General features: G+C 72.4%; 104 protein-coding genes, 7 tRNA genes and 1 riboswitch (1 of these 112 running past the window's edge). Of the genes, 22 read left to right on the top strand and 89 right to left on the bottom strand.

The window, feature by feature from the left end:
* The 3 genes in view from JHAT_RS10445 to JHAT_RS10435 are tightly spaced (each overlapping or abutting the next) and all read right to left on the bottom strand, a layout consistent with a single transcriptional unit that may run on beyond the window.
* Positions 1–482, bottom strand: the 5' end (the start) of a protein-coding gene (locus JHAT_RS10445; RefSeq protein WP_077797804.1) for a bifunctional 3,4-dihydroxy-2-butanone-4-phosphate synthase/GTP cyclohydrolase II. Its footprint begins 808 nt before the window's first position; 482 of the gene's 1,290 nt are visible here — the first part of the coding sequence; the start codon lies at positions 480–482; its stop codon lies beyond the left edge, outside the window.
* Positions 479–1,123, bottom strand: coding sequence for a nicotinamide mononucleotide transporter family protein (locus JHAT_RS10440; RefSeq protein WP_077797803.1), 645 nt, complete (start codon positions 1,121–1,123; stop codon positions 479–481). Before JHAT_RS10440 ends, JHAT_RS10445 begins: the two co-directional genes overlap by 4 nt.
* Positions 1,120–1,731 (bottom strand): riboflavin synthase, encoded by a 612-nt coding sequence (locus JHAT_RS10435; protein WP_077797802.1) that lies wholly within the window; start codon positions 1,729–1,731, stop codon positions 1,120–1,122. The genes JHAT_RS10440 and JHAT_RS10435 overlap by 4 nt, the downstream gene beginning before the upstream one ends.
* 151 nt (positions 1,732–1,882) lie before the next feature.
* Positions 1,883–2,013: riboswitch (FMN riboswitch) on the bottom strand.
* A gap of 205 nt (positions 2,014–2,218) precedes the next feature.
* On the opposite strand from JHAT_RS10435, the gene JHAT_RS10430 reads away from it, so the two are divergent.
* Complete coding sequence (locus JHAT_RS10430) at positions 2,219–2,986, top strand: SDR family oxidoreductase (protein WP_077797801.1); 768 nt, start codon at positions 2,219–2,221, stop codon at positions 2,984–2,986.
* 71 nt (positions 2,987–3,057) lie between these two features.
* Here the strand turns inward: JHAT_RS10430 and JHAT_RS10425 are convergent, their stop codons facing one another.
* The gene (locus tag JHAT_RS10425; RefSeq protein WP_077797800.1) at positions 3,058–4,251 is read right to left on the bottom strand and encodes an ROK family transcriptional regulator; all 1,194 of its coding nucleotides are present in this window, start codon (positions 4,249–4,251) and stop codon (positions 3,058–3,060) included.
* Positions 4,252–4,376: 125 nt separating this feature from the next.
* On the opposite strand from JHAT_RS10425, the gene JHAT_RS10420 reads away from it, so the two are divergent.
* Positions 4,377–5,588 carry an MFS transporter gene (locus JHAT_RS10420; RefSeq protein WP_077797799.1) on the top strand — a complete coding sequence of 404 codons (1,212 nt, stop codon included), beginning with the start codon at positions 4,377–4,379 and terminating at the stop codon, positions 5,586–5,588.
* On the opposite strand, the gene JHAT_RS10415 is transcribed toward JHAT_RS10420, so the two are convergent.
* A complete protein-coding gene (locus tag JHAT_RS10415) occupies positions 5,548–6,006 on the bottom strand; it encodes a thioesterase family protein (protein ID WP_077797798.1) in 459 nt (152 codons plus the stop codon). The genes JHAT_RS10420 and JHAT_RS10415 overlap by 41 nt on opposite strands.
* Positions 6,007–6,193: 187 nt before the next feature.
* Between JHAT_RS10415 and JHAT_RS10410 the strand changes: the two genes are divergently transcribed.
* Positions 6,194–7,600: a uracil-xanthine permease family protein gene (locus JHAT_RS10410; RefSeq protein WP_077797797.1), complete on the top strand. Its 1,407-nt coding sequence runs from the start codon at positions 6,194–6,196 to the stop codon at positions 7,598–7,600.
* On the opposite strand, the gene JHAT_RS10405 is transcribed toward JHAT_RS10410, so the two are convergent.
* Positions 7,582–8,718, bottom strand: a complete 1,137-nt coding sequence (locus JHAT_RS10405) for a glycoside hydrolase family 6 protein (RefSeq protein ID WP_077797796.1) — start codon at positions 8,716–8,718, stop codon at positions 7,582–7,584. The genes JHAT_RS10410 and JHAT_RS10405 overlap by 19 nt on opposite strands.
* 174 nt (positions 8,719–8,892) lie before the next feature.
* Between JHAT_RS10405 and JHAT_RS10400 the strand changes: the two genes are divergently transcribed.
* Complete coding sequence (locus JHAT_RS10400; RefSeq protein ID WP_077797795.1) at positions 8,893–9,588, top strand: DUF5995 family protein; 696 nt, start codon at positions 8,893–8,895, stop codon at positions 9,586–9,588.
* An 81-nt stretch (positions 9,589–9,669) separates the two neighbouring features.
* Positions 9,670–10,599 carry a TIGR03619 family F420-dependent LLM class oxidoreductase gene (locus tag JHAT_RS10395; protein WP_077797794.1) on the top strand — a complete coding sequence of 310 codons (930 nt, stop codon included), beginning with the start codon at positions 9,670–9,672 and terminating at the stop codon, positions 10,597–10,599.
* Here JHAT_RS10395 and JHAT_RS10390 read toward each other — a convergent pair.
* The 11 genes from JHAT_RS10390 to fmt form a co-directional block, all read right to left on the bottom strand.
* A complete protein-coding gene (locus JHAT_RS10390) occupies positions 10,596–12,293 on the bottom strand; it encodes an NAD(P)/FAD-dependent oxidoreductase (protein WP_077797793.1) in 1,698 nt (565 codons plus the stop codon). The genes JHAT_RS10395 and JHAT_RS10390 overlap by 4 nt on opposite strands.
* Before the next feature lie 47 nt (positions 12,294–12,340).
* A complete protein-coding gene (locus tag JHAT_RS10385) occupies positions 12,341–13,129 on the bottom strand; it encodes a carbon-nitrogen hydrolase family protein (protein ID WP_077797792.1) in 789 nt (262 codons plus the stop codon).
* A gap of 199 nt (positions 13,130–13,328) precedes the next feature.
* Positions 13,329–14,537: an MFS transporter gene (locus tag JHAT_RS10380; protein ID WP_077797791.1), complete on the bottom strand. Its 1,209-nt coding sequence runs from the start codon at positions 14,535–14,537 to the stop codon at positions 13,329–13,331.
* A 138-nt stretch (positions 14,538–14,675) separates the two neighbouring features.
* Positions 14,676–15,128: an Lrp/AsnC family transcriptional regulator gene (locus tag JHAT_RS10375; protein WP_077797790.1), complete on the bottom strand. Its 453-nt coding sequence runs from the start codon at positions 15,126–15,128 to the stop codon at positions 14,676–14,678.
* Between the two features lie 15 nt (positions 15,129–15,143).
* Positions 15,144–16,634 carry an amino acid permease gene (locus JHAT_RS10370; RefSeq protein ID WP_077797789.1) on the bottom strand — a complete coding sequence of 497 codons (1,491 nt, stop codon included), beginning with the start codon at positions 16,632–16,634 and terminating at the stop codon, positions 15,144–15,146.
* 473 nt (positions 16,635–17,107) lie between these two features.
* Positions 17,108–18,550: a GuaB1 family IMP dehydrogenase-related protein gene (locus JHAT_RS10365; RefSeq protein WP_171990829.1), complete on the bottom strand. Its 1,443-nt coding sequence runs from the start codon at positions 18,548–18,550 to the stop codon at positions 17,108–17,110.
* A 108-nt stretch (positions 18,551–18,658) separates the two neighbouring features.
* Positions 18,659–19,012: a barstar family protein gene (locus JHAT_RS10360; protein ID WP_077797787.1), complete on the bottom strand. Its 354-nt coding sequence runs from the start codon at positions 19,010–19,012 to the stop codon at positions 18,659–18,661.
* Positions 19,013–19,037: 25 nt separating this feature from the next.
* Positions 19,038–20,081, bottom strand: a complete 1,044-nt coding sequence (locus tag JHAT_RS10355) for a sugar-binding transcriptional regulator (RefSeq protein ID WP_077797786.1) — start codon at positions 20,079–20,081, stop codon at positions 19,038–19,040.
* A 77-nt stretch (positions 20,082–20,158) separates the two neighbouring features.
* Positions 20,159–20,845, bottom strand: coding sequence for a ribulose-phosphate 3-epimerase (rpe, locus tag JHAT_RS10350; protein WP_077797785.1), 687 nt, complete (start codon positions 20,843–20,845; stop codon positions 20,159–20,161).
* 199 nt (positions 20,846–21,044) lie between these two features.
* On the bottom strand, positions 21,045–22,463 hold the full coding sequence (locus JHAT_RS10345; protein WP_077797784.1) for an RsmB/NOP family class I SAM-dependent RNA methyltransferase: 1,419 nt from the start codon (positions 22,461–22,463) through the stop codon (positions 21,045–21,047).
* A gap of 80 nt (positions 22,464–22,543) precedes the next feature.
* Positions 22,544–23,476 carry a methionyl-tRNA formyltransferase gene (gene fmt / locus JHAT_RS10340; protein ID WP_077797783.1) on the bottom strand — a complete coding sequence of 311 codons (933 nt, stop codon included), beginning with the start codon at positions 23,474–23,476 and terminating at the stop codon, positions 22,544–22,546.
* A 321-nt stretch (positions 23,477–23,797) separates the two neighbouring features.
* Between fmt and JHAT_RS10335 the strand changes: the two genes are divergently transcribed.
* Positions 23,798–24,346: a hypothetical protein gene (locus JHAT_RS10335; RefSeq protein ID WP_077797782.1), complete on the top strand. Its 549-nt coding sequence runs from the start codon at positions 23,798–23,800 to the stop codon at positions 24,344–24,346.
* A 172-nt stretch (positions 24,347–24,518) separates the two neighbouring features.
* Here the strand turns inward: JHAT_RS10335 and JHAT_RS10330 are convergent, their stop codons facing one another.
* From JHAT_RS10330 to pyrR, 14 genes are all read right to left on the bottom strand, one after another.
* The gene (locus JHAT_RS10330; RefSeq protein WP_077797781.1) at positions 24,519–26,669 is read right to left on the bottom strand and encodes a primosomal protein N'; all 2,151 of its coding nucleotides are present in this window, start codon (positions 26,667–26,669) and stop codon (positions 24,519–24,521) included.
* 139 nt (positions 26,670–26,808) lie between these two features.
* Complete coding sequence (metK, locus tag JHAT_RS10325; protein ID WP_077797780.1) at positions 26,809–28,017, bottom strand: methionine adenosyltransferase; 1,209 nt, start codon at positions 28,015–28,017, stop codon at positions 26,809–26,811.
* A 240-nt stretch (positions 28,018–28,257) separates the two neighbouring features.
* Positions 28,258–29,460, bottom strand: a complete 1,203-nt coding sequence (coaBC, locus tag JHAT_RS10320) for a bifunctional phosphopantothenoylcysteine decarboxylase/phosphopantothenate--cysteine ligase CoaBC (RefSeq protein ID WP_077797839.1) — start codon at positions 29,458–29,460, stop codon at positions 28,258–28,260.
* Positions 29,461–29,573: 113 nt separating this feature from the next.
* Positions 29,574–29,846: a DNA-directed RNA polymerase subunit omega gene (gene rpoZ, locus JHAT_RS10315; protein WP_003977348.1), complete on the bottom strand. Its 273-nt coding sequence runs from the start codon at positions 29,844–29,846 to the stop codon at positions 29,574–29,576.
* Between the two features lie 67 nt (positions 29,847–29,913).
* Positions 29,914–30,507 (bottom strand): guanylate kinase, encoded by a 594-nt coding sequence (gene gmk / locus JHAT_RS10310; protein ID WP_077797779.1) that lies wholly within the window; start codon positions 30,505–30,507, stop codon positions 29,914–29,916.
* A 37-nt stretch (positions 30,508–30,544) separates the two neighbouring features.
* A complete protein-coding gene (locus tag JHAT_RS10305) occupies positions 30,545–30,868 on the bottom strand; it encodes an integration host factor (protein ID WP_003977346.1) in 324 nt (107 codons plus the stop codon).
* Between the two features lie 223 nt (positions 30,869–31,091).
* Complete coding sequence (gene pyrF / locus JHAT_RS10300; protein WP_077797778.1) at positions 31,092–31,937, bottom strand: orotidine-5'-phosphate decarboxylase; 846 nt, start codon at positions 31,935–31,937, stop codon at positions 31,092–31,094.
* Positions 31,934–33,040, bottom strand: a complete 1,107-nt coding sequence (locus JHAT_RS10295; protein WP_077797777.1) for a quinone-dependent dihydroorotate dehydrogenase — start codon at positions 33,038–33,040, stop codon at positions 31,934–31,936. The genes pyrF and JHAT_RS10295 overlap by 4 nt, the downstream gene beginning before the upstream one ends.
* Before the next feature lie 87 nt (positions 33,041–33,127).
* A complete protein-coding gene (carB, locus tag JHAT_RS10290; RefSeq protein WP_077797776.1) occupies positions 33,128–36,436 on the bottom strand; it encodes a carbamoyl-phosphate synthase large subunit in 3,309 nt (1,102 codons plus the stop codon).
* Positions 36,429–37,571, bottom strand: a complete 1,143-nt coding sequence (carA, locus tag JHAT_RS10285; RefSeq protein ID WP_077797775.1) for a glutamine-hydrolyzing carbamoyl-phosphate synthase small subunit — start codon at positions 37,569–37,571, stop codon at positions 36,429–36,431. The genes carB and carA overlap by 8 nt, the downstream gene beginning before the upstream one ends.
* Entirely contained in the window at positions 37,568–38,143 is a 576-nt protein-coding gene (locus JHAT_RS10280; RefSeq protein ID WP_077797774.1) for a hypothetical protein, read from the bottom strand. The genes carA and JHAT_RS10280 overlap by 4 nt, the downstream gene beginning before the upstream one ends.
* Positions 38,140–39,426 carry a dihydroorotase gene (locus tag JHAT_RS10275; protein WP_077797773.1) on the bottom strand — a complete coding sequence of 429 codons (1,287 nt, stop codon included), beginning with the start codon at positions 39,424–39,426 and terminating at the stop codon, positions 38,140–38,142. Before JHAT_RS10275 ends, JHAT_RS10280 begins: the two co-directional genes overlap by 4 nt.
* Positions 39,427–39,430: 4 nt before the next feature.
* Positions 39,431–40,411 carry an aspartate carbamoyltransferase catalytic subunit gene (locus JHAT_RS10270; RefSeq protein WP_077797772.1) on the bottom strand — a complete coding sequence of 327 codons (981 nt, stop codon included), beginning with the start codon at positions 40,409–40,411 and terminating at the stop codon, positions 39,431–39,433.
* A gap of 114 nt (positions 40,412–40,525) precedes the next feature.
* On the bottom strand, positions 40,526–41,119 hold the full coding sequence (pyrR, locus tag JHAT_RS10265; RefSeq protein ID WP_077797771.1) for a bifunctional pyr operon transcriptional regulator/uracil phosphoribosyltransferase PyrR: 594 nt from the start codon (positions 41,117–41,119) through the stop codon (positions 40,526–40,528).
* 297 nt (positions 41,120–41,416) lie between these two features.
* On the opposite strand from pyrR, the gene bldD reads away from it, so the two are divergent.
* Positions 41,417–41,920: a transcriptional regulator BldD gene (gene bldD / locus JHAT_RS10260; protein ID WP_006131213.1), complete on the top strand. Its 504-nt coding sequence runs from the start codon at positions 41,417–41,419 to the stop codon at positions 41,918–41,920.
* A gap of 190 nt (positions 41,921–42,110) precedes the next feature.
* On the opposite strand, the gene nusB is transcribed toward bldD, so the two are convergent.
* The 14 genes from nusB to JHAT_RS10185 form a co-directional block, all read right to left on the bottom strand.
* The gene (gene nusB / locus JHAT_RS10255; protein WP_077797770.1) at positions 42,111–42,545 is read right to left on the bottom strand and encodes a transcription antitermination factor NusB; all 435 of its coding nucleotides are present in this window, start codon (positions 42,543–42,545) and stop codon (positions 42,111–42,113) included.
* Between the two features lie 2 nt (positions 42,546–42,547).
* Complete coding sequence (gene efp / locus JHAT_RS10250) at positions 42,548–43,114, bottom strand: elongation factor P (protein WP_077797769.1); 567 nt, start codon at positions 43,112–43,114, stop codon at positions 42,548–42,550.
* Between the two features lie 58 nt (positions 43,115–43,172).
* The gene (locus JHAT_RS10245; protein WP_077797768.1) at positions 43,173–44,279 is read right to left on the bottom strand and encodes an aminopeptidase P family protein; all 1,107 of its coding nucleotides are present in this window, start codon (positions 44,277–44,279) and stop codon (positions 43,173–43,175) included.
* A gap of 176 nt (positions 44,280–44,455) precedes the next feature.
* Positions 44,456–45,304, bottom strand: coding sequence for a Pro-rich N-terminal domain-containing protein (locus tag JHAT_RS10240; protein ID WP_077797767.1), 849 nt, complete (start codon positions 45,302–45,304; stop codon positions 44,456–44,458).
* Positions 45,305–45,499: 195 nt separating this feature from the next.
* A complete protein-coding gene (gene aroB, locus JHAT_RS10235) occupies positions 45,500–46,591 on the bottom strand; it encodes a 3-dehydroquinate synthase (protein WP_077797766.1) in 1,092 nt (363 codons plus the stop codon).
* A complete protein-coding gene (locus tag JHAT_RS10230) occupies positions 46,588–47,103 on the bottom strand; it encodes a shikimate kinase (protein ID WP_077797765.1) in 516 nt (171 codons plus the stop codon). The genes aroB and JHAT_RS10230 overlap by 4 nt, the downstream gene beginning before the upstream one ends.
* Positions 47,100–48,284: a chorismate synthase gene (aroC, locus tag JHAT_RS10225; protein ID WP_077797764.1), complete on the bottom strand. Its 1,185-nt coding sequence runs from the start codon at positions 48,282–48,284 to the stop codon at positions 47,100–47,102. Before aroC ends, JHAT_RS10230 begins: the two co-directional genes overlap by 4 nt.
* Positions 48,285–48,443: 159 nt before the next feature.
* Positions 48,444–48,782 (bottom strand): hypothetical protein, encoded by a 339-nt coding sequence (locus JHAT_RS10220; RefSeq protein WP_077797763.1) that lies wholly within the window; start codon positions 48,780–48,782, stop codon positions 48,444–48,446.
* Between the two features lie 48 nt (positions 48,783–48,830).
* Positions 48,831–49,667, bottom strand: a complete 837-nt coding sequence (locus JHAT_RS10215; protein ID WP_077797762.1) for a shikimate dehydrogenase — start codon at positions 49,665–49,667, stop codon at positions 48,831–48,833.
* Entirely contained in the window at positions 49,657–51,438 is a 1,782-nt protein-coding gene (gene mltG, locus JHAT_RS10210) for an endolytic transglycosylase MltG (protein ID WP_077797761.1), read from the bottom strand. The genes JHAT_RS10215 and mltG overlap by 11 nt, the downstream gene beginning before the upstream one ends.
* 126 nt (positions 51,439–51,564) lie before the next feature.
* Positions 51,565–52,029, bottom strand: coding sequence for a Holliday junction resolvase RuvX (gene ruvX / locus JHAT_RS10200; RefSeq protein WP_077797760.1), 465 nt, complete (start codon positions 52,027–52,029; stop codon positions 51,565–51,567).
* 8 nt (positions 52,030–52,037) lie between these two features.
* Positions 52,038–54,710, bottom strand: a complete 2,673-nt coding sequence (alaS, locus tag JHAT_RS10195; RefSeq protein ID WP_077797759.1) for an alanine--tRNA ligase — start codon at positions 54,708–54,710, stop codon at positions 52,038–52,040.
* A complete protein-coding gene (locus JHAT_RS10190; protein ID WP_077797758.1) occupies positions 54,710–55,060 on the bottom strand; it encodes a hypothetical protein in 351 nt (116 codons plus the stop codon). The genes alaS and JHAT_RS10190 overlap by 1 nt, the downstream gene beginning before the upstream one ends.
* Before the next feature lie 7 nt (positions 55,061–55,067).
* The gene (locus JHAT_RS10185; protein WP_077797837.1) at positions 55,068–55,544 is read right to left on the bottom strand and encodes a DUF948 domain-containing protein; all 477 of its coding nucleotides are present in this window, start codon (positions 55,542–55,544) and stop codon (positions 55,068–55,070) included.
* Positions 55,545–55,680: 136 nt separating this feature from the next.
* On the opposite strand from JHAT_RS10185, the gene JHAT_RS10180 reads away from it, so the two are divergent.
* Complete coding sequence (locus JHAT_RS10180) at positions 55,681–57,864, top strand: AAA family ATPase (RefSeq protein ID WP_171990825.1); 2,184 nt, start codon at positions 55,681–55,683, stop codon at positions 57,862–57,864.
* Positions 57,865–57,895: 31 nt separating this feature from the next.
* On the opposite strand, the gene rpsD is transcribed toward JHAT_RS10180, so the two are convergent.
* The 5 genes from rpsD to JHAT_RS10155 all read right to left on the bottom strand — a co-directional run bounded on the left by rpsD (position 57,896) and on the right by JHAT_RS10155 (position 63,033).
* Positions 57,896–58,510, bottom strand: coding sequence for a 30S ribosomal protein S4 (gene rpsD, locus JHAT_RS10175; RefSeq protein WP_077797756.1), 615 nt, complete (start codon positions 58,508–58,510; stop codon positions 57,896–57,898).
* Between the two features lie 293 nt (positions 58,511–58,803).
* A complete protein-coding gene (locus tag JHAT_RS10170; protein ID WP_077797755.1) occupies positions 58,804–60,159 on the bottom strand; it encodes a replication-associated recombination protein A in 1,356 nt (451 codons plus the stop codon).
* Positions 60,160–60,200: 41 nt separating this feature from the next.
* Complete coding sequence (locus tag JHAT_RS10165) at positions 60,201–60,863, bottom strand: vitamin K epoxide reductase family protein (RefSeq protein WP_077797754.1); 663 nt, start codon at positions 60,861–60,863, stop codon at positions 60,201–60,203.
* A gap of 189 nt (positions 60,864–61,052) precedes the next feature.
* Positions 61,053–62,315: a histidine--tRNA ligase gene (gene hisS, locus JHAT_RS10160; protein WP_077797753.1), complete on the bottom strand. Its 1,263-nt coding sequence runs from the start codon at positions 62,313–62,315 to the stop codon at positions 61,053–61,055.
* Positions 62,316–62,328: 13 nt separating this feature from the next.
* Positions 62,329–63,033, bottom strand: a complete 705-nt coding sequence (locus JHAT_RS10155) for an MBL fold metallo-hydrolase (protein WP_077797752.1) — start codon at positions 63,031–63,033, stop codon at positions 62,329–62,331.
* Positions 63,034–63,214: 181 nt separating this feature from the next.
* Here JHAT_RS10155 and JHAT_RS10150 point away from each other — a divergent pair, with 181 nt between their 5' ends.
* Together JHAT_RS10150 and JHAT_RS10145 are read left to right on the top strand one after the other, a co-directional pair.
* Positions 63,215–64,063: a peptidylprolyl isomerase gene (locus JHAT_RS10150; protein WP_077797751.1), complete on the top strand. Its 849-nt coding sequence runs from the start codon at positions 63,215–63,217 to the stop codon at positions 64,061–64,063.
* A gap of 134 nt (positions 64,064–64,197) precedes the next feature.
* A complete protein-coding gene (locus tag JHAT_RS10145; RefSeq protein ID WP_077797750.1) occupies positions 64,198–65,427 on the top strand; it encodes a DUF349 domain-containing protein in 1,230 nt (409 codons plus the stop codon).
* A 68-nt stretch (positions 65,428–65,495) separates the two neighbouring features.
* Here JHAT_RS10145 and relA read toward each other — a convergent pair whose 3' ends face one another.
* The 15 genes from relA to pgsA all read right to left on the bottom strand — a co-directional run bounded on the left by relA (position 65,496) and on the right by pgsA (position 80,885).
* Complete coding sequence (relA, locus tag JHAT_RS10140; protein ID WP_077797749.1) at positions 65,496–68,039, bottom strand: GTP pyrophosphokinase; 2,544 nt, start codon at positions 68,037–68,039, stop codon at positions 65,496–65,498.
* Between the two features lie 173 nt (positions 68,040–68,212).
* Complete coding sequence (locus tag JHAT_RS10130; protein WP_077797748.1) at positions 68,213–68,761, bottom strand: adenine phosphoribosyltransferase; 549 nt, start codon at positions 68,759–68,761, stop codon at positions 68,213–68,215.
* Entirely contained in the window at positions 68,758–69,879 is a 1,122-nt protein-coding gene (gene secF / locus JHAT_RS10125) for a protein translocase subunit SecF (protein ID WP_077797747.1), read from the bottom strand. Before secF ends, JHAT_RS10130 begins: the two co-directional genes overlap by 4 nt.
* Positions 69,880–69,882: 3 nt before the next feature.
* Complete coding sequence (gene secD / locus JHAT_RS10120) at positions 69,883–71,640, bottom strand: protein translocase subunit SecD (protein WP_171990828.1); 1,758 nt, start codon at positions 71,638–71,640, stop codon at positions 69,883–69,885.
* 122 nt (positions 71,641–71,762) lie between these two features.
* The gene (gene yajC / locus JHAT_RS10115) at positions 71,763–72,260 is read right to left on the bottom strand and encodes a preprotein translocase subunit YajC (RefSeq protein ID WP_077797746.1); all 498 of its coding nucleotides are present in this window, start codon (positions 72,258–72,260) and stop codon (positions 71,763–71,765) included.
* A gap of 175 nt (positions 72,261–72,435) precedes the next feature.
* A complete protein-coding gene (ruvB, locus tag JHAT_RS10110; protein WP_077797745.1) occupies positions 72,436–73,509 on the bottom strand; it encodes a Holliday junction branch migration DNA helicase RuvB in 1,074 nt (357 codons plus the stop codon).
* A gap of 27 nt (positions 73,510–73,536) precedes the next feature.
* Positions 73,537–74,142 carry a Holliday junction branch migration protein RuvA gene (gene ruvA, locus JHAT_RS10105; RefSeq protein ID WP_077797744.1) on the bottom strand — a complete coding sequence of 202 codons (606 nt, stop codon included), beginning with the start codon at positions 74,140–74,142 and terminating at the stop codon, positions 73,537–73,539.
* Positions 74,139–74,723, bottom strand: coding sequence for a crossover junction endodeoxyribonuclease RuvC (gene ruvC / locus JHAT_RS10100; RefSeq protein WP_077797834.1), 585 nt, complete (start codon positions 74,721–74,723; stop codon positions 74,139–74,141). Before ruvC ends, ruvA begins: the two co-directional genes overlap by 4 nt.
* Positions 74,724–74,839: 116 nt before the next feature.
* Complete coding sequence (locus tag JHAT_RS10095; RefSeq protein WP_077797743.1) at positions 74,840–75,592, bottom strand: YebC/PmpR family DNA-binding transcriptional regulator; 753 nt, start codon at positions 75,590–75,592, stop codon at positions 74,840–74,842.
* Positions 75,593–75,639: 47 nt separating this feature from the next.
* Positions 75,640–76,248: a pyridoxal 5'-phosphate synthase glutaminase subunit PdxT gene (pdxT, locus tag JHAT_RS10090; RefSeq protein WP_077797742.1), complete on the bottom strand. Its 609-nt coding sequence runs from the start codon at positions 76,246–76,248 to the stop codon at positions 75,640–75,642.
* 12 nt (positions 76,249–76,260) lie between these two features.
* Complete coding sequence (pdxS, locus tag JHAT_RS10085; RefSeq protein WP_077797741.1) at positions 76,261–77,172, bottom strand: pyridoxal 5'-phosphate synthase lyase subunit PdxS; 912 nt, start codon at positions 77,170–77,172, stop codon at positions 76,261–76,263.
* 127 nt (positions 77,173–77,299) lie between these two features.
* Entirely contained in the window at positions 77,300–77,842 is a 543-nt protein-coding gene (locus JHAT_RS10080) for a hypothetical protein (RefSeq protein ID WP_077797740.1), read from the bottom strand.
* Positions 77,843–78,022: 180 nt separating this feature from the next.
* Complete coding sequence (locus JHAT_RS10075; RefSeq protein ID WP_077797739.1) at positions 78,023–79,237, bottom strand: glycosyltransferase family 4 protein; 1,215 nt, start codon at positions 79,235–79,237, stop codon at positions 78,023–78,025.
* Positions 79,234–80,163, bottom strand: coding sequence for a phosphatidylinositol mannoside acyltransferase (locus tag JHAT_RS10070; protein ID WP_077797738.1), 930 nt, complete (start codon positions 80,161–80,163; stop codon positions 79,234–79,236). The genes JHAT_RS10075 and JHAT_RS10070 overlap by 4 nt, the downstream gene beginning before the upstream one ends.
* Positions 80,160–80,885 (bottom strand): phosphatidylinositol phosphate synthase, encoded by a 726-nt coding sequence (gene pgsA, locus JHAT_RS10065; RefSeq protein WP_077797737.1) that lies wholly within the window; start codon positions 80,883–80,885, stop codon positions 80,160–80,162. The genes JHAT_RS10070 and pgsA overlap by 4 nt, the downstream gene beginning before the upstream one ends.
* 199 nt (positions 80,886–81,084) lie before the next feature.
* On the opposite strand from pgsA, the gene JHAT_RS10060 reads away from it, so the two are divergent.
* Complete coding sequence (locus JHAT_RS10060; protein ID WP_077797833.1) at positions 81,085–83,283, top strand: elongation factor G-like protein EF-G2; 2,199 nt, start codon at positions 81,085–81,087, stop codon at positions 83,281–83,283.
* A gap of 219 nt (positions 83,284–83,502) precedes the next feature.
* On the top strand, positions 83,503–85,164 hold the full coding sequence (locus JHAT_RS10055; RefSeq protein WP_077797736.1) for a hypothetical protein: 1,662 nt from the start codon (positions 83,503–83,505) through the stop codon (positions 85,162–85,164).
* Positions 85,165–85,213: 49 nt separating this feature from the next.
* On the opposite strand, the gene JHAT_RS10050 is transcribed toward JHAT_RS10055, so the two are convergent.
* The 4 genes from JHAT_RS10050 to JHAT_RS10035 form a co-directional block, all read right to left on the bottom strand.
* Entirely contained in the window at positions 85,214–85,759 is a 546-nt protein-coding gene (locus JHAT_RS10050; RefSeq protein ID WP_077797735.1) for an HIT domain-containing protein, read from the bottom strand.
* Between the two features lie 82 nt (positions 85,760–85,841).
* Positions 85,842–87,821: a threonine--tRNA ligase gene (gene thrS, locus JHAT_RS10045; RefSeq protein ID WP_077797734.1), complete on the bottom strand. Its 1,980-nt coding sequence runs from the start codon at positions 87,819–87,821 to the stop codon at positions 85,842–85,844.
* 92 nt (positions 87,822–87,913) lie between these two features.
* Positions 87,914–89,140, bottom strand: coding sequence for a hypothetical protein (locus JHAT_RS10040; protein ID WP_077797733.1), 1,227 nt, complete (start codon positions 89,138–89,140; stop codon positions 87,914–87,916).
* On the bottom strand, positions 89,137–89,703 hold the full coding sequence (locus JHAT_RS10035; protein WP_077797732.1) for a DUF4365 domain-containing protein: 567 nt from the start codon (positions 89,701–89,703) through the stop codon (positions 89,137–89,139). Before JHAT_RS10035 ends, JHAT_RS10040 begins: the two co-directional genes overlap by 4 nt.
* A gap of 171 nt (positions 89,704–89,874) precedes the next feature.
* Here JHAT_RS10035 and JHAT_RS10030 point away from each other — a divergent pair, with 171 nt between their 5' ends.
* Entirely contained in the window at positions 89,875–90,600 is a 726-nt protein-coding gene (locus JHAT_RS10030) for a 3'-5' exonuclease (RefSeq protein WP_077797731.1), read from the top strand.
* A gap of 81 nt (positions 90,601–90,681) precedes the next feature.
* Here the strand turns inward: JHAT_RS10030 and JHAT_RS10025 are convergent.
* The 9 genes from JHAT_RS10025 to JHAT_RS09985 form a co-directional block, all read right to left on the bottom strand.
* Positions 90,682–90,753: transfer RNA gene (locus JHAT_RS10025), tRNA-Val, on the bottom strand.
* 39 nt (positions 90,754–90,792) lie between these two features.
* Positions 90,793–91,242, bottom strand: coding sequence for an SRPBCC family protein (locus JHAT_RS10020; RefSeq protein ID WP_077797730.1), 450 nt, complete (start codon positions 91,240–91,242; stop codon positions 90,793–90,795).
* A 39-nt stretch (positions 91,243–91,281) separates the two neighbouring features.
* Entirely contained in the window at positions 91,282–94,020 is a 2,739-nt protein-coding gene (locus JHAT_RS10015) for a Tat pathway signal sequence domain protein (RefSeq protein ID WP_077797729.1), read from the bottom strand.
* Between the two features lie 169 nt (positions 94,021–94,189).
* Positions 94,190–94,789 (bottom strand): hypothetical protein, encoded by a 600-nt coding sequence (locus JHAT_RS10010; RefSeq protein ID WP_077797728.1) that lies wholly within the window; start codon positions 94,787–94,789, stop codon positions 94,190–94,192.
* A 12-nt stretch (positions 94,790–94,801) separates the two neighbouring features.
* On the bottom strand, positions 94,802–95,692 hold the full coding sequence (locus JHAT_RS10005; protein ID WP_077797727.1) for a carbohydrate ABC transporter permease: 891 nt from the start codon (positions 95,690–95,692) through the stop codon (positions 94,802–94,804).
* Positions 95,689–96,690 carry a carbohydrate ABC transporter permease gene (locus JHAT_RS10000; RefSeq protein ID WP_171990824.1) on the bottom strand — a complete coding sequence of 334 codons (1,002 nt, stop codon included), beginning with the start codon at positions 96,688–96,690 and terminating at the stop codon, positions 95,689–95,691. The genes JHAT_RS10005 and JHAT_RS10000 overlap by 4 nt, the downstream gene beginning before the upstream one ends.
* A complete protein-coding gene (locus tag JHAT_RS09995) occupies positions 96,690–97,979 on the bottom strand; it encodes an ABC transporter substrate-binding protein (protein WP_077797726.1) in 1,290 nt (429 codons plus the stop codon). Before JHAT_RS09995 ends, JHAT_RS10000 begins: the two co-directional genes overlap by 1 nt.
* Before the next feature lie 397 nt (positions 97,980–98,376).
* Positions 98,377–98,448: transfer RNA gene (locus tag JHAT_RS09990), tRNA-Val, on the bottom strand.
* A gap of 79 nt (positions 98,449–98,527) precedes the next feature.
* Complete coding sequence (locus tag JHAT_RS09985) at positions 98,528–98,980, bottom strand: TIGR02611 family protein (RefSeq protein WP_077797725.1); 453 nt, start codon at positions 98,978–98,980, stop codon at positions 98,528–98,530.
* Positions 98,981–99,171: 191 nt separating this feature from the next.
* Here JHAT_RS09985 and JHAT_RS09980 point away from each other — a divergent pair, with 191 nt between their 5' ends.
* Together JHAT_RS09980 and JHAT_RS09975 are read left to right on the top strand one after the other, a co-directional pair.
* On the top strand, positions 99,172–99,585 hold the full coding sequence (locus tag JHAT_RS09980; RefSeq protein WP_004002642.1) for an SsgA family sporulation/cell division regulator: 414 nt from the start codon (positions 99,172–99,174) through the stop codon (positions 99,583–99,585).
* Positions 99,586–99,998: 413 nt separating this feature from the next.
* Positions 99,999–100,559 carry a CGNR zinc finger domain-containing protein gene (locus tag JHAT_RS09975; RefSeq protein WP_077797724.1) on the top strand — a complete coding sequence of 187 codons (561 nt, stop codon included), beginning with the start codon at positions 99,999–100,001 and terminating at the stop codon, positions 100,557–100,559.
* A 51-nt stretch (positions 100,560–100,610) separates the two neighbouring features.
* Here JHAT_RS09975 and JHAT_RS09970 read toward each other — a convergent pair whose 3' ends face one another.
* Positions 100,611–100,790 carry a hypothetical protein gene (locus JHAT_RS09970; protein ID WP_077797831.1) on the bottom strand — a complete coding sequence of 60 codons (180 nt, stop codon included), beginning with the start codon at positions 100,788–100,790 and terminating at the stop codon, positions 100,611–100,613.
* Between the two features lie 143 nt (positions 100,791–100,933).
* Positions 100,934–101,374 carry a hypothetical protein gene (locus JHAT_RS09965; protein WP_077797723.1) on the bottom strand — a complete coding sequence of 147 codons (441 nt, stop codon included), beginning with the start codon at positions 101,372–101,374 and terminating at the stop codon, positions 100,934–100,936.
* A 204-nt stretch (positions 101,375–101,578) separates the two neighbouring features.
* Between JHAT_RS09965 and JHAT_RS09960 the strand changes: the two genes are divergently transcribed.
* Positions 101,579–102,103 carry a DsbA family protein gene (locus JHAT_RS09960; RefSeq protein WP_077797722.1) on the top strand — a complete coding sequence of 175 codons (525 nt, stop codon included), beginning with the start codon at positions 101,579–101,581 and terminating at the stop codon, positions 102,101–102,103.
* A 19-nt stretch (positions 102,104–102,122) separates the two neighbouring features.
* Here JHAT_RS09960 and JHAT_RS09955 read toward each other — a convergent pair whose 3' ends face one another.
* The 3 genes from JHAT_RS09955 to JHAT_RS09945 are packed head-to-tail and all read right to left on the bottom strand — an operon-like array spanning position 102,123 to position 104,869.
* On the bottom strand, positions 102,123–102,947 hold the full coding sequence (locus JHAT_RS09955) for an N-acetyltransferase (protein WP_171990823.1): 825 nt from the start codon (positions 102,945–102,947) through the stop codon (positions 102,123–102,125).
* A gap of 51 nt (positions 102,948–102,998) precedes the next feature.
* Positions 102,999–103,820 carry an aminotransferase class IV gene (locus tag JHAT_RS09950; RefSeq protein WP_077797720.1) on the bottom strand — a complete coding sequence of 274 codons (822 nt, stop codon included), beginning with the start codon at positions 103,818–103,820 and terminating at the stop codon, positions 102,999–103,001.
* Entirely contained in the window at positions 103,817–104,869 is a 1,053-nt protein-coding gene (locus JHAT_RS09945) for a chorismate-binding protein (RefSeq protein ID WP_077797719.1), read from the bottom strand. The genes JHAT_RS09950 and JHAT_RS09945 overlap by 4 nt, the downstream gene beginning before the upstream one ends.
* Before the next feature lie 178 nt (positions 104,870–105,047).
* Between JHAT_RS09945 and JHAT_RS09940 the strand changes: the two genes are divergently transcribed.
* The 5 genes from JHAT_RS09940 (at position 105,048) to JHAT_RS09920 (ending at position 105,482) form a co-directional block, all read left to right on the top strand.
* Positions 105,048–105,120 (top strand) — tRNA-Gly (locus JHAT_RS09940).
* Positions 105,121–105,158: 38 nt separating this feature from the next.
* Positions 105,159–105,232: transfer RNA gene (locus JHAT_RS09935), tRNA-Cys, on the top strand.
* A gap of 1 nt (position 105,233) precedes the next feature.
* Positions 105,234–105,305 (top strand) — tRNA-Val (locus JHAT_RS09930).
* A gap of 19 nt (positions 105,306–105,324) precedes the next feature.
* Positions 105,325–105,396, top strand: a tRNA-Val gene (locus JHAT_RS09925).
* A gap of 14 nt (positions 105,397–105,410) precedes the next feature.
* Positions 105,411–105,482: transfer RNA gene (locus JHAT_RS09920), tRNA-Val, on the top strand.
* Positions 105,483–105,537: 55 nt separating this feature from the next.
* On the opposite strand, the gene JHAT_RS09915 is transcribed toward JHAT_RS09920, so the two are convergent.
* The 3 genes from JHAT_RS09915 to JHAT_RS09905 form a co-directional block, all read right to left on the bottom strand.
* Positions 105,538–105,816 carry a zf-TFIIB domain-containing protein gene (locus tag JHAT_RS09915; RefSeq protein ID WP_077797718.1) on the bottom strand — a complete coding sequence of 93 codons (279 nt, stop codon included), beginning with the start codon at positions 105,814–105,816 and terminating at the stop codon, positions 105,538–105,540.
* A gap of 100 nt (positions 105,817–105,916) precedes the next feature.
* The gene (locus JHAT_RS09910) at positions 105,917–106,870 is read right to left on the bottom strand and encodes a phosphotransferase family protein (protein ID WP_077797717.1); all 954 of its coding nucleotides are present in this window, start codon (positions 106,868–106,870) and stop codon (positions 105,917–105,919) included.
* A 344-nt stretch (positions 106,871–107,214) separates the two neighbouring features.
* On the bottom strand, positions 107,215–107,397 hold the full coding sequence (locus tag JHAT_RS09905) for a hypothetical protein (RefSeq protein ID WP_077797716.1): 183 nt from the start codon (positions 107,395–107,397) through the stop codon (positions 107,215–107,217).
* 512 nt (positions 107,398–107,909) lie between these two features.
* Here JHAT_RS09905 and JHAT_RS09900 point away from each other — a divergent pair.
* Entirely contained in the window at positions 107,910–109,379 is a 1,470-nt protein-coding gene (locus JHAT_RS09900) for a serine/threonine-protein kinase (protein WP_107481888.1), read from the top strand.
* Positions 109,380–109,418: 39 nt separating this feature from the next.
* Here JHAT_RS09900 and JHAT_RS09895 read toward each other — a convergent pair whose 3' ends face one another.
* From JHAT_RS09895 to cobT, 3 genes are all read right to left on the bottom strand, one after another.
* Entirely contained in the window at positions 109,419–110,261 is an 843-nt protein-coding gene (locus JHAT_RS09895; protein WP_077797714.1) for an RNA methyltransferase, read from the bottom strand.
* A gap of 1 nt (position 110,262) precedes the next feature.
* Positions 110,263–111,495, bottom strand: coding sequence for a uroporphyrinogen-III C-methyltransferase (gene cobA / locus JHAT_RS09890; protein WP_077797713.1), 1,233 nt, complete (start codon positions 111,493–111,495; stop codon positions 110,263–110,265).
* 203 nt (positions 111,496–111,698) lie between these two features.
* A partial coding sequence (gene cobT / locus JHAT_RS09885) for a nicotinate-nucleotide--dimethylbenzimidazole phosphoribosyltransferase (protein ID WP_253195455.1) occupies positions 111,699–113,960 on the bottom strand: 2,262 nt, incomplete at its 5' end.

Genomic DNA, 113,960 nt, shown 5'->3' with positions numbered 1-113,960 from the left:
GTGTGGCCGTCGCGGGCCAGGACGCCGCCGGGGCGGGCGCGCAGCGGGAAGACGTGGCCGGGGCGGACCAGGTCGTCCGGCCCGGCGGTGCCGCTCGCCAGGAGCTGGAGGGTGGTGGCGCGGTCGGAGGCCGAGATGCCGGTGCTCACGCCGTGGGCGGCGGTGGCGTCGACCGAGACCGTGAACGCGGTCTTCATCGACTCGGTGTTGTCGTCGACCATCTGCGGGAGCCGGAGCCGGTCCAGTTCGTCGCCCTCCATGGGGGCGCAGATCAGGCCGCGGCACTCGGTCATCATGAAGGCGACGATCTCCTCGGTGGCCTTCTCGGCGGCGATGACGAGGTCGCCCTCGTTCTCGCGGTCCTCGTCGTCGACGACGACGACCGGGCGGCCGGCCGCGATGTCGGCGACGGCCTGCTCGACGGGGTCGAGCGAGAGGTCGTCGATGCCGTCGGTGCTGTAGAGGACGGGAGCCGTGCTCATGCGGGCGCTCCTTCCGGGAGGGGGCGGGCCGCGTTGCGCGAGCGCAGCCACCAGTCGCGCAGGCCCCACAGGACGAGCGCGCCGTAGAGGACGTAGACGAAGCCGGAGAAGGCGAAGCCGTTGGCGAAGTTCAGCGGGACGCCGACCAGGTCGACGAGCAGCCAGGCGAACCAGAACTCGACCATGCCGCGGGCCTGGGCGTACATGGCGACGACGGTGCCGACGAAGATGTACGCGTCCGGCCAGGGGTCCCAGGACAGGGTGGGGTAGGCGGTGAACAGGGCGCCCACCGCCAGGGTGCCGACGGCGGCCGCGGCGACCAGCGCGCCGCGCTCGCGCCAGGTGGCGAACCGCACGGCGACGGAGCCGTCCTGGGACTGCTGCCGGCCGCGGTTCCACTGCCAGAAGCCCCAGGCGGCGACGACCATGACGACGATCTGCTTGCCGGCGCTGCCGGAGAGGTGGGCGGTGGCGAAGGCCGCGAAGAGGATCAGTCCGGAGACGAACTGCACGGGCCAGGTCCAGATCGAGCGCCGCCAGCCGAGGGCGAGGCCGAGCAGACCGATCACGTTGCCGATCATGTCCGACCACTTGATGTGCTGGTCGAAGAGCGTGAAGGCCTCGGAGTTGAGCCAGTTCACTTGGCGGCTCCCTGTCCGACGTGGCCGCCGAGCAGCCGCTCGACGTACTTGGCGATGACGTCCACCTCGAGGTTGACCGGGTCGCCGGGCTGCTTGATGCCGAGCGTGGTCAGGGCGAGGGTGGTGGGGATGAGGCTGACGGTGAAGAAGTCGGGGCCGGCGTCGACGACGGTGAGGCTGATGCCGTCGACGGTGACGGAGCCCTTCTCGACGACGTAGCGCGCCAGGTCGGCGGGCAGGGAGATCTTCACGATCTCCCAGTGCTCGGAGGGCTTGCGCTCCAGGATCTCGCCGGTGCCGTCGACGTGGCCCTGCACGATGTGGCCGCCGAGCCGGGCGCCCACGGCGGTGGGGCGCTCGAGGTTGACGCGGGAGCCGACGGCGAGGGCGCCGAGGCTGGAGCGGTTCAGGGTCTCGGCCATCACGTCGGCGGTGAACTCGTCGCCGTCGTGGTCGACGACGGTGAGGCAGACGCCGTTGACGGCGATGGAGTCGCCGTGCCGCGCGCCCTGGGTGACCACGGGGCCGCGCAGACGGAAGCGACAGGCGTCGTCGAGGGTCTCGACGGCGGTGATCTCGCCCAGCTCTTCGACGATTCCGGTGAACACTTCCCGGGTCCTCCTGCCTCTTCGGGCACGGACTCCGGGGCTGTCGACGAACGACAGAAAGGACGAGCGAGGGATCCGGGGGCGACGCCGGACGGGACCCGCCCGCGACGGACGAGCCCAGAGGTCGGCGGCGCGCACGTGTGCTCGCCCGCCGCGCACTGCCTCCCATCCGGACTTTAACCGTCGGTCCAGGAATTTCACCTGGTCAACCGGTCGCTGGAGGCGACCGGGTCGCGGACTGTAACCGCCGGTTCGGACTTTCACCGACCCCGGAGTGCGCTGCTTCTGGTACAGGGCCAGTGTGCCACGGCCGGCGCGCGCTCATGCCGACGGAGGGTGTGGGGTGGCTCACAGAGCGCTTCGACGGGCCGTCGGGCCGGTCGGCGCGGCACCGGTCCGGTGTCACGTTTTCGGTGTGCCGATCCGTCCGAGCCGACGACAGGGTGTTCCGCTCGGGAGCGCCCCCCGCCCGAAGGGACTGAACAGCATGACCACGATCCTGGTGACCGGCGGCACCGGCACGCTCGGCCGGTTCGTCACCGAGCGGCTGCGCGCGGACGGGCACGAGGTGCGGGTGCTCAGCCGGCACGCCCGGCCGTACGCCGTCGACCTGCGCAAGGGCGGCGGCGGCCTGGACGCGGCGCTCGACGGCGTCGACACGGTCGTGCACTGTGCGACCACGCAGACCGGCGGGGACGAGCGGGCGGCCACGAACCTGCTGGCGGCGGCCCGGCGGGCCGGGGTGCGGCACCTGGTGTACATCTCGATCGTCGGCGTCGACCGGGTGCCGTTCGGCTACTACCGCACCAAGCTGGCCGTCGAGCGGCTCGTCGAGGAATCCGGGATCGGCTGGACGGTGCTGCGGACGACGCAGTTCCACGACCTGGTGGTGCGGCTGCTCCAGGGCCTGGCCAAACCGCCGGTCGTGCTGGTGCCGGCGCAGGTCGCCGACCAGCCGGTCGAGGTGCGGGAGGTCGCGGACCGGCTCGCCGAGCTGGCGGCCGGCGAGCCCGCCGGGCGGGTCCCGGACCTGGGCGGTCCCGAGGTGCGGAGCTTCGAGTCGCTCGCCCGCGCCTACCTGGCCGCCACGGGACGCCGGCGGGCCGTGGTGAACCTGCCGCTCGCCGGGAGGACCTACCGCGCGTTCCGCTCGGGCGGCCACCTGGCACCGGACAGGGCGCTGGGCAAGGGCACCTTCGAGGAGTACCTGACGGCACGGTTCGGGCACGGTGCCGGGGACGGACGGCGCGACTGACCCGAGCCGGCCGCCGCGCGCGTGCGGGTCCGGCAGAAGCGGGCACGCCGAGCGGGCCGGTGCGCCGCCGGTCAGCGCTCCGGCGGTCCGAACAGGTCGTCCTGGGCGCGGTCCTGGGCGGTCAGCAGGGCCCCGCGCAGGACGGCGCCGCCGCCCAGGACGCCGGCGCGCACCTCGGTGGCGAGCGGTGACATCCGGGCGAGGCGGTCGTGCACGCGGGCGGCGAGTGTGCCGCCGCCGGCCCGGCCGGTCTCACCGGCCAGCACGACGCAGCCGGGGTCCAGGACGGAGACGACGGCGGCGGCCCCGAGCGCGATCCGGTCGGCGAGGGCGTCGAGGAACCGCCCGGCCGACGGGTCGGCGCCGGCCGCGCGTACCGCCGCCCGCACCAGCGTGGCCGCGTGCGGCTCCTCCGTGACGCGGTCCGCCGTCACGCCGTGCCGGGCCGCGAGGGCGGCCACCGCGGCGGCCCCGGTCACGGAGTGGAAGCCGCCGTCGCAGTCGGTGGCCGACGGCACGCCCGACGTGCCCGGCACCGGCAGGAAGCCGAGCTCGCCCGCGCCGCCGGAGACGCCGCGCCGCAGGACGCCGTCGAGGACGACCGCGCCGCCGACGCCCAGGCCGAGCCAGAGCAGGACGAACGTGTCCCGGTCGCGGGCCGCCCCGTCGCGCTGCTCGGCCAGCGCGGCGAGGTTGGTCTCGTTCTCGACGCCGACCCGTGCCCCGGGCAGCCGCTCCCGCAGCGCGGCCACCAGACGGCGGTGCCACTCGGGCAGACCGGTCGAGTCGTGGAGTTCACCGCTGGCCGGATCGATCAGGCCGGGGGCGCCGACGCAGACGGTGTGCAGCCGGTCGGCCCCCGCCTCCTTCGCCGTGCGCTCGACCAGGGTGACCGCCTGTTCCACCGCGGGGCCCGTCCCGGTGCCGGCGCCGATCGGTGCGGACTCCTCGGCGAGCACCCGGCCGAGCAGGTCCGACACGAGGACGGAGACGCTCTCGGTGCGTACGTCGAGGGCGGCCAGGTGGGCCCGGTCGGCGACGATCCCGTACAGCTTGGCGTTCGGTCCGCGGCGCTGTTCTCCCGACTCCCCGGTCACCTCGATCAGACCGGAGGCGGTGAGGCGTTCGACGAGGTCGGCCACGGTGGGGCGGGAGAGGCCGGTCAGCTGCTTCAACTGCGTGGCCGTCAACGGGCCTTCCTGCTGGAGCAGACGCAGGGCGGACCGGTCGTTGATGGCCCGGGCGGTGCTCGGGGATGCGGGCATGCCGGGATCCTTCCAGATCGACGGGCGTGGGGTCGCGTCCGAGACCCACTATCTATCAGGCAGGGTTCCTGATAGTTTACGCCGCGCGACGCAGCAGTGGAGCGGACCCGACGAAGGAGCCGAGAATGAGCGCAGTGGTCTACGCGCACGGTCAGGTAAGGCGCGCCCGGTACGCCGTGGCGGCCGTGTTCGCCGTGCACGGCGCCGTCACCGGCTCGTTCGCGACCCGGGTGCCGTGGATCCAGGACCACGCCGGAGTGAGCGCGGGCCAGCTCGGGCTGGCGCTGGCGTTCCCCGCGCTCGGCGCCTCCGTCGCCATGCCGCTGGCCGGCCGCGTCAGCCACCGCTTCGGCGCCCGCACCGCCCTGCGCGGTCTGCTGGCCCTGTGGACGCTGGCGCTGGTCCTGCCCTCCCTCGCCCCGAACCTGCTCACCCTGTGCCTGGCCCTGTTCGTCTACGGCGCCTCGGCGGGCATGTCGGACGTGGCGATGAACGCGCTCGGCGTCGAGGTGGAGAACCGGCTCGACAAGTCGATCATGTCCGGGCTGCACGGCATGTGGAGCGCGGGGGCCCTGACCGGTTCGGCGGCCGGCACCCTCGCCGCCCACCTGGGCGCGGACGCGCGGCTGCACCACGTCCTCGCCGCGGCGGTGCTGACCGTGCTGGGCCTGGTGGCCTGCACCTGGGTACTGGACCTCCAGCCCGCCGAGGACGAGGACCCGCCGCCGCGGTTCGCGCTGCCGCCCCGGTCGGCGCTGCTGATCGGCGCGGTCGGGTTCTGCGCGGTGTTCGCGGAGGGCGCGAGCCTGGACTGGTCGGCGGTCTACCTGCGGGACCAGCTGGAGACCTCGGCCGGTCTCGCGGCGGCCTGCACGACGGGCTTCACGCTCACCATGGCCGTGGCCCGCCTGGTCGGGGACAAGGTGGTGGACCGCTTCGGCGCGGTGCGCACGGTCCGGGTGGGCGGCGTGCTGGCCACGTTCGGCGGCCTGCTCGTGGTCGTCGGCGGGCATCCGGCGGTGGCGATGACCGGCTTCGCGCTGACGGGCCTCGGCATCGCGGTCGTCGTCCCGCTGTGCTTCGCGGCGGCGGGCCGGGCCGGCTCCAACCCGAGCCTGGCCATCGCGGGCGTCGCGACCATCACGTACACGTCCGGGCTGGTGGCGCCGAGCGCGATCGGCGGCCTGGCGCAGGCGACCAGCCTGGTGGTGTCGTTCGGCCTGGTGACCGTGCTGGCCTGCTGCCTGGTGGTGTTCGCGAAGGTGCTGCGCGCCGGCGACCGCGACCGGCCGAAGATCAGTCCGCCGAGCGCAGCAGTGCCCGACCGGCAGCCCTGAAGGCCTCGCTCCACGGCGCCGGACGCAGCGTCTCGGAGTCCAGCCGGACCAGCACCCGGGTGCCGTGGGCGTACGTGGTCGCGCCGTCCGCGGAGCAGAACCGGAAGCCGTACGTCAGCCCGGTCCTGCCGAGCCGCTCCAGCCAGAGGTGGACGGCGTACGCGCCCGGCCTGGTGACCGGCGCCTCGTAGGTGACCGTCAGCTCCTTGACGGCGTTGCAGGCGTCGCCGGCCGCCGCCCAGTCGCCTTCGAAGCGGAAGCCGTGCTCGGTCCACAGCTCGGCCCAGGCCCTCTCGACCATCACGGGGTAGCGGGCGTTGTGCAGCAGGCCGAGGGCGTCCAGGTCGTCGAAGTGGACGGTGACGGGGACGAGCCTGCCGTGGGACAGGGCGGGGGCGGCGGGGGCTTCGGCGGTCACGGGCGGTGCTCCTGGTCCTGCTCGATCGTGCTCACGTACAGCGGGTCCCCTCCATCCTAAGCAGACGCTCAGCGGCATCGGCCGTGGGGAAGGCGCTGGTCAGCGGGGGCACGGGACGTGGGACGCGCCGCTACCCCCGACAATGGTGCGGACAGTCCTCACGTACGGAAGAAAGCAGAACCTCACCATGGACCTCGGCGTGCGCTGGAAGCTGCACGGTGACGGGCGCACGCCCGCACCCGGAGCGGTGGTCCGCCCCGACGAACGGCTCTCGTGGCCCCGCACGGCCGGGCTCGGCGCCCAGCACGTGGTGGCCATGTTCGGGGCGTCCTTCGTGGCTCCGGTCCTGATGGGCCTGGACCCCAACCTCGCGATCATGATGTCGGGCGTGGCGACCGTCATCTTCCTCCTCGCCACCCGCGGCCGCGTGCCCAGCTACCTCGGCTGCTCGCTCTCCTTCGTCGGCGTCGCCGCCGTGATCCGGGCGCAGGGCGGCACCAGCGCCACGGTGACCGGCGCGGTGTTCGTCGTCGGCGCCGCGCTGTTCCTGGTGGGTCTCGCGGTGCAGCGGTTCGGGGCGCGGATCATCCACGCCGCGATGCCGCCGATCGTCACCGGCGCCGTGGTCATGCTGATCGGCTTCAACCTGGCCCCGGTCACCGCCTCCACCTACTGGCCGCAGGACCAGTGGACGGCGCTGCTGGTGATGCTGTTCACCGGTCTGGCCGTGGTCTGCCTGCGCGGCTTCTGGTCCCGGATCGCGATCTTCCTGGGGCTGGTCTTCGGCTACGCCCTGTCCTGGGCCCTGGACCGGATCTTCGGGAAGATCCACTCGGTGGACGGCAGCGGCAAGCTCACCGACCACTGGCGACTGGACTTCTCCGCCGTCGGACAGGCCGACTGGATCGGGCTGCCGTCCTTCCACGGGCCGAGCTTCGAGTGGTCGGCGATCCTGGTCGCCCTCCCCGTCGTCATCGCGCTGATCGCGGAGAACGCCGGGCACGTCAAGGCGGTCGGCGAGATGACCGGCGACGACCTCGACGACAAGCTGGGCACGGCGATCTCCGCGGACGGCGTCGGCTCGATGCTGTCCACCGCGCTCGGCGGGCCGCCCAACACCACCTACTCCGAGAACATCGGCGTGATGGCCGCGACCCGGGTCTACTCGACGGCCGCCTACTGGGCCGCCGCGGGCTTCGCGCTCCTGTTCGGCCTCTGCCCGAAGTTCGGCGCGGTCGTCGCCGCGATCCCCGGGGGCGTCCTCGGCGGCATCACGGTCATCCTGTACGGCATGATCGGCCTGCTCGGCGCGCAGATCTGGATCAACGCCAAGGTGGACCTGCGCAACCCGCTGAACCTGGTGCCGGCCGCGGCGGGCATCATCATCGGCGTCGGCAACGTCAGCATGGAGTTCACCGACACCTTCTCCCTGAGCGGCATCGCACTGGGCACCCTGGTCGTCATCACCGGCTACCACGCGCTGCGCGCCTTCGCCCCGGCCCACCTCAAGACGCAGCGGCCGCTGCTGGACGAGGGGACGTCGTCGTACGACGAGAAGACGGGGGACGACGGTTCTCAGCGCACCAGGTCGTAGGCGTACGACGGGGTGAACGTGCCCGGCGATCCCTTGCAGCCGTCCGACTCCCCTGGCAGCTTCACCCACAGGTAGGCGTCGATGCGGCCCATGCCGGTGCTCAGGGTCGGCGCACGGCCGATCCTGCGGCCGTCGGGGTCGCACCACTCGCCGTCGGGCGGGGCGCCGTTGCCGTTGCGGCTGGTGTCGATGACGGCGCCCAGGCTCGCCGGACCGCCGAGGGCGTCGAGGACCGCGCGGTCGTGGGTGATCTCGTCGGCGGTGGTGTGGAAGTTGGAGACGTTGCTGAAGATGCCGTCCGAGGAGGCGGCCGAGGCGGCGCCGGCCTGCTTGAGCCACTCCGCCTGCCTGTCGGGCGCGTGCCAGCCGGAGTGGCCCGCGTCGAAGTAGACGCGCGCCCTCGGGTCGGCCTCCTTCATGACGCGGCCGGCCCGCGCCAGGGAGGCGAAGCGGTCGGCCCGCTCACCGTCGGACAGGCACTCGGCCTGGGCCACCGAGTCGGGCTCCAGGACGACGATGACCTCGCCGGAGCCCAGCCCCGCGGCGAAGCGGTCGATCCAGTCGTCGTAGGCGTCGAGGTCCGGCGCCCCGCCCTCCGAGTACCCGCCGCAGTCGCGGCCGGGGATCACGTACGGCACGATCACCGGCACCCGGCCCTGGGCGGCCGCGTCCGAGGTGACCGCACGGACCCGGGAGGTGATGTTCTCCGGCGTGAAGTCGGCGAACCACACGGCGGCCGGGTGGTCGGCTATGCGGGAGGCGATGACGTCCCGGCGCGGATCGTCGGGATGAGCTTGGACCCACTCGAGGACCTGGGAGTCGGGGTGCCGGTAGAGCCGGGTGGAGGCCGCGGTGGTGGTCCGGGGCTTCTTCCGTCCGGTCATCCCCGGCGAGGGGCTGGGGCTCGCCTCCTTCGAAGGCGAGGGGGAGGGCGAGGGCGAGGCGGAGGCCGGGGGTGTCGTGGAGGCGGACGGGGTCGGCGTGGCGGGCGGGGAGTCCGTCCGCGGCGACCGCGTCACCCGCGGACCCGCCTCGTCCGCGCCGCCGTCGTCACCGAACGCGGTCAGCATGCCGGTCGCGGTGCCGACCGCGACGACGACGGACGCCGCCGCGACCATCGCACTGCGCCGGGCGGCGCGCCTGCGCTCGGACCTGCGAGCGGCCAGACGCCGGGCACGAAGGCCTGACACGTACGCTTCCCCCTCCCCCGCGCGGCGGGCGCGTTCCCCCGTTCTGGGGAAGCGTCGGGCCCGCCGGCACCGCTCCCACCCTAAAGCTGCGACGCTGCCGCCATGGCGCACTGTGAGCAAGTCCCGACGGCCGTCCGGACGGTGGACACGGTCCTGACCCGGATGCGCGCCCTCGGCTCCACGCTGCCCGCGCGGGACGGGGTCGCCGTCTTCAACGGCGTCTACCTGGCCGTCACGGAGGCGGTCGACCGGCACATCGACCGCGGTCTGTTCCCGGACGCCCGGGCCGCGATCGCGCTGGACGTGCGGTTCGCGGAGCGCTATCTGGCCGCCGTCGACGCCCTGGAGAGCGGGCGCCGGCCGCCCGCGTGCTGGCGTCCCCTGTTCCAGCTCCGCCGCCATCCCGGCGTACGACCGCTGCAGTTCGCGCTGGCGGGCATCAACGCGCACATCGGGCACGACCTCGCGCTGGCCGTGGTGGACACCTGTCGTACGCTCGGCTGCGAACCCGCCGACCTGGAGGACGAGTTCGACCGGGTGGGCGGCCTCCTCGTGTCGCTGGAGGAGCGCATCCGCGACGAGCTGATGCCGGGCCCCGACCTCCTCCAGGTCGCCGATCCGCTGACCCATCTGCTCGGTTCCTGGAGCCTGGAGCGCGCCCGTGACGCCGCCTGGGCCGCGGCCCGGGCGCTGTGGGCGCTGCGCCGGATGCCGGACGTGGCCGGGGAGCTGACCGAGCGGCTGGACGCGGCGGTGGGCTTCGCGAGCCGCATGCTGCTCACCCCGCTGCCGGACTGACCCGGCCGGAACACCCGTGCACCCGCCGTACGTTGCCCCCTCGGGCAGCATCGCACCCCGACTGCGAAGGAGCACCCCGGCATGACGATCCCGCTCGGACTCGGCCTCCCCCAGATGCGTCAGTACGACATCGGCAAGGACGTCCCGGACGTGGCCCGCGCGGCGGAACGGACGGGCTACGAGAGCCTGTGGGTCTTCGAGAGGGCCCTGTTCCCCGAGCCCGCCACCCAGGGGCTGTACGGCATCGAGGGCCTGCCCTGGCCCGACACCTACCGGAGCGTGGCCGAGCCCCTGGTCACCCTGGCCCTCGCCGCCGCGGCCACCGAGAGGGCCCGGCTGGGCACCAGCGTGCTGGTCGCCCCGCTGCACGTGCCGTTCCAGCTGGCCAAGGCGCTGGCCACACTGGACGCGGCGAGCGGCGGCCGGGTGATCGCGGGCTTCGGCACCGGCTGGTCCCACGACGAGTACGCGGCGGCGTCCGTACGGCCGTTCGCGCAGCGCGGCGCCGCCCTGGACGAGCTGATCGGGGTGTGCCGGGCGGTGTGGGGCCCGGACCCGGTGGTGTACGACGGAGACGTCACGAAGATCGCGTCCGCCGTGGTCGGCCCCAAGCCCGCCCGGCCGATCCCGATCATGCTGGCGGCGGGCAGCGGCCGGGCCCGGCGGCGGCTGGTCGACCACGCCGACGGCTGGCTGCCGACCGGCACGGGCGCCGAGGCCGTGGCCGAGCAGTGGCGCCTGGTGCGCGACCTCGCCGAGGAACGCGGCCGGACCGAGCCGATCCGGACGGTGCTGCGGGTCAACGCCCGTCACCGGGCGGCCGGCCAGGACGGCGCCGACGGCCGTCCCCTCCACGGCGACGTCGACCGGATCGTCGAGGACCTGGCCGCGTACGCGGAGATCGGCCTGGACGAGATCCTGCTCGACCTCCAGGCCCCCCTGCGGGACGCGGAGGAGCTGAAGGACGTCGCCGCCGAGGTCTACGAGAAGGCCAGGGCGGCCGGAATCTAGTCCTCGGGGAGCTCCACCGGCGCGATCTCGTCGTAGACGTCGCCCGGACCCGGGTTGGTCGCGTCGGTCTCCCCGCCGAAGTGGTGCATGACGCCCCAGACCGCGTTCAGCGCGGTCTGGACGGCGCCCTCGGCCCAGCCGGCCGTCCAGGAGATGTCGTCGCCGGCGAGGAAGATGCCCCGCTTGTCCTCGGGCAGCCGGTCCTGCATGAAGTGGGTGAACAGGCGCCGCTGGTAGCGGTAGTGGCCCGGCAGGTTGGCCTTGAAGGCGCCCATGAAGTAGGGCTCGTTCTCCCAGGAGACCGTCACCGGGTTGCCGATGATGTGCTTCCGGATGTCGACCTTCGGGTAGATCTCGCCGAGCGACTTCAGCATGACCTCCATCCGCTCGTTCGCGGACAGCGGCAGCCACTTCAGGCTGTCGTCGCACCAGGTGTAGGAGAGGCAGATGACGGCGGGCCTGTCGGGGCCGTCGTCGAGCAGGTAGGTGCCGCGGGTCATGCGGTCGGTGAGCGTCATCGACATGACGTCCCGGCCGGTCTCCTCGTCCTTGTCCAGCCAGAACGGCCGGTCGACGGGCACGAACAGCTTCGAGGACTCCATGTAGTGGGTGCGCTCGATCGCCGTCCAGTGGTCGATCGGGAACAGCGAGTCGTCACAGGCGATCTTGGACAGCAGCATCCAGGACTGTGCGGTGAAGATCGCCGCCCGGTAGGTGCGGATGTCGCCGTCGGCGTCGGTCACGGTGATCCGGTTGCCGGCGGTGCGGTTCAGCCGGGTCACGGCCGGGCGGGGCTCGCCGCCCACGTGCAGGGACTTCAGCGAGGTGCCGTGGGGCCAGTGGACGATCTTCTCCGGCTCGCGCTCCCAGAGCCTGAGCGGCAGCTGCTGGGAGCCGCCGACGATGCCGCGGTGGTGGTCGTCGGCCTCGGTGTAGACGACGCGCAGGATCTCCAGGATGGAGTTGGGGAAGTCGGTGTCCCAGCCGCCGGTGCCGAAGCCGACCTGGCCGAAGATCTCGCGGTGCCGGAAGGACTTGAACGCCTCGGACTCGCACAGGAAGCCGTAGAAGGTCTGGTTGTCGAGCTTCTCGACCAGCTTCGCCCAGATCTCGCGGATGCGGGGGACGTCGCGCTCGCGCAGGGCGCGGTTCATGTCGGAGAAGTCGGCGCCCTCCTCCAGGCACTCGGCCCAGGCGTCGGCGACGTCCCGGTAGACCTGCGGCAGGTCGTCGAGGGTCTCGGCGTAGTGCGACTCGCCCTTGAGGTCGACGACGGTCGACGGGGTCGCCTCGGCGAGGGGGTTGGGGAAGGGACGGGTCTCGAGCCCCACCAGGTCGATGTAGTGCTGGAGGGCGGTGGAGGACGGCGGGAAGCGCATCGCTCCCATCTCGGCGGTCAGCGAGGGGTCGCAGCCGTCGAAGCCGACGGTGCGCAGCCGGCCGCCGATCCGGTCGGCCTCGTAGACGACGGGCTTGAGGCCCATCTTCATCAGCTCGTAGGCGGCGACGATGCCGGACAGGCCGCCGCCGATGACGGCGACCTCGCTGCCGTGCTCGGTCGCGGGTATCTGGCCGAGGCCCGCAGGGTGGGCGAGGAAGTCGTCGTACGCGTACGGGAAGTCCGGCCCGAACATGGTGATCGGCGGCTGCTGCTCGTCGGCGTGCTCGATCGCGTTGGGCACCGTGGACGTCATGGGGTACGGACTCCTTGCACAGGGTGGAACGGGGTGGCGGTGGGGGTTCAGACGAGGGACCCGTAGAGGCCGGGGCGGCGGTCCTCGAGATACGGGTTGGCCTCGCGGGACGCGACGAGGAAGGCCGGGTCGGCGTCGGCGACGACCAGTTCCTCGGCTCGCCCGGCGCGGGTGCGGGCGATGCCGTCGGGCCCGGCGAGCACGGACAGCCCGACGAACTCGAACTCGCCCTCCCGGCCGACCCGGTTGACGTACGCCACGTACATCTGGTTCTCGAAGGCCCGCACGGGCACGACCGACTCGGCGACGAACTGGAACGGGTGCATCTGCGCGGTCGGGACGAGCAGCAGGTCGGTGCCGGCCAGGGCGTGGGTGCGCACGTTCTCCGGGAACTCCACGTCGTAGCAGATCATCAGGCCGACGGTGAGGCCGTTCAGCCGGGCCTGGACGAGCGGCCGGTCGCCGGGGACGAAGTGCTCCTGCTCGAAGCGGCCGAAGAGGTGGGTCTTGCGGTAGTTGGCCAGGCGGGTGCCGTCGGCGGAGATCAGCTGGACGGAGTTGAAGACGCTCCCGCCGGCCCGCTCGGGGTAGCCGTAGGCGACGGCGATGCCGTGGCGCGTGGCGGTCCGCGCGATCGCGTCGGCGGCCTCGCCGTCGGCGGGCTCGGCGAGACGGCCGATGTCGTCGCCGATCGCGTACCCGGTCAGGAACAGCTCGGAGGTCACGAGCAGCCCTGCCCCCGCGGCGGCGGCGCGGCCCGCGGCCTCGTCGAGGACCTGGAGGTTCTCGGCGGTGGAGCCGGGGCGGCCGGAGCTCTGGAGCAGGGCGGTGCGCATGCGTGTTCCTCACCGGTGGGAGGGGGTCGGGGGCCAGATAGACGGTACGGTCGGCGGACTCGGCCGGACAAGGAGGAGCCGTTGCGCGCCGGTGAGCGGTTCGTTGCGTCCCTCGGGCACCTCGCGGCGATTCGTTGCGCACGGCGGCCACGCGTCCCGCACGGCCCCGACGTCACCCGTGCGGGACGCGTGGGTGACGTCAGGACCGTGCCCTCGCAGCCGAGGCCGCGATCCGGCCGACGGCCACCAGCACCACCCCCGTCAGCAGGTACGGCGCCGTGAAGACCACGAACGCGGTGCCGTGCCCCGTCTCCGTCGCGACCACCGCGTACGTCCCGTACACCGCGACCGTGGCCAGCTCGGTGCCGAGCCCGGCCACCGAGGTCAGGGTCGCCCGGCCGGCGGCGGCGACGCGTCGCTGGAGGCGCGCGTCGGCGAGCACGTGCGCCAGCTGGAATCCGCCGAAGGCGACGGCGACCAGCGCCAGCCCCGCCGGCGTGCCCGCGCCGGCGCCCACGGCCAGGGCGAGCGCGGCGCCGACGAGCAGTCCGCCGAACCCGGCGTCGCCGAGCCGTTCGGCCGGCCCGGCCAGCAGGCCCCCGGCCGTGGCGCCGGCCCAGACCAGCAGGAGCAGCCACGGCACGGTCGCCTCGGCCACACCGGTGTCGCGCACCAGCAAGGGCGTGTACTCGTCGAGGGCGCCCCATACGGCGCCCACGGCCGGCACGAGCAGCAGCGCGCCGCGCACGGACCGGTCGGCGCGGGCCTCGGCGAGACCCGACCGCAGGGCCGAGGCCCACCCGTCGCCGCCGGCCACCGGCGTACGGTGCTCCGGGAACCGGGTCGCCAGGGCCGCCGCCAGCAGGCAGACCAGGATGCTCGCCGCCCCCACGGCCGGGTAGCCGCCGTGGGCGAACACCGGACCGGCCAGGCCCATCGCGGCCATCACCGCCACCAGACCGGCCGAGCGGGCCCGGCCCATGACGCGGGCGTACCGGTCGGCGGCGCCGAGCCGGTCCAGTTCGTCGTGGACCAGGGCCTCCAGCGCGCCGGAGCCGAGCGCTCCGCCGGCGCCCCACAGCACGAAGCCGAGCGCGAAGGCGCCGTAGGACGGGACGAGCACCCACAGGGCGAAGCCGGCGGCGGTGAGCAGCGGGCCGAGCCACAGGAGCAGCCGCCGGGAGACGGCGTCGGCCCAGGCGCCGGAGGGCACCTCGAGCAGGACGCCGGTGACGGACCAGAGGGCGAAGAGCGAGGAGATCTGTCCGACGGACAGGCCGGCGTCGCTGAAGAGCAGCGCGTACACCGGGTAGAGCAGGACGAAGTCGTCGAGGAACGCGTAGCCGTACAGCGTGGCCGTCAGCCGCCGGTGACCGGCGGGCGGCACGCGTGTGGGTGCGTGGGTCATGAGGCCTTCCCCAGGGAGCGGATCGGACACCGGAGGTACGGCGTCCGAGGCGGCCCTCGGGGGCGGGCACGACGGGAAGATCAATGTCGCCAGGTCATGGCACCGATGCTAGACCGCACGGCGCCCCGGGGACAGTTCTTATGCGGGCGACCCCGACGAGAAGCGCCGCAGCAGCGGAGAGAGCACCAGCACGGACTTGGTGCGTTCCACGAACGGCTCGCCGGCGATCCGCTCCAGGACCCGTTCGAAGTGCCGCATGTCGGCGGCGAAGACCTGGGCGACGGCGTCCGCGTCCCCGGTGACGGTGGACGCGGCCACGACCTCCTGGTACCGCTCCAGGCCCCGTTGGATGGTCTCCGGCGAGGTGTTGCGGCGGCAGTAGATCTCGACGAACCCCTCGGTCTCCCAGCCGAGCGCGGCGGGGTCGACGCGCACGGTGAAGCCGGTGATGGCTCCGGTGGCGCGCAGCCGGTCCACGCGCCGTTTCACGGCGGGCGCGGACAGGCCGACCGACTGCCCGATGTCCGCGTAGGAGCGGCGGGCGTCCTCGGCGAGGGCGTGCACGATGCGTTCGTCGAGATCGTTCAGCACTGCGGGTCGTTCACTTCACTTCTGGTGCGTCCGGGCCTCGGACGGGTCCGGCGTGGCGAGTCGGGAACGGCGGTGGCCGTACACGAAGTAGAACACGAGCCCGGCGGCCATCCAGACACCGAAGACCACCCAGGTGACGGTGGACAGGCTGCCCATCATCCAGACGCAGAAGCCGAAGCCCAGGGCGGGCAGCACCGGGGACAGCGGCACCCGGAAGGTGCGCGGCATGTCCGGGCGGGTCCGGCGCAGCAGCACGACGGCCACGTTGACCAGGGCGAAGGCGAAGAGGGTGCCGATGCTGGTGGCGTCGGCGAGCTGTCCGAGCGGGACGGCGGCGGCCAGGACGCCGCAGAACAGGGAGACGATCACCGTGTTGGCGCGGGGCGCGCCGGTCTTCGGGTGGACCTTGGAGAACACCTTGGGCATCAGTCCGTCGCGGGACATGGCGAACAGGACGCGGGTCTGGCCGTAGAGGACGGTCAGCACGACGCTGGCGATGGCGACGACCGCGCAGAACGCCAGGAGGGTGCCCCAGAAGCTCTGCCCGGTGACGTCGGTCATGATCTGGGCGAGGGCGGCCTCGGAGTCGCTGAAGCCCTTCCACGGCCTGGCGCCGACGGCGACGGCGGCGACGAGGACGTAGAGCACGGTGACGATGACGAGGGAGAGCATGATCGCGCGGGGCAGGTCGCGCTGGGCGTTCTTCGCCTCCTCACCGGCGGTGGAGGCCGCGTCGAAGCCGATGTACGAGAAGAACAGCGTCGCGCCGGCCGCGCTGACGCCGGCCATGCCGAGCGGCATGAAGTGCTCGTAGTTGCCGGAGCGGAAGCCCTGGACGCCGACGGCGCAGAAGAGCACCAGCGCGGCGATCTTGACGACGACCATGATCGTGTTGGCGCGGGCGGACTCGCGGGCGCCGCCCAGCAGGAAGGTCATGGCGAGCAGCACCACGATCAGCGCGGGCAGGTTGAAGATCCCGCCGTCGCCGGGCGGCGCCGACAGGACGTCCGGGATGGTGACGCCGATGGTGCCGTCGAGGAGCTCGTTCAGGTACTCGCCCCAGCCGACGGCGACGGCGGCGACGGAGACGCCGTACTCCAGGACCAGGCACCAGCCGCAGATCCAGGCGACCAGCTCGCCCATGGTCGCGTAGGCGTACGAGTACGAGGAGCCGGCGACCGGGATGGTGCCGGCCAGTTCGGCGTAGGACAGGGCCGAGAAGAGCGCCGTCAGACCGGCGATGACGAAGGAGAGGGTGACCGCCGGTCCGACCTTGGGGACGGCCTCGCCGAGGACGACGAAGATGCCGGTGCCGAGGGTGGCGCCGATGCTGATCATCGTGAGCTGCCACAGGCCGAGGGAGCGGCGCAGGCTGCCCCCCTCGCCCTGGCCGCCCTCGGCGACCAGCCGTTCCACGGGCTTGCGGCGCATGAGGCTGGCGACCGGCCCCGGGGACGCGGGGGTGGCCGATGTGTCGTGGTGCGGGGGTGCGCCGTGGTCGAGCACGCATGGACTCCTTTGTCACTGCCGGTCGCACCGCCCGGTGTCGAGCGGGCTTTCTCGCGGCGGGCCTCTGGAGCGGCGGGGACCGGTGGCGTCCCTCGCGGAAGCGGGAACCCACCGAGCGGGTCCTCGCCACGCCACGTACAGCGAAGAACCCTATGAGCGCCGGGTTCCCCCTGGTAATGCAGCAACCTTGCGCGTCCTCGCACGATCGTTGCGTTCGTCGGGGCCAGGCGTGTGTTCGTTGCGCGGAGCCGCCGAGTCGTTGCACCGGGCGGCTGCCGGAGGCAGGGCGGACGCGGGCCGGCGGGGACCGGGCCCGGTCGGTGACCGTCCGGACCGCACGCGACGGGCCGTGTCCCGGCGTCGTCCGCCGCACCGTCCCGGCCGCGCCGGGAACGCGCCGGGAACGGCGCACGGCCCCCGTTCCTCCCGGGCGACGGGGGAACGGGGGCCGTGCGGAAGGGCCGGGCGGGTCAGTTCCAGCTGGCGTGCAGCGGCTTGCCCTCGGCGTAACCGGCGGCGCTCTGGACGCCGACGATGGCCTTCTCGGCGAACTCCTCCAAGGAGGCGGCACCGGCGTAGGTGCAGGAGGAACGGACACCCGCGATGATCGAGTCGATCAGGTCCTCGACGCCCGGACGGGTCGGGTCGAGGAACATGCGGGAGGTGGAGATGCCCTCCTCGAACAGCGCCTTGCGGGCCCGGTCGTACGCCGACTCCTCCGAGGTGCGGTTGCGCACCGCGCGCGCGGAGGCCATGCCGAACGACTCCTTGTAGGGGCGGCCGTCGGCGTCGTGCTGGAGGTCGCCCGGGGACTCGTAGGTCCCGGCGAACCAGGAACCGACCATCACGTTGGACGCGCCGGCCGCCAGGGCCATCGCCACGTCGCGCGGGTGGCGGACGCCGCCGTCGGCCCACACGTGCTTGCCGTACTTCTTCGCCTCGGCGGCGCACTCCAGGACGGCGGAGAACTGGGGCCGGCCGACGCCGGTCATCATGCGGGTGGTGCACATGGCGCCGGGGCCGACACCGACCTTGACGATGTCCGCGCCCGCCTCGATCAGGTCGCGCACGCCCTCGGCGGAGACGATGTTGCCGGCCACGATCGGCACCCGCGGGTCGAGGTCGCGCACCAGCTTGACGGCGCTGATCATCGACTCCTGGTGGCCGTGCGCGGTGTCGATGACGAGGGTGTCCACGCCCGCGTCCAGCAGCTGCTCGGCCTTGCCCGCCACGTCGCCGTTGATGCCGACGGCGGCGGCGATGCGGAGCCGGCCCCGCGCGTCGGTCGCCGGGGTGTACAGCGTGGCGCGCAGGGCGCCCTTGCGGGTGAGGATGCCGGCCAGGCGGCCGTCCTTGTCGACGGCCGGCGCGTAGCGGCGGTTGGCGGCGTCGAGGGTGTTGAAGGCCTCGCGCGGGTCCAGGTCCGCGTCGATCAGGATCAGGTCCTTGGACATGACCTCTTCGAGCTGGGTGAAGCGGTCCACGCCGGTCAGGTCGGCGTCGGTGACCACGCCGAGGGGCCTGTTGTCCTCGTCGACGACGACACCGGCGTTGTGCGCGCGCTTGGGCAGCAGGGAGAGCGCGTCGGCGACGGTCTGGTGCGGGGCCAGCACGATCGGGGTGTCCAGGACGAGGTGGCGGCTCTTCACCCAGGAGACGACGTCGGTGACGACCTCGATCGGGATGTCCTGCGGGATGACCACCAGGCCGCCGCGCCGGGCCACCGTCTCGGCCATGCGGCGGCCGGCGATGGCGGTCATGTTGGCGACGACCAGCGGGATCGTGGTGCCCGTGCCGTCCGGGGAGCTGAGGTCCACGCCCTGCCGGGAGCCGACGGCGGAGCGGCTCGGCACCATGAAGACGTCGTCGTACGTCAGGTCGTACGAGGGCTGGATGTCGTTGAGGAAACGCACGTGCTGCACATCCCAGTCGATCAGAGGTGGCCCCCGGACAGGTCAGCCAGGGGGAAAGAGCACGTACTTCATTCTCCCATGACCGGCGTCCGGTCAGCCCCGGGCAGATCATCCAGGCTGGTCAGCGGCCTCCTTGGAGGAACCTCCAGGGCCCAGGGTCACGAAGAGCCCCGGGCCGCGGTCGGTGGCCTCGGCGAAGACCTCCTCGGCGACGGCCCACTCGTCCGGCCGCGCCTCGGCGTACGCGCGCCAGCCCCGCACGAGGAGCACCAGACCCCGCTCCGCCGCCTCCCTCGGCCAGACGGACGGGTCGGCCAGGGAGTCGGCGAGCGCGTCCCAGTTGCGGCCGAACCACGCGGGCAGGTCCAGGGCGCGGGCACAGCGGTCCATCAGGCCCGCCTTGTCCGTGACCCCGTCGAGGTCCAGCGTGACCACGAGCCGGCCCGCGGGGTCCTCCGTCATGTCGCGCCCTTTCCCCGACCGCCCGTCAGACACCGTCCGGGTCCGAACGGTTGAGCGTGGGCTTCGGCGCCGTGCCCGCCGTCAGCAGGTAGTCGGCGGCCGACGTGTCCGTCACCAGGCTGGTGACCAGTCCGGACCGCAGCACCGCGTCGATGGCCGCCGCCTTGCGCTGCCCGCCCGCGATCGCGACGACCTCGGGGATGCGGCGGAGCTGGTCGGCCGTGACCGTGATGCACCGCTCCCCCAGGTCCCGTCCGACCCGGCGCCCCTCGGCGTCGAAGAGGTGCGCGGACATCTCGGCGGCGACGCCGAGGGAGGCGTAGTGCGCGCGCTCCTCGTCGCTGAGCATGTCGTGCACCGTCGAGATGCCCGGCTCCCAGGAGCCGATGGAGACGCAGGCGACCGTGACCTTGTCGAAGTACTCGAAGGCCCGGGCGATCCCGGTCTGGTTGCGCAGCGCCGCCGCGGTGGCCGCGTCCGGCAGCAGCATCGGCGCGTAGATGGGGTGGGCGTCGCCGCCCGACACCTGGGCGGCGCGGCGGACGGCCTCGACCGAGCCGCGCTCGGCGGTCCCGGCGTCGTACACGCCCGTCAGCTGCACCACCGTGCACGGCGGCAGCCGGTCGAGCGCGGCCGCCATGTGGATCGTGGAGCGGCCCCAGGCGAGGCCGAGCACGTCGCCCTCGTTGACCAGTTCGCCGAGCAGGTCGGCGGCCACCTCGCCCAGGTTCTCCGGGTCGGGTGTCTCCTCGGCCTCGGCCGGGGACTCCACCACGACGGCGTGCCTGAGGCCGTAGCGGGCCCGCAGGGCGTCCGAGCGCTCCGCGTCCAGCTCGGCGGGTACCCGGATCTCGATTCGTACAAGGTCCCGCTCGAGGGCGGTCTCGAGGACCCGGGCCACCTTGAAGCGGCTGACGCCGAACTCCTCCGCGATCTGGATCTTGGACTTGCCCTCGAGGTAGAAGCGGCGGGCCATGGCCGCCGCCTGGACCAGCTCAGCGGGTCCCATCCGCATGGCTGAACGGCCCGCCGACATACCCGACACGGCGATCTCCTCACTGCTGTTCACACTCTGGATTCGCCGTTCATCCTTGCAGATTCGGCGCACTCGATCAGCCCTGATGGGAGCCGTTCACGTTCTGTTCCTCAGTGGTCACACGCCCAGGACGCCTTGGCGGTCGCCGCCTCCGCCCGGTCGCGCAGTGCGCGTACCGCCTCGGCCGGGTCGGACGCCCCGTACACGGCGGAACCCGCGACGAAGACGTCGGCGCCGGCGTCGGCGCACCGCTCGATCGTGGACGCCGAGACACCGCCGTCGACCTGCAGCCACAGCTCCAGACCGTGCTTCTTGATCAGCTCACGGGTGCGGCGGATCTTCGGCAGCATGATGTCGAGGAACGCCTGGCCGCCGAAGCCCGGTTCGACCGTCATGATCAGCAGCATGTCGAGCTCGGGGAGCAGGTCCTCGTACGGCTCGATCGGCGTCGCGGGCCGCAGCGCCATGGAGGCGCGGGCGCCCTTGGCCCGGATCTCGCGGGCGAGGCGGACCGGCGCGGTGGCGGCCTCGACGTGGAAGGTGACGGAACCGGCTCCGGCCTCCACGTACTGCGGCGCCCAGCGGTCGGGAGCCTCGATCATGAGGTGGCAGTCCAGCGGGGTGTCCGTCGCCCGGGCCAGGGACTCCACGACCGGCACGCCGAGCGTGAGGTTGGGGACGAAGTGGTTGTCCATGACGTCCACGTGGAGCCAGTCGGCTCCCCGGACGGCCTCGGCCTCGTCCGCGAGGCGGGCGAAGTCGGCGGACAGGATGCTGGGGTTGATCTGCGCGGCCATGCCCCAAGCCTGCCATGCCCCGCGGGGGTGGGGGGCATCGGTCCCCGGGCGGACACGGTCGGTTCGCCGGCCGCGGGGCGGTGGGGGCCGGCCGCGCGGTTCCCCGCGCACCTTCCGCACCCGCCCGTGCGGGCGCGGTCGTGTGCCGGGCGCGCGGCCCGTGGTCGCCCGCGCGGTTCCCGCGTCCCTCCGGGGCGCGTTACGCGGTGCGGCGGATCAGGGCGAGGTACATCGCGTCCGTGCCGTGGAGGTGGGGCCACAGCTGGACGTCGGGGCCGTCGCCCAGGGCCGGGACGCCGGGGAGGAGGGGGCGGGCGTCCAGGAGCTCCGCCCCCGGGTGCTGCTTGAGCACGTCGGCGACGACGGCGCGGGTCTCGGCGAGGTGGGGCGAGCAGGTCGCGTAGCCGACGACGCCGCCGACCCGCACGGCCTGCAGGGCGCTGTGCAGCAGCCCGCGCTGGAGCGGGGCGAATCCGTCCAGGTCCTCGGGACGGCGCCGCCAGCGCGCCTCGGGCCGGCGGCGCAGGGCGCCGAGGCCGGTGCACGGCACGTCGACCAGGACGCGGTCGAAGCTGCCGGGCCGCCACGGCGGACGCGTCCCGTCGGCGGCGATCACCTGGTACGGCCCCGGGTTGCCGTCCAGCGCCCTGGCCACGAGCCCCGCCCGGTGCGGCTGCTTCTCGGAGGCGAGCAGGAAGGCGCCCCGTTCCGCCGCCAGGGCGCCGAGCAGCGCCGCCTTGCCGCCCGGCCCCGCGCAGCCGTCCAGCCAGCGCCGGTCGGGGCCGTCCAGGGGCGCGCCCGCCAGGGCGAGCGCGACGAGCTGGCTGCCCTCGTCCTGCACACCGGCCCGGTTCTCCCGTACGGCGTCGACGGCCCCGGGCTCGCCGCCCTCGCTCAGCCGCACCGCGTACGGCGACCAGCGCCCCGGTACGGCCGCTTCCTCGCCGAGCAGTTCCTCCGGCGTCGACCGTCCGGGGCGGGCGACCAGCGTCACCTCGGGCCGCTCGTTGTCGGCGGCCAGCAGCTCCTCGATGCCGGCCCGGCCCCCGCCCAGCGAGTCCCACAGCGCGGAGACGACCCAGCGCGGGTGCGAGTGCACGACGGCGAGGTGGTCCTCGGGGTCCTCGTCGTAGGGCGGTGCGACCCGCTCCAGCCAGCCGTCGAGATCGTCCTGCGCCACCTTGCGGAGCACGGCGTTGACGAACTTGGCCCGCCCGTCGCCCAGCACCACGCGCGCCAGCTCCACGGAGGCGGACACGGCCGCGTGGGTCGGGATGCGCGTCCCGAGCAGCTGGTGCACGCCCAGGCTGAGCACGTCCAGCACCGGCGGGTCGACCTCCCGCAGCGGCCGGTCCACGCAGGCGGCGATGATCGCGTCGTACGTCCCCTGCCGGCGCAGCGTCCCGTACACCAGCTCGGTCGCGAGGGCCGCGTCCCGGGCGTCGAAGGCGTCGTTCTCCCGCGCCTTGCGCAGCAGCGGCGGCAGCACGAGGTTGGCGTAGGCGTCCCGTTCGTCCACGGCCCTGAGCGCCTCGAAGGCGAGGATGCGGACGGGGTCCTTCTGGGGCCTGCGGTACGGCTTGCCGGGTTTGCGGGGACGACGAGGCTGCTCGCTCACGAAAAAGGTGCTCCGGGTGTGGGGTGACGTGCGCTCACCAGCGTACGCCGAGCCGGTGAGCGGTGGTGCGGAGGCGCAGGTCAGCCGCCGAGCAGCTCGCCCTCGGCGATCCGCGCCCCGCGCGCCCAGTCCGCCGCCCGCATCGGCTTCTTGCCCTGCGCCTGCACCCACAGCAGCTCGACGGCGTACGAGCCGGTGCCGACGTACACGTTGTTCTTGCCGGCCGCGAGCTGCCCGGGGGCGAGGTCGGTGCGGTCGGGCACGGGCACGGCCTGGACCAGCTTGAGCCGCTCGCCGCGGAACGTGGTCCAGGCGCCGGGCGCCGGGGTGCAGCCGCGCACCACGCGGTCGACGCGCAGCGCCGGGGCGGACCAGTCGATCCGGGCGTCCTCGACGGTGATCTTCGGCGCGAGGGTGACGCCCTCGGCGGGCTGCGGGACGGCCTTCAGGCTGCCGTCCTCGATGCCGTCCATGGTGGCCGCGAGCAGCCCGGCGCCGGCGAAGGCGAGCCGGGTCAGCAGGTCGCCGCTGGTGTCGGTGGGGCGGATGGTCTCGGTGACCGTCCCGTAGACGGGCCCGGAGTCGAGACCCTCCTCGATGAGGAACGTGGACGCCCCGGTGATCTCGTCCCCCGCCATCAGCGCGTGCTGCACGGGCGCGGCACCGCGCCAGGCGGGCAGCAGGGAGAAGTGCAGGTTGACCCAGCCCCGGGCGGGCACGTCCAGGGCCACGCGGGGCAGCAGGGCGCCGTAGGCGACGACGGGGCAGCAGTCGGGCGCGATCTCGCGCAGCCGCTCGAGGAACTCCGGGTCCCGGGGCTTCGCGGGCTTGAGCACCTCGATCCCGGCCTCCTCGGCCCGTTCGGCCACGGGAGAGGCGACCAGCCTGCGTCCACGTCCGGCCGGCGCGTCGGGCCGCGTGACGACGGCGGCCACCTCGTGCCGCCCGGAGGCGATCAGGGCGTCCAGGGCGGGAACGGCGACCTCGGGGGTACCGGCGAAGACCAGCTTCATGGGTGGGACGGGCCTCTCGACAGGGCGGATGCGGGGCGACGCCCCAGTCTACGAGCCGTGATCCGGCGGAGGACCGCCGACGGCGCGGCGCCCGCCGCACACGGGAGAACCCGTTTCCCGACCGGCCGGGAACGGGTGGTGCGCGGGTGGAGGACGAAGGCCGCGGGCCGAGGCGCACGCCCTGCCGGGAGGGCGCGCGCATATGCCGCCACGCCCCCACCCCGTGACCGGCGGAGCGTCCACGCGTTGTCAAGGAAGAGTTGACCACAGGGCCGCCCGTGCGACCCGATTCCTTTCAACGCCGGTTCGAGAGGCTTGTTCATGGCCGACCACGCAACCCACGACGCCCAGGCTCGGGCCAGCCTGCACTTGCTGGTGCGGGACATCGAGCGGGTCCGCCGGCAGGTGGACGCACTGCGCACCCTCACCGCCCAGCTGGGCAACGTCTACCGACCGCGCCGTTCCGGCCCGTCCACGGGCTTCGTCGTCTACGGCCGCGCTCCCGCACCGACGGTCCGTCTCGCCCAGGAACTGCGGGACAGCGTCGAGGCCCTGGTCACGGCCGCCGTGGACTTCGACCGCTCGCTCGGCTTCTCGTGGGACGCGGTGGGCTCCGCGCTCGGCGTCACCAAGCAGGCGGTGCACCGCCGTTACGGCTCCCGCCGCGCCGCGGCCCGGGCGGCGGCCGCCGAGGTCCCCGAGTCCGCGCCGGAGCCGGCGGGCACCCGCCCGGTCACCGTGGGCACCGGTCTGCCGGCCGTGCCCACGGTCCCCGCGGCCCGCTCCATGCCGACCCAGCCGACGGCGGGCAGCCCGTCCCTGCGCGACGAGGTCAGGCCGACGGCCTTCCCCGGCCCGCGCAGCGGCTGACCCGACCCGCCCGCCCGGTACTCCCCGGGAGGGTCGGGAGGCTCTCCCGGGGAGTGCCGGCCGACCCCGGGCCGGCACTTCTCACCGGCCCGGGCGCACATCGCCCTCGGTCGGCGCCCGCCACCGATGCCGACGCCCGCCCGACGCCGACGCCCGCCCGGTGCCGGTGTCCTCACCCGATGTCGGGCGGGTCGATCCGTACCCACACCGCCGCGTCGCTCCCGCGCGCCGTCCGTGCCGCCTGCGCGGCCTTCAACGCACCGGCCAGCGCCGCCCCGTTCCCCGGCGGCACCCGGATCAACGCCCGCTCCCACCGCTCCCCCGGCGGCGGCCCGCCCACCCGGCGCGGTCGCCCCGGCGCCGTGACGGGGAGCGGCACGGGCCCCAGGATCTCCGCCTCGCGCGGCAGCTCCACCGCGCCGAGGAAGCCGGCCACCGCCTCCGCGGGCCCCGCGACGGACGCCATCCGCGACACCGGCGGAAATCCCAGCTCGGCACGGTCGGCCAGCTCACGCACCGCATGGCCGACGGGGTCCCAGCGCACCAGCGCCTGCACCGGCCGCAGGGTCGGCTCGGCGACCACGACCACGGTCCCGCCGGCGGGCTGCGGGCGCACCAGCGCGGCGGCCGCGAGCCAACGCCGCAGCGCGTCCTCACCGGCGCGCAGGTCGGGCCGCCCGAGCATGGCCCAGCCGTCGAGCAGCAGGGCCGCCGCGTAGCCGCCCTCGGCGACGGGCTCGGCGCCGGGGGTGCTCACGACCAGCGCGGGCGTCGACGACACGGTGTCCAGCACCTGCTCGCGCCCCGAGGTGCGCACCGGCACCGCCGGGAAGGCACGCCCCAGCTCCTCGGCGGTGCGGCGCGCCCCCACGACCTGCGCGCGCAGCCGGAAGGCCCCGCACTCCGGGCAGTGCCAGCCGCCCTCCTCGCGCCCGCACCACCCGCACCGCAGCGCCGGCCCGGATTCCTGTCCCTCCAGCGGCCCGGAGCAGTGCCGGCACCGCGCGGGCGTCCGGCAGACGGCGCACGCCATCCGCGGCACGTATCCCCGCCGGGGCACCTGCACGAGCACCGGCCCCTGTCGCAGCCCGTCCCTGACGACCTGCCAGGCGAGGGTGGGCAGCCGCGCGGCCCTGGCGGCCTCGTCGCGGGCCAGGTCCCCGTCCCCCACGGTCCGGACCAGCGGGGCGGCGGCCCGCACCTGCTCCCGGGCGGCGACCAGCGGCCGGGCCCAGCCGGTCTCGACGAGCTGGGCGGCCTCCACGGTGCAGTTCCAGCCGCCCAGCAGGAAGGCGCACCTGTCCTGGGCCGCGCGCAGCAGCAGCACCTCGCGGGCGTGCGGCTGCGGGGCGTGCGGCTCGCTGTGGCTGTCGTCACCGTCGTCCCACAGGGCGACCAGCCCGAGGTTCCGCACCGGCGCGAACATGGCGGCCCGGGTCCCGACGACGGCCCGTACGGCCCCCCGGCGCACCGCGAGCCACTGCGCGTACCGCTTCTCGGGTCCGGCGTCGGCGGTGAGCACCGCGTGCCGGCCCTGTCCGAGCAGGGCGGTCAGCGCGGCGTCGGCCCGGGCGACCGCCCGGCCGTCCGGGAGGACGACGAGTGCGCCCCGGCCGGAGGCCAGTGTCGCCGCCACGGCCCGCGCCAGCTCCTCGCTCCACCCGGGGCCGGGCAACGCGTTCCACACCGCGCGCGGCGCGCCGCCCGACGCGAGGGCCGCGACGAACGCGGCACCCTGCTCGTACCGCGTCCAGGACCCCGGCTCGGGCACCGGCGGCGGGGGCAGCGGGTCGGGCGACGCCCGTTTCTCGGCGCGCGCGTTGCGGGGCGGTACGGCGAGCTGCAGCACGTCGGCGAGGCTGCCGGCGTAGCGGTCGGCGACGGCCCGGGCGAGACCGAGCAGCTCCGCGTCGAGCACCCGCTCGGGCGAGACGACCTGGGCCAGCGCGGCCAGCGGCCCCGAGTAGTCGGACTCCGCGAGCCGCTCCACCAGGAAGCCGTCGATGAGGCCGCCGCCCTCGCGGCGCCCGTCCCGCACCCGGTGCCGTCCGGCCCCGAACCGCACCCGCACCCGCACGCCCGGCTGGGCGTCGGCGTCGAGTTCCTCCGGCACGGCGTAGTCGAAGTACCGGTCGAGGTGGAGCACGCCCTTGTCGACCAGCACCCGGGCGACGGGCAGCTCCCCGGCGAGCGCGGCACCGCGCCAGGTCCGCGGCTTGGCCCGCGGTGCCTTCGCCCTGCGCACGCTCTCCCGGATGAGCGCGAGCTGCTCGGGGGGCGCGTCGTCCGCGCCGCCACCCGCCGGTTCGTTCTCGCTGCTCACGCCTGCATTCTTACCAAAGAGCACTGACAGCCGGCGGCGCCCCGGTTCTCACCGCCCGGCTCCGGACGCGCCGAGGCCCGGCGTCCCCACCGGGGACACCGGGCCTCGTGACGTGCCGTCCGTCGTGAGGGGGCCGTCGTTACAGCCCCGCCGCCTTGCGCAGCGCCTCGACGCGGTCGGTGCGCTCCCAGGTGAAGTCGGGCAGCTCACGGCCGAAGTGGCCGTAGGCGGCGGTCTGGGCGTAGATCGGGCGGAGCAGGTCGAGGTCGCGGATGATGGCGGCCGGACGGAGGTCGAAGACCTCGTCGATCGCCTTCTCGATCTTCTCCGCGTCGATCTTGGCGGTGCCGAAGGTCTCCACGAACAGACCGACCGGCTCGGCCTTGCCGATCGCGTACGCGACCTGGACCTCGCAGCGGGAGGCCAGGCCCGCCGCGACGACGTTCTTGGCGACCCAGCGCATCGCGTACGCCGCCGAGCGGTCCACCTTGGACGGGTCCTTGCCGGAGAAGGCGCCGCCGCCGTGGCGGGCCATGCCGCCGTACGTGTCGATGATGATCTTGCGGCCGGTCAGGCCGGCGTCGCCCATCGGGCCGCCGATCTCGAAGCGGCCGGTCGGGTTCACCAGGAGCCGGTAGTTCTCGGTGTCGAGCTTGATGCCGTCGTCGAGCAGCGCCCTCAGCTCCGGCTCGACCACGAACTCCTTGATGTCCGGAGCCAGCAGCGACTCCAGGTCGATGTCGCTGGCGTGCTGCGAGGAGACGACGACCGTGTCGAGGCGGACGGCCTTGTCACCGTCGTACTCGATGGTGACCTGGGTCTTGCCGTCGGGGCGCAGGTAGGGGATCGTGCCGTTCTTGCGGACCTCGGACAGGCGCTTGGACAGGCGGTGCGCCAGGAAGACCGGCAGCGGCATCAGCGTCGGCGTCTCGTCGGACGCGTAGCCGAACATCAGGCCCTGGTCACCGGCGCCCTGTCGGTCCAGCTCGTCCTCGTCGCCCTCGACCCGGGACTCGTACGCCGTGTCCACGCCCTGCGCGATGTCCGGGGACTGCGCGCCGATCGACACGGACACGCCGCAGGAGGCGCCGTCGAAGCCCTTCTTCGAGGAGTCGTAGCCGATCTCCAGGATCTTGCCGCGGACGAGCGTGGCGATGTCCGCGTAGGCCTTGGTCGTGACCTCGCCGGCCACGTGCACCAGGCCGGTGGTGATCAGCGTCTCGACGGCGACCCGGGAGGTCGGGTCCTCGCGCAGGAGCGCGTCGAGAATGGTGTCGCTGATCTGGTCAGCGATCTTGTCGGGGTGGCCCTCGGTGACGGACTCCGAGGTGAACAGGCGACGGGACACAACGCTCCCTGGGGTTGCAGCGGCTGCTGGCTGATCATTGGTGGACGGCACGGGGAGCTGCACCCGGCGACGTCCGAGAACAGTTTATCGGTCGCACTCGGCCGCGGACCCACCCGTCTCAGCTCTCGGGAGGGCTGTGACCTGCGGCACGGGCATTCTGCACAATGCGCAGGGCCGTTGACCAGGCTCGCCACGCCCGAATGTGCGGAGTCCGCGAGCACCGGTGAACGAATGGGTCATTCAGCCGAGTCGTTCCGCCACGAGGTCCCACACCGTGTCGGCCAGGGCCTCCTTCGGGCCGTGCGCCACCGGGGTCTCGCTGCCGTCGGCGCCGAGGACCACGGCCTCGTTCTCCTCGGATCCGAAGGTCCTGCGCTCCCCGACCTCGTTCACCACGAGAAGGTCGCAGCCCTTGCGCTTGAGCTTGGTCCGGCCGTTGGCGAGGACGTCGTCCGTCTCGGCGGCGAAGCCGACGACCACCTGCCCGGGGCGGGCCCGGTCGGCGGAGACCTCCGCGAGAATGTCCGGATTACGCACCAGCGTGACCGGTTCCGGATCCTGGCCGTCCTTCTTCTTGATCTTCCCGGCGGCGCGGGCCGCGGGCCGGAAGTCCGCGACCGCGGCGGCCATGACGACGGCGTCGGCGTCCGCCGCCGCGCGCAGCACGGCCTCGCGCAGCTCCACGGCGGTGCCCACCGGGACGACGTCCACGCCGGCCGGGTCCGGCAGGGACGCGTTCGCCGCGATCAGCGTGACGCGGGCGCCCCGGGCGGCGGCGGTGCGGGCGAGGGCGTAGCCCTGCTTGCCCGAGGAGCGGTTGCCGAGGAAGCGGACGGGGTCCAGGGGCTCGCGGGTGCCGCCGGCGCTGACGACGACGTGCCGTCCGGCCAGGTCGGGCTCGGTCACGCCCCGGGCGAGGACGCGGCGGCACAGCTCGAAGATCTCGGCCGGGTCGGGGAAGCGGCCCTTGCCGGTGTCGACGCCGGTGAGACGGCCGACGGCCGGCTCGATCACGACGGCACCGCGGCGGCGCAGCGTCGCCACGTTCTCCCGGGTGGCCGGGTGCTCCCACATCTCCGTGTGCATGGCGGGCGCGAAGACGACCGGGCAGCGGGCCGTGAGCAGGGTGTTGGTCAGGAGGTCGTCGGCGAGCCCGTGGGCGGCCTTGGCGAGCATGTCCGCGGTGGCCGGGGCGACGACGACGAGGTCGGCGTGCTGGCCGATGCGTACGTGCGGGACCTCGTGGACGTCGTCCCACACCTCGGCGGAGACGGGGTTGCCGGACAGGGCGGACCAGGTGGCGGCGCCGACGAAGTGCAGCGCGGAGGCGGTGGGGACGACGCGTACGTCGTGTCCCGACTCCGTGAGCCTGCGCAGCAGCTCGCAGGCCTTGTAGGCGGCGATGCCGCCGCTGACCCCCAGAACGACCTTGGGCTTGTCCACCATCTCTCCCGGACCTCGGATGCGTATGCCCCCATCACACACCACAGGCCCGGCAGTCGGACTGCCGGGCCTGTGGAAAAGTCAGCTTCAGGCTGAGAACACTGCTGGCGCCATTACTGCGCCGGGCCCTCGATGGCCTCGGACGTCAGCAGACCCGCGTTGATCTCGCGCAGGGCGATCGAGAGCGGCTTCTCGTGGACGTGGGTGTCGACGAGAGGACCGACGTACTCGAGGAGGCCCTCGCCGAGCTGCGAGTAGTACGCGTTGATCTGGCGGGCCCGCTTGGCCGCGTAGATCACGAGGCTGTACTTCGAGTCCGTGGCCTCGAGGAGCTCGTCGATCGGCGGGTTGATGATGCCCTCGGGCGCGGAGATGGAAGAGGACACGCTCTACCTTCCGATGGATGGGAAAGATTCAGTCGGCTGACCGGTCGGGGTCGGGGACCTGACGCGATCACACGACGTTCGTCAAGGCTAGCAGCTCGCGCGCCACGTCCTCGACGGAGGTGTTCACCAGGGTCTCGTCGAACTCCGACTCGGCCGCCAGCTCGACCTTGGCCGCGGCGAGGCGGCGCTCGATGACCTCCGGCGGTTCGGTGCCCCGGCCGGTGAGCCTGCGCACCAGCTCCTCCCAGGAGGGCGGGGCGAGGAACACCAGCCGGGCCTCCGGCATGGACTCGCGGACCTGACGCGCGCCCTGGAGGTCGATCTCGAGCAGCACCGGCTCACCGGCCTCCAGGCGCTCCAGCACGGCGGTCCGGGGCGTGCCGTAGCGGTTGCCCGCGAACTCGGCCCACTCCAGCAGCTCGCCGTTGGCGATCAGCTTGTCCATCTCGTCGTCGGTGACGAAGAAGTAGTGGACTCCGTGCTGTTCCCCGGGCCGGGGCTTGCGGGTCGTCGCCGACACCGAGAGCCAGACCTCGGGGTGCTCCTTGCGCATATGGGCGACGACCGTGCTCTTGCCGACCCCCGAGGGGCCGGAGAGCACGGTCAGCCGCGGACGTGCGTCCGGGGGTACGGGGGACGTCCCCCGGGGTGTTGCAGCCATGCAGCGATTATTCCAGCAATCGCACGGTGCCCGGGACTCAGGAGCCCGTGCTGCCGAACTCACGCTCCAGGGATGCGATCTGGTTGGAACCGAGCCCCCGCACGCGGCGGCTCTCGGAGATGCCGAGCCGCTCCATGATCTGCTTGGCGCGGACCTTGCCCACGCCCGGCAGGGACTCGAGGAGGGCGGAGACCTTCATCTTGCCGATGACGTCGTTCTCCTGGCCCTGCTTGATGACCTCGTGGAGGGAGGCGCCGGAGTGCTTGAGTCGATTCTTGACCTCGGCCCGCTCCCGGCGAGCCGCGGCGGCCTTTTCGAGCGCGGCTGCGCGCTGTTCAGGGGTAAGGGGCGGAAGAGCCACGCCTACGTCACCTCGGATGTCGAACTGTCGGATACGGACCGGTGAGGAACCTAGTCGCCCCACACCTGGTGAGCCACGAGCAACACGCTCGCCCGTTGACTCTCGACGGAGACTAGCGGTCAAGTCCGCCAGAGTCAGCGAGAACAGCGGAAAAGTCCTGGTCAGCCTCCGTCAGGCCAGACATTTAGGACATACTGCCTCGGATTTGAGGATGTATCCAGGGTCAGGCCGCGGAGACCGCCTCGCCGATCTCCTCCGTGAAGCGGTCCGTGGCGCTCCGCAACGCGGCCACATCGGGACCATGGCGCAGAACACCCCGGCTGACGTTGGGAACGACGTTGCGCACCGCGGCGCCGAAGACCCGTGGCAGGTCCGCCGGGGTGGCTCCCTGGGCGCCGATCCCGGGTGCCAGGAGCGGGCCGTTGATGTCCAGGTCGTACGAGGAGAGGTCGCCGAGCGTGGCACCCACCACCGCACCGAAGGAGCCGAGGGGGCGCTCCCCCGCGTTCTCGGCCGCCAGGTGCGCCAGCACGGTCGCCCCGACGGTGCGTCCGTCGGCGCGCGTCGCGTGCTGGACCTCGCCGCCCTCCGGGTTGGAGGTCAGCGCCAGCACGAACAGGCCCACGCCGTTCTCCCGCGCCAGGTCGACGGCCGGCTTCAGCGAGCCGTAGCCGAGGTACGGGGAGACGGTCAGCGCGTCCGAGAACAGCGGCGCGTCCTCGTGCAGGAAGGACTCGGCGTACGCGGCCATGGTCGAGCCGATGTCGCCGCGCTTGGCGTCCATGACGACCAGCGCGCCGGCCTCCCGGGCCTCCCGGACCGACGTCTCCAGGACGGCGACGCCGCGCGAGCCGAAGCGCTCGAAGAACGCGCTCTGCGGCTTGAGGACGGCGGCCCGGCCGGCCACCGCCTCGACGACGGTGCGGCTGAAGCGCTCCAGGCCCGCCACGTCGTCGTTCAGGCCCCACTCGGCGAGCAGGGAGGCGTGCGGGTCGATGCCGACGCACAGCGGGCCGCGTTCGTCCATCGCGCGGCGCAGCCGGGCGCCGAAGGGTTCCGTCACCGTCATGCGTGCTTCCTCACGTCGGCGCCGACCGCGTCGGCGAGGGTGGCGTACGGGCTCTGCCGCAGACGGGCGGCGAGCCCCTTGTGGATGGCTCGGCCCCAGAAGGGCCCCTCGTAGATGAACGCGCTGTAGCCCTGGACCAGCGTGGCCCCGGCCAGGATGCGCTGCCAGGCGTCCTCGGCGGTCTCGACGCCTCCGACGCCCACCAGGGTGATCCGGTCGCCCACGCGCGCGTACAGGCGGCGCAGCACCTCCAGGGAGCGGGCCTTGAGGGGGGCGCCCGAGAGGCCGCCGGTCTCCTTGACCAGGGAGGGCGCCGACCGCAGGCCGAGCCCTTCGCGCGCGATGGTGGTGTTCGTGGCGATGATGCCGTCCAGACCGAGTTCGACGGCCAGGTCGGCGACCGCGTCCACGTCCTCGTCGGCGAGGTCCGGGGCGATCTTGACCAGCAGGGGCACGCGCCGCGCGGGCACCGCCCGGTCGGCGGCCTCGCGGACGGCGCTCAGCAGGGGGCGCAGCGCCTCGGTGGCCTGGAGGTTGCGCAGGCCGGGGGTGTTCGGGGAGGAGACGTTCACCACCAGGTAGTCGGCGTACGGCGCCAGCCGCTCGGCCGACTTCACGTAGTCGCCGACGGCCTCCTCCTCCGGGACGACCTTGGTCTTGCCGATGTTGACGCCGACGACGGTCCGGAAGACGGGGTTGCGGGAGGCCAGACGGGCCGCCACGGCCCGCGAGCCGTCGTTGTTGAAACCCATGCGGTTGATCAGCGCCCGGTCCGCCACGAGGCGGAACAGCCGCTTCTTGGGGTTGCCGGGCTGCGGCTCCCCCGTCACGGTGCCGATCTCGACGTGGTCGAAGCCGAGCATGGCCATGCCGTCGATGGCGACCGCGTTCTTGTCGAAGCCGGCGGCGAGCCCGAAGGGGCCGTGCATCCGCAGGCCCAGCGCCTCGGTGCGCAGCTCCTTGTGGCGGGGCGCGAGCGCGGCGGCGAGGAAGGTGCGCAGCACGGGGACGCGGGCGGCGAGACGGATCCAGCGGAAGGCCAGGTGGTGGGCCTGCTCGGGGTCCAGGCGGGCGAAGAAGAGCTTGAAGAAGATCTTGTACATGTGTCCTCGTCGGAGCTTCATGAGGGCTCGTGCGGGCGGGGCTCATGAAGAGGGGGACACCGTTTCCGGTGTCCCCCTCGGGGCGTGTCAGTCGCGGGCCGCGGTCAGGAACTCGGCGTGTTCCTGGAGTGAGCGGACTCCCACGTCGCCGCGGTTGAGGGCGTCGATGCCCTGGACCGCCGCGGCGAGCGCCTGGACCGTCGTCAGGCACGGCACGGACCGCGCCACGGCCGCCGTACGGATGTCGTAGCCGTCGAGGCGGCCGCCGGTGCCGTACGGGGTGTTGACGATGAGGTCGACCTCGCCGTCGTGGATGAGCTGGACGATGGTCTTCTCGCCGTTCGGGCCGGTGCCCTCGGACTGCTTGCGGACGACCGTGGCGTTGATGCCGTTGCGCCGCAGGACCTCGGCGGTGCCGGAGGTGGCGAGCAGCTCGAAGCCGTGGGCGACCAGCTCGCGCGCCGGGAAGATCATCGAGCGCTTGTCGCGGTTGGCGACCGAGATGAACGCCCGTCCCTTGGTCGGCAGCGGCCCGTACGCGCCCGCCTGCGACTTGGCGTACGCCGTGCCGAAGACGGAGTCGATGCCCATGACCTCGCCGGTGGAGCGCATCTCCGGGCCGAGCACCGTGTCGACGCCGCGCCCGTGGATGTCCCGGAAGCGGGACCACGGCATCACGGCCTCCTTGACGGAGATCGGCGCGTCCAGCGGCAGCTCGCCGCCGTCGCTCGTCGCGGGCAGCAGGCCCTCGGCGCGCAGTTCGGCGATGGTGGCGCCGAGCGAGATGCGGGCGGCGGCCTTGGCCAGCGGCACCGCGGTCGCCTTCGAGGTGAAGGGGACGGTGCGCGAGGCGCGCGGGTTGGCCTCCAGGACGTAGAGGATGTCCCCGGCCAGCGCGAACTGGATGTTGATCAGGCCGCGCACGCCGACGCCCTTGGCGATGCCCTCGGTGGAGGCGCGCAGCCGCTTGATGTCGAAGCCGCCGAGCGTGATCGGGGGCAGGGCGCACGCCGAGTCGCCGGAGTGGATGCCGGCCTCCTCGATGTGCTCCATGACGCCGCCGAGGTAGAGCTCCTCGCCGTCGTACAGGGCGTCGACGTCGATCTCGATCGCGTCGTCCAGGAACCGGTCGACCAGGACCGGGCGGGACGGGCTGATCTCGGTCGACTCGGCGATGTACGCCTCGAGGCGGGTCTCGTCGTAGACGATCTCCATGCCGCGTCCGCCGAGCACGTAGGACGGGCGGACGAGGACCGGGTAGCCGATCTCGTCGGCGATGGCCTTGGCCCCGGCGAAGGTGGTGGCGGTGCCGTGCTTGGGGGCGGGCAGTCCGGCCTGCGCCAGGACCTGGCCGAAGGCGCCGCGGTCCTCGGCGGCGTGGATGGCCTCCGGGGAGGTGCCGACGACCGGTACGCCGTTGTCCTTGAGCGCCTGCGCGAGGCCCAGCGGGGTCTGGCCGCCGAGCTGGACGATGACGCCCGCGATCGGGCCGGCCTGCCGCTCCGCGTGGACGATCTCCAGGACGTCCTCCAGGGTGAGCGGCTCGAAGTAGAGCCGGTCGGAGGTGTCGTAATCGGTGGAGACGGTCTCCGGGTTGCAGTTGACCATCACGGTCTCGTACCCGGCGTCGCTCAGCGCGAAGGAGGCGTGGACGCAGGAGTAGTCGAACTCGATGCCCTGGCCGATGCGGTTCGGGCCGGAGCCCAGGATGATCACCGCGGGCTTCTCGCGCGGCGCGACCTCGGTCTCCTCGTCGTAGGACGAGTAGAAGTACGGGGTCTTCGCGGCGAACTCGGCGGCGCAGGTGTCGACCGTCTTGTAGACCGGGCGGATGCCGAGCGCGTGCCGCACCTCGCGGACGACGTCCTCGCGCAGGCCGCGGATCTCACCGATCTGCTGGTCGGAGAACCCGTGCCGCTTGGCCTCGCCGAGCAGGTCGGCGGTCAGCTCGGGCGCCTCGGCGAGCTCGTCGGCGATCTCCTTGATGAGGAAGAGCTGGTCGACGAACCAGGGGTCGATCTTCGTGTGTGCGAAGACCTCCTCGGGCGTGGCGCCCGCGCGGATGGCCTGCATGACGGCGTTGATCCGGCCGTCGGTGGGCCGGACGGCCTCCTCCAGCAGCGCCTTCTTGTCGCCGGGCTCGCCGACGAAGGTGAACTGGCTGCCCTTCTTCTCCAGCGAGCGCAGTGCCTTCTGGAAGGCCTCGGTGAAGTTGCGGCCGATGGCCATGGCCTCGCCGACGGACTTCATGGTGGTCGTGAGGGTGGAGTCGGCGCTCGGGAACTTCTCGAAGGCGAAGCGCGGGGCCTTCACGACCACGTAGTCGAGCGTCGGCTCGAAGGAGGCCGGGGTCTCCTGCGTGATGTCGTTCGGGATCTCGTCCAGCGTGTAGCCGACGGCCAGCTTGGCGGCGATCTTCGCGATCGGGAATCCGGTCGCCTTGGAGGCGAGGGCGGACGAACGCGACACGCGCGGGTTCATCTCGATGACGATGACGCGGCCGTCGGCCGGGTTCACCGCGAACTGGATGTTGCAGCCGCCGGTGTCGACACCGACCTCGCGGATGATCGCGATGCCGACGTCGCGGAGGATCTGGTACTCGCGGTCGGTCAGCGTCATCGCGGGCGCGACGGTGATCGAGTCGCCCGTGTGCACGCCCATGGGGTCGAAGTTCTCGATGGAGCAGACGACCACGACGTTGTCGTTCTTGTCGCGCATCAGCTCCAGCTCGTACTCCTTCCAGCCGAGGATGGACTCCTCCAGGAGCACCTCGGTGGTCGGCGAGAGGGTGAGTCCCTGCCCGGCGATGCGGCGCAGCTCCTCCTCGTCGTGCGCGAAGCCGGAACCGGCGCCGCCCATGGTGAAGGAGGGACGGACGACGACCGGGTAGCCGCCGAGCGTCTCGACGCCGGCGAGGACGTCGTCCATGGAGTGGCAGATGACCGAGCGGGCGGACTCGCCGTGCCCGATCTTCCTGCGGACCTCCTCCACGACCTCCTTGAACAGGTCGCGGTCCTCGCCCTTGTGGATCGCCTCCACGTTGGCGCCGATCAGCTCGACGCCGTACTTCTCCAGGACACCGTTCTCGTGCAGCGAGATCGCGGTGTTGAGCGCCGTCTGGCCGCCCAGGGTGGGCAGCAGCGCGTCGGGCCGCTCCTTGGCGATGATCTTCTCGACGAACTCGGGGGTGATCGGCTCGACGTAGGTGGCGTCGGCGATCTCCGGGTCGGTCATGATCGTCGCCGGGTTGGAGTTCACCAGGACGACGCGCAGGCCCTCGGCCTTGAGCACGCGGCACGCCTGGGTGCCGGAGTAGTCGAACTCGGCGGCCTGACCGATGACGATCGGGCCGGAGCCGATGACCAGGACGGACTGGATATCGGTGCGCTTAGGCACGCTGGCCCTCCATCAGGGAGACGAAGCGGTCGAACAGGTAGGCGGCGTCGTGCGGACCGGCCGCCGCTTCGGGGTGGTACTGGACGCTGAAGGCCGGCTTGTCGAGGAGCTGGAGGCCCTCCACCACGTTGTCGTTGAGGCAGACGTGGGAGACCTCGGCGCGGCCGTAGGGGGTGTCGGAGACCTTGTCGAGCGGGGCGTCGACGGCGAAGCCGTGGTTGTGCGCGGTGACCTCGACCTTGCCGGTCGTACGGTCCTGCACCGGCTGGTTGATGCCGCGGTGGCCGTACTTCAGCTTGAAGGTGCCGAAGCCGAGGGCACGGCCCAGGATCTGGTTGCCGAAGCAGATGCCGAACAGCGGGGTGCCGCGCTCCAGGACGCCCTGCATGACCGAGACCGGGTGGTCGGCGGTGGACGGGTCGCCGGGGCCGTTGGAGAAGAACACGCCGTCCGGGTCGACGGCGTAGACGTCCTCGACGGTGGCCGTGGCGGGCAGGACGTGCACCTCGATGCCGCGCTCGGCCATGCGGTGCGGGGTCATGCCCTTGATGCCGAGGTCGACGGCGGCGACGGTGAACTTCTTCTCGCCGATCGCCGGGACGACGTACGGCTCGGTGGTGGCGACCTCGGCGGAGAGGTCGGCGCCGCTCATCTCGGGGGCCTGGCGGACCTCGGCGAGCATGGTGCCCTCGTCGGGCAGCGCGTTGCCGGAGAAGATGCCGACGCGCATCGCGCCGCGCTCCCGCAGGTGGCGGGTGAGGGCGCGGGTGTCGATGCCGGAGATGCCGACGACGCCCTGGGCGGCGAGCTCCTCGTCCAGCGTGCGCGTCGAGCGCCAGCTGGAGGGCACGCGGGCGGGGTCACGGACCACGTACCCGGAGACCCAGATCTTCTTGGACTCCATGTCCTCGTCGTTGACGCCCGTGTTCCCGACGTGCGGGGCGGTCATCACGACGACCTGGCGGTGGTACGACGGGTCGGTGAGGGTCTCCTGGTAGCCGGTCATGCCGGTGGAGAACACGGCTTCGCCGAAGGTCGCCCCCACGGCCCCGTAGGCGCGGCCGCGGAAGACCCGGCCGTCCTCCAGGACGAGTACGGCGGGAGTCCTGCGGGCTCCCCTGGTGGAGGTCGTCATCGTGCGCCTTCCGTTTCCGTCTTGTTGATCATGTCGTTCAGGGTGTCGACCCATTCGTTGTGCTCGGCCGCGTGGTCGGAGCGGAAACCGGAGTCGATCAGTTTGTCGCCGTGCGCCCAGGTGACGATCAGCAGACCGCCTTCCGTGAGCACCTTGCCGGCGATGCCTTTGTCCAGCCGGGCCCCGCGCAGCGCGGCGACGGGGACGAAGAAGTCGGTCGCGCCGGGGCGCACGACGTCCAGTCCCGCGTCCGTCAGCGTGAGCTCGGCCCGGCTCCGGGTGCCCAGGCCGTGCGCCACGATGCGGTCGAGCCACTGACCGGCGGTGGTGGAGCCGTGGTAGCGGCCCTCCATCGTCAGTCTCGCCGGGGCCGGCTCGTCCGGCACGGCAGGCAGGTCGGGCAGGTCGCCCTGGAGGGTGCCGCGCCACTTCCAGCCCTCGCGCATCAGCCAGTAGACGAGCGCGACGAACAGGCCGAGGCCGACGACCCAGCCGACGCGGGCGGCCCAGTCGGTCACTTCCGCCGATTCCTTCTCGGCGGCCAGCAGGATTACCGGTGCTACAGATGTCACGTGAGCTTCCCGTCGACGAGCGTGGCCTTGCCCCGCAGCCACGTGTGCGTCACACGGCCCGGCAGCTCACGCCCCTCGTACGGAGTGTTGCGACTGCGCGAGGCGAAGCCCGCGGGGTCCACCCGGCCACGGTATGCCGTGTCGACGAGGGTGAGGTTGGCGGGCTCACCAGCCGAGACGGGACGGCCGTGTCCGGTGGCCCGTCCGATCCGCGCGGGCTTGAAGGACATCCGGTCGGCGACGCCGGCCCAGTCCAGCAGGCCCGTGTCCACCATGGTCTCCTGGACCACCGACAGTGCGGTCTCCAGGCCGACCATGCCCATGGCGGCGGCGGCCCACTCGCAGTCCTTGTCCTCGTGCGGGTGCGGGGCGTGGTCGGTGGCGACGATGTCGATCGTGCCGTCCGCCAGCGCCTCGCGCAGGGCGTGCACGTCCCGCTCGGTGCGCAGCGGCGGGTTGACCTTGTACACCGGGTCGTACGACCGGACCAGCTCGTCGGTGAGGAGGAGGTGGTGCGGGGTGACCTCGGCGGTGACGTCGATGCCGCGGGACTTGGCCCAGCGGACGATCTCGACGCTGCCGGCGGTCGACAGGTGGCAGATGTGGACGCGGGAGCCGACGTGCTCGGCGAGCAGCACGTCCCGGGCGATGATCGACTCCTCGGCGACGGCGGGCCAGCCGCCGAGGCCCAGCTCGGCGGAGACGACGCCCTCGTTCATCTGGGCGCCCTCGGTGAGCCGGGGCTCCTGGGCGTGCTGGGCGACGACGCCGCCGAAGGCCTTCACGTACTCCAGGGCGCGGCGCATGATCACGGCGTCGTGGACGCACTTGCCGTCGTCGGAGAAGACGGTGACGCCGGCCGCGGACTCGTGCATGGCGCCCAGCTCGGCGAGCTTGGCGCCCTCCAGGCCGACGGTGACGGCGCCGATGGGCTGCACGTCGCAGTAGCCGGACTCCTGGCCGAGCCGCCAGACCTGCTCGACGACACCGGCGGTGTCGGCGACCGGGAAGGTGTTGGCCATGGCGAAGACGCTGGTGTAGCCGCCGCTCGCCGCCGCGCGGGTGCCGGTGAGGACGGTCTCGGAGTCCTCGCGGCCGGGTTCGCGCAGGTGGGTGTGCAGGTCGACCAGGCCGGGCAGCAGCACCTTGCCGCCGGCCTCGACGACCTCGGCGCCCTCGGCGCTCAGCCCCGTGCCCACCTCGGCGATGACGTCGCCGTCGATCAGCACGTCCTGCGGCTCGCCGCCGAGGACCTTCGCACCGCGGATCAGGGTCTTGCTCATCTTCTTACTTCTCCTCGGTGGTGCGGGCGTGGGTGACGGCGGGTTCGGCGCCGCCGAGCAGCAGGTAGAGGACGGCCATCCGGACGGAGACGCCGTTGGTGACCTGCTCGACGACGGTGCAGCGGTCGGAGTCGGCGACCTCGGCGGTGATCTCCATGCCGCGGACCATCGGGCCGGGGTGCATCACGATGGCGTGTTCGGGCATCTTCGCCATGCGGTCGCCGTCGAGGCCGTAGCGGCGGGAGTACTCGCGCTCGGTCGGGAAGAACGCGGCGTTCATGCGCTCGCGCTGCACGCGCAGCATCATCACCGCGTCGGACTTCGGCAGGGTGGAGTCGAGGTCGTAGGAGACCTCGCAGGGCCAGGTCTCGACGCCGACCGGCAGCAGGGTCGGCGGGGCGACGAGGGTGACCTCGGCGCCGAGGGTGTGCAGCAGGTCGACGTTGGAGCGGGCGACGCGGCTGTGCAGGACGTCGCCGACCAGGGTGATGCGGCGGCCGTCGAGGTCCTTGCCGAGGCCGGCGTCGCGGCCGACCAGGCGGCGGCGCATGGTGAAGGCGTCCAGCAGGGCCTGGGTGGGGTGCTGGTGGGTGCCGTCGCCGGCGTTGATGACGTGGGCGTCGATCCAGCCGGAGGTGGCCAGGCGGTACGGGGCGCCGGAGGCGCCGTGGCGGATGACGACGGCGTCGACGCCCATCGCCTCCAGGGTCTGGGCGGTGTCCTTGAGGGACTCGCCCTTGGAGACGCTGGAGCCCTTGGCGGTGAAGTTGATGACGTCCGCGGACAGCCGCTTCTCGGCGGCCTCGAAGGAGATCCGGGTCCGGGTGGAGTCCTCGAAGAAGAGGTTGACGACGGTCCGGCCGCGCAGGGTCGGCAGTTTCTTGATCGGCCGGTCCGCGACCCGGGCCATCTCCTCGGCGGTGTCGAGGATCAGGACGGCGTCGTCGCGGGTGAGGTCGGCGGCCGAGATGAGATGACGCTGCATCTGTCAGGCTCCGTAAGGCGATTCATGCGGAAGAGCGGGATAATTCGGGCGCCCGGGCGCGTGCGGGGGCACACCGAGCGGGCGTACGGCACCGGTGGGGGCGTACGCCGACGGCTACGGGTGGGCGCCCGGGGTGTCCGGCTTGGCACCGAGCAGCACGGTGTCGCGACCGTCCTCCTCGGCGAGCTGGACCTTGACCGTCTCCCGCAGCGACGTGGGGAGGTTCTTGCCGACGTAGTCGGCCCGGATGGGCAGTTCGCGGTGGCCGCGGTCGACGAGGACCGCGAGCTGCACCGCGCGCGGGCGGCCGATGTCGTTCAGGGCGTCCAGGGCGGCGCGGATGGTGCGGCCGGAGAAGAGGACGTCGTCGACGAGGACGACCAGACGTCCGTCGATGCCGTCACCGGGGATCTCGGTGCGGGCCAGCGCGCGCGGGGGCTGCATGCGCAGGTCGTCGCGGTACATGGTGATGTCGAGCGAGCCGACCGGCATCGTGCGCTCGGTGATCTGCTCCAGCTTGTCGGCGAGCCGCCGGGCGAGGAAGACGCCCCGGGTCGGGATGCCGAGGAGCACCACGTCGTCGGCGCCCTTGGCGCGTTCGACGATCTCGTGGGCGATGCGGGTCAGCACCCGCGCGATGTCGGGGCCCTCGAGCACGGGCCGCGCGTCGGACTGCGCGTCCTGCCGCCTGCTGTCCTGCTTGTCCATACGAAACGGACCTCCTTCTCCGCCTCACGGGACGGACCTTAAAGGACGTCGGATTTGCGCCACCTACGGTATCAGGCTCACGGGACCGCCCCGATCGCGCCCCCGACACTCCCCCGTCACTCCCGTGCCGCGCCCGCGCCACCCGTTCGCAGCAACGGACCGCGAGTACCACGGAAGAGTCGGTGCGGACCATTCGGCTTGACGCAGGAGAGTAACGCTGCGTAACCTCACAGTGAGTTACCAGCCGCGCGGCAGACAACACAGCCGGCCGCGTCGACACCTTGTCCGGGGAGCCATATGTCCAGCGAATACGCCAAACAGCTCGGGGCCAAGCTCCGGGCCATCCGCACCCAGCAGGGCCTTTCCCTCCACGGTGTCGAGGAGAAGTCCCAGGGCCGCTGGAAGGCGGTCGTGGTCGGGTCGTACGAGCGCGGTGACCGTGCCGTGACCGTGCAGCGCCTCGCCGAGCTGGCGGACTTCTACGGCGTCCCCGTGCAGGAGCTGCTGCCCGGCACCACCCCCGGTGGCGCCGCCGAGCCGCCGCCGAAGCTGGTCCTGGACCTGGAGCGGCTGGCCACGGTGCCGGCCGAGAAGGCGGGTCCGCTGCAGCGGTACGCGGCCACGATCCAGTCGCAGCGCGGTGACTACAACGGCAAGGTGCTCTCGATCCGGCAGGACGACCTGCGCACACTCGCCGTCATCTACGACCAGTCGCCCTCGGTCCTCACCGAGCAGCTGATCAGCTGGGGCGTCCTGGACGCGGACGCGCGCCGCGCGGTGGCGTCCCACGAGGACGCCTGAGCGCGGCCCGCGCTCCAGCGAGGACAGCAGAAACGTGCCGCCGGGGTGGCCGGAAGCCTGAGGGCTTCCGGCCACCCCGGCGGCGTGTGCGACGACGGCCGGAGGGCCGGGGAGCACGCACGGACGCCGGAGGGCCTGCGGCAACCGTTCTCGGTTGCCGCAGGCCCTCCGGCGTCTGTGTCCGTCTCCGTCAGGCCTCGTCGCGGCGCAGCGAAGGCTTCAGTTCCTTCAGCCGGCCGAGCAGACCGTTGACGAACGCCGGCGACTCGTCCGTGGAGAACTCCTTCGCGAGCTGCACCATCTCGTCGAGGACGACGGCGTCCGGGGTCGCGTCGACCCAGATCAGCTCGTACGCGCCGAGGCGCAGGATGTTGCGGTCGACGACCGGCATGCGGTCGAGCGTCCAGCCGACCGAGTACTGGGCGATGAGCTCGTCGATGCGCTCGGCGCGCTCGGCGTAGCCCTCGACCAGCTCCATCGTGTACTCGCTCACCGGCGGCTGCCGGGTGTCGGACCGGGAGTGCCGGACCCAGTCGGCGAGGACCGTCAGGACGTCCGCGCCGCGCTGATCGCCCTCGAAGAGGATCTGGAAGGCGCGCTTGCGGGCCGTGTTGCGGGCAGCCACGGTTAGCTGTTCACCCGGCCGAGGTAGTCGCTCGTGCGGGTGTCGACCTTGATCTTCTCACCGGTGGTGATGAAGAGCGGGACCTGGATCTGGTGGCCGGTCTCCAGCGTGGCCGGCTTGGTGCCGCCGGTGGAGCGGTCACCCTGGACGCCCGGCTCCGTCTCCTGGACGGTCAGCTCGACGGCGGCGGGCAGCTCGACGAAGAGCACCTCGCCCTCGTGCTGCGCGACGGTGGCGGTGAAGCCCTCGACCAGGAAGTTGGCGGCGTCGGCGACCGTCTTGCGGTCGACCATCAGCTGGTCGTACGTCTCCATGTCCATGAAGACGAAGTAGTCGCCGTCCATGTACGAGAACTGCATGTCGCGCTTGTCGACAGTGGCCGTCTCGACCTTGACGCCGGCGTTGAAGGTCTTGTCGACGACCTTGCCGGAGAGCACGTTCTTGAGCTTGGTGCGCACGAAGGCGGGGCCCTTGCCGGGCTTGACGTGCTGGAACTCGACGACGGACCAGAGCTGGCCGCCTTCGAGCTTGAGCACCAGGCCGTTCTTGAGGTCGTTCGTGGAAGCCACGGTTGCGGAATCTCCTGGACTGACGTGGACGACCCCGGGGCGTGCGCCCAGCGCGAGGCTAGAGCGCGAGCAGCTCCTTGGTCGTGATGGTGAGTAGCTCGGGTCCGCCGTCCGCCTCGGGGCGCACGACGAGCGTGTCATCGATCCGGACACCGCCCCGGCCCGGGAGGTGGACCCCCGGTTCGACGGTGACCGGCACACAAGCGTCCAGTTTACCCATGGCCGCCGGACCCAACTGCGGGTCCTCGTCGATTTCGAGTCCCACACCGTGACCCGTGAGTGCCGGAAGGTTCTCCGCGTACCCGGCGGAGTCCAGTGCCTGGCGGGCCGCGCGGTCCACATCACGGCAGGCGGCGCCGGGTACGAGGGCCTCCCGGCCGGCCCGCTGAGCGGAGAAGACGAGGTCGTACAGCTCGATCTGCCAGTCCGCCGGCGAGGTGCCGATGACGAACGTACGGCCGATCTCGCAGCGGTAGCCGCGGTACGTCGCGCCCAGGCACACGGAGAGGAAGTCGCCCTCCTCCACGCGCCGGTCGGTGGGCCGGTGCCCGCGGCGCCCGGAGTTCGGGCCCGTGCCGACGGAGGTGGGGAAGGCGGGGCCGTCGGCGCCGTGGTCGACCAGGCGGCGTTCCAGCTCCAGGGCGAGGTGCCGTTCGGTGCGGCCGACGAGGATGGACTCCAGGAGCTCGCCGAGGGCCTGGTCGGCGATCTCGGCGCCGATCCGCAGGCAGGAGATCTCCTCCTCGTCCTTGACCACCCGGAGCTGCTCGACCGCCTGGCCGAGGTCCGTCAGGCGCAGCCGGGGCGCGACCGAGCGCATGGCGCGGTGCCGGGCGACGGTGAGGTGGTGGTCCTCGGTGGCGAGGGACTCGGCGCCCTGGGCCGCGGCGAGGCCGGCGGCGGCGACGGCGGGGTCACCGCCGGGGCCGGACAGGGGGCGCAGCGGCAGTGCCTCGTCGGGTCTGCCCTCCGTGGGCCGCTCGTCCGGCGGGCCGGAGCACACCAGGAGATCCTCGGTCTTGCCCAGCAGCAGCACGGCGCCGTGCGGGGCGGCGCCCGCGAGATAGCGCACGTTGGCGGGCCGGGAGACGAGCGCCGCCGCGCTGCCGCCCGCGTTGCAGCGTTCTCGTAGGCGCGTCCGGCGGGCCGCGTACACCTCTGACATGACCCGAGCGTATGACCCCGCCGGTGGGTGCGCCGCTCGGGTGGGCCGAGTGGGCGGGGCCGGGGGACGCGGGTGCGCCGACGAGGGCTTGCTCGTCGGCGTGTGGCGTCCGACCGGCCGGGCGGGGCCGGGCGCGCGGTTCCCCGCGCCCCTTCGAAGCGCTCCCTCACCGGCGCTCACCAGGCCGGGGGGCTCGCTATCGAGCGGGACAGGACCTCGTTCAGGACCTGGGCCGTCTCCGGGACGTCGAGCTGGGAGTTGTCGATGATCGGGAGGCCCGAGCCGTACCAGCCGGCCATGCGGCCGTGGATGCGGGCGACCTCCTCGTCGGTGAGCCGCCGGTTGCCGCTGCGCTCGGCGTTGCGCTCCAGGACGACGTCCAGTCCGGGCAGGAGGACGACCGGGAGCAGGCCGGGGCCGACGTGCCGCTTCCAGCCGCCGAGCCCGACGACCGGACGGTCGGGGAAGACGGCGTCGTCGAGGATGCACGAGATGCCGTTGGCGAGGAAGTTGCGCGCGGAGAAGCCGCAGGTGCGGCGGGCGAGGCGGTACTGGGCCTCGGAGTTCTCGTTCCACCCGGACTGGGGGTCGGCGAAGCCCGAGCGGACCCATTCGCGCACGTCGTCGAGGCTGATGTGGGCGGTGGGGACCCTGCGGTGGTCCGCCCAGTACTTGGCGACGCTGGTCTTGCCCGCGCCGGCGGGGCCGATGAGCAGCACCGCGAGGGTGGTGGTGGCCGGGTCGGGCACGGCGGCCGTGGCGGGCGGCGTGCCCGGCGCGGCGACGGGACCGCCGGGGGGCAGCGGAACGTGTCCGGTGGTGTCCGGCGCGGGTGGCGGTGCCGGGACCTGGTGCGGGGCCCCGGGGTGCGGGGCCTGTGCGGGGTGCCCCGGTGCCACCGGCGGGGGCACGGGGGCGGGGCCCTGGGGCGGGCCCGGGTGGTGTGCGGCCGGGGACCAGCCGACGGCCGGTCCGTGCCCCGGCTGAGGGGGCGGCGGCAGCGGAGAACCCACTGCGTGCTGCATCCGGTGCCACTCCGTCTCGTACAGGCGATGGGCGCTGACAGCGGGAGGGGTACCCGCTGTTCCCCACAGCCTAAAGGGCGTGGGAGGGGGCCCACCCGGACGGTACCGTCCCCGGCCGTCCTCGGGTGAACGGCCGGGGGCGGTCCGACGTGCCCGCCCCGCGCGGCGCACCGGACGGAAGGTGCGTCGGGGGACCTACTCGCCCACCTCGCCGTAGGCGGCGAGGAGGACGGCCGGGTCGGGGCCCTCCAGGACGGTGGGCTTGGCCAGGCCGTCCAGGACGATGAAGCGCAGCAGGTCGCCGCGGGACTTCTTGTCGACCTTCATGTTCTCCACCAGCTTGGGCCACTGGTCGTAGCGGTAGTGGAGCGGCAGGCCGACCGCTTCGAGGATGCTGCGGTGGCGGTCGGCGGTGGCGTCGTCCAGCCGGCCCGCGAGGCGGCCCAGTTCGGCGGCGAAGTGCATGCCGACGGAGACGGCGGCGCCGTGGCGCCACTTGTAGCGCTCGTTCTTCTCGATGGCGTGGCCCAGGGTGTGACCGTAGTTCAGGATCTCCCGCAGGCCCGCCTCCTTGAGGTCGGACGAGACGACCTCGGCCTTGACCTTGATGGAGCGCACGATCAGCTCGGCGGTGTGCGGTCCGGCCGGGGTGCGCGCGGCCTGGGGATCGGACTCGATCAGGTCGAGGATCACCGGGTCGGCGATGAAGCCGGCCTTGATGACCTCGGCGAGGCCCGAGACGTAGTCGTTGACCGGGAGGGAGTCCAGGGCGGCCAGGTCGCACAGGACGCCGGCCGGCGGGTGGAAGGCGCCGACGAGGTTCTTGCCCTCGGCGGTGTTGATGCCGGTCTTGCCGCCGACGGCCGCGTCGACCATGGCCAGCACGGTGGTCGGGACGGCGATCCAGCGCACGCCGCGCAGCCAGGTCGCGGCCACGAAACCGGCGAGGTCGGTGCTGGCGCCGCCGCCGACGCCGACGATGACGTCGGTGCGGGTGAACCCGGACTGGCCGAGCGCCTTCCAGCAGTAGGCGGCGACCTCGGCGGTCTTGGCCTCCTCGGCGTTGGGCACCTGGACGGCGATCACGTCGTAGCCCTGCTCGGCGAGGTCGGCACGCAGCGCGTCGCCGGTCTCGGCGAGCGCCTCGGGGTGGATCACCGCGACCCGCTTGGCCCTGGTGCCGATCAGCCCGGCCAGCTCACCCAGGAGCTGACGGCCCACCAGGACCTCGTACGGGTCGGACCCCGCGGTCCCGCCGACCTGGATCCGGGTGACTTCCTCGCTCATGCTTCTTTCAACTCCAGTGCGTCCAGGGCCGCTTGCGTGACTTCTTCGGGCGTGCGTCCGTCGGTGGCGACGACGACCGCGGCGACCTCCTCGTAGAGGTGGCGGCGGGCCTCCATCAGCTCGCGCCACTGCTTGCGCGGGTTGACCGCCAGTAGGGGGCGCGCGGCGTTCAGGCCGGTGCGCTTGACCGCCTCCTCGACGTCCATCGACAGGTAGACGACGCGTCGGCCGGCGAGCAGGGCGCGGGTGTCCGCGTCGAGGATCGCGCCGCCGCCGAGGGCGAGGACGCCGTCGTGCTCGGCGAGGGCCGTCTCCACGGCCTGCTTCTCCAGGGCGCGGAAGGCCGGCTCGCCCTCGTCCACGAAGATCTCGGCGATGGTCCGCCCCTGCGCGGAGACGATGTCCTCGTCGGTGTCCCGGTACGCGGTGCCGAGGCGCTCGGCGAGCAGTTGCCCGACCGTGGACTTGCCGACGCCCATCGGCCCGACCAGGACGATCAGCGGGGTGCTCATCGGATGGCCAGGTGGTCGAGGTACGAGGTGACGTTGCGGCGGGTCTCGGTGACGCTGTCGCCGCCGAACTTCTCCGCCACCGCGTCCGCGAGGACCAGGGCGACCATGGCCTCGGCGACGATGCCGGCCGCCGGGACCGCGGAGACGTCGGAGCGCTGGTGGTGGGCCTGCGCGGCCTCGCCGGTGGTCACGTCCACGGTCTTCAGGGCGCGCGGCACGGTCGCGATCGGCTTCATCGCGGCGCGCACCCGCAGCAGCTCACCGGTGGACAGGCCGCCCTCGGTGCCGCCGGCGCGTCCGGAGACGCGGCGGATGCCCTCGGGCGTGCCGACGATCTCGTCGTGCGCCTTGGAGCCGGGCACCCGGGCCAGCTCGAAGCCGTCGCCGACCTCGACGCCCTTGATGGCCTGGATGCCCATCAGGGCACCGGCCAGCCGGGCGTCCAGCCTGCGGTCCCAGTGCACGTGCGAGCCGAGGCCGACCGGGACGCCGTACGCCAGCACCTCGACGACGCCGCCGAGCGTGTCGCCGTCCTTGTGGGCCTGGTCGACCTCCGCGACCATCGCCTTGGAGGTGTCCGCGTCCAGGCAGCGCAGCGGGTCGGCGTCCAGCCTCTCGACGTCCGCCGGGGTGGGGTACACGCCCTGCGGGGCCTTCACGGAGCACAGCTCGGTGACGTGGCTGACGATCTCGATGCCGGCCGTCTCCTTCAGGTACGACCGCGCCACGGCGCCCAGGGCCACCCGGGCGGCCGTCTCGCGCGCGGAGGCGCGCTCCAGGACCGGCCGGGCCTCGTCGAAGCCGTACTTCTGCATGCCCGCGAGGTCGGCGTGGCCGGGGCGGGGGCGGGTCAGCGGGGCGTTGCGGGCCAGGCCCGCGAGCACCTCGGGGTCGACCGGGTCGGCCGCCATGACCTGCTCCCACTTGGGCCACTCGGTGTTGCCCACCATGATCGCGACCGGGGAGCCCATGGTGAGGCCGTGCCGGACGCCACCGAGGAAGGTGACCTCGTCCCGCTCGAACTTCATCCGCGCACCGCGACCGTAACCGAGCCGCCGCCGCGCCAGGTGGTCCGCCACCATGTCCGTGGTGATCGGCACGCCGGCGGGCAGACCCTCCAGCGTCGCGACGAGTGCGGGACCGTGGGACTCCCCCGCGGTCAGCCAGCGCAACCTGCTCAACGGTGCTCCTCAGTGCTCGCGCCCGGTACTCCCCTGCGTACACGTCTCCTCGCGTACGGCGACGGCGCGACCGGGTGCGCGGAGCCGGCCCGCCACCTCCGATCCTCCCACGTCCGGCCGCCACGTCCGGCCGCCGGTCCACCTGGCGGACGGGCGGACTCAGGCGGAGCCGTCGCCCTGACGCCGCCCGGGCGCGTAGGGACCGAGGAAATCGGCGCCGCTCTGCTGCGGCCGGGGCGGGACCTGGGCCGGGGCGTAGGGGCCCAGGTAATCGGCGCCGCGGCCCTGCCGGCCGTACTGTGGCGCCGCCGCGCCCGGCGCACCGCCGCGTGCCGCGCGCCGGGCGCCGATGCGGCGCACCAGCTTGACCACCCAGGACGCGACCAGGGCCAGCAGAACCAGGGCGATCACCGTGATCTGCAGCCAGTCGGGCAGGAAGCCGAGCACGGCCCCGAACATCTCGCTCTTGGCGGACGCCAGAGGCACGCCTGTGGACATGGATCGCTTCCCCCTCTCGGTCCCGCCCCCTGCGGAACCGGACGGATCCTAGCGCTCCGCGAGGGCGCGCTCGCCCGCTTTCCGCATGGCGGCCAGCGGGGCGGGGGCGCGGCCCGTCATCTGCTCGACCTGGAGCACCGCCTGGTGCAGCAGCAGGTCGAGGCCGCTGACGACGGCACCGCCGGACGCCGACCAGCGGGCCGCGAGGGCGGTCGGCCAGGGGTCGTACAGCACGTCGAAGAGGGTGCCGGGCATCTCGGGCACGGCGGAGGCCAGCGCGTCGGTGGTGCCGGCCGGTGTGGTGGCCACGACCAGCGGGGCGTGCAGCGCCTGCTCGGCGCGCGCCCAGTCGGCGATGCGCACGTCGACGTCCAGCCGCTCGGCCCAGCCCCGCATCTCGGCGGCGCGTGTCTCGCTGCGCACGTACACGGTGACCTCGCCCGTGCAGACCCGGGCCAGCGCGGCCAGCGCGGAGGAGGCGGTGGCGCCGGCGCCGAGGACCGCGGCGGTGTCGGCCTTCTCGATGCCGTGCTCGCGCAGGGCGGCGACCATGCCGGGGATGTCGGTGTTGTCGCCCGTCCTGCGGCCGTCCCCGGTGAGGACGACGGTGTTCACCGCGTCCACCGAGGCGGCCGTCTCGCTGATCTCGTCGAGCAGCGGGATCACCGCCCGCTTGAGCGGCATGGTCAGCGACAGTCCCGCCCATTCCGGGCCGAGCTTCTCGAGGAAGCCCGGCAGCGCCTCCTCGTCGACGTCGAAGCGGTCGTACGTCCAGCCCTCCAGCCCCAGCTCCGCGTAGGCGGTGCGGTGCAGCACCGGGGAGAGGGAGTGGGCGATCGGGGAACCGAGTACGGCGGCCCGTCGCGCCCCGGCCCTAACTGGCATTGAATTTGTCCTTCAGCCTCAGGAACTCGTCGTGCGTCTTCGCGAACTCGGTCTTGCTCTTGCCGTCGGTGGCCACGAAGTAGAGCCAGCCGTCGTCCGTGGGGTTCACCGACGCCTGGAGCGCCTCGTCGCCGGGGTTGCTGATGGGGCCGGGAGGCAGGCCCCTGTTGGTGTAGGTGTTGTACGGGTCCGGGTTGGTGTTGATCTCGGACTCGCTGATGTGGATGTTGCTCTGACCCATCAGGTAGTTGAAGGACGAGTCGAACTGCAGCTTCTGGTTGGTCTCGGTGTTGGTCGGCTCGAGCCGGTTGTAGATGACCTCGGCCATCTTGCGGAAGTCCTCGGGGGTCTTGCCCTCGGCCTGCACCAGACTCGCGACGGTGAGCAGCTGCCACGGCCCTTCGAGACCGACCTCCTCGGCCTTCTGTTCGAGGCCGATCTTCTGGTAGTGCTCGTTGGCCCGCGCCACCATCTGCCTGAGCACGTCCTCGGGCTTCTGGCCCTTGGCCACCGAGTAGCTGGACGGGTAGAGGAACCCTTCCAGGGGGTCCTTGACCTTGGCGTGGTTCTTCGCCCACTCCGGCAGGCCGAGGTTCTTCCACTGCGCCTTGGCGACCTTGGCGGTGGAACCCTCGGCGAGGCCGAGGCGCCCGTCGATCTCCTTGTACACCCTGGCGTTGCGCCACCCCTCGGCGATGATCAGGCTGCTGCGGCTCTTGGGGTCGAGCAGCATCTCGACCGCGCTCGCGGCCGACATCTCCTTCTGCAGCGTGTACACGCCGTCCTGGATGCTCTTGCCGTTGGGATTGCTCTGCTGGGCGCTGATGAAGGCGTCGACGCTCTTCACCACGCCCTTGCGCTTGAGCTCCTGGCCGATCGTCGCGCCGCCCGCGCCCTTGGGGATGGTGACGGTCACCTTCTCGCCGTTGCCGTCGCCCTCGTAGTCCGGGGCCGCGCCGAAACGATCCTGGTAGAACTGCAGGCCGAAGTAGCCGACGCCCGCCACACCGCCGCCGAGCACCAGGCAGACCACGAGACAGGCCAGACCGCTGCGGCCCTTCTTGGACTTGCCGCCCCGGCCCCTGCGCTCCCCGCGGCCGCCGTCGCCGTCGCCGTCGGATCCGTCGGCGTCGCCGCCCGCGGAGGAGGCGTCCTCGTCCTCGTCGGTGTCGGGTCCGGTGCTCCGCGGTTCGGGTCCGGTGCGCCGGCGGCCGGGCGGCTCCGGCGGCGGATACGCCTCCGGGGTGCCGTAGAAGTCGGGCTGCTCCTCGCCGTAGACGGCGCTCTGCTGACCGTAGGGGTCCGACGGGTCGCCCGGGTACTGCGCGTGGGGGTGATCGCCGGTCTCCCAGCCGCCGTTGTCGTAGCCCTGGGGCTGCTGGGGCTGCTGGGGCTGCTCCTGGGCGGCGTACTGCTGGTCGTACTGCTGGTCGTACTGCTGCTGACCGTACTGGTCGTACCGGGGCTCGGCCGGTTGCCGACCGTAAAGGTCGTACTGCGGCTCGGGGAGCTGCTGACCGTACTGGTCGTGCTGCTGACCGTACTGGCCGTACTGGTCGTGCTGCTGCTGACCGTACGCGCCCTGGCCGCCGTCACCACCCCAGTCGCCGTACTGCGTCTGCTGCGGCTCCTGCGGGTAGTGCTGCGGCTGGCCGCCGTAGGGGGCCTGCCGACCCGCCTGGGCCTGCTGCCCGCCCCATCCGCCGTCCCCGTACAACGGGTCCTCCGGATGCCACGGTTCGGAGCCTGGGCCCCGGCCATACTCAGTCATCGATCCCCTAGAGCCGCGAGGCGGCGGTCCACGCGACCTGTCGTGGGGGCCGGCTTCCGTTCCACCTCTTGCTGTGCGGGGCTGTTCGAACGCCGCCGCATCGCGCGGAACGTTACCGTATCGCGATCAGATGACCACTTCGACGCCCTCACCGGGTGCACGGCCTGACACCCGTTCGGATTCCAGCGCCTGCTGGAGGATGATCACAGCGGCGGCCTGGTCGATGACCGATCTCCCCTTCTTCGACTTCACGCCCGAGGCGCGCAGCCCCTGGCTCGCCGTCACGGTCGTCATCCGCTCGTCGACCAGCCGTACGGGGACGGGCGCGATGCCCTTGGCCAGCTCCTGGGCGAAGCCCCTGACCTTGGCCGCGGCCGGGCCCTCGCCCCCCTTGAGGGAGCGAGGGAGGCCGACGACGACCTCGATGGGCTCGTACTCCTCGACCAGTTGGCGCAGGCGGCGGTGCGCCGCCGGGACGTCGCGCCCGGGGACGGTCTCCACCGGGGTGGCGAGGATCCCGTCGGGGTCGCACGAGGCGACCCCGATCCGGGCGTCCCCGACGTCGATCGCGAGCCGGCGGCCTCTGCGCATCGCCCGTCCTACTTCGCGGTCTCGGCGACGAGGCGCTCGACGGCGTCCACGGCGTCACCGATGGCGGCCGGGTTCTGACCGCCGCCCTGGGCGACGTCCGGCTTGCCGCCACCGCCGCCGCCGAGGGTCTTGGCGGCGGTGCGCACCAGGTCACCGGCCTTCAGGCCGCGCTCGCGGGCGGCCTCGTTGGTGGCGATCACGGTGAGCGGCTTGCCGTTGGCCGTCGTGAAGAGGGCGACCACGGCGGCCCGGCCGCCCTGGATGCGGCCGCGCACGTCGAGGACCAGCTTGCGCAGGTCGTCGGCGGTGGTGCCGTCCGGGACCTGCCCGGTCACCAGGGCCACGCCGCGCACGTCCTTGGCGGAGTCGGCGAGCGAGCCGGCGGCCTGGAGGACCTTCTCGGCGCGGAACTTCTCGATCTCCTTCTCGGCGTCCTTGAGCTTGCCGAGCATGGCGGAGACCTTCTCCGGGAGCTCCTCCGGACGGCCCTTGATCAGCTCCTGGAGCTGGGCGACGACCGTGTGCTCACGGGCGAGGAAGTTGTAGGCGTCGACGCCGACCAGGGCCTCGATGCGGCGCACGCCGGAGCCGATGGACGACTCGCCGAGCAGCTTGACCAGGCCGAGCTGGGCGGTGTTGTGCACGTGGGTGCCGCCGCACAGCTCCTTGGAGAAGTCGCCGATGGTGACGACGCGGACGCGCTCGCCGTACTTCTCGCCGAACTCGGCGATGGCGCCCTGCTTCTTGGCCTCGTCGATGCCCATGACGTCGGCGCGGACGTCGAGGTCGCGGGCGAGCACCTCGTTGATCTTCTGCTCGACGTCGGTCATCACGGCCGTCGGCACGGCGGACGGCGAGCCGAAGTCGAAGCGGAAGCGGCCGGGCTGGTTCTCGGAGCCGGCCTGGGCGGCCGTCGGGCCGAGGGCGTCGCGCAGCGCCTGGTGGGTGAGGTGGGTGGCCGAGTGGGCGCGGGCGATGGCCTTGCGGCGCCGGTCGTCGATGGAGGCGTGGGCCTTGGCGCCGACGGTGATCTCGCCGACCTGGACGACGCCCTTGTGGACGTAGACGCCCGGGACCGGCTTCTGGCAGTCGCGGACCTCGATGACGGCACCGGAGTCGGCCTTGATCCGGCCGGTGTCGCCGATCTGGCCACCGCCCTCGGCGTAGAAGGGGGTGCGGTCGAGGACGATCTCGACCTCGTCGCCCTCGGTGGCGGCCGGGGAGGAGACGCCGTCGACGAGGATGCCGACGATCGTGGACTCGCCCTCGGTGTCGGTGTAGCCGATGAAGTCGGTGGCACCGGCGCGGTCGGCGATCTCGCGGTAGGCCCCGAGGTCGGCGTGGCCGGTCTTCTTGGCCTGGGCGTCGGCCTTGGCGCGCTCCCGCTGCTCCTTCATCAGGCGCCGGAAGCCGTCCTCGTCCACGGACAGCCCCTGCTCGGCGGCCATCTCCAGGGTGAGGTCGATCGGGAAGCCCCAGGTGTCGTGGAGCAGGAACGCCTTGTCGCCGGCGAGCACGGTGCCGCCGGCGGCCTTGGTGTCGCTCACGGCGGTGTCGAGGATGTTGGTGCCGGCCTTGAGGGTCTTGAGGAAGGCGTTCTCCTCGGCGAGGGCGACCTTCTCGATCCGCTCGCGGTCGGTGATCAGTTCGGGGTACTGCTGCCCCATCATGCCGATCACGACGTCGATCAGGTCCTTGACGACCGGTCCGGTGGCGCCGAGCAGGCGCATGTTGCGGATGGCGCGGCGCATGATGCGGCGCAGCACGTAGCCGCGGCCCTCGTTGCCGGGGGTGACGCCGTCGCCGATGAGCATCACGGCGGTGCGGATGTGGTCGGTGACCACGCGCAGGGAGACGTCCGAGGCGTGGGCGTCGCCGTAGGCCACGCCGGTCAGCTCGGTGGCCTTGTTGATGACGGCCATGGAGGTGTCGATCTCGTACATGTTCTGCACGCCCTGCAGAATCATGGCGAGGCGCTCCAGGCCGAGGCCGGTGTCGATGTTCTTGCTCGGCAGGTCCCCGAGGATCTCGAAGTCCTCCTTGCCGGTGCCCTCGCCCCGCTCGTACTGCATGAAGACGAGGTTCCAGATCTCCACGTACCGCTCGTCGTTGACGGCGGGGCCGCCCTCGACGCCGAACTCGGGGCCGCGGTCGTAGTTGATCTCGGAGCAGGGGCCGCAGGGGCCGGGCACGCCCATGGACCAGAAGTTGTCCTTCTTGCCCAGGCGCTGGATGCGCTCGGCGGGGACGCCGACGACGTCGCGCCAGATCTGCTCGGCCTCGTCGTCGTCCTCGTAGACGGTGATCCACAGGCGCTCGGGGTCGAGGCCGTAACCGCCCTTGTCCTGGGGGCTGGTGAGCAGCTCCCAGGCGAGCTTGACGGCGCCTTCCTTGAAGTAGTCGCCGAAGGAGAAGTTGCCGCACATCTGGAAGAACGTGCCGTGCCGGGTGGTCTTGCCGACCTCTTCGATGTCCGGCGTGCGCACGCACTTCTGGACGCTGGTGGCGCGGTCGAACGGCGGCTTGACCTCGCCGAGGAAGTACGGCTTGAAGGGCACCATGCCGGCGTTGACCAGCAGCAGAGTCGGGTCGTCCGCGATGAGCGACGCCGAAGGGACGACGGTGTGCCCGCGCTCCTCGAAGAAGCTCAACCAGCGGCGGCGGATCTCGGCCGACTCCATCAGTGGTCCTCATTCCGGTTGTGCGAGTACGTCGTCCTGTCGACGTACCTCGGGTCGTTGCCGTTCTCGATGGCGGGGTACCGCCTGGCAGCGGGCAGTTCCCGGTCGACGGGGGCGTTCAGCCCGAGCGCGTCGTCCAGTTCGGCCTCCCGCCGGGCCATGTTGTCGCGGACGTCGAGGGCGAACTCCACCGCGCGGTCCTTGATCCGGGTACCCGTGTCGATCGCCTTGTTCGCCGCGGTCGCGGCGAGGCTCTCGGGGGTCAGCTGCTTGAGCTTCCGGTTGACCTTGGTGGTGGCCCACACACCGGCGGCGACGCCGGTGCCGAACCAGAACGTACGGCGGAACATCGCTGGATCAGTCCTTCTTCCGCTTCGTCCGCCGCGCTTCCGGGATCGTACGGCCGACGATCACGGTGCGCCGCGGCTCCTTGGCCGGGCCCGCGGGCACGCCCTCCTTGCGACCGCCGAGTGCCCTGCGCACGCCGTAGCCGAACGCCGCGACCTTGACCAGCGGACCGCCGAAGGTGGAGGCCACGGTGGTCGACAGCGCCGAGGCGTTCGACGTGACCTCCTGGACGTCGGAGGCGATCGCGTCGACCCGGTCGATCTGGGTCTGCGCGGAGCGCACCGCCGAGGAGGCGTCGGCCAGCAGCGGGACGGCCTGGTCGGTCACGTCCGCCACCAGCTTGGTGGTCGCCCTGAGCGTCTGGGCCAGCCTCGCCAGTGCGACGGCGAGGAAGGAGACCAGGATCGCCCAGAAGACGGCCACCAGGATCCCGGCCACCTCACCACCGGACACCGCGCACCCGCTCCCTGAAACGTGCCTGAACATCGAGAACATCGAGAAAGTCGTGCACCGAGCCTATCGCGCCGGGCAGCGGGCTCCGTACCGGATTACCGTCGGCGGACGGCGAAGTCGGGGGAAGTGATTGTACGGAGTGAATACGGGCCAGTACGCTCCGTGTTCCATGCGAGATCATCGGCGCGACGGAAGCTCCCCGCACGGCAACCTCCCGCTGGAGCTCGACGCCTTCGTCGGGCGCGCGGCGGAGCTCGCCGGACTGGCCCGGGCCCTCGACGCCGCCCGGCTGGTGACGGTGACCGGGGCGGGCGGGGTCGGGAAGTCGCGCCTGGCGGCGCGGGCGGCGGCACGGTGCGCACCCCGGGACGGGGCCTGGCGGGTGGACCTGACTCCGGTGCGCGATCCGGAGTTCGTCGACTACGCGGTCGTGGAGGCGCTCGGTCTGACCGACCACACCACGCGCCTGCCCCGCGAGACGCTGTTCGCGCACCTGGCCGAGCGGGAGCTGCTGCTGGTCCTGGACGGGGTCGAGCACCTGGTGGACGCCTGCGGCGCGCTGGCGACCGACCTGCTGGGCCGCGTGCCGGGGCTGCGGGTGCTGGCGGTGGGGCGCAGACCGCTGGGCGTGGCCGGGGAGCGGCTGGTGCCGCTGGCGCCGCTGGGCACGGAGGAGGCGGTGGAGCTGCTGACCGCCCGGGCGGCGCAGCGCGGTCTCGCGTGCGGGGACGCCGTGGACACCGGTGCCGAGGGGGTGCTGCGGGAGCTGTGCCGGCGGCTGGACGGGATCCCGCTGGCGATCGAGCTGGCCGCCGGGCGGCTGGACGCGCTGTCGCCGGGGCAGATGCTGCGGCGGCTGGACGACCGCTTCCGGTTGCTGACCGGCGGGGACCGCGCCGTGCCGCCCCGGCACCGGACGCTGCGCACCGCGATCGGCTGGAGCCACGAGCTGTGCACGCCCGAGGAGCGGCTGTTGTGGGCCCGGCTGTCGGTGTTCACGGGGTCGTTCGACCTGGAGGCCGCCGAGTACGTGTGCAGCGGCGACGGACTGCCCGCCGCCGACGTGCTGGACGTGGTCTGCGCGCTGCTGGCGCAGTCCGTGCTGGCACGCGAGGAGACGCCGGCCGGGGTCCGGTACCGGATGCTCGACACGGTGCGTGCGTACGGTGCCGACTGGCTGGAGGCGACGGGGGACGCGGCGCGGCTGCGGCGCCGCCACCGGGACTGGTACGTGGGGCTGGCGACCTGGTGCGAACTGGAGTGGTTCTCGCCGCGTCAGCGCGAGGTGGCCGCGCGGGTGGAGGCGGAGCTGCCGAATCTGCGCGGTGCCCTGGAGCACTGCCTGGCCGAGCCGGACGAGGCGCACCTGGGCCAGTATCTCGCGGGCGCCCTGTGGTTCCACTGGGTCGGCTGCGGGCGGCTCTCGGAGGGGCGGCACTGGCTGGACCAGGCGGTGCGGCTGGACGTGGAGGGGCCGGCGGGCGGGCGGTCCCGGCTGAAGGCGCTGTGGGTGCTCGGGCACGTGGCGATCCTGCAGGGCGACACGGCTGCCGCGCTGGCGGCGCTCCACGAGTGCCGGGAGGAGGCCGAGCGGTCGCGGAACCCCACGGCGATGGCGTACGTGGAGCACCGCACCGGCTGTCTGGCGCTGGTCACGGACGACATGCCGCGCGCGGAGGCGCTGCTGCGGTCGGCGCTGCGCCGCTACCGGCAGATCGGCGAGCTCAACACCAACGTGCTGATGGGCCAGGTGGAGCTGGCGATGACGCGGGCGTTCCAGGGCGATCTGCCGGACGCGGTGCGCCTGTGCGAGGACGTGCGCCAGGTGTGCGAGGACCACGGCGAGCGCTGGGCCCGGGGATACGCCCTGTACGTGCTGGCGTACGCGGCCTGGAGCGAGGGCGATCCGGTGCGCGCCCGTGAGCTGCTGACCGACTGCCTGGCCGGCGCCCACCGCTTCCGGGACCAGCTGGGTTCGGTGCTGGCGCTGGAGCTGCTGGCCGTGGTCACGGTGGCGGAGGGCGACGCGGCGGAGGCCGCGGTGCTCCAGGGCGCGGCGGGGCGGATGTGGCCGTCGGTGGGGTTGCCGCTGTTCGGTTCGGCGCACTACAACGCGCCGCACGAGCTGTGCGAGGCGACGGCCCGGGAGCAGCTGGGCGACGAGCGGTACGAGGAGTACGTGCGGCACGGGGCGCGGCTCGGCCGTGCGGAGGCGGTGACGCGGGCGCTGCGGCGGCCGGGAGCGGCGGCGCTGCCGGCACCGTGCCGGGCGGGCCGGCCGGCGCCGGTGGACGCGCGCAGCGCGAAGCCCGCCGCCTCGTCCACCCGGAGGGGTGGGGAGACGGCGGGCTGAGGTACCGCGGGGGTACTGACGTCCGGCTGGATCAGCGGGCGTAGTACTCGACGACGAGCTGCTCGTCGCAGATCACCGGGATCTCCTTGCGGTTCGGCTCGCGGTCCAGGCGGAACGCCAGGGCCTTGAGGTTCACCTGGAGGTAGCGCGGGGTCTCGCCCTCGGGGGCGAAGCCACCCTCACGGGCGATCGTGAAGAGGGTCTTGTCCTTGGAGCGCTCGCGCACCTGCACGACGTCGTCCGGACGGACACGGAAGGACGGCTTGTCGACCTTCTGGCCGTTGACCTGGATGTGGCCGTGGACGACCATCTGGCGGGCCTGGTAGATCGTGCGGGCGATGCCCGAACGCAGGACCAGCGCGTCGAGACGGCGCTCGAGCTCGATGACCAGGGCCTCGCCGGTCTTCATGTTGGTCTTGGAGGCGCGCTCGTAGGCGCGGACGAGCTGGCGCTCGCTGAGGTCGTACTGCGCGCGCAGACGCTGCTTCTCGAGCAGACGGACCTTGTAGTCCGAGTTCTGCTTGCGGCCGCGGCCGTGCTCGCCCGGCGGGTAGGGGCGGGCCTCGAAGTACTTGACGGCCTTCGGCGTCAGCGCGATGCCGAGGGCACGCGACTTCTTGACCTTGGGGCGGGACTGGTTCGCCACTGTCTGTGTCTCTTTTCTGAGTTTCCGGCTCGTCAGGGTTGAGGGAGGTCGCATCCGCAGCCGGGGAATCCCGCCGGTCCCGTGGGACCTGTCGGGCAGCCGCTCCCCTGGTCTGGGCACATACGTGCAGCACGCGAGTGGCCCACCGACCGCTCCCGGAGCTCCGGGTGGTGGTGGGCTGCCCGCGACACCGGTCGACGGTGCGCGACGCTCCTGGAACCCCTGGGGGTTCCGGCTGGTTGTCCCGTTCTGACTGCACGGAACTCAGCGCTTCGGGCGATTCTACAGGCTGCTCAGGGCCGCTTGCGACCGAGGTGCTCCCGGGTCCACTCCACCGCGTCCGCGTACCGGGCCTCGGCGCCGTGCCGGGTCGGGGCGTAGTACGTCCGGTCCTTCAGTTCGTCGGGGGCGTACTGTTGGGCGGCGATGCCCTCGGGCAGGTCGTGCGGGTACACGTAGCCCCGCCCGTGCCCGAGCTTGCCCGCGCCCTTGTAGTGGCTGTCGCGCAGGTGGGCCGGGACCGGCCCGGCGTGCCCCTTGCGCACGTCCTCCAGGGCGGCGCCGATGGCGGTGGTGGCGGCGTTGGACTTGGGGGCGAGGGCCAGGGCGATGGTGGCGTGGCTGAGGGTGAGGGCGGCCTCGGGGAAGCCGATCATGGCGACGGCCTGGGCGGCGGCGACGGCGAGGGGCAGCGCGTTCGGGTCGGCGAGGCCGATGTCCTCGCTGGCGGAGATCATCAGACGGCGGGCGATGAAGCGGGGGTCCTCGCCGGCCTCGATCATCCGGGCCAGGTAGTGCAGGGCGGCGTCCACGTCGGAGCCGCGGATGGACTTGATCAGGGCGCTGGCGACGTCGTAGTGCTGGTCGCCGTCGCGGTCGTACTTCACCGCGGCCCGGTCGACCGTCTCCTCCAGCGTGGTCAGGGAGATCTCGCTCTCGCCCTTGTCGAGCGCGGCCCCGGCGGCGGCCTCCAGGGCGGTCAGCGCGCGGCGGGCGTCGCCGCCGGCGATGCGCAGCAGGTGGTCCTCGGTGTCCTCGGGGAGGGCGACGGCGCCCCCCAGACCGCGCTCGTCGGTCAGGGCCCGGCGGAGCAGGCCCCGGACGTCGTCGTCGGTGAGGGGTTCGAGGGTGAGGAGGAGGGAGCGGGAGAGCAGCGGGGAGATGACCGAGAAGTACGGGTTCTCGGTGGTGGCGGCGATCAGGGTGACCCAGCGGTTCTCGACGGCGGGGAGCAGGGAGTCCTGCTGGGCCTTGCTGAAGCGGTGGATCTCGTCGAGGAAGAGGACGGTCTCCTTGCCGTACCCCCCGACGGCGCGGCGGGCCCCGTCGATGACCGCGCGGACCTCCTTGACGCCCGCGGTGATCGCCGACAGCTCCACGAACCGCTTGTTGGTGGCCTTGGAGACGACGTACGCCAGGGTCGTCTTGCCGGTGCCCGGCGGGCCCCAGAGGATCACCGAGGAGGGTCCGGCGGGACCGGAGGCGCCCTCTCCGACCAGTCTGCGCAGCGGTGACCCCGGCTTGAGCAGGTGCTGCTGACCGACGACCTCGTCGAGGGTGCGCGGGCGCATCCGCACGGCGAGGGGGCTGCCGGTCGGGTCCTTCTCCTGGCGTTCTTCTGCTGCGGCGGTGAACAGGTCGGGCTCCACGCGAGAACCCTAAAGGACCGCACCGACAACGCGGCGCGCCGTCAGCTGGTCCAGAAGTCCCACCAGCGAGTCAGGATCATCATGCCGATGATGCCGATGTGCAGCACCGGCAGGACCCAGGTGAACTCGTCGAAGAAGCCGCGCAGCCAGTTCGGGGCGGGCAGGAAGCCCTTGCGGACATTGAAGGACGTCACGTACCAGAACATCAGGATGGTGGCGACCCAGGCCAGGCAGCACCACAGGCACAGCGCGTTGATCCGGTACAGGGACTCGAACTGCAGCCAGGTGACGAAGCCGACGCCGAACAGGCAGCCGGCGTTGAAGGTGAGCCAGTACCAGCGCGGGAAGCGGGCCCGGGCGAGCAGGCTCATGCCGACGCAGACGACGATGCCGTAGGTCACCAGGCCCAGCATCGGGTTGGGGAAGCCGAAGACGGCCGCCTGGTCGCTCTCCATGACGCTGCCGCAGGAGACGACCGGGTTCAGGCTGCACCCGGGGGTGAACGTCGTGCCCGCGACCTTGGCCTCGAGGAGCTTGAACTTGTCGAGCGTGATGACCCACGCGGCGAGCACCCCGGCGGCGCCCGTGATCACCAGCAGCAGGGCGAAGGCACGACCGGCGCCCTCCGTGCGCGGGGATCCGGAGGTGGGTTCCGGCGCGGGCTCTACCACGGTGGAGACGTCCTTCGCTGTCGTCTTGCTCATCACGCCGATTCCGTCGCTCGAGTCGGACCTGCTTCGGGCAGGGGCCATTGTGCCGCACGGACCTGTAAGGCCACCGTTCGCTGGACATAAGAGCGTATCGGCGATCGCCCTCGGGCGTGACGCACCGGCCGATGCCCGTTCGCCGGGGGCACACGTGAGCGAACACGTGCGCCCCCAGGGCGTACCGGGCTAGCCGAGCCTCGACTCCAGCTCCGCCACGATCTCGTTGACGCCGATCGCCGTCTGCTCGCCGGACTCCATGTCCTTGAGCTGGACGACGCCTTCGGCCAGGTCGCGCTCGCCGAGGACCAGGGCGTAGCGGGCGCCGGAGCGGTTGGCCGCCTTCATCGCGGCCTTCAGGCCCTTGCCGCCGTAGGAGAAGTCCGCGGCCACGCCGTTCTTGCGCAGCTCGGTGACCTTCGCGAACAGGATCCGGCGGGCCTCCTCGCCGAGGGGGACGGCGAAGACGGAGGTCGCGGACGGGATGTCCAGCCGGATGCCCTCCGCCTCCAGGGCGAGGACGGTGCGGTCGACGCCGAGCGCCCAGCCCACGGACGGCAGGGAGGGGCCGCCGATCATCTCCGACAGGCCGTCGTAGCGACCGCCGCCGCCCACCGCGGACTGGGAGCCGAGGCCGTCGTGCACGAACTCGAAGGTGGTGCGCGTGTAGTAGTCCAGGCCCCGCACCAGCTTGGGGTCGTCCTCGAAGACGACGCCGGCCGCCGTGATCAGCTCGCGGACCTCCTCGTGGTAGGTCTTGCAGGCGTCGCACAGGTAGTCGCGCAGCAGCGGTGCGTCGGCGAGCTGCTTCTGCACGTCGGGGCGCTTGTCGTCCAGGACGCGCAGCGGGTTGATCTCGGCGCGGCGCAGCGTCTCCTCGTCCAGGTCGAGGCCGCGCAGGAAGTCCTGGAGCGCGGCCCGGTAGACGGGGCGGCACTCCTTGTCGCCCAGGGAGTTGAGCAGGATGCGGAAGTTCCGCAGGCCCAGCGCGCGGTACGACTGGTCGGCCAGGATGATCAGTTCGGCGTCCAGTGCCGGGTCCTCGGCGCCGATCGCCTCGGCGCCGACCTGGGAGAAGTGGCGGTAACGGCCCTTCTGCGGGCGCTCGTAGCGGTACTGCGAGCCCGAGTACCAGACCTTCACCGGCAGGTTGCCCGCCTTGTGCAGGTTGGCCTCCAGGACCGCGCGCAGCACGGGCGCGGTGGTCTCCGGGCGCAGGGCGAGGCGGTCGCCGCCCTTGGTCTCGAAGACGTACATCTCCTTGGTGACGATGTCGGTGGACTCGCCGACACCGCGCGCGAAGAGCTCGACGTTCTCGAAGCCGGGCGTCTCGATGTAGCCGTAGCCGGAGTTGCGCAGCGGGGCGGCGATCGCCTCGCGGACGGCCAGGTACTCGGCGGAGGCCGGCGGCAGCAGGTCGTACGTGCCCTTGGGGGCCTTGAAGGTGCTCACGGAAGGTCTCTCGTCACATTCCTCGTCGGGGCGCCTCGGCGCCCTGGCCGGCCGCCACCTGCCGCAGATACGGGTTGGTGGCGCGCTCCTGGCCGATGGTCGTCTGGGGGCCGTGGCCGGACAGCACCACGGTCGGGTCGTCGAGCGGCAGGACCACGCGGGCGAGGGACGCCAGCATGTCGTCCATGGAGCCGCCCGGCAGGTCCGTGCGTCCGATGGAGCCGGCGAACAGCAGGTCGCCCGAGAAGAGGATCGGCGGGATGTCCGCCGCCTCGGGCAGGCCGAAGGTCACCGACCCCTTGGTATGGCCCGGCGCGTGCGCGACCGTCAGCTCCATGCCCGCCAGCTCCAGCTTCGCGCCGTCGGTCAGTTCACGGACGTCGTCCGGCTCCCCCACGGTGAGCTCGCCCATGAGCGGCATGCCGATGGACCGGCCGATCCCCTTCTCGGGGTCGCCCATCATGTAGCGGTCGTCGGGGTGGATCCAGGCGGGCACGTCGTGCGCGCCGCACACGGGGACGACCGAGGCCACGTGGTCGATGTGGCCGTGGGTGAGGACGACGGCGACGGGCTTGAGCCGATGCTTGGCGAGTGCCTCCTCGACGCCCTGCGCGGCCTGGTGGCCGGGGTCGATGATCACGCACTCCTCACCCGCGGCGGGGGCGACGAGGTAACAGTTCGTCCCCCAGGCCCCGGCGGGGAACCCGGCAATGAGCACGATCGTCCTTCGTTTGTGTCGGTACGGGTGGCTTGCGGGCGGCCTGCGCCCGTGGTCAGAGCCTACCGGCGGTGCCGTTTCCTCAGCGAACCCATATACGGTACGGGGCTACACGCACGCGGTCGGTTCGTCACGCGCACGCGTACCGGTCGGCACACACGACGCATGAGGAGAGAACCCGGTGGTCAGCCAGGAGCAGCGGCGGCGTCAGCTCGCCCGGGAGAAGTTCTTGCGGCAGCAGCAGCGACGCACCTCCGCGCGGCGCAAGGCGCGCACGCGCAACGCGGCGATCGCCTCGGCACTCGGCGTCGTCCTGATCGGCAGCGTCGCGCTGTACGCGACCGGGGCCGTCGGGGGCGACGACGACAAGACCAACGCGAACGCGGAGGTCACCCCGAGCGCCTCCGCGAGCGGCAAGGCTCCGGACCCGTGCGACAAGCCCGCCGCCGGCAAGGCCACGACGCAGACCTGGAAGAAGGAACCTGCGATGGCCATCGACAAGTCGGCGAAGTACACGATGAAGCTGTCGACCACCTGCGGTGAGATAGACATCGCGCTGAAGGCGTCGGCGGCGCCGCACACCGTCAACTCGTTCCACTTCCTCGCGGGCAAGGGCTACTTCGACCACACGAAGTGCCACCGGCTGACCGACCAGGGCATCTACGTGCTCCAGTGCGGCGACCCGCAGGGCACCGGGGCGGGCGGCCCCGGCTACACGATTCCCGACGAGAACCTCAAGGACAAGAGCCTCGCGGGCAACGTGTACCCGGCGGGCACGGTGGCGATGGCCAACCAGTACAACGCGCAGACCGGCCAGGGACGGAACACCGGCGGCAGCCAGTTCTTCCTGGTCTACCAGGACAGCCAGCTGCCCCCGGACTACACGCCGTTCGGCACGGTGTCCGAGGCGGGGATGAAGGTGCTCAAGAAGATCGCGGACGCCGGGGCCCAGCCCATGGACCCGGCGACCGGGAACACCGCGCCCAACGCGACGGTCGTGATCGACAAGGCGACGGTCACCGAATCCTGAGCCCCAACTGCGGAATTTCGGTCGCGCGGGATGCGGACAGGCCCCCCGCCGGTCGCCTATGTTGGCCGTGACGAAACTGTGGACGATGCCGGGGGCAGCAGAGCCCTTCGCAGGCATCATGTGGAGGAGGCGCTGTGAGCAGCGACCCGTGGGGCCGCGTCGACGAGACGGGGACCGTGTACGTGCGTACGGCCGACGGCGAGAAGGTCGTCGGTTCCTGGCAGGCAGGCTCCCCCGAGGAGGCGCTGGCCTACTTCGAGCGCAAGTACGAGGGCCTGGTTGTCGAGATCGGCCTCCTCGAGAAGCGAGTGAAGACCACCGACCTGTCGTCGAAGGACGCCCTGGCCGCCGTCGAGCACCTGCGCGAGCAGGTCGACGCGCACCACGCGGTCGGTGACCTGGAGGCGCTGCGGGCCCGGCTGGACAAGCTCGTCGAGCTGGTGGAGAAGCGCCGCGAGGAGCGCAAGGCGCAGCGGGCCAAGCAGTCCGACGAGGCGCGGGGCGCCAAGGAGGCGCTGGTGGCCGAGGCCGAGGAGCTGGCGCAGTCCGACCAGTGGCGGGCGGCCGGCGAGCGGCTGCGGTCGCTGGTGGACACCTGGAAGGGTCTGCCGCGCCTGGACCGCAAGACCGACGACGAGCTGTGGCACCGCTTCTCGCATGCGCGCTCGGCGTTCTCCAAGCGCCGCAAGCAGCACTTCGCGCAGCTGGACGCGCAGCGCGAGGAGGCCCGCCGGACCAAGGAGCGGCTGGTCGCGGAGGCCGAGGCGCTGTCGGGCTCGACGGACTGGGGACCGACGGCCGCGCGGTACCGCGACCTGATGTCCGAGTGGAAGGCCGCGGGCCGCGCCCAGCGCGAGCACGAGGACGACCTGTGGAACCGCTTCCGCGGTGCCCAGGACGTCTTCTTCGCCGCCCGCAGCTCGGTCTTCGCCGAACGGGACGCGGAACAGGCGGAGAACCTCAAGCTGAAGGAGGAGCTGGCCGAGGAGGCCGAGAAGATCCTGCCGGTCACGGATCTCAAGGCGGCCCGCGCCGCGTTCCGCTCGGTGAACGAGCGCTGGGAGGCCATCGGCCACGTGCCGCGTGACGCCCGGCCGAAGGTCGAGGGCCGGATGCACGCCGTGGAGCGGGCGATCCAGGAGGCCGAGGAGGCCGAGTGGCGCCGGACCAACCCGGAGGCACGCGCGCGTGCCGAGGGTCTGACCGGTCAGCTCCAGGCCGCCGTGGACAAGCTGCGCTCCCAGATCGAGCAGGCGCGTGCCCAGGGCAACGACGCCAAGGCCGACAAGCTCCAGCGCGAGCTGGACGGCCGGCAGGCGCTGCTGGACCAGGCGCTGAAGGGCCTGCAGGAGTTCGGCGGCTGACACCGCACGCACGAGAGGGGCTCCCGTACACGGTGTACGGGAGCCCCTCTCGTCCGTTTCCGCGGCCCCTACGACGGTCTGCGCGCCGACGTCACCCGGTACACGTCGTACACGCCCTCCACGCCGCGTACGGCCTTCAGGACGTGTCCGAGGTGCTTCGGGTCGCCCATCTCGAAGGTGAAGCGGGAGGTGGCCACCCGGTCCCGGGAGGTCTGGACGGCCGCGGAGAGGATGTTGACGTGCTGGTCGGACAGCACGCGCGTGACGTCCGACAGCAGCCGGGAGCGGTCCAGGGCCTCGACCTGGATGGCGACCAGGAAGACGGAGGACTGGGTGGGCGCCCACTCGACCTCGAGGATGCGCTCGGGCTCGCGGGAGAGCGAGTCCACGTTCACGCAGTCGCTGCGGTGAACCGATACGCCGCTGCCGCGGGTGACGAAGCCGATGATCGGGTCGCCGGGGACGGGCGTGCAGCAGCGGGCCAGCTTGACCCACACGTCCTCGACGCCCTTGACGACGACGCCCGGGTCGGCGCTGGTGCGGCGCTTGCGGCCGCGACCGCGCGCGGGCGGCACCGACTCGTCGATCTCCTCGGTGGCGGCCTCCTCGCCGCCGAGCGCCTGGACCAGCTTCTGCACGATGTTCTGCGCGGAGACGTGCCCCTCGCCGATCGCCGCGTACAGCGCGGAGATGTCCGAGTACCGCATCTCGTGCGCGAGCGTGACCAGGGAGTCGCCGGTCAGGATGCGCTGGATCGGCAGGTTCTGCTTGCGCATGGCGCGGACGATGGCGTCCTTGCCCTGCTCGATCGCCTCGTCACGGCGTTCCTTGGAGAACCAGGCGCGGATCTTGTTGCGGGCGCGCGGCGACTTCACGAAGCCGAGCCAGTCGCGGGAGGGGCCCGCGCCGGCCGCCTTGGAGGTGAAGACCTCCACCAGGTCTCCGTTGTCCAGGGTGGACTCCAGCGGGACGAGACGGCCGTTGACCCGGGCCCCTATGGTGCGGTGGCCGACCTCGGTGTGGACGGCGTAGGCGAAGTCCACGGGTGTGGCCCCGGCCGGGAGCGCGATGACGTCGCCCTTGGGGGTGAAGACGAAGACCTCGTTGCGGGAGAGGTCGAAGCGCAGGGACTCCAGGAACTCGCCGGGGTCCTCGGTCTCCTTCTGCCAGTCCAGCAGCTGGCGCAGCCACGCCATGTCGTTGAGGTGGTCGTCCTTGCCCTTGCCGGACGACCTGGGAGCGTCGGAACGCACCTTGGAGGCGCCGGCGACGGCCTCCTGCTTGTACTTCCAGTGCGCGGCGATGCCGTACTCGGCGCGGCGGTGCATGTCGAAGGTGCGGATCTGCAGCTCGACCGGCTTGCCGTTGGGTCCGATGACCGTCGTGTGCAGCGACTGGTACATGTTGAACTTGGGCATCGCGATGTAGTCCTTGAACCGCCCCGGAACCGGGTTCCAGCGGGCGTGGACCGTGCCCAGCGCCGCGTAGCAGTCGCGGACGGTGTCCACCAGGACGCGGATGCCCACCAGGTCGTAGATCTCCGCGAAGTCACGGCCGCGGACGATCATCTTCTGGTAGACGCTGTAGTAGTGCTTGGGGCGGCCGGTGACGGTCGCCTTGATGCGGGCCGCGCGCAGGTCCTGCTGGACCTCGTCGGTGACGACGGCGAGGTACTCGTCGCGCTTGGGGGCGCGCTCGGCAACCAGGCGGACGATCTCGTCGTACATCTTGGGGTAGAGGATCGCGAAGGCGAGGTCCTCCAGCTCCCACTTGATGGTGTTCATGCCCAGGCGGTGGGCGAGCGGCGCGTAGATCTCCAGGGTCTCGCGCGCCTTCTTCTCCTGCTTCTCGCGCTTGAGGTAGCGCATGGTGCGCATGTTGTGCAGGCGGTCGGCGAGCTTGATGACCAGGACGCGCGGGTCCTTGGCCATGGCGACGACCATCTTGCGCACGGTCTCCGCCTGCGCGGCCTCGCCGAACTTGACCTTGTCCAGCTTGGTGACGCCGTCGACGAGCAGGGCGACGACGTCGCCGAAGTCGCGGCGCAGGTCGTCCAGGCCGTACTCGGTGTCCTCGACCGTGTCGTGCAGCAGCCCTGCCATCAGGGTGGCCGGGTCCATGCCGAGCTCGGCGAGGATCGTGGTGACGGCGAGGGGGTGCGTGATGTACGGGTCGCCGCTCTTGCGCTTCTGGCCGCGGTGCCAGCGCTCGGCGACCTGGTAGGCGCGCTCGATCTGACGCAGCGTCGCCGTCTCGATCTTGGGGTCGTTGCTGCGCACTATCCGCAGCAGCGGCTCCAGGACCGGGTTGTACGGGTTCGCGCGCTGCACGCCGAGGCGGGCGAGGCGGGCGCGGACGCGGTTGGAGGAGCCGGAGCGGGCGGGCTGCCCGGCGGGGGTGCGGACCACGGGCGCGTTCTGGGGACGCTCGTGCGGCAGGGGCTTGGGCCGCGACTGCTGCTCGGCGGGCTTGTCGACCGGCGCGGACGGGGCGTGCTGGATCGGCCCGTGCGTGTCGTTCTTCGCCTGGGGCGCGCTCGGCGCGGGCTTCGCCGCGGGCGCCGAGGCGGACTCGGGCTTTGCGGCGGTCAGTGGCTGGGCCTCGTCTGGCAAGAGGGCTCCTCGTGCGCGATCCGGCTCCCCCGGTCAGGCTCCGGAATCCCCATGGTAGCGATCCTGGCCTCCGGAATCGCCTTCAGGCCGGAGTGAGGGCCTTCGACGGGAGAAACGCGAGAGGCGGGCGCCGGATTCCTCCGGGCCCGCCTCCCTGTGCGGCACGGGCCGCGTCAGACGGTGAGCAGCGCCTCCAGCGGGGCGCCGGCCAGAGCGGGCTCCAGCCGGGCACGCCCGTCGAGGAAGCCCAGCTCCATCAGCACGGCCAGGCCCGCGACCTGCGCGCCGGCCCTGCGGATGAGCTGGACGGAGGCCTCGGCGGTGCCTCCGGTGGCGAGGACGTCGTCGACGATCAGCACGCGGTCGTCGGCGCTCAGGTCCTCGGCGTGCACCTCGATCTCGGCCGACCCGTACTCCAGGTCGTAGGCCTGGCCGAGGGTGGCTCCGGGGAGCTTGCCCGCCTTGCGCACGGGGACGAAGCCGAGGCCCGACCGCAGGGCGACCGGGGCGCCGAGGATGAAGCCCCGGGCCTCCAGCCCGACGACCTTGGTGGCGCCGGTGCGACCGGCGACCTCGGCGAGGGCGTCGGTGAGCGCGGTGAACGCCACCGGGTCGGCCAGGAGCGGGGTGATGTCCTTGAACACCACGCCCGGCTCCGGGTAGTCGACCACGTCCCGGATGCGGCTGAGCAGCAGTTCCGAGATGTCCGCGAGCCCGGTCATCGGCGCTTCCCCGAGGGTCGGCCGCGGCCCCTGGTGCGGGACGCGGGCTGGTTGCGGGGGCCGACGACCGCGGGTGCGGCGTCCTCGGGCTCGTCGTCGGCGTACGGCCCGTCGGCGACGGCGGCCTCGGCCGGCTCCCCCTTGGCCGCGGCCTGGGCGCGCTTGGCGAGGACGCGCTTCTTGAGGGCCTTCATCTGCGGCTCGGCCTCCTTGAGGTCGGCGACCAGCGGCGTGGCGATGAAGATCGAGGAGTACGCGCCGGCCGCGAGGCCCACGAACAGCGACAACGAGATGTCGTTGAGCATGCCGGCGCCGAGGACACCGCCGCCGATGAACAGCAGGCCGGCCACCGGCAGCAGCGCGACCACCGTGGTGTTGATGGAGCGGACCAGGGTGCTGTTGATCGAGCGGTTGGCGATCTCGCCGTAGGTCCAGCGGGTCTGCTTGGTGATGTCCTTCGTCTGCTCCTTGAGGCTGTCGAAGACGACGACCGTGTCGTAGAGCGAGTAACCGAGGATCGTGAGCAGACCGATCACCGTGCCCGGCGTGACCTCGAAGCCGACGAGGGCGTAGATGCCGGTGGTGATGGTGATGTCGTGGATCAGCGCGATGAACGCGGCGAGCGCCATGCGCCACTCGAACGCGATCGCCAGGTAGATCACGACGAGGACCATGAAGATCGCCAGGCCCTGCCAGGCCTTGTTGGCGATCTGGTCACCCCAGCTGGGGCCGACCAGGTCGGCGTTGATCTTCTCCGCGTCGACCTTCAGGTCCTTGGCGAGGCCGTCCTTGATCTCGTCCGACTTGCCGGTGTCGATGCCCGCGATCTGGATGCGCAGGCTGCCGTCGCCGAGCTTCTGGACGATCGCGTCGTGGCCGGAGGCCTCCTCCGCGTACGTCTCGGTCTGGGACACCGAGGCGCTCATGTTCTTCGGAGTGGTGAAGACCGCGCCGCCCTGGAACTCGATGCCCATGTGCAGGCCGCGCACCGCCAGGCCCACGATCGCCGTGATGGTGATCAGGATGGAGATGCCGTACCAGATCTTGCGGTTCTTGATGAAGTCGTAGCCGACCTCGCCATGGTGCAGCCGGGCGCCGAGCTTGCCGAGCTTCGACATCTCTCACGCCTCCTTCGGGTCGACGGGACCGGCGGACGGACGACGGGTGCGGCGCAGCGGAGGCTTGGCACCCAGGCTCTTCGGATCGAGGCCGGACCACTTGTGGCCGCTCGCGAAGAACGTGCGGCGGGCCATCAGCGTGAGCAGCGGCTTGGTGAAGAGGAACACCACCACCACGTCGAGCAGGGTGGTCAGACCCAGCGTGAACGCGAAGCCCTGGACCTTGCCGACGGTGACGATGAAGAGCACCGCCGCGGCGAGGAACGACACGAAGTCGGAGACCAGGATGGTGCGCCGGGCGCGCGGCCAGCCACGCTCGACCGCGGGGCGCAGCGAGCGTCCTTCGCGGATCTCGTCGCGGACGCGTTCGAAGTACACGATGAACGAGTCCGCCGTGATGCCGATGGCGACGATGGCTCCGCAGACGGCCGGCAGGTTCAGCGCGAAGCCGATGGTCGGGCCGAGCAGCGCCATGATCACGTACGTCAGGCCCGCGGACACCAGCAGCGAGGCGACGGCGATGAACGACAGTCCGCGGTAGTAGAGCAGCAGGTAGAGGACGACCAGCGCGAGGCCGATCGCACCGGCGATCAGGCCGGCCTTCAGCTGCTCGCCGCCGAGCGCGGCGGTGACGGTGGTGACGCTGTCCTCCTTGAAGCTCAGCGGCAGCGCACCGTAGGACAGCATGTTGGCGAGGCTCTGCGCCTCTTCCTGCTCGAAGCTGCCGGAGATCTCCGCGCTGCCGCCGGTCAGGGCCTCGTTGACGTACGGGTCGGAGACGACCTCGTTGTCCAGGACGATGGCGAACTGGTTCTGCGGGGACGGGTTCTGGGCGAGCTTGCCGGTGATGTCCGCGAACTTCTTGGAGCCGGAGTCCGTGAACTTCATCGTGACGGTCCAGCCGGCGGCGGTCTGGGTGTTGAAGACCGCCTTGGCCTCGTCGACGTCGGTGCCGTCGACCGCGGCGGGGCCGAGGATGTACTTCTGCCACTGGCCCTGCGAGTTCTGGCCGCAGGCCACCGTCGAGTCGCTGGGCTTGACGCCGTTGCCGGCCTTGGCGCGCTCCGCCTTCTTCGTGCAGTCCAGGGCCGCGTAACGGGCCTGGAGCTCGGCGGTCGCGTCGTCGCCGGAGGCGCTCGGGGACGGGGAGGCGTCGCCGGTGGCCTTGCCGGAGGCGGACGGGCTGGGGTCGGCCTTCAGGGCGTCGGTGACCGCGCGGCCCTGGGGGGTGGCGCTGGCCGAGGCGGCGTCGGACGGCGAGGAACTCGCCTTCTCGTCGCCGGTCGCCTTGTCGGTGGCCTTGTCCGAGGCGCCGGAGGCGCTCGGCGAGGGGCTGCCCGTCGCGGCGGCACCGGAGAGCTCGGTGGCGAGGACCGGACGGAAGTAGAGCTTGGCGGTGGTACCGACCTGGGCCCGGGCTTCCTTGGAGTTCGTACCCTTGGGGATGTTGACGATGATGTTCCGGTCGCCCTGGGTCTGAACCTCGGCCTCGGAGACACCCAGACCGTTGACACGGTTGTTCATGATGTCAACGGCGGTGTCCATGTTGGTCTTGTTGATCGCGGATTCCTGGCCGGGTTCCGAGACCGCCCTGAGGGTGATGCTCGTGCCGCCGGCCAGGTCGATCCCGAGACGCGGAGTCGTGTGTCCGGAGGCGAACATGCCTCCCGTGAGCGCCGCGATGACGATCACGATCAGGGCCAGCGAGCGCCCGGGCTTGCTCTGAGCGCTCGCGGTCTTTCCCTTTTTAGGTGCTACCACCTGTTCGTACTCCCTCTCGAGCCGCGTCACGCCGGGACGGCGCACCGGCGGACATCACATGGTGTGGGGATCCGCGCGACGCGCGGGGCGCACGGGAACGGTCCGTGCACCTCGGGGCGCGGCTACTTCGCCTCGGAGCCGCCGTCGGACTTCTTCGGCTGCTCGTCCGCCGTCGTCGCCTCGGCGGGCGCGGCGTCGGCCGTCGGCTCGTCGGCCGCGTCCTTCTTGCCGAGGTCGACGGACTTGCCGTCGGAGTCGTCGGCGGCCGGGACGTCGGTCTCGGTGAGGGAGGAGGCGTCGTCCGGAACGATGTCGGCGTCGGACTTCAGGTCGTGCTCGATGCCGTGGACGATGCGGTTGTACTCGTCGTCGGTGAGGACGGCACCGATGGAGTTCTTGGCGAAGAGCAGCTCGACACCCGGACCGGCGTCGAGGAGGACCGTGTCCTCGTTGACCTCCTTGACCGTGGCGTACATGCCCCCGATGGTGCGGACACCGGAACCGGGCTGCATCTGGTTCCGCATGTCGGCGGCCTGCTGCTGCTTCTTCTTCGCCGACCGCGTCATCAGGAACATGGCCCCGATGAGCACGATGAACGGGAGGAGGGTCACGAGACTCACGGGTCGGTACTTCCTTCACACGACCGCGATGGTGGGCGGCCTGATGGTTGGGGGTGTGTACGCCGCCGACAAGGGCGGCATCGGCGGAGTCTAAGCGAGTCCGCGCGCATGGAACAACGCTCAGCATGACACCGGGGTTCCTGCTCCGGCGAATGTCCTCGCCGGAGCGGGGGCGTCACGCCCCGAACAAGTCCTGTTGTCCCTTTCCGGAGTTCTGCGCGCGCGGCGGGGTGAGACCGAGGTGCGCCCAGGCCGCCGGGGTCGCGACCCGCCCGCGTGGGGTGCGGGCCAGGAGGCCCTCCCGCACGAGGAAGGGTTCGGCGACCTCTTCCACTGTCTCACGCTCCTCCCCCACGGCGACGGCGAGCGTGGACAGGCCGACGGGACCGCCGCCGAACAGCTTGAGCAGCGCCTCCAGCACGGCCCGGTCGAGGCGGTCCAGGCCCCGGGCGTCGACCTCGTAGACCGCGAGGGCGGCGGCGGCGATCTCCCGGGTGATCAGGCCGTCGGCCTTGACCTGGGCGTAGTCGCGGACGCGGCGCAGCAGGCGGTTGGCGATGCGGGGGGTGCCGCGGGAGCGACCGGCGATCTCGGCGGCGCCGGCCGGGTCGATCTCGACGTCGAGCAGGCCCGCGGAGCGGTGGACCACGCGTTCCAGCTCGGCCGGTCCGTAGAACTCCATGTGCGCGGTGAAACCGAAGCGGTCGCGCAGCGGGGGCGGCAGCAGGCCCGCGCGCGTGGTGGCGCCGACCAGGGTGAACGGGGGCAGTTCGAGCGGGATGGCGGTGGCGCCCGGGCCCTTGCCGACGATGACGTCGACGCGGAAGTCCTCCATCGCCATGTAGAGCATCTCCTCGGCGGGCCGGGACATGCGGTGGATCTCGTCGAGGAAGAGGACCTCGCCCTCCTGGAGGGAGGAGAGGATCGCGGCGAGGTCGCCGGCGTGCTGGATGGCGGGGCCGGAGGTGATGCGGATGGGGGCGCCCATCTCGGCCGCGATGATCATCGAGAGGGTGGTCTTGCCGAGGCCGGGGGCGCCGGAGAGCAGGACGTGGTCGGCGGTGGCCCCGCGCGCGCGTGCGGCGCGCAGGACGAGGTCGAGCTGCTCGCGGACCTTCTCCTGGCCGATGAACTCGCCCAGGTCCTTGGGGCGCAGGGCCGCCTCCACGGCCTGGTCCTCGCCGTCGGCGACCGATCCCACCAGCCGCTCTCCGGCGGCCTCGGTGTCGGTCGTGTCGTCCCAGTTCATGAGGTGTGCCTCGGCTCTCGCTACGGACTATCGGGCGCGGTTCAGTGTCTGCAGGGCCGCCTTGAGCAGCTGCCCCACCTGGGGCTTGCCCCCGGCGGCCTCCGCCTGGGGCGCCACGGCGGACACGGCCTCGTCGGCCTCACGGGTCGCGTACCCCAGGCCGATGAGGGCGGCGTGCAGCTGGTCGCGCCATCCGGTGCTGACGGGTGCGCCGACGGCGGGGGCGCCGACCGGTTCGCCGAGCCGGTCCTTCAGCTCCAGCAGCAGCTTCTGGGCGCCCTTCTTGCCGATGCCCGGGACGGCGGTCAGGGCCTTCTCGTCCCCGGTGGAGACGGCCCTGCGCAGGGCGTCGGGGCTGTGCACGGCCAGCATCGCCTGTGCCAGGCGGGGGCCGACGCCGCTGGCGGTCTGGAGCAGCTCGAAGACCTGGCGCTCGTCGTCGTCGGCGAAGCCGTACAGCGTCAGGGAGTCCTCGCGGACGACGAGGGAGGTGGCGAGCTTGGTGGGCTTGCCGACGCGGAGGGCGGAGAGCGTGTTCGGCGTGCACTGGACGGCCATGCCGACACCGCCGACCTCCACCACCGCGGTGTCGGGGGCGAGGGCGGCGACCGTGCCACTGACGAAGGCGATCATGCCGTATGGCCTTTCGGTGCGTGCGGGGCTTTCGGGGTGCGCGGGGTTCCCGGGGTCCGCAGGCCCCGGGAGGCGTGCAGGGCGGCGGCCTGCTGGAGCCGGTTCTGCGCGGGGGACCGCCAGATGTGGCAGATGGCCAGGGCGAGCGCGTCGGCCGCGTCTGCGGGCTTCGGGGGCGCGGCCAGCCGCAGCAGGCGGGTGACCATGGCGCCCACCTGGGCCTTCTCGGCGCGTCCGCTGCCGGTCACGGCGGCCTTGACCTCGCTGGGGGTGTGCAGGGCGACGGGGATGCCGCGGCGGGAGGCGCAGAGGATGGCGACGGCGCTGGCCTGGGCGGTGCCCATCACCGTGCGGACGTTGTGCTGGCTGAAGACGCGCTCCACGGCGACGAACTCCGGCCGGTACTCGTCCAGCCACTGCTCGATGCCCTGCTCGACGGCGACGAGGCGGTGGCCGAGGTCGGCGTCCGCGGGGGTGCGGACGACACCGACGCCGAGCATGGTCAGCGGCCTGCCCGCGACGCCCTCGACGACACCGACCCCGCAACGGGTCAGCCCCGGGTCCACCCCCAGTACACGCACGCCCACGCCTTCCCTCGATCACCTGTTTGTGCAGGCTATCGGGTACCACCGACAACGGCGGCGGGCCGGGGGACGTGTCCCTCCGGCCCGCCGGGGTGCCGTCGCGCGTGCGGGCGCTACGCGTCGACCTTCTCCATGACCTCGTCGCTGACGTCGAAGTTGGCGAAGACGTTCTGCACGTCGTCGCTGTCCTCGAGGGCGTCGATCAGCTTGAAGATCTTCCGGGCGCCCTCCTCGTCCAGCTCGACCTGCATGGTCGGGACGAAGTTGGCGTCGGCGGACTCGTAGTCGATGCCGGCGTCCTGGAGGGCGGTGCGGACCGCGACCAGGTCGGTGGCCTCGCTGATGACCTCGAAGGTCTCGCCGAGGTCGTTGACCTCCTCGGCGCCCGCGTCCAGGACGGCGCCGAGCACGTCGTCCTCGGTCAGCTCGCCCTTGGGGACGATCACGACGCCCTTGCGGTTGAACAGGTACGACACCGAACCCGGGTCGGCCATGGAGCCGCCGTTGCGGGTCATGGCGACGCGGACGTCGGAGGCGGCGCGGTTGCGGTTGTCGGTGAGGCACTCGATGAGCACCGCGACACCGTTGGGGCCGTAACCCTCGTACATGATCGTCTCGTAGTCGGCGCCACCGGCCTCCAGGCCGGCGCCGCGCTTGACCGCGGAGTCGATGTTCTTGTTCGGCACCGACTGCTTCTTCGCCTTCTGGATGGCGTCGTAGAGCGTCGGGTTGCCGTCGATGTCGGCGCCGCCCATGCGGGCCGCCACCTCGATGTTCTTGATCAGCTTCGCGAAGAGCTTGCCGCGCTTGGCATCGATGACGGCCTTCTTGTGCTTCGTCGTGGCCCATTTAGAGTGGCCGGACATCTGCCTGTCTCCTTCGCGTAACCCGTCTTTGAACGAACGCAGGAATCCTACAAGGACTCCGCCGCCCGGTTCGCGCGCACCATGTCGGCGAAGAGGCGGTGGACGCGGTGGTCGCCGGTCAGCTCCGGGTGGAACGACGTGGCCAGCGCGTTGCCCTGGCGGACCGCGACGATGTGGCCGTCGTGCTCGGCGAGCACCTCGGCCGCGGCGCCCACGGACTCGACCCAGGGGGCGCGGATGAACACGCCCTCGACAGGATCGCCCGCCACGCCCTCGATGTCGACGGCCGCCTCGAAGGACTCGTTCTGCCGTCCGAAGGCGTTGCGGCGCACGATCATGTCGATGCCGCCGACGGTCTCCTGGCCCGAGCGCGGGTCGAGGATCTTGTCGGCCAGCATGATCATGCCGGCGCAGGTGCCGTAGACGGGCATGCCGTCGCGCACGCGGGCGCGGAGCGGTTCCATCACGCCGAACAGGACGGCCAGCTTGGAGATGGTGGTGGACTCGCCGCCGGGGATGACCAGGCCGTCGACCTCGGCGAGTTCTTCGGGGCGCCTGACCGGCCTGGCCACGGCATCGGCCGCGGCCAGGGCGACGAGGTGCTCCCGTACGTCGCCCTGGAGGGCCAGGACGCCGATGACGGGGGTGTCACTCATGGATCCGGTGCCTTACCAGCCGCGGTTGGCGTAGCGCTCGGTCTCGGGGAGGGTGTCGCAGTTGATGCCGACCATGGCCTCGCCGAGGTTGCGGGACGCGTCCGCGATGATCTTCGGGTCGTCGTAGAAGGTGGTGGCCTTCACGATGGCGGCGGCGCGCTTGGCCGGGTCGCCGGACTTGAAGATGCCGGAGCCGACGAAGACGCCCTCGGCGCCGAGCTGGCGCATCAGCGCGGCGTCGGCGGGGGTGGCGACACCACCGGCGGAGAACAGGACCACCGGGAGCTTGCCCAGCTCGGCGACCTCGCGGACCAGCTCGTACGGGGCGCGCAGCTCCTTGGCGGCGGCGTACAGCTCGTTGTTGTCGTAGCCGCGCAGGCGGGCGATCTCGTTCTTGATCTGGCGCAGGTGGCGCACGGCCTCGACGACGTTGCCGGTGCCGGCCTCGCCCTTGGAGCGGATCATGGCCGCGCCCTCGGCGATGCGACGCAGGGCCTCGCCGAGGTTGGTGGCGCCGCAGACGAAGGGGGTCGTGAAGGCCCACTTGTCGGAGTGGTTGACCTCGTCGGCCGGGGTGAGGACCTCGGACTCGTCGATGTAGTCGACGCCGAGGGACTGCAGGACCTGGGCCTCGACGAAGTGGCCGATGCGGGACTTGGCCATCACGGGGATCGAGACGGCGTCGATGATGCCCTCGATCATGTCCGGGTCGGACATCCGGGCCACGCCGCCGTCCTTGCGGATGTCGGCCGGGACCCGCTCCAGCGCCATGACGGCGACGGCGCCCGCGTCCTCGGCGATCTTCGCCTGCTCCGGCGTGACGACGTCCATGATCACGCCGCCCTTGAGCTGCTCGGCCATGCCGCGCTTCACGCGGGCGGTGCCGGTCTCGGGGGTCTGGTTCTCGGAGAGCGTGCTGGACACGGGTACCTCGCTGATCAGAAAAAGGGGGGTTTCTGCAGCACTGAGGAAACGCGAAGGGACCAGGCCACAGCAAGGGCCAATGGACAGCCGGTGGATCCTTTTGCGGCAGAGGGGCCCGGGACGGCGGTCAGGCGGACCTGTCCATCAGCGCCGCGGGCGGTTCGTCGTCCATCTCGAAGGCCAGCGGGAAGGGGGCGTGTCCGGCCAGCCGGAACCAGCGCACCTTGCGGTGTTCGCGCAGGCGGCGCGCGGCGCCCACGGCGTCGTTGTGGAAGCGGCGGGCCATCGGCACCCTGCGGACCGCCTCGGTCAGTTCGCGGGCCGCCTCCTCCCCTCCGGGCGCCTCGCGCACCGCCTCCACCTGCCGGGCGTCCTCGAACACCGCCCGCAGGGCCTGGCTCAGTTCGCTCTCGGCGACCTCCCGCTGCTCCTCCTCGGCCTGCCGGGCGGCGTGCGCGGCCTCGTACAGGACGATCGAGGCGGCCGGGTCGAGCACGCCCGAGGTGGCCAGCTCCTGGGCCACGGAGGCCCTGCGCAGCAGCTGTGCGTCGAGCGCGGCGCGGGCGGCGTCGATCCGGGCGTGCAGCCGGTCCAGCCGCCCCGCCGTCCAGCTCAGGTACAGGCCGGTCGCGACGAGGACGACCAGGATCCAGATGAGAGTCGGAGTCACGGGCGGCAACCCTACGGGAGTGCTTCCCCGGATCGGTCGGACGCCTCCGCGGTGGGCGTCGACGGGGGCTGATGCCCCCGGCACCCCGCTTCGGCCCGAGGGCCGGGGGCATCAGCCCCCGGCCCTCGGACTCCCCCGGAGGGGGCGTCTCGGGGACGGGCCGGCGACACGGCCCGCCGTTCAGTCCTTCGCCGCCAGTCCGAAACGTGCCCGCAGGCCCGTCGCCCGCTCGTCCGTCGCCACCGCCGCCGCACCCGCCGTCACCGTCTCGTAGACGGACAGGATGTCCGCGCCCACCGTCGACCAGTCGAAGCGCCGTACGTGCGCGCTGCCCCGTTCCCGCAGCGCGGCCCGGCGCTCCGGGTCCGCCAGCAGCCGCAGGGCCGCCTCGGCCAGCGCGTCGGCGTCCTCGGTGGCGAACAGCTCGCCGGCCGCCCCCTGGTCGAGGACCTGGGCGAAGGCGTCCAGGTCGGAGGCGAGCACGGGGGCGCCCGCCGACATGGCCTCGACGAGGATGATGCCGAAGCTCTCGCCCCCCGTGTTGGGCGCCACGTACAGGTCGACGCTGCGCAGGAAGCGGGCCTTGTCCTCGTCGCTGATCATGCCGAGGAACTCCACCCGGGAGCGCAGCTCGGCGGGCAGGGAGGCCACCGCCTCCTTCTCGTCGCCGCGCCCGGCGACCAGCAGCCGCGTCCGCGGGCGGGCGGCGAGGATCCGCGGCAGGGCCCGCATCAGCACCGGCAGGCCCTTGCGGGGTTCGTCGATGCGCCCGATGAAGCCGATCGTGCCGCCCTCCCGTCTCCCACCACCGCCCTCAACGGAGCTTCGCGCCTCGTCTGATTGCCACTCGGGCTTGGGCTCGGCCTCGGCGAAGAAGCCGACGTCGACGCCGTTGGGGATGACGACCGCGTCCCCGCCCAGGTGCTCGACGAGCGTGCGCCGGGCGTACTCGCTCACCGCGATCCGGGCGCTGATCTTCTCCAGGGCCGCCTGGAGGATCGCGTAGGCGGCGATCATCGCCCGCGAGCGCGGGTTGGACGTGTGGAAGGTGGCCACGATCGGGCCCTGCGCCGCCCAGCAGGTCAGCAGGCCCAGCGACGGCGAGGTCGGCTCGTGGATGTGGATGACGTCGAACGCGCCGTCGTGCAGCCAGCGCCGCACCCGGGCCGCCGACAGGAAGCCGAAGTTCAGGCGGGCCACCGAGCCGTTGTACGGCACCGGTACCGCGCGCCCGGCCGAGACGACGTACGGCGGCAGCGGGGTGTCGTCGTCGGCGGGTGCGAGGACGGACACCTCGTGGCCGAGGCGGATGAAGTACTCGGCGAGGTCGCGGATGTGGAACTGGACGCCGCCCGGAACGTCCCAGGAGTACGGGCAGACGATGCCGATCCTCACGAGGCGTCCCGCTCGCCGGCGACGGGTGCCTTGGCCGGGTCGAGGTCCTTCAGCCACAGGCGCTGGAGCATGTGCCAGTCCTCCGGATGGCCGGCGATCCCCGTGGCGAAGGCGTCGGCCAGCGCCTGCGTCATGACGGACGTCTTCTCGCGCCGCGTACCCGACCCGGGTACCTCGACCGGGGGGTGGACCCGGCCCCGCATGACCGGTGAGTCGTCGTACCACAGCGTCACCGGCACCAGCCGTGCGCCGGTCTGCTGGGCGAGCAGGGCGGGGCCGGCCGGCATGCGGGCCGTCTCGCCGAAGAAGTCGACCTCCACGCCGGAGGCGGACAGGTCGCGGTCGGCGACCAGGCAGACCAGGCCGCCGTCGCGCAGCCGCCGGGCCAGCGTGCCGAAGGCCGAGCCGCCGCTGTGCGGCAGGACCTCCATGCCGAGGCCCTCCCGGTAGGCGACGAAGCGGTCGTAGAGGGTCTCCGGCTTCAGGCGCTCGGCGACGGTCGTGAACGGGATGCCCAGTTCCGTGGTGACCCAGGCGCCGGCGAGGTCCCAGTTGGCCAGGTGCGGCAGGGCGAGCACCACGCCCTTGCCCGCGTCCATGCCCTCGGTCAGGTGGTGCAGGTCCTCGGGGGCGAAGCCCGCCCTGACGCGCCCGGCGCTCCAGGCGGGCAGCCGGAAGGACTCCATCCAGTAGCGCAGGTACGAGCGCATCCCCGCGCGCGAGAGCTCCGCGAGCCGCTCCGGGCCCGCGTCCGGCACCACGCGCGCGTAGTTGCCCTCCAGCCGCCGCACGCCCGTGCCGCGCTGCTTCCAGGCGAGGTCCGCGACGGTGCGGCCGAGCCGCGCCGCGACCGGCTCGGGAAGCTTCTTGACGGTGCTCCAGCCGGCCCCGTACAGGGCGTCCGACAGCCGCTCCCGAACGCTCACTGCGCCGCCCCGGTGCCCTGGTTCTCCTGCGCGGCGGCGTCCGCCTCGGCGGACTCCCGGCGGACCGTGACGACACGCTGGACCAGCGTGACGAGGCTGCCGACGGCGACGATCCACAGGGCGACCGGCAGCAGGTACTGGATGCCGGGCACGCCGAACGCGTGCAGCCCCGCGAAACCGGCCGCGACCAGGGAGACGACGAGGCGCTCGGCGCGTTCGACCAGCCCGTTGACGGCGACCGGCAGACCGATCGACTCGCCGCGCGCCTTGGTGTACGACACCACCTGGCCGCTGGCCAGGCAGAAGATCGACACGGCGCACAGCACGTTGTCGTCGCCGCGGCCCGCGTACCAGAGGGCGAAGCCGCCGAAGATCGCTCCGTCGGCGACCCGGTCCAGCGTGGAGTCCAGGAAGGCGCCCCAGCGGCTGGAGCGGCCGAGCTGGCGCGCCATGTTGCCGTCGACGAGGTCGGAGAAGACGAACAGCGTGATCACGACCGTGCCCCAGAAGAACTCGCCCATGGGGTAGAAGACCAGCGCACCCGCGACCACACCGGCGGTGCCGATCAGCGTGACCGTGTCCGGGCTGACGCCCCTGCGGATGAGAAACGCGGCGAACGGTGTGAGGACACGCGTAAAAAATGCACGCGCGTACTTGTTCAGCATGGCCTTCCCGACGGTCGGTGTGGCCGCGCGGCCCTTGCTGGCCACCGGCTGGCCCATCGTAGTCACGCGCGCGTGCGCAGCGGACGGGCACCCGCAACCCCGGCTCCGCGGCCGGGGGCGGGGCACGTCCCTCGTATGGACGCGGCGTGACGGGAGTGGGAATCTCGAAGGACCGCGGGCGTCGCCGGAGCCGCCAGTGCACGCGGTCCCGCGCGTCCGCGCCCACCACGACCTCACCGTGCACGGGAGGCAAGACATGGGCGAGAAGGCACACACCCACCCCGGAGCCGCCGGCAGGGCAACGGCGGCCGACCATCCCGCGTCCGTACGGAATGTGGTGCTGGTCGGCCACTCCGGATCGGGCAAGACGACCCTGGTGGAGGCTCTCGCGCTGACCGCGGGAGCCGTGAACCGGGCCGGCCGCGTGGAGGACGGCGGCTGCGTCTCGGACTACGACGAGATCGAGCACCGGCAGCAGCGCTCGGTACAGCTCTCCCTGGTGCCGGTCGAATGGGACGGCATCAAGATCAATCTGCTGGACACCCCCGGGTACGCCGACTTCGTCGGCGACCTCAGGGCCGGTCTGCGCGCCGCGGACGCGGCCCTCTTCGTCGTCTCCGCGTCCGACGGGATGGACGGCTCCACCCGCATGGTGTGGGAGGAGTGCGCGGCCGTCGGCATGCCGCGCGCCATCGTCGTCACGCACCTGGAGGCGGCGCGGGCCGACTTCGAGGAGATGACGCGGATCTGCGCGGAGGCCTTCGGCGCGGACGACCCCGACGCCGTGCTGCCGCTGTACCTGCCCCTGCGCGGACCGCAGGCACCCGACGGACACGCGCCCGTGACGGGGCTGATGGGGCTGCTGACGCAACGGCTGTTCGACTACTCCTCCGGCGTGCGCGAGGAGTCCGAACCGGTCGGCGACCAGCTGCCCCTGATCGAGGAGGCCCGCAACCGGCTCATCGAGGGGATCATCGCGGAGAGCGAGGACGAGACCCTCATGGACCGCTACCTCGGCGGTGAGCGGATCGACGTCAGGACCCTGATCCAGGACCTGGAACGGGCCGTCGCGCGCGGCGCGTTCTTCCCCGTCCTGGCCGCCGCCCCCGCCGCCGAGGGCGCCCGGCAGGGCCTGGGCACGGTCGAACTGCTGGACCTGATCACCCGCGGCTTCCCGACGCCCCTGGAGCGCGAGGCGCCCCGGGTGACCACACCCGACGGCACACCGCGCGAGCTGCGCATGTGCGACCCCGACGAGTCGCTGGTCGCCGAGGTCGTCAAGACGTCCTCCGACCCGTACGTCGGCCGGATCTCCCTGGTCCGCGTGTTCTCCGGCACCCTGCGCGCCGACCAGACGGTGCACGTCTCCGGGCACGGGCTGACCGACCGTGGCCACGAGGACCACGACGTCGACGAACGGATCGGCGCCCTGTCGACGCCGTTCGGCAAGCAGCAGCGGCCGGTCACGCACGTGATCGCGGGCGACCTGGCGTGCGTGGCCAAACTGAGCCGCGCGGAGACCGGGGACACGCTGTCGGCCAAGGACGACCCGCTGCTGATGGCCCCCTGGGAGATGCCCGACCCGCTGCTGCCGCTCGCCATCCAGGCGCACAGCAAACCCGACGAGGACAAGCTCTCCCAGGGGCTCGCCCGGCTGGTCGCCGAGGACCCGACGATGCGGCTCGAGCAGAACCAGGACACCCACCAGGTGGTCCTGTGGTGCCTGGGCGAGGCCCACGCCGACGTCGCCCTGGAGCGGCTGCGCAGCCGCTACGGCGTCCAGGTCGACGTCGTGCCCCATCAGGTGTCCCTGCGGGAGACCTTCGGGAACAGGGCGACCGGACGCGGGCGGCACGTCAAGCAGTCCGGCGGACACGGGCAGTACGCCATCTGCGAGATCGAGGTGGAACCGCTGCCCGGCGGTTCGGGCATCGAGTTCGTGGACAAGGTGGTCGGCGGGGCGGTGCCCCGGCAGTTCATCCCGTCGGTCGAGAAGGGCGTGCGCGCCCAGGCCGCCAAGGGCGTCGCCTCGGGCCACCCGCTGATCGACGTCCGCGTCACGCTGCTGGACGGCAAGGCGCACTCGGTGGACTCCTCCGACGCCGCCTTCCAGACGGCCGGCGCGCTGGCGCTGCGGGAGGCCGCGGCCGACGCGAGGATCCATCTGCTGGAGCCGGTGGCCGAGGTGAGCGTGCTGGTCGGCGACGACTACGTGGGCGCCGTGATGAGCGACCTGTCGGGGCGGCGCGGCCGGGTGCTCGGCACCGAGCAGACCAACGGCGGGCGGACCCTGATCCGGGCCGAGGTGCCCGAGATCGAGATCGGCCGGTACGCGGTGGACCTGCGCTCCCTCTCCCACGGCACCGCACGCTTCGACCGCCGCTACGCACGGCACGAACCGATGCCGCAGCAGGTCGCGGAGCGGCTGCACGGGGAGGTGCACGCGACGACGTGAGGGGGCTCGGACCGGCGCGGGCCGTCCCGCGCCGGAGGCCCGCCGCCCCGGCGCACGACGGCGCGCCCCGGTGGCGACCCGCGCGTGTGGGGGCGCTTTCGGCCGTCCGGTGACGCACGCCGCCGGCTGCGGATACGCTGATGACCTGATCAACAGGTGTGCGGGGCGGGGAAGTCGGGAAGGCCGCAGGAGCGACAGTGGTGGCGATCGGGGGCGGGAATGACCGTTGACGGCGGTTACGCGGACTTCTTCGGACCGCAGGTTCCGCGTGCGGACGACGGGGGGCAGACGGCCACCTTCGCGCTGGCCTCGGCCGCCTACCGGGACAACCCGATGGAGGAGATCAAGAAGGCCGACAACGAGTGGCACCAGACGACCGTCAACGCGGGCCGCTCCTGGGCCACCATCTTCCGCCCCAACCTCGGCGAGGCCTTCTCCCACGCGGTGGCCGCCCGCATGCTCGGCGGCGACCGCAAGCCGCTCATCCAGTCCTTCGGGGCCGAGCCGCAGGTGGTCGTGGAGCACTGCCTGGCGGCCAACGGCATCCGCAAGGCCCGCGACCGCCGGCTCACCATGGTCAGCGTGCTGTGCGGCCTGCTGTTCCTCCCGGGCATGCTGGTCTGGCTGCTCGGCTTCCAGATCCGCACCACGGTCGCCAAGGCGGAGAACAAGCAGGCCGGGGCCCTGGGCACCGCCGTGCTCGTGGCGATCGCCGCCCTCGGGGTGCTGTTCCTGGTCAAGATGCCGTTCTCCGGCCTGTGGGCCTGGTACGCGCGCGCCGCCGTCGTGCTGCCCGTCATCGGCTGGTTCTGGGCCAAGCGGATCTGCGAGAGGACGGCCAGGGACCTGCGGGAGCGCTGGGACGGCCTGCTGTCCGGCAGCGGCGTCGGCGCCAAGGTGCCCGAGGCGGTGCCCAGCAACCCGAACGAGACGGCGGCCGAACAGCTGCGCCAGTCCCTGGCCAAGCTCGGCGCCGAGCAGCAGTCCAACTCCGTCTTCTACGCCGGCCCCAAGGGCATCCTCGGCATGGGCACCCGGTGGGGCAGCTGGCAGCTCGCCGAGGAACTGGTGCCGGCCGACCCGGCCCGGGAGATCCACCCGTTCCGCAGCTGGGACGTCGTACGGGCCGTCCACGACCAGCTGAGCATGCTCCAGCGCGGCCCGCTGAACACCGGCGGGTTCACGAAGCCGTCCATACGCCACTGGATCGTCACGCCGATCGCGGAGAACGCCACGGCGGTGTCCCGCCCGGAGGGCACGGACGTGGAGGCCTACCAGGTCAAGCCGCACGCGATCCAGGACATCTGCAACAAGCAGCAGTTCGGCGCCGGCGACCGGCACTACCTCGGCGTCCAGTGGACGCTGTGGGACGGCCAGCTGGTCATCACGATGCTGATCACGGTGACCGTGCTGCACGCCACGCTGCGCATCGAGGTGACCGGGCACGCCCTGGGCCCGGTCAACTCGCTCTTCACGACCAAGCCGGAGGCCCCCTCCAAGGAGGTCGCCAAGTCGTTCAAGCCGTGGGAGACGCGCAAGGTGATGCTCCCGCTGGTCACCACCAACGAGGTGGTACGGCTCGCCGTCCGCGCCCCGCTCACCTGGTACCCGCCCCTGCTGAACTGGCTCGGCGGCACGATCGGTCTCCCCGAGCCCTTCGGACTGCGCCACGCCTGGGCGGACCAGCCCTGGCGGCACCGCTTCATGGCCGACGACGCGCTGCGGGCGGCGACGCCGGTGCTGCGGGCGGTGCACTCGGCGGCGATCAAGGTGCTGGCGGAGAACGGCGTGGACACGGAGAAGTTCGGCACGCGGTCGGCGTTCCTCAGCACGGCGGTGCAGGATCCGTCACCGCGGAAGGCCGACGTCTACGACGCGTGAAGCCGCGCCGCGCGTCCCGGCCCCGAGTCGCAGCACGGGGCAACCGGCCCTAGGCCGGCCAGGCCTCCGCCAGGATCTTCCGGGTGTCCCCCAGCAGCTGCGGCAGCACCTTCGTGTGGCCGACGACCGGCATGAAGTTCGTGTCGCCGCCCCAGCGGGGCACGATGTGCTGGTGCAGGTGCGCGGCGATGCCCGCGCCCGCCACCGCGCCCTGGTTCATGCCGATGTTGAACCCGTGGGCGCCGGACGCGGTACGCAGGGCCGTCATCGCCTGCTTGGTCAGCAGCGCCAGCTCGGCGGTCTCCTCGTCGGTCAGCTCGGTGTAGTCGGCGACGTGCCGGTAGGGCACCGTCATGAGGTGGCCGCCGGTGTACGGGTACAGGTTGAGCACCGCGTACACGCGCTCGCCGCGCCGGACGACCAGTCCGTCCTCGTCGGACTTGGCCGGGATCGAGCAGAAGGGGCAGCCGTCGTCGGCGCCGGGGCCGCTGGGCTTGTTCTCGCCCTGGATGTAGGCCATCCGGTGGGGCGTCCACAGGCGCTGGAACGCGTCCGGCGTCCCCACTCCGATCTGCTGCTCCGGCTCACTCGTCATGCGTGCAGCATATGGCTTCGCCGGCAGGCCACGGAAAAGGCCCCCGGGATCGCTCCCGGGGGCCCTGGGTCCGTCCGTGCGGTCAGACCTGCACCCGCTCCTCGACGACCTTCACGATCTTCGCGATGGCCTCGTCGACGGGGATGCCGTTCTCCTGCGAGCCGTCGCGGTAGCGGAAGGAGACGGCACCGTTGGCCATGTCCTCGTCACCGGCGATGACCATGAAGGGCACCTTCTGCTTCTGAGCGTTGCGGATCTTCTTCTGCATCCGGTCGGAGGAGGAGTCGACCTCGACGCGCAGCCCGGCGGCCCGGGCCTTCTCGGCGAACTCCTGCAGGTACGGCACGTGCGCGTCGCCGATCGGGATGCCGAGCGCCTGCACCGGCGCCAGCCACGCCGGGAAGGCGCCCGCGTAGTGCTCCAGGAGCACGCCGAAGAACCGCTCGATGGAGCCGAACAGCGCGCGGTGCAGCATGACCGGCTGCTGACGGGAGCCGTCCGCCGCGGTGTACTCCAGGCCGAACCGCTTGGGCTGGTTGAAGTCGACCTGCAGGGTCGACATCTGCCAGGACCGGCCGATGGCGTCCTTGGCCTGGACGGAGATCTTCGGGCCGTAGTACGCGGCACCACCCGGGTCCGGGACCAGCGGCAGGTTCTGCTTCTCGGCGGCCTGGCGCAGCGCCTCGGTGGCCTCCTCCCAGTCCTCGTCCGAGCCGATGAACTTGTCGGAGTCGTCACGGGTGGACAGCTCCAGCTCGAACTCGGTCAGACCGTAGTCGCGCAGCAGGTCCAGGACGAAGGTCAGGAGCGTGTCCAGCTCCTGGGGCATCTGCTCCTTGGTGCAGTAGATGTGCGAGTCGTCCTGGGTGAAGCCGCGCGAGCGGGTCAGGCCGTGCACGACGCCCGACTTCTCGTACCGGTACACGGTCCCGAACTCGAAGAGCCTGAGCGGCAGCTCACGGTACGAACGGCCCCTCGACTTGAAGATCAGGTTGTGCATCGGGCAGTTCATCGCCTTGAGGCGGTAGTTCTGCTCGTCGAACTGGATGGGCGGGAACATGCCCTCCGCGTAGTGCGGCAGGTGCCCGGAGACCTCGAAGAGGTGCTCCTTCGAGATGTGCGGGGTGTTCACGAACTCGTAGCCGGAGACCTCGTGCCGACGGCGCGAGTAGTCCTCCATGACCTTGCGGATGACGCCCCCCTTGGGGTGGAACACCGCGAGGCCGGGGCCCAGCTCGTCCGGGAAGGAGAACAGGTCCAGCTCGGAGCCGAGCTTGCGGTGGTCGCGCTTCTCGGCCTCGGCGAGGAAGTCCAGGTGGGCCTTCAGCTCGTCCTTGGACGGCCAGGCGGTGCCGTAGATGCGCTGGAGCTGCGGGTTCTTCTCGCTGCCGCGCCAGTAGGCGGCGGCCGAGCGCATCAGCTTGAAGGCGGGGATGTTCCTGGTGGTCGGCAGGTGCGGACCGCGGCACAGGTCCTTCCAGCACAGGTCGCCGGTCTTGGCGTCGAGGTTGTCGTAGATGGTCAGCTCGCCGCTGCCCACCTCGGCGTCGGCGCCGTCGGCGGCCTGCGCGGCGTTGCCCTTGAGGCCGATCAGCTCCAGCTTGTACGGCTCGTCGGCCAGCTCCTCGCGGGCGGCCTCGTCGCTGGTGACACGGCGGGAGAAGCGCTGGCCCCGCTTCTGGATCTCCTGCATCTTCTTCTCGATGCGCTTGAGGTCCTCGGGGGTGAAGGGCTCCTTGACGTCGAAGTCGTAGTAGAAGCCGTCCCGGATGGGCGGGCCGATGCCCAGCTTGGCCTCGGGGAAGAGCTCCTGCACGGCCTGGGCCATGACGTGCGCGGTGGAGTGGCGCAGGATGTTCAGGCCGTCCTCGGAGGAGATCTCGACGCCCTCGACGGTCTCGCCGTCCTTGACCTCGTAGGCGAGGTCCTTGAGCTCACCGGCCACGCGCGCCGCGATGATCGAGCGCTGGCCGGCGAAGAGCTCGGCGGCCGTAGTGCCCGTCGTCACCACGCGTTCTTCCTGCTCCGAATCGCGTTGGATGATCACACGGACGTCTGACACCGGTCTCTCCTGACTGAAGGTGGGGCTGCGGCGCCATACCGGAGCGCACGCATGAGGGCGATCGTACCGACCCGGGCCCACCCCGGTCGAAATCATTCCCCGCCGCAGGCCTCCCCGAAGACGTCCACGTTCTCCTGGAGGGCTTTCAGCAACCGGTCCCGCTCGGCGTCGTCGACCTGCACGGGGACGACCTCGCAGGCGCCGGTGAGGCGGCGGAACCCGCCCCGGCTCTCCAGCCGGCCCAGCACGCGCACGGGCAGCCCGACCAGGTGCGCGTGCCCGGCGATCCGGTACGCCTCCTCGTCCAGCGTGATCCGCACGTGCGGGACGTCGGCCCCGGCGAGCACCCGCAGCCGTACGGTGCCGGCGCCGCGCGGCCCGGTCCGGCGCATCCTCACGACCGTGCCGGTGAGCCGCACCGGCACGGAGGGCTCCGCGCGCAGGTAGCGGGCGCCGGCCTCGCGCAGGGCGGGCAGGTCGCCGGGCGAGAACTCGACGGGTTCGGCGGGGGCGGCGCAGTTCTCGGGGACCCCGACGGCCGGGGCCCAGGCGACGGCGATCCGGGCGCCCTCGGTGCCCTGGACGAGGGCGACGAGCGCCTCGGTGAGTTCGTGGCTGACGCCTGCCGCGACGGCGCTGTCGAAGGCGTCCGGGGCGCCGGTGGCCCGCCGGTAGTCGACGGCCTCGCGGGCGGCGAAGAGGGCCTGGTGGAGGCGGACCGCGAGGGGGCGGCCGGTGGTGACGGGCACGAAGGCGGTGAGGAGGCGGCCGCCGGAGGCGGGGCCGACCAGGACGTTCGCCAGGGACGCGGCGGCGGCGCGGCGGTGCCGGGCGCCGTGGTAGCCGGCCCGCGCGCGGGTGGCGAGGGCGCCGGCGAGCAGGACGCGCCGGGCGGCGGAGCGCAGCTGTTCCTCCGCCGTCCAGGGCGCGGTGCCGGCGGGGCCGGCCGGCAGGTCGCGCGACCAGCGGATCTCGTCGCTGGGTACGGCGAGGGAGATCAGGATCTCGCGGGCGGAGGGCGTGCCGCTGCGGGACAGGGCGAGCAACGCCTCGACGAGCAGGTCGTCGCTGTCGGGGAAGGCGCGGTTGTCGGGCACCAGCAGACTGGTGGTGCCGCCGGGGCCGGGCGGGGTCCAGCGGCCGTAGCGGCCCGGGGCGCCGCCGCGCCGGTGCCAGCCGTGCCGGTGCAGCAGGGCGGCGAGCACGGCCGGGTCGACGGCGGCGGGCTCGGGCGTGCTGCCGTCCCAGTCCGTGCGGCCGGTGTCGACCGGGTGGGGCCGCACGGGGCGCAGGGGTTCGTGGGTGGGGCGGTGCGTCATGGTTTCCCTCCCGTCCCGACCCGCGTCATGATCTCGCACAGCGCCCGGTCGTCGAAGACCCGCGCGGTCGGTATCCGCACGGTGGTGCGCCGCCGCCCCGTGACCGGGTGTCCGGCGAGGTTGGTCCAGTAGCAGCAGTGCCTGAGGTCCAGCCGGTCGTGGCCGGCGCGCAGCCACTGGTCGCGGGACCGCGGGACGATCATCACGACCAGGATCTTGTGCACCGACACCGGGGTGCGGGCGAGCTTCGTCAGGTGGTCGTTGTCGAGGGTGAACGAGAAGAAGCGGCCCGGCGGGCTCGGCGGGATCTGGTAGGTCGCCTTGAGCTGCACCTTGATGGTGACCTCGTCGTCGACGGTGTGCCCGGGCGCGCTGTGGCTGACGTGCCAGTCGATGCCGTTGTCCGGGAAGGGCTGGGACAGCGAGCAGCCGGCCGCGGCGGCGACCGCGTGCAGGTAGCCGACCTGCAGGGTCTCCATGCAGGCGGTGGTGGCGAGGGAGCCGCGCGTGGGCGTCGTGCGCTCGGGCAGCAGCCCGCCCCGCTCGGGCTGCGCTATGGCCATGGCCAACAGCCTTCCAGAACTGGTGCAACCGTGCTGCGGGTCGCTGAACTGCAAAGACCCGTACTCCTGTTGTGTCCTTGCGGCGTACGTCGCAAACAGCCCGGGTATCACCGAACCGGGACAGAAGGCGGCGCGTCGGCTGCCGTGCATGGACGAGGAGTTGAGTGCCCTATGACGTGCTGGTTCGAGGGGCCGCTGGCCGCCTTCGACACGGAGACGACGGGTGTGGACGTCGAGACCGACCGGATCGTGTCGGCGGCCCTGGTCGTCCAGGACGCCCCGGGTCTGCGGCCCCGGGTCAGGCGCTGGCTGGTGAACCCGGGAGTGCCGGTGCCCGAGGCCGCGACGGCGGTGCACGGGCTGACGGAGGAGCACCTGCAGCGCAACGGACGTTGGCCGGCGCCGGTGATGTACGAGATAGCCGAGGCGATCGGCGAGCAGGCCCGGGCGGGCCGTCCGCTGGTGGTGATGAACGCGCCGTTCGATCTCACCCTGCTGGACCGGGAGTTGCGCCGCCACCGGGCCTCGTCGCTGGCCGCCCGGCTGGAGCGGACGTCGCTGTACGTCCTGGACCCGCGGGTGCTCGACAAGCACCTGGACCGCTACCGCAAGGGCCGCCGCACCCTCACCGACCTGTGCGCGCACTACGGCGTCGAGTTGGAGGGCGCGCACGACGCGGCGGCCGACGCGCAGGCCGCGCTGGGGGTCGTCCGGGCGGTGGGGCGCCGCTTCCAGGCACGGCTGGAGCGCCTCTCCCCCGCCGAGCTGCACACGCTCCAGGCGGTGTGGCACGCGGGGCAGGCCCGGGGACTGCAGGCGTGGTTCGCGCTGAACGGGACGGAGGAGGCCGTGGACCCGGCCTGGCCGCTGCGTCCGGAGCTGCCGACGGCGGCGTGATCACGGGAGGATCGTGAGCACGAGAAAGCCGTGAGCATGCGAAGAAGCCGGTCCGTCGCGTGACGGACCGGCTTTTCCCGGTGGGCGATACTGGGTTCGAACCAGTGACCTCTTCGGTGTGAACGAAGCGCTCTCCCACTGAGCTAATCGCCCGGGAACGCACTGAACAATACAGTGACCGGCACGGTTCCTTCAAACCGCTTCCAGGTGGGCCGCCAGTCCGCGCCGTCCCGCCCGCATCATCAGCCGGTGGTTGGCCCGGAACAGGGGCCGTCCCGGCACGGCGAGGCGGCGCAGCAGGGGCTTGCGGACGTCGACCTCCTGGTCGTAGCGGACCCTGCTGCCGCCGGTGCCGTCGGGGGCGACCGTCCAGCGGGCCCGGCCCTCGATGTCGCCGGACAGGGAGACCTCCAGTACGCCCGCCGCCGGGTCGCGGCGCAGCTCCCGCAGGGTCTGGGTCAGGTCGTACGGGAGGAGGGAGCGGATCCGCAGGAGCGCGCCGGTGTCGTCGAGGCGGGTGACCTCGCGCACCTGGGGCCACCAGCGGGGGTAGTCCTCGATCCGCTCCAGCTCGCGGTAGACGGCCGGGGCGGGCGCGGGCAGGGTCCACAGGCTGCGGAAGACGTAGTGGTTCCGGTTCACCCGTGGAGTGTGCCCGCGTCCGCCTCCGTCACCCGCGGGTCACGGCATCCTGTCCCCCAGGAGTGCGAGGTTCTCGATGGCGGCGAGGCCGTAGAGCGCGGTGTCGTTGCTGGACACCCAGCTCGCCTCGCCGCCCGGCACCAGGGCGGCGGGTCCGCTCAGCCTCTCCGTCGTCCAGGGCGCCGACTCCTGGTAGCCGTCGGAGTGGTAGAACTTGTCCCAGGCGCGCTCGGCGAGCTTGTCGTCGCCCGTCCTCACGGCCGCGTAGGCGTCGAGGCGGGAGTGGCCCTGGAAGAGGATCAGGCTGCCGAAGTCGCTGCCGTAGCGGGCCGCCTGTTCGCTCTTGGAGGCGTTGAAGTAGCGGCAGTAGTCGTAGTACGCCTCGTTGAACTCCGGCATGTCGACCAGGTCGATCAGTTCGGCGCACAGTTCGTTGAGGCCGAAGACCGCCGAGAGGTGGGAGACGGAGACGGCGGGCTTCTCCGCGACGGCGAACCTCCCGGTGTCCAGGTCGTACAGGCCGCTGCCCTGCACGAATCCGTTGGGCTGGGCGGCGATGGTCTCCATGGTGGACAGGACGCGGGCCCTGGCCTTCTCCCACTTGGGGCCCTTGCGTTCCCACTCGGTCAGCCAGGCCGAGACCAGGCCGCTCCAGTCGGTGCCGAAGCCGATCGACAGGGCGTGCGGGTCGGGTGTGTAGTCCGGGTCGGGGCGGACCTTGCGCTGCGGGTCGAGGACGAGGAAGGTCTCGTCGGAGTCGACGTTGGCGTGCATGAGGTCACCGACGCGTTCGTCGGCGGTGAGGAAGTAGTAGAAGCGCCGGTAGGTGGTGTTGGCGATGCGCTGCTGCTTGGCGCTGTCGGCGTAGTGCTGCACGCCGTGCCGGGTGCCGAGGCCGGCCCACTTGCCGAGGTGGTAGACGTCGACCTCGCCGGTGTGCCGGGTCATGGCCTCGGCGAAGCGGAAGATGTCGGCGCGGCCGGAGCGCAGGTAGGCGTACCAGAGCCACAGGTCCGGGGAGAGCTCGGAGTTGTCCCAGGCGTAGCCGCCGACGTCGTAGCGCCACTGGTGCCGGACCGCGTCGTAGGTGTGCATGATGTCGCCGTAGTCCCAGAAGCCGTACCAGCGGCGCTGCTCCACCTGGTCCTTGTAGTAGGTGAAGAGGAAGTCGAGGTGGTCCTCGATCTTCGCCCTGGCGGGCGTGGAGCGGTCGGGTTCGGAGTAGAGGCCGGGGCCGAAGACGCCGGCCTTGATGAGCTGCTGGGGCGGTGCGGCGAGTTGCGGGAGGACGCGGACGGCCTGGACCTGTTCGGCGAGCTTCTCGGCGCTCGGGGTGGAGGCGTTGGCCCAGAACAGCAGTTCCGAGGTGCGGGCGATGCCGTAGGGGGTGCCGAACCCGGGCTCGTGGTCCTCGTAGGTGATGTTGAGGCCCTCGAGCTGTTCGGCGAAGGTGTCCTGGCCCATGCCGTCGTGGTAGAAGCGCAGGTCCATGGGTTGTGCCTCGGGCGACCAGAGCCAGAGGGTGACCTCGGCCTCGTCGGTCTGCGCATCGCGGATGTCGAGCTGGGCGGGGTACTTCTCCCAGAAGTCGCGCAGGCCGAAGGAGAGGCCGCCGCTCGCGCCGCCGACGTAGCCGAAGCCGGAGGCGCGCCGGCCGCCGCCGGCGCCGATCCAGCCGTGGCCCTTCTTGGTGCGCTTGCGCAGGGTGAAGCCGTCGGCGGAGAGCTGGGAGAGGGTGTAGTCACCCCACTCGGGGATGTACTGCAGGCGGGTGGTGACCCGCTGGTCCCACGTGGCGGGGTCGGGCAGCTTCTCGCCGGCGAACTGCGCCGCCTGCACGGCCGCTCCCGGGTCGCGGCGCAGTCCGGTGATGCCCTTGACCGCCTCGCGCAGCAGGCCGGTGCCCTCGCCGCCGATGCGGATGTGGCGGTCGTAGGACCGGTCGCGCATCGGCACGGTGAAGCGGACCCCGAGGCCGCGGACGAAGTCGCCGCTCGCCCTGCCGGGTTCCTGGGTCCCGTCGAACGTGATGGTGTGCACCATGCGGAAGGAGTCGGCGCCCGCGTAGAAGTACAGGCGGACGGAGAAGGGGAGCCAGCCGCGGTTGCCCTTGCGGTGCTTGCCCTCGACGCGGACGACCGCGCGGACCGGGCCGTCCTGTTCGACCTTCACCTCGTCGACGGCGCCGTCGAAGCGCTCGTACCTGACCGTGCCCTGGTCGCCGTCCTCGATCTCGGGCTGGCGCAGCAGGACGAGGCGGCCGTTCTTCGCGATCTCGGTGGAGCCTCTGGTGACCGACTTGATCAGCGTGGCGCCGGACGTGCCGATTCTGGCGGTGATGACGCCGGTCGATATGTCGATGGTGCCGCCGCGCCGGTCGACGGTGACCTTCCGGGCGGGTGCGGCAGGGGTGCCGGCGGTCAGGGTGAGCTTGCCGTTGCCGGAGCCGACGGCGTGCGCGGTCCACTTCAGAGAGCCGTCGGGCCAGTGGGCGAGGGGCCAGGACTGGGCGGGTACGGCCTTGCCGTCCGCGTCGGTGACGGCGAAGGACCGGTCCGCCGGGTGGGCACCCTTGGGCCAGGGGACGCCGACGGTGGTGCCGGGGGCGGCGCCGAGACCGGCGCCCTCCAGCCAGTTCAGGGCGACGGGGTCGTCGTCGGCCGTCGGGGCGGCCGGCGCGGCCTGGGCGTCGTGCGCGCCCAGGGCCCGGCTGAACTGGGCGGTGGCGCCGGCGACGGCGGCCGCCTTGAGGAGGGACCTGCGGGGGATGGGGGACATGGCCTTTCCTTTCCGTTCCGCGCGTACGCAAGGGGGTGTCAAGGGCATGACAGGCAAAGGCGCGGCGCCGGAGCGCCGGCCTCGGGCACAGGGGGACCGCCCGCCGGTGTCCGGGGCCCCGTCGGTGGCCGGGGGCCACTGGTCGGCGGCGGCGGTGCGGCACCGTCCGTCAGCGGTGCCGGTAGCGCTCCTCCACGGCGACGGCCGCCGCCGCGACGGTGCCCAGCACGGCGACCGCGAGCGGTGCACTGAACCAGGCGGAGCAGACCACCAGGGCCAGCCCGCCGACGATCAGGAAGGAACCGGCGGGGTCGAGCACGGTGCGCCGGCCGGCCCCGGCGAGCAGGGACCGCCAGGAGGCACCGGGCCGCCAGGCCGCCGCCGCCCGCAGCCCGGCCACGGCCGCGCCGATCAGGACGAGCACCCCGACGGCGCCCACGAGCGGGCCGCCGGGCAGGCCGTGGCGGACGGCCTGGACGTCCACCCACACCGCGGCGAGGGCGGCCCAGCCGGCGATCCCGACGAGCCAGCCCCGGCGCAGCGCGGACCGGAAGTCGGCCGTGAACTCGCGCAGACCGCCCCGCTCGTGGGCGAGGCAACGTCCCAGGTGCCGCGCGCCGGCCGCGAAGGCCGCGGGGCAGGTGACCAGCGGCAGCGAGGCCACCGCGATCCACACCCCGGTCAGCAGGCACTCGGCGAACAGCGCGAACCGTTCGGCGAGCCGTGGCTCCCCGCGCTCCGTACGGGCCCCGGCACGCAGTTCGGTCATGATCGGATCACCTCAGCCCTTCAGACCGGACGTCGCCATGCCGTCGATCAGGTAGCGCTGGAAGGCCAGGAAGAAGGCGAGGACGGGCAGCAGGGCGACGAGCGACATGGCGATCATGCCGCCGTAGTTGGCCAGCCCCTCCTGGTCCACGAACATCTTCAGGCCGAGGGAGACGGTGTACTTGTCGGGCTCGTTGAGGTAGATCAGCGGGCCCATGAAGTCGTTCCAGGAGTTGATGAAGGTGAAGATCGCGCTGGTGATCAGCGCCGGGCGGCACAGCGGGAGCACGATCGACCGGTAGATCCGGAAGTGCCCGCAGCCGTCGAGGCGGGCGGCCTCGTCCAGCTCCCTGGGCAGGTTGCGCATGAACTGCACCATCAGGAAGACGAAGAACGCCTCCGTGGCGAGGTACTTGCCCAGCAGCAGCGGGGTGTACGTGTTGATCATGCCCATGTTGCGGAACACCACGTACTGCGGGATGAGCAGCACGTGGTACGGCAGCAGCAGGGTGCCGATCATCAGGGTGAAGAGCAGGTTGCGGCCCGCGAACCTGATCTTCGCGAAGGCGTACGCCGTGAGGGAGCAGGACACCAGGATCCCGACCACCGAGCCGACCGCGAGGAAGAGGGAGTTGAAGAAGAACGTGGAGACCGGGATGTCCGCGATGCCGTCGGCGAGGCTCGTGTAGTTGGAGACGACCGGGTCGGCCGGGAAGAGGTCCAGGCTGCCGACGATGTCCTCGCTCTTCTTGAACGAGCCGCCGATCACCCAGATCACCGGATAGAGGATCACCGCGAGGATCGCCAGCGACCCGATGTGCCAGGCGAGCGAACCCGGCAGTCCGCGCCGCAGCGCCCCCTTCGTGGACGGGGCCGGCGTGACGTCGGTGGCCTGCGCGCTCATCGGCCGCCCTCCTCGTAGTGCACCCAGCGCTTCTGGGACCAGAACAGCACCGCCGTCACCAGGGCGACCGCGACGAGCAGCATCCACGCCATGGCGGAGGCCAGGCCCATGCGGCTGTTCTCGAAGCCCTGGACGTACAGGTAGCAGGTGTAGACCATCGAGCCGTCGGCCGGACCGCAGGCGTTGCCCCCGGCGCCGCCGCCGACGATGTAGGCCGAACTGAAGATCTGGAACGAGTGGATCGTCTCCAGCAGGACGTTGAAGAAGAGGACCGGGGAGATCATCGGCAGGGTGATGTTCCAGAACTGCCGCAGCCTCCTCGCCCCGTCGACGTCCGCGGCCTCGTACAGCTCGCGCGGCACCTGCTTGAGGCCGGCCAGGAAGATGACCATGGGGGCGCCGAACTGCCAGACGGTGAGCGCCACCAGGCTGTAGATGATCAGGTCCGGGTCACCGGTCCAGCCGCCGGCGCCGATCCCGAAGAACTGCTGCGTACGGTCGACGGCCGCGTCGTCCGAGAAGATCGCCTTCCACACGATGGCGACGGACACGCTCGCGCCGATCAGCGACGGGGCGTAGAAGGCGGCCCGGTAGAAGGCCTGTCCGCGCCGCTTCTGCGCCAGCAGCAGCGCGACGCCGAGCGCGGCGATCAGCTTGATCGGCGTGCCGATGACGACGTACCAGAGCGTGACCCGCACCGAGTGGCGCCAGCGGGGGTCGCCGAACATCTCGGAGAAGTTGTCCAGGCCGATCCACCGGGGCGGGTCGAACAGGTCGTAGTCGGTGAACGCGAAGTAGAGGGAGGCGACCATCGGTCCCGCCGTCAGCAGCAGGAAACCGGCGATCCAGGGGGACATGAAGAGGTAGCCGGCCAGGTTGTCCCGGCGTCGCCGCCGCTTCAGTGCGGCGGGACGCACGGCCTTCACCGGACCGTGCCGCGGCTCGGAGTCCCGGGTCGGGCCCTCCGTCGCGGGGGCGTGTGTCACGGCGCTTCCCATCAGCCGGCGAGAGCCGTCTTCGACTCGTTGAAGAACTGCTCGACCGCGTCGTCCACGGACCGCTTGCCCAGCGCCATCTCCTCGGCGATGCGCAGGAACGCGGCCTCGCAGATGTCGGCACCGGCGGGGTGCGGGGTGATGGGCTCCAGGACGCCCGCCTTCACGAGGGACTCCTCGTAGGCCGCGATCGCCTTGTCGACCGGGCCGGTGGGCCGGTACGCGTCGTACTGCGCCTGCGTCGCGGGGACACCGCGGTCGTAGCCCATGATCGTGGCGACCTCGGGATCGTGCACCATGAAGTCGATGAACCGGGCGACCTCCTCGGGGTGCCGGGTGCGCTTGGAGGCGCTGAGCATCAGGGAACCGAGGTACTGGCCGGTCCTCTTGCCGTCCGTGGTGGGAACGGGCGCGAGGCCGTACTCGCTCTTGCCCTCGGAGGTGTAGCGGACGGTGAAGTTGTCCCAGGTGAATTCGCTGCCGGCCAGTTCGGCGGAGAGCGCCGACTTGGGCTTGACCTGGACGACCTTCTTGGCGTCGGCGAACAGCCCGGACTGCACGCCCTTCTCCGCCCTGGTCCACCACCGGGTCAGGTCTGCTTCGGTGAAGCCGAGGCCGCCCTCGGTGAAGAAGGCCTTGCCGTTCTGACGCAGGTACAGGTCGTAGAGGTACATGACGCCGTACATGCCGCTGTCCCCGGCCCGGCCGGTCCTGTCACGGATCTTCGTCATGGCCTCGTCGAAGTCGTCCCAGGTCCAGCCCTGCACGGGCTTGACGCCGGCCCGGGTGTAGACGGGCTGGTCGATGACCAGGGCCATCGAGTTCGAACCGACGGGCACGCCGAGGAGCTTGCCGTCGATCTCGCCGAACTTCTCCAGACCGGCCCGGAATCCGTCCATGGAGAGGTTGCCCGCCTCGACCTGCTCGCTCAGGTCGAGCAGCACGTTCTTGGCGTCGTATTTGCGGAGGAATCCGATGGCATTCTGGAAGACGTCCGGTGGATTCCCGCCGGAGGCCTGGGTGTTGAACTTCTTCCAGAAGTCTCCGTACGGCTGGAAGTCGGTCTTGACCTTGATCTTCGGATACTTCTTCTCGAAGAGCGCGATGGTCTTGTTGATGCGCTCGGCCCGGTCCTCGGCACCCCACCAGGAGTAACGGATCGTCACCGTTCCGTCTCCCGCGCCGGTGCCGCCGCCGCACGCGGTGGCCGTCGCTCCGAGCCCCACGACGGCCAGCGAGGCCCCCGCCGCCTTGAGGATCGTCCGCCTCTCCACATTCCCGCCCTGCTGCACACGAGCCTCCCCGCGCCGTCGCGTCGCCCCATGAATCGTTTCAAGTAAGCGCTTGCTGGCACAAGGTACGAAGGGCCCGCGGGCACGTCAATGATTCGGACAGGAATTGATGGGACGCGGAAAAGGCGTCCGCGGCGGCGGTCGCGACTCCCTGGGCCGACACGGAGGGAAAGCCGCTGGTCGACGCGGCGTGACCGGTCGACCGAACGCCGAGGCCCCACGACGGGGTCCCGCCGTCGGAGGTCACGGTTGGATGAAGGCGGGCCGAAGCGGAACGGCCGTCCGCCCCCCCGGCACGGCCGGGACGGCCGCCCGGACGCGCGAAACGGCCGGTCGGGCGCGCACACGACGAAGCGGCCCGGCTCACGATCGTGAGCCGGGCCGCCTGATGATCCGGTGGGCGATACTGGGTTCGAACCAGTGACCTCTTCGGTGTGAACGAAGCGCTCTCCCACTGAGCTAATCGCCCGGACGCAGGAAGAACATTACCCCATGTCAGGGGGTGCCCGTGACCAACGGGGGCCGGACGGCCACACCCCTGCCGCGGATCACTGATCCTTGATCTTCCAGGGCATCTGCAGACCGAACTTCCACAGGTAGATCCCGGCCAGTACGCCGATGATCACCACACCGATCGACGTCAGGATGATGTTCCGACGCCGCACCTCGGGATCGAGGGCACGCTGCGCCGCCTCGGTGACCTTGCGCTTGGTCCAGCGCAGCACCAGCTGGGCCCACACGAACTCGGTCGCCCAGATCGCCATGCCACCGAAGATCACGACCCAGCCGGGCCCGGGCAGCGGCAGCATGATGATGCCGGCCACGACCACCGCGAGTCCCACGATGAAGACCCCGACCTGCCAGCTGACGTGCAGGACGCGGCGCGCCTTGATGAATTCCGGTGCCCGCGAGCCGAGCGCGCGCTCCTCCGTGGCACCGTCCGTCCCCGTCCGGTCCTGCGCCACGGCGGCCTCGCCGGGCTTGTTACTCCCCGTGTTCATACGACTGAACACTACCGGAGCGAAACCTGTCACCGGAATGGGCGCACGCCGCGAACGATCTTTCCGCCGGAAGAGTTACATAAACTCACGCAAAACACTCAGAGGGGTTTACAACGGCACCGTAGGTGGCATGTCGATTTCGCCGACGTGCGAATCCCCGAGCGCACACTGAGCGAAAGGCCCTGGCGCTTATGAACACCACGGTCAGCTGCGAGCTGCACCTGCGCCTCGTTGTGTCGAGCGAGTCCTCCCTGCCTGTCCCCGCAGGCCTGCGGTACGACACGGCCGACCCCTACGCCGTGCACGCCACCTTCCACACCGGAGCCGAGGAGACCGTCGAGTGGGTGTTCGCCCGCGACCTCCTCGCCGAAGGCCTCCACCGCCCCACCGGCACGGGCGACGTCCGGGTCTGGCCGTCGCGCAGCCACGGCCAGGGCGTCGTGTGCATCGCCCTGAGCTCCCCGGAGGGCGAGGCGCTGCTCGAGGCCCCGGCACGGGCTCTGGAGTCCTTCCTGAAGCGCACAGACGCCGCCGTGCCCCCTGGCACGGAACACCGGCACTTCGACCTCGATCAGGAGCTCTCGCACATCCTGGCGGAAAGCTAGGGACGAGGCCCCGTGAAACCGCCCGGCGCCGTCGACTCGGGGTGACGGCACGGGCTCGGACAACCGCATACGGCACCGCACCGGCGTCGGCGCCGCGGGATCCCCGCGGGGCGGCGCCGGTGCGCCGTGTGCCGTTTCCCGGGGGCGGGGCAGGTCGCCGCAGTGGGGCGCCGCCGGGGGCGCTGCGGCGGGGCACTGCCGGCTCCGGGCGGGACGAGCCCCTGGTCGCGTGGGACCGTGCGCGGCAGCCGGGGTGGAGCCGCGGCCGGGAACCAGGGGCCGGCCGGCGACGTTGTAACGGCTACCGCGGGCCGCAGGCCGTGGGCGGAGCCGGTCCGGCCGCCGCGGAAGCCACTACCATCGGCCAGCATCGGCGGGCGCCCGCGCCCGATCCCCAGGCCAGGGAGCAGAACGTGCTGATCACCCACGACACCCGGTGCGCGCTCGACACCGTGGTGGATCTGGTGAACACCGTGCCGGAGGACGACTCGGCACCGGACGGGCTGCCGGATGTCGCGGCCCTCGAGGTTTTCGTCGCAGCGCACGAGATCAGCGACGTGGGTGTCCTCTCGGAGCTGGACCTCGCGGCGGTGCGCAAGATCCGCGGACGGTTCGCGGCCGTCTTCGCCGCCCCGGAGCCCCGTGCCGCCGCCGGGCTGATCAACGAACTGGTCGCCGCCGCCGGGACCACCCCCCGGCTCACCGACCACGACGGCTACGACTGGCACATCCACTACTTCGCGCCCGGTGCCTCGATCGCCGATCACCTGGCCGCCGACTGCGGCATGGCCCTGGCGTTCTTCGTGGTCGCCGGGGAGCAGGAGCGGCTGCGCCGGTGCGAGGCGCCCGACTGCCGGCGTGCCTTCGTCGATCTCTCCCGCAACCGCTCGCGGCGGTACTGCGACAGCCGTACGTGCGGGAACCGGCTGCACGTGGCCGCGTACCGGGCGCGGCGCAAGGAGGCCACGGGCTGACCACGGGCCGACACGGCCCCGGCGGGTGACGCCGGGGACCGCGGGTACGGCTCACAGCAACAGCAGGTCGTGCAGCGCAGCCATGAGGATCAGACACCCGATCACCGCAAGGAAGATCATCAGCGGTGGCTGGGAAAGGGCGAAGAGGCAGCCGCGCGGTTCGCTCTGCGAGGGCGCGGTTTCGCTCTGTCTCGTGTCCAGCTGTGTGTCCAGCTGAGTCGGGTCCGGCATCTCGCGGCGATGATGACGCAGCCCGCCCACCCGGCGCGATCAACACGCCCGGAAGGACCGGGTGTTCGTTGAATCAGCAATGTCCGGTCCGGATTGTGATCATTCCGGAACGTCCGCTGACGGGCCCGGACCGCTGTGTCGTTTCAGATGCCGTGCTTCTTCAGGATGGCCTCGATGTCGCTGAAGTCGTCGTCGCCGCGGGGCGCGCTCGTGGGCCGCGGCGACGCGGGGGCGGTGGCGCCGCCCAGGGAGGGCCTGGAGGCCGACGGGGCGACCGCATCGCGCTGTGCGGCGGCCCGGGCCGCCTTGCGCTCCTTGCGGGTGCCGCCGCGGCGGCGCTCCACGGCGCGGGTGGTCAGGAACAACAACCAGGCGACGCCCAGCACGGCGAAGCCGGCCCAGGCCGTGGGACTGAAGGCCGTGTCGGCCAGCCACTGCACGACACCCGTCATCACCAGGCCGACCGGAATCAGTGAGTACGCGGCGATGCGCGCGGCCGTGAGGAATCGCCTGCGGTACGCGGTGACCGCCGCGATGCCCAGGCCGGCCGCGGACACCGCGGAGCAGACGGTCTCGGCAATCATCCGGTCCTCCAGGACGGCGCTCGGTCGGGCATGTGCACTTCGTCCCTTCCATCCTGCACCGCCGGAGCCCGGCGGGGCCATGCTCCGGCCCGACATCAGGGAGATCTCCGGGTCGGCTCCTCCCCGGGTGCCGGTGACGGCGTGCGCAGGCGGCACCTCCGGGTCCGGTTGGGCCGCTCCCGCGGGGGCTGGGAGACTGGGGGCATGAGCGACTCCTCCCCCGCGCCCGTCTCCGTTGCCGTTCTCGACGTCTGGTGCGAGCTGCAGTGTCCGGACTGCCACACCGCCCTGGACGACATCCGCGCCCTGCGCGCCCGCTACGGCGACCGTCTCGAGGTGCGGCTGCGGCACTTCCCGCTGGAGAAGCACAAGTACGCCTTCGCCGCCGCGCAGGCCGCCGAGGAGGCCGTGGAACAGGGCCGGGGCTGGCCGTACGTGGAGGCCGTGCTGGACCGGGTCGCGGAGCTGGACCGCCGGGGAGAGCCCCTCCTGGTCGAGGTGGCCCGGGAACTGGGACTGGACGCCGAGGAGTTCGACACCGCCCTCGTCGACGGCCGGCACATCCTGATCGTCGACGCCGACCAGGCCGAGGGCAAGGCGATCGGTGTGACCGGCACCCCCACGTACGTGATCGACGGCGAGCGCCTGGACGGCGGCAGGAGCCAGGAGGGGCTGCGCGAGCGCGTCGAGCGGATCGTGGACCGTCTCCTGACCGGCCAGGAGGCGTGAACCACCGCCGTCGTCGCCGCTACAGCAGGGGTTTGTAGTAGCTGCGGCGGACGGTCTCGTAGCCGAGGGACGCGTAGAGCCGCTCGGCCGGGGTGTTGCCGACGAAGACGTTCAGGCCGACGAGGCGCCGGCCGGCGGCGAGCGCCTGGACCTCCGCCAGGAGCATCAGCGTGCGGCCGTGTCCCCGCCCCCGGTGGACCGCGTCGGTCTCCACGTCGAAGACGTAGGCACGGTCCTCGCGCAGCGCCAGCCACAGGATGCCGACCCGGTCGCCGTCGTGCTGGACCACGCTGAACAGCGTGTTCTCCGTGTCCAGCCCCTGTGGCAGCAGGGTGCGGTGGTCGTTGCGGGCCTTGGCGCGGGCCTCGGGCTCCGGGACGCCCTGTTCCATCCAGGTGCGGGCGTACTGCTCCGACTGACGGGCCTGCCAGACGCCGAACTCCTCGGGCGTCATGGGGCGCGCGCTGCTGCCCGCGGGCAGGGCGGGCGGGGTGCCGTCGAGCGGTTTCACCATGCCGCGGGTGCGCAGGACGTAGCCGAGCGCCCCGGCGAGGCGAGGGCCGGCCTCGTCGCCGCCGGTGATGCTCACCTGGATCTGCCGGCAGCCCCAGCTCCGTGCCACCTCCTCCGCGGCGAGGGCGGCGACCGTGCCTCGGCCGCGCCGACGGTCGGGTTCGTCGATGCGCAGGTCGTGGATCACGGCCACCGAGTCACCGAAGGCCGGTGAGGTGCCGAGGTGCACCGCGCCGACGGGACGGCTGTTCACGCACACCCGGTAGCGGCGTGAACGGCTTCCGTCGGCCGCGCGCTGAAGCGGCTCGGTCGGCCGCAGGGTCGTGGTCATCAGGGGTGTTCTACCCGTCGCACGGCCCGCCGAGCAGCCGGATTTTCCCGGTCACGGGTCGAGGTCGTCCCCGGACCGCTCCTCGAAGATCCGCATGGCCTTGGCCGTCACCGGGCCCGGCGCGCCCGGCAGTTCGCGGTCGTCGATCCGGTGCACGGCCTGCACGTCCCGCAGGGTGGAGGTCAGGAAGACCTCGTCGGCGCGTTCCAGGACGTCCAGCGGGAGATCGGTCTCACGGGCACCGGTCCACTCGACGGCCAGGGCCCTGGTGATGCCGGCGAGGCAGCCGGAGGCGACCGGCGGGGTGTGGATCTCGCCGTCGAGGACGACGAAGACGTTGGACCCGGTGCCCTCGCACAGCTGTCCCACCGTGTTGCCGAACAGGGCCTCGCTGGCACCTCGTTCGCGGGCGCGGGCGAGGGCGACGACGTTCTCGGCGTAGGAGGTGGTCTTCAGGCCGGTGAGCGCGCCGCGTTCGTTGCGGGTCCAGGGCACGGTGATCACGGCCGTGGAGTCGGGGCGGCGGCCGGTCTCGCCGAGGGCGACCACGAGGGTCGTGCCGTGCTCGCCGCGGTCGGAGCCCAGCGGACCGTGGCCGCCGGTGTAGGTGATGCGCAGCCGGCCCAGCGGCATCGGGTTGGCCTCGAGGACGGCGGCGCAGGCGCGGCGCACCTCGTCGAGGTCCGGGTCGGGCAGGCCCAGGCCGCGGGCCGAGCGGGCCAGCCGGTCGAGGTGCCGGGTCAGCGCGAACGGCCTGCCGTTCACCGCCTTGACCGTCTCGAAGATGCCGTCGCCCACGGTCAGCCCGTGGTCGAACACGGAGACACGGGCGGACTCGATGTCCTGCAGTCCGCCGTCGAGCCAGATCTTCACGTCTGTTGCGCCTCTCCACTTCCGTCGGCCTCGTACGCACCCGACGCTACCGCGAGGAGCCGGGACGCCTTCAGTTCGGTCTCCCGCCACTCCCCCTCGGGGTCGGACCCCCAGGTGATGCCGGCGCCGGTGCCGAAGCGCAGCAGTCCCGCGGCCCGGTCGATCCAGAAGGTGCGGATGCCGACGGCCAGCTCGCCGGTGCCCCGGTCGGCGTCGACCCAGCCGATGCCGCCGCAGTAGGGGCCCCGGGGCGCGGTCTCCAGCTCCTGGATGATCCGCAGGGCGCTGGACTTGGGCGCGCCGGTGACGGACCCGGGCGGGAAGGCGGCGCCGAGCAGCTCCGGCCAGCCGGCGTCCGCGCGCAGCTCGCCGCGCACGGTGGACACGAGGTGGACCAGCCCCGGGTGCTTCTCCACCGCGCACAGGTCGGGCACGGTCACGCTGCCCGTGGCGCAGACCCGCCCGATGTCGTTGCGGACCAGGTCCACGATCATCACGTTCTCGGCGTGGTCCTTCTCCAGCAGGTCGGCCTCGGTCCGTCCGGTGCCCTTGATCGGCCCGGACTCGACGGTCCGGCCGTCCCGGCTCAGGAACAGCTCGGGCGAGGCGGTGGCGATCTCGATCCCGTGCGCGGGCAGCCGGATCGTTCCCGCGTACGGCGCGGGGTTGCCCCGGGCCAGCACCGCGGTGAGGGCGTCCACGTCGGCGTCGGGGGCGACGGGCGCCGACAGGATCCGGCAGAGGTTGGCCTGGTAGACCTCGCCGGTGGCTATGTACGCGCGGATGCGGCGCACGGCTGCCGTGTAGGCGTCGCGGTCGAGGGAGGACGTCCAGTCGCCGACGGCCGGTCCCCGCCACCGGCCCGGCGCCGGCGCGGGGACCTCGCACGTCCGTACGTCGGCGAAGCGCGCGCAGGTCAGGCGGCCCTCGAAGTCCGCGCACACGGCCCAGAAGCCACGGGAGTCGAGGGCGGCGGGATCACTCGTGACGTCCAGCAGACCGGTGGCGAGACGGTCGCCGAACCGGGCGAGGGGAGGGAGGTCGTGCACGTGACCGAGTCTAGGCGGCGTGTCGTCGAGGTAGCCCGAACGTGTCCTTCCGGGGGCCCTGACCAGGTCCGCGCACCGGGGCACCGCAGCACGCTGCGCAAACGCGTTTTTGTGCTGGCCCCGGAATCCGCTAGAGTTCAACACGTCGCCGGGACGCGCAAGCGGACCGAAACGACAGGCGGACGTAGCTCAGTTGGTAGAGCGCAACCTTGCCAAGGTTGAGGTCGCGAGTTCGAGCCTCGTCGTCCGCTCGCAGGAACAGGGGTCCTCCCGGGTCCCCTACACTCCTGGTGGAGTGGCCGAGAGGCGAGGCAACGGCCTGCAAAGCCGTCTACACGGGTTCAAATCCCGTCTCCACCTCCAAGGACGATTAGCTCAGCGGGAGAGCGCTTCCCTGACACGGAAGAGGTCACTGGTTCAATCCCAGTATCGTCCACCGGACCTTCGGGTCCCCCGCGCGATTAGCTCAGCGGGAGAGCGCTTCCCTGACACGGAAGAGGTCACTGGTTCAATCCCAGTATCGCGCACGCAGCACCTCCCAGGACGATTAGCTCAGCGGGAGAGCGCTTCCCTGACACGGAAGAGGTCACTGGTTCAATCCCAGTATCGTCCACACCACCGAAGCCCCCGGCCGTCTCGTACGGCCGGGGGCTTCGTCGTGCCTGCGCTCAGCTGGAGAAGAGCATGCGGCCGAAGCTCTTGTGACGGTGGTGACCGTAGTGGCCGGCCTGCGGGGCGCCCCAGGCGGGGGCCTGGGCGGCCGGGTAGGCCTGCGGCGCGGCGGGCGGGGCCGGCGGCGCGGGCTGGGACCACTGCGCCTCCAGGCGGGTCAGCGCCTCCAGCTCCCCGTAGTCGAGGAAGATCCCACGGCAGCCGCTGCACTGCTCGATCTGAACGCCGTTGCGGTTGTAGGTGTGCATCGGTGCGTGGCACTTGGGGCACTGCATGCTCGGCTCAACTCCTTGCCGGTCGGTCCTGCTTCGCGTATCGCCAGGACAGACTCTGTCCGGCGGCGGTCGGTTGCACCCTACTTCGGGAAACCCCGCCTCAACTCGACGGGGAAGGAGGCGGGGCCGGGACGACGGGGGTGACGGCGCCCATCCGCGCGCAGGCGTCGACCAGGGAGCGTTCCACCTCGTCCAGGGGACGGCCGGCCGCGACGGCCTTGGTGACGGCTCGGGCGGCGGTCTGCGCGGTGAGGGCCCGCGCCGGCACGTCCAGCGCGGGCCAGGGGTCCCCCTCCGGCGGGACGGCCGGGCCGCCGGACGCGCGGTAGGCGGTCAGGAAGCGGTCCCACGCGTCGGGCGGGAGCAGTCCGCAGGCGTACCAGGCCGCCGGCCGGGCCAGGTCCCAGGCGGGCACGCCCACGCCCAGGTCGTCGACGTCGATCAGCAGCCAGGGGCCGTCGGGGGCGGGGTGGCGTACGAGCTGGCCGAGGTGGAGGTCGCCGTGGCAGAGGGTGGTGGTGTCCGGCATGGCCGTCTCGCCGCGTGCCCAGGCGGGGAGGGCGGCCCAGGCCCGCAGCACGGGGGTGGTGGCGGGGTGGTGCGGGGCGGAGGTGCGCAGCAGGGTGACGGCGCGGGCCGCCTTCTCGGGTCCGCGCATGACGGGCGGCCCCGGGACGGGGGACGGGGTCCGGTGGAGACGGGCGAGGAGGGTGGCGGCGGCCTCCCAGGGCGCCGCGTCCGGGGTGTCGGGGTCGACGGGGGCGCCGTAGGGCCAGTGGGTGACGAGCCGTCCGTGCAGACGGGCGGGGGCGGGGCGGAGCGGGGGGAGGAGGACGCCGGGGAGGCGGGCGGCGACGGTGACCCGGAGTGCCAGCTCGGCCGGGTCGGCGTCCGCGGCGTGCGCCTTGGCGACGGTGCCGGCGTGGCGGACGACGGTGGCGTCGGGGCGGTCGGCGAGGGTGGCCGCGCCGCAGGGGCAGGGGGCGGCCGGGGTGGCGTGGGCGGCGGCTCTGGCGTGGGCGGTCAGGGCGGGGAGGAGTGCGTCCGGGGTCACGGGGCGAGGGTACGGGGGCCGCGTCGCGAGGGTGCCCGGTGCGGGGGGGCGCGAGGGTGCCAGGTGCGGGGGGGGTGAGGGGCGAGGGTGTCCGGTGCGGGAGTCGGGGTGGGGGCGGGGATGGGGTGCGTGGACCCGGCGCTGCCGGGGTGCCTCCCGGGGCCGTCCAGGCGCTGGGGGAGGCACGGCTGCCCGCACCACGGTGACGCGGGGGTGGAAAGGGCAATGCCGGCGCAGCTCCCCAGCTGCGCCGGCATTCTGCCGTCCGCCGCACCCCCGTCCCCACGGGGTTTCATGGATGGATGTCCCCGCCCGGACCGCTCTTCCGGGCCTGGGGTCGCTTCTCAGCGCCCCAGCATCACACCCACGGACGACGCCTGTGTGGCCACTGTCTCCCACCCGTCGAAGACCAGGAGGAGCAGGACCGCCAGGGGCAGGGCCATGAGGGTCGCCACCACCGGGTGACGACGTCCTTGACGGCGTTGCTCCCGCGTGCGGACCAGCGTCCGCGGTGCCGTCCAGGTCATGGCCCCTCCCTGACCGTTTCGATGTCTTCTGACAGCGGCGGGCGTCTGACCTCGGGGGACGAGTGCTGCACCCGCCGCTTGACCTCAAATCTAGGCGCCCGGGGAACGCCGGACGTCATGCCCTCGTACCGATTGCCGGGCCTCCCGGAGGATGAGCCCTGCCCCGCGGTGTACTCCCCTGGGTGGAGACCCGCTCCCCCCTCTCGGGGTCTTCCCGGAGGGGACACCGCCGTCCGGTGACTTCGATCACGTGCGCGACTCCCGGGTCGCGTCCTCGGCCCCGTCCGGGGGCCCCGCTCCGCGCGATCGTCCTTTCGTGGGCCAATCCCCCCTCCCTGCCGGGTGGTTGGATCACCGGCCGTGCGGGGCGCGCATGCCCCCGGGGGGTCTGACCGGTCTTCAACTCTCCCGCCCCGTACCGACAATCCCTCGGGAGGAGAGGGCGCGGCCTCTGCGCGCGGGCGGCCGTGGAAACGTAAGCTGTGGCACGTCACAGGGACCGGGCAGCGGGGATGAACATGGCGATGATGCGCCTGAGGCGCGAGGACCCGCGCGTCGTCGGCTCGTTCAGGCTTCACAGACGGCTCGGCGCGGGCGGTATGGGCGTGGTCTACCTGGGCTCCGACAAGAAGGGGCAACGGGTCGCGCTGAAGGTCATCCGGCCGGACCTCGCGGAGGACCAGGAGTTCCGGTCCCGGTTCGCGCGCGAGGTATCGGCGGCCCGCCGGATCCGCGGCGGGTGCACCGCGCGGCTGGTCGCCGCCGACCTGGACGCGGACCGGCCCTGGTTCGCGACGCAGTACGTTCCCGGGCCCTCCCTGCACGACAAGGTCGTCGACGAGGGCCCGCTCGGCGCGGCGGACGTCGCCGCCGTCGGGGCCGCCCTGTCCGAGGGCCTGGTCGCCGTGCACGAGGCCGGTGTCGTGCACCGGGACCTGAAGCCGTCCAACATCCTGCTGTCCCCGAAGGGTCCGCGGATCATCGACTTCGGCATCGCCTGGGCGACGGGCGCCTCGACCCTCACGCACGTCGGCACGGCGGTCGGCTCGCCCGGCTTCCTCGCGCCGGAGCAGGTGCGCGGGGCGGCCGTCACGCCGGCCACGGACGTGTTCTCGCTGGGTGCCACGCTGGCGTACGCCTCGATGGGCGACTCGCCCTTCGGGCACGGCAGCTCCGAGGTGATGCTGTACCGCGTGGTGCACGAGGAGGCCCAGCTGCACGGGGTACCGGACGCGCTCGCGCCGCTGGTCCGGGCGTGTCTGGCGAAGGACCCCGAGGAGCGGCCCAGCACCCTCCAGCTGTCCCTGCGGCTCAAGGAGATCGCCGCCCGGGAGGCGCAGGGGTTCGCCGACGTGCGGCCGCCCGCGCCGCGTTCCGGGGAGGCGGACCGGCCCACGGGACAGCTCGCCGACACCTGTCCGAACCGTGAGCGCGTCCAGCGGCGCCCGCAGGGGCAGTCCGGCGGTCAGGGCACTCCCCCGCCCCGGGGCTCCTCGGGCTCCCGGGGCGGTACGCCCGCGCGGGGCGCCGCCCCCGCGCGCGGCAGAGGTCCCTCCCCGCGCGACGGCGTGCCCTCGCGCGGGGGCTCGTCCGCACGGGGCGACAGCCCGTCCCGCGGCGGCGCCGCGCGCGGCGGCCGCTCGGGGCCCCGGTCCGGGACGCGGCCCACGCCCGCCTCCCGCGACACCGGCCGCAACGGCACCCGCTCGGGCGGCGGCCGGCCCGGCTCGCGCGGTGGGTCCGGCCGTCCGGGGCCGAGGACCACGGGGACCCGGTTGCGTCCCGCCAATCCGCGGCTGCTGCGACAGCGGCTGACCGTGTTCGTGGTGGTGACGCTGCTGGTCGCCCTGGGCATCGCCGCCGCACAGGGGTGCCAGGGACCGTCCCGGGGGCTGGGTGACGACCGGGGCGGGGTGCGGGTCCAGCAGGAGCGGGCCGACGTGCGCGACGGCCCGCCGGGGCCGGGGGCGTCCGGACTCTGACCCGCCGGTCCGGGGGCGTCACCGCCCGCGGCGGCGGGGTCAGGCGGCTCCCGGCCGGGTGGCGTAGAAGACGACCGCCGAGGCGGCCGCCACGTTGAGGGAGTCGACGCCGGCGTCCATCGGGATGCGCACGTGCTCGTCGGCCGCGGCGAGCGCCCCGGGGGTGAGGCCGGTGCCTTCCGTGCCGAAGAGCAGGGCGAGCTTCCCGTGCTCCTTCGCGGCGAGTTCGTCGAGGGTGACGGCCCGGTCGCTCAGGCAGAGCGCGGCGACCGTGAACCCCGCGGAGCGCAACGTGCCGATGTCCGCGGGCCAGGACTCCAGGCGGGTCCACGGCACCTGGAAGACGGCGCCCATCGACACCTTCACGGACCGCCGGTAGAACGGGTCCGCGCAGCGCGGGGTCAGGAGGACCGCGTCGACACCGAGGGCGGCGGCGTTGCGGAAGGCGGCGCCGATGTTGGCGTGGTCGACGATGTCCTCGAAGACGGCGACACGGCGGACCGTGTCTCCCCCTCGTCCGTGGGCCGGCGCGGCGCGCAGCAGGTCGGGCACCGTGGGCAGCGGTTCGCGCCGCATGGAGGCGAGGGCGCCGCGGTGCACGTGGTAGCCGGTGACCCGCTCGGCGAGCTCGGGGTCCACCAGGTACACCGGGGCGGGAGTGGCCTCGATGACGTCGCGCATGACGTCGACCCACTTGGCCGACAGCAGCATCGACCGCATCGCGTAGCCCGCCCGGGCGGCCCGCCGGATGACCTTCTCGCCCTCGGCGATGAACAGGCCCTCGGCGGGTTCGCGCCGACGGCGCAGCTGGACGTCGGTCAGGTTCGTGTAGTCGTGCAGGCGGGGGTCGTCGGGGTCGTGGAGGGTGACGGGCTCGGCCATGTCACGCGGTTCCCTGCGGTCCCTGGCGGACGACGTCGCCGACGACGATGACGGCGGGGGGCCTGACCTCCTGGGCGACGACGGTCTCGGCGACCGTGGCGAGGGTGGCGTCGACCCGGCGCTGGGCGGCGGTCGTGCCCTCCTGGACCAGGGCGACCGGGGTGTCCGGGGACCTGCCGTGCGCGACGAGGGTCTCGGCGATCTTGCCGATCTTGTCGACCCCCATGAGGATCACGAGCGTGCCGGTCAGCTTCGCGAGCGACGGCCAGTCGACCAGGGAGCGCTCGTCGTCAGGGGCGACGTGGCCGCTGACCACGGTGAACTCGTGGGCGACGCCCCGGTGGGTGACGGGGATGCCGGCCGCGCCGGGGACGGAGATGGAGCTGGAGATGCCGGGGACGACCGTGCACGGGATGCCCGCCTCGGCCAGTGCCTGGGCCTCCTCCATGCCCCGCCCGAAGACGAACGGGTCGCCGCCCTTGAGCCGCACGACCGACTTGCCCTGCTTGGCGTGCTCGATCAGCGCGTTGTTGATGGCCTCCTGCGCCATGAAGCGGCCGTACGGGATCTTCGCGGCGTCGATCACCTCGACGTGCGGCGGCAGTTCGGCGAGCAGGTCGCGGGGGCCGAGCCGGTCGGCGATGACGACGTCGGCCTCGGCGAGCAGGCGGCGGCCGCGGACGGTGATCAGGTCCGGGTCGCCGGGGCCGCCGCCGACCAGGGAGACGCCGGGGGTGCGGGTGCGGTGGTGCGGGGCGACGAGGGTGCCGTCGCGCAGTCCCTCCACGACCGCGTCGCGGATGGCGGCGGTGTGGCGGGGGTCGCGGCCGCGGGCGTCGGTGGTGAGCACGGCGACCGTCACGCCCTCGCTGGTCCCGGTGGCCGGGGTCCAGGCGGTGGCCGCGTCGGCGTCGTCGGAGCGGACGCACCACACGCGGTGCCGTTCGGCCTCGGCGGAGGCGGCGGTGTTGGCGGCGGTGTCACTGGTGGCGATCAGGGCGTACCAGGCGTCCGCCAGGTCCCCCTCGGCGTACGGGCGCTTCTCCCAGGTGATCTCGCCCGCGTCCGCCATGGCCTCGACCGAGGGGGTCGCCCCGGGGGAGACGAGGCGGATGTCGGCGCCCGCGGCGATGAGGGCCGGCAGGCGGCGCTGGGCGACCTGTCCGCCGCCGAGCACGACCACGCGACGGCCGGTGAGTCGGAGGCCTACGGGATAGGCGGGGTGTTCGGCCATGAGGGGACGGCTCCTCTTGCGGCGGTGGCGCTGACGTGCGGATTTTATGGCGGGGCGGCCCGGGGGGCCCAGGCGGTCCGGTGGTTGGACCGTGTTGCCGGGTGTCGCCGGGTGCGGGCGGTGGGCGCGGACGATGGGCACGGCCGCGGCAGGTCGGCAGGGGCCCGGCACCGTGGTCCCGGGGCCCCTGCGGCGTACGACCGCTACTTCTCGGTGACGCCCGCCGAGTCGAACGTCGCCACCTCGTGCATCGCCCGCGCGGTGCTCTGCACCATCGGCAGGGCGAGCAGCGCGCCGGTGCCCTCACCGAGGCGGAGGTCGAGGTCGACCAGGGGGCGCAGGCCCAGCTTGTTGAGCGCGGCGACGTGGCCGGGTTCGGCACTGCGGTGGCCGGCGATGCAGGCCGCCAGGACCTCGGGGGCGATGGCGCGGGCCACCAGGGCGGCGGCGCCGGCGCTGACGCCGTCCAGGATCACCGGCGTACGCAGGGAGGCGCCGCCGAGCAGCAGGCCGACCATGGCCGCGTGCTCGAAGCCGCCGACCGCCGCGAGCACGCCGACGGGGTCGGCCGGGTCCGGCTGGTGGAGTTCCAGCGCGCGGCGCACGACCTCCGTCTTGCGGGCCAGCGTCTCGTCGTTGATGCCGGTGCCGCGGCCGGTGACCTCGGCGGGGTCGGCGCCCGTGAAGACGGAGATCAGGGCTGCGGACGCGGTGGTGTTCGCGATGCCCATCTCGCCGGTGAGCAGCGCCTTGTTGCCGGCCGCCACCAGGTCGCGGGCGGTCTCGATGCCCACCTCGATGGCCTGCAGGGCCTCCTCCCGGGTCATCGCGGGACCGGTGGTCATGTCGGAGGTGCCCGCGCGGACCTTGCGCGGCAGCAGGCCGGGGGTGGCGGGCAGGTCGGCGGCGACACCGACGTCCACGACGCAGACCTCGGCGCCGACCTGGGTGGCGAAGGCGTTGCAGACCGCTCCCCCGCCCAGGAAGTTGGCCACCATCTGGGCGGTGACCTCCTGCGGCCACGGCGTGACGCCCTGGGCGTGCACTCCGTGGTCGCCGGCGAAGACGGCGACGGCCGCGGGCTCAGGGATCGGCGGCGGGCACTGGCGGGACAGCCCGGACAGCTGCGCGGAGATGATCTCCAGCATGCCGAGCGCGCCGGCCGGCTTGGTCATGCGCTTCTGCCGCTCCCAGGCCTCGCCGAGCGCCTTGGCGTCCAGCGGGCGGATCTGCGCGACGGTCTCCGCGAGCAGGTCGTGCGGGGCCTCGCCGGGCAGGGCGCGGCGTCCGTACGTCTCCTCGTGGACGACCCACGACAGCGGGCGGCGCTTGGACCAGCCGGCCTGCATCAGCTCGGGCTCGTCGGGGAACTCGTCGACGTACCCGACGCACAGGTAGGCGACGACCTCGAGGTGCTCGGGCAGGCCGAGGGCGCGGACCATCTCGCGCTCGTCGAAGAAGCTGACCCAGCCGACGCCGAGGCCCTCGGCGCGGGCGGCGAGCCAGAGGTTCTCGACGGCGAGCGCGGAGGAGTACGGCGCCATCTGCGGCTGGGTGTGCCGGCCCAGGGTGTGCCGGCCGCCGCGGGTGGGGTCGGCGGTGACGACGATGTTGACCGGGGTGTCGAGGATGGCCTCGATCTTCAGTTCCTTGAACTGCTTGGCCCGGCCCTTGGGGAGGGACTTCGCGTACGCGTCGCGCTGGCGCATCGCCAGTTCGTGCATCGCGCGCCGCGTGTCGGCGGAGCGGATGACGACGAAGTCCCAGGGCTGCGAGTGGCCGACGGAGGGCGCGGTGTGGGCGGCCTCCAGGACGCGGAGCAGCACCTCGTGCGGGATGGGGTCGGAGCGGAAGCCGTTGCGGATGTCCCGGCGTTCGCGCATGACCTTCAGGACGGCCTCGCGCTCGGCGTCGTCGTAGGCGGGTGCCGCCGGGCCGGAGGGCTGTCGTACGTCTGCCTCTGCGGCCGTGCTCACGTGCGGGTCTTCCTGGTCTTCCGATCCGGCGTCCCGGGTGTCCAGGTCGTCGGCGTTCTGCACGGGTCCGGCGTCGGCCTCGCGCGGCGCGGGGACGTCGGCGACCGCGTCCGGGGCGGGGGCGTCCTGGGCCTCCGCGGGGAGGACGAGTCCCTCGGGCGGGGTCGGGGCCAGGTGCGGGGTGGTGGGCACCTGACCGCCGTCGACCGGCACGAACCGGCCCACCGGCTGCTGCGGGTGGGGTGCCGGGGACTGCGCCGGGTCTCCGGGCTGCTCCGCGGGCACGGGCACGGCATGCGCCGTGGGCGTCCCCGGTGCCGCGTCGGTGTCCGGCAGCGACTGGGGGCCCTGGACGGGGTGAGGGACGTCCAGGTGGGGCTGCGGAGCCTGGTCCTGGACGACGGCTGCCTCCCCGACCGCGACCGCGGCGGGGGCGGCCGTCGGGTCCGCCGGTGCCTCCGGGGACGGCGCGGGCACGGCGGCCTCGGA

Origin of the sequence: Streptomyces sp. JHA26 (assembly GCF_002005565.1) — a bacterium.
Taxonomy (GTDB): Bacteria; Actinomycetota; Actinomycetes; order Streptomycetales; family Streptomycetaceae; genus Streptomyces.
This window is presented reverse-complemented; position numbering and strand designations above follow the sequence as displayed.

Bases quoted from the DNA above. Each gene is read 5' to 3' on its own strand.
- JHAT_RS10430 (WP_077797801.1), top strand. From the start codon at position 2,219: ATGACCACGATCCTGGTGACCGGCGGCACCGGCACGCTCGGCCGGTTC.
- JHAT_RS10425 (WP_077797800.1), bottom strand. From the start codon at position 4,251: ATGCCCGCATCCCCGAGCACCGCCCGGGCCATCAACGACCGGTCCGCC.
- JHAT_RS10420 (WP_077797799.1), top strand. From the start codon at position 4,377: ATGAGCGCAGTGGTCTACGCGCACGGTCAGGTAAGGCGCGCCCGGTAC.
- JHAT_RS10410 (WP_077797797.1), top strand. From the start codon at position 6,194: ATGGACCTCGGCGTGCGCTGGAAGCTGCACGGTGACGGGCGCACGCCC.
- JHAT_RS10405 (WP_077797796.1), bottom strand. From the start codon at position 8,718: ATGGTCGCGGCGGCGTCCGTCGTCGTCGCGGTCGGCACCGCGACCGGC.
- JHAT_RS10400 (WP_077797795.1), top strand. From the start codon at position 8,893: ATGGCGCACTGTGAGCAAGTCCCGACGGCCGTCCGGACGGTGGACACG.
- JHAT_RS10395 (WP_077797794.1), top strand. From the start codon at position 9,670: ATGACGATCCCGCTCGGACTCGGCCTCCCCCAGATGCGTCAGTACGAC.
- JHAT_RS10390 (WP_077797793.1), bottom strand. From the start codon at position 12,293: ATGACGTCCACGGTGCCCAACGCGATCGAGCACGCCGACGAGCAGCAG.
- JHAT_RS10385 (WP_077797792.1), bottom strand. From the start codon at position 13,129: ATGCGCACCGCCCTGCTCCAGAGCTCCGGCCGCCCCGGCTCCACCGCC.
- JHAT_RS10380 (WP_077797791.1), bottom strand. From the start codon at position 14,537: ATGACCCACGCACCCACACGCGTGCCGCCCGCCGGTCACCGGCGGCTG.
- JHAT_RS10360 (WP_077797787.1), bottom strand. From the start codon at position 19,012: ATGACGGAGGACCCCGCGGGCCGGCTCGTGGTCACGCTGGACCTCGAC.
- rpe (WP_077797785.1), bottom strand. From the start codon at position 20,845: ATGGCCGCGCAGATCAACCCCAGCATCCTGTCCGCCGACTTCGCCCGC.
- fmt (WP_077797783.1), bottom strand. From the start codon at position 23,476: ATGAAGCTGGTCTTCGCCGGTACCCCCGAGGTCGCCGTTCCCGCCCTG.
- JHAT_RS10335 (WP_077797782.1), top strand. From the start codon at position 23,798: ATGGCCGACCACGCAACCCACGACGCCCAGGCTCGGGCCAGCCTGCAC.
- gmk (WP_077797779.1), bottom strand. From the start codon at position 30,507: ATGGCTGCAACACCCCGGGGGACGTCCCCCGTACCCCCGGACGCACGT.
- pyrF (WP_077797778.1), bottom strand. From the start codon at position 31,937: ATGACGGTGACGGAACCCTTCGGCGCCCGGCTGCGCCGCGCGATGGAC.
- JHAT_RS10295 (WP_077797777.1), bottom strand. From the start codon at position 33,040: ATGTACAAGATCTTCTTCAAGCTCTTCTTCGCCCGCCTGGACCCCGAG.
- carA (WP_077797775.1), bottom strand. From the start codon at position 37,571: ATGACGACCTCCACCAGGGGAGCCCGCAGGACTCCCGCCGTACTCGTC.
- JHAT_RS10275 (WP_077797773.1), bottom strand. From the start codon at position 39,426: ATGAGCAAGACCCTGATCCGCGGTGCGAAGGTCCTCGGCGGCGAGCCG.
- JHAT_RS10270 (WP_077797772.1), bottom strand. From the start codon at position 40,411: ATGCAGCGTCATCTCATCTCGGCCGCCGACCTCACCCGCGACGACGCC.
- pyrR (WP_077797771.1), bottom strand. From the start codon at position 41,119: ATGGACAAGCAGGACAGCAGGCGGCAGGACGCGCAGTCCGACGCGCGG.
- bldD (WP_006131213.1), top strand. From the start codon at position 41,417: ATGTCCAGCGAATACGCCAAACAGCTCGGGGCCAAGCTCCGGGCCATC.
- JHAT_RS10245 (WP_077797768.1), bottom strand. From the start codon at position 44,279: ATGTCAGAGGTGTACGCGGCCCGCCGGACGCGCCTACGAGAACGCTGC.
- JHAT_RS10240 (WP_077797767.1), bottom strand. From the start codon at position 45,304: ATGCAGCACGCAGTGGGTTCTCCGCTGCCGCCGCCCCCTCAGCCGGGG.
- aroB (WP_077797766.1), bottom strand. From the start codon at position 46,591: ATGAGCGAGGAAGTCACCCGGATCCAGGTCGGCGGGACCGCGGGGTCC.
- JHAT_RS10230 (WP_077797765.1), bottom strand. From the start codon at position 47,103: ATGAGCACCCCGCTGATCGTCCTGGTCGGGCCGATGGGCGTCGGCAAG.
- JHAT_RS10220 (WP_077797763.1), bottom strand. From the start codon at position 48,782: ATGTCCACAGGCGTGCCTCTGGCGTCCGCCAAGAGCGAGATGTTCGGG.
- JHAT_RS10215 (WP_077797762.1), bottom strand. From the start codon at position 49,667: ATGCCAGTTAGGGCCGGGGCGCGACGGGCCGCCGTACTCGGTTCCCCG.
- mltG (WP_077797761.1), bottom strand. From the start codon at position 51,438: ATGACTGAGTATGGCCGGGGCCCAGGCTCCGAACCGTGGCATCCGGAG.
- ruvX (WP_077797760.1), bottom strand. From the start codon at position 52,029: ATGCGCAGAGGCCGCCGGCTCGCGATCGACGTCGGGGACGCCCGGATC.
- alaS (WP_077797759.1), bottom strand. From the start codon at position 54,710: ATGGAGTCGGCCGAGATCCGCCGCCGCTGGTTGAGCTTCTTCGAGGAG.
- JHAT_RS10190 (WP_077797758.1), bottom strand. From the start codon at position 55,060: ATGTTCCGCCGTACGTTCTGGTTCGGCACCGGCGTCGCCGCCGGTGTG.
- JHAT_RS10185 (WP_077797837.1), bottom strand. From the start codon at position 55,544: ATGTTCAGGCACGTTTCAGGGAGCGGGTGCGCGGTGTCCGGTGGTGAG.
- JHAT_RS10180 (WP_171990825.1), top strand. From the start codon at position 55,681: ATGCGAGATCATCGGCGCGACGGAAGCTCCCCGCACGGCAACCTCCCG.
- JHAT_RS10165 (WP_077797754.1), bottom strand. From the start codon at position 60,863: ATGAGCAAGACGACAGCGAAGGACGTCTCCACCGTGGTAGAGCCCGCG.
- JHAT_RS10130 (WP_077797748.1), bottom strand. From the start codon at position 68,761: ATGACCGGGCTCGCGGACATCTCGGAACTGCTGCTCAGCCGCATCCGG.
- secF (WP_077797747.1), bottom strand. From the start codon at position 69,879: ATGTCGAAGCTCGGCAAGCTCGGCGCCCGGCTGCACCATGGCGAGGTC.
- ruvB (WP_077797745.1), bottom strand. From the start codon at position 73,509: ATGAACTGGGACGACACGACCGACACCGAGGCCGCCGGAGAGCGGCTG.
- ruvA (WP_077797744.1), bottom strand. From the start codon at position 74,142: ATGATCGCCTTCGTCAGTGGCACGGTCGCCGCCCTCGCCCCCGACACC.
- JHAT_RS10095 (WP_077797743.1), bottom strand. From the start codon at position 75,592: ATGTCCGGCCACTCTAAATGGGCCACGACGAAGCACAAGAAGGCCGTC.
- pdxT (WP_077797742.1), bottom strand. From the start codon at position 76,248: ATGAGTGACACCCCCGTCATCGGCGTCCTGGCCCTCCAGGGCGACGTA.
- pgsA (WP_077797737.1), bottom strand. From the start codon at position 80,885: ATGGGCCAGCCGGTGGCCAGCAAGGGCCGCGCGGCCACACCGACCGTC.
- JHAT_RS10060 (WP_077797833.1), top strand. From the start codon at position 81,085: ATGGGCGAGAAGGCACACACCCACCCCGGAGCCGCCGGCAGGGCAACG.
- JHAT_RS10055 (WP_077797736.1), top strand. From the start codon at position 83,503: ATGACCGTTGACGGCGGTTACGCGGACTTCTTCGGACCGCAGGTTCCG.
- JHAT_RS10050 (WP_077797735.1), bottom strand. From the start codon at position 85,759: ATGACGAGTGAGCCGGAGCAGCAGATCGGAGTGGGGACGCCGGACGCG.
- JHAT_RS10040 (WP_077797733.1), bottom strand. From the start codon at position 89,140: ATGACGCACCGCCCCACCCACGAACCCCTGCGCCCCGTGCGGCCCCAC.
- JHAT_RS10035 (WP_077797732.1), bottom strand. From the start codon at position 89,703: ATGGCCATAGCGCAGCCCGAGCGGGGCGGGCTGCTGCCCGAGCGCACG.
- JHAT_RS10030 (WP_077797731.1), top strand. From the start codon at position 89,875: ATGACGTGCTGGTTCGAGGGGCCGCTGGCCGCCTTCGACACGGAGACG.
- JHAT_RS10015 (WP_077797729.1), bottom strand. From the start codon at position 94,020: ATGTCCCCCATCCCCCGCAGGTCCCTCCTCAAGGCGGCCGCCGTCGCC.
- JHAT_RS10010 (WP_077797728.1), bottom strand. From the start codon at position 94,789: ATGACCGAACTGCGTGCCGGGGCCCGTACGGAGCGCGGGGAGCCACGG.
- JHAT_RS10005 (WP_077797727.1), bottom strand. From the start codon at position 95,692: ATGAGCGCGCAGGCCACCGACGTCACGCCGGCCCCGTCCACGAAGGGG.
- JHAT_RS10000 (WP_171990824.1), bottom strand. From the start codon at position 96,690: ATGGGAAGCGCCGTGACACACGCCCCCGCGACGGAGGGCCCGACCCGG.
- JHAT_RS09985 (WP_077797725.1), bottom strand. From the start codon at position 98,980: ATGAACACGGGGAGTAACAAGCCCGGCGAGGCCGCCGTGGCGCAGGAC.
- JHAT_RS09980 (WP_004002642.1), top strand. From the start codon at position 99,172: ATGAACACCACGGTCAGCTGCGAGCTGCACCTGCGCCTCGTTGTGTCG.
- JHAT_RS09970 (WP_077797831.1), bottom strand. From the start codon at position 100,790: ATGCCGGACCCGACTCAGCTGGACACACAGCTGGACACGAGACAGAGC.
- JHAT_RS09965 (WP_077797723.1), bottom strand. From the start codon at position 101,374: ATGATTGCCGAGACCGTCTGCTCCGCGGTGTCCGCGGCCGGCCTGGGC.
- JHAT_RS09960 (WP_077797722.1), top strand. From the start codon at position 101,579: ATGAGCGACTCCTCCCCCGCGCCCGTCTCCGTTGCCGTTCTCGACGTC.
- JHAT_RS09955 (WP_171990823.1), bottom strand. From the start codon at position 102,947: ATGACCACGACCCTGCGGCCGACCGAGCCGCTTCAGCGCGCGGCCGAC.
- JHAT_RS09915 (WP_077797718.1), bottom strand. From the start codon at position 105,816: ATGCAGTGCCCCAAGTGCCACGCACCGATGCACACCTACAACCGCAAC.
- JHAT_RS09905 (WP_077797716.1), bottom strand. From the start codon at position 107,397: ATGACCTGGACGGCACCGCGGACGCTGGTCCGCACGCGGGAGCAACGC.
- JHAT_RS09900 (WP_107481888.1), top strand. From the start codon at position 107,910: ATGAACATGGCGATGATGCGCCTGAGGCGCGAGGACCCGCGCGTCGTC.
- JHAT_RS09895 (WP_077797714.1), bottom strand. From the start codon at position 110,261: ATGGCCGAGCCCGTCACCCTCCACGACCCCGACGACCCCCGCCTGCAC.
- cobA (WP_077797713.1), bottom strand. From the start codon at position 111,495: ATGGCCGAACACCCCGCCTATCCCGTAGGCCTCCGACTCACCGGCCGT.